The sequence below is a fragment of the Geodermatophilus sp. SYSU D01119 genome, assembly GCF_054049975.1.
The window spans coordinates 1-112,477 of record NZ_JBJGYL010000001.1; the positions used below are offsets into that span (position 1 = coordinate 1).

General features: G+C 75.9%; 118 protein-coding genes (1 of these 118 cut by a window edge). 64 read left to right on the forward strand and 54 right to left on the reverse strand.

The features are described from left to right. Window positions 1–73 precede the first annotated feature (73 nt). From galE to ACI79X_RS00015, 3 genes are all read right to left on the reverse strand, one after another. Window positions 74–1,042 (reverse strand): UDP-glucose 4-epimerase GalE, encoded by a 969-nt coding sequence (gene galE, locus ACI79X_RS00005; protein ID WP_457023360.1) that lies wholly within the window; start codon window positions 1,040–1,042, stop codon window positions 74–76. A gap of 36 nt (window positions 1,043–1,078) precedes the next feature. After that, window positions 1,079–1,357 (reverse strand): DUF1905 domain-containing protein, encoded by a 279-nt coding sequence (locus ACI79X_RS00010; RefSeq protein ID WP_457023361.1) that lies wholly within the window; start codon window positions 1,355–1,357, stop codon window positions 1,079–1,081. A 134-nt stretch (window positions 1,358–1,491) separates the two neighbouring features. Further along, a complete protein-coding gene (locus tag ACI79X_RS00015) occupies window positions 1,492–1,809 on the reverse strand; it encodes a hypothetical protein (RefSeq protein ID WP_457023362.1) in 318 nt (105 codons plus the stop codon). A 323-nt stretch (window positions 1,810–2,132) separates the two neighbouring features. Here ACI79X_RS00015 and ACI79X_RS00020 point away from each other — a divergent pair, with 323 nt between their 5' ends. Genes ACI79X_RS00020 through ACI79X_RS00035 form a run of 4 tightly spaced genes read left to right on the forward strand, consistent with a single transcriptional unit; the run spans window position 2,133 to window position 6,914 of the window. Further along, window positions 2,133–3,485: a reverse transcriptase family protein gene (locus ACI79X_RS00020; protein WP_457023363.1), complete on the forward strand. Its 1,353-nt coding sequence runs from the start codon at window positions 2,133–2,135 to the stop codon at window positions 3,483–3,485. A 38-nt stretch (window positions 3,486–3,523) separates the two neighbouring features. Then, window positions 3,524–4,366, forward strand: coding sequence for an SDR family oxidoreductase (locus ACI79X_RS00025; protein ID WP_457023364.1), 843 nt, complete (start codon window positions 3,524–3,526; stop codon window positions 4,364–4,366). After that, window positions 4,363–6,294 (forward strand): Na+/H+ antiporter NhaA, encoded by a 1,932-nt coding sequence (gene nhaA, locus ACI79X_RS00030; protein WP_457023365.1) that lies wholly within the window; start codon window positions 4,363–4,365, stop codon window positions 6,292–6,294. The genes ACI79X_RS00025 and nhaA overlap by 4 nt, the downstream gene beginning before the upstream one ends. Next, the gene (locus tag ACI79X_RS00035; protein WP_457023366.1) at window positions 6,291–6,914 is read left to right on the forward strand and encodes an SDR family NAD(P)-dependent oxidoreductase; all 624 of its coding nucleotides are present in this window, start codon (window positions 6,291–6,293) and stop codon (window positions 6,912–6,914) included. The genes nhaA and ACI79X_RS00035 overlap by 4 nt, the downstream gene beginning before the upstream one ends. A 121-nt stretch (window positions 6,915–7,035) precedes the next feature. Here the strand turns inward: ACI79X_RS00035 and ACI79X_RS00040 are convergent, their stop codons facing one another. Both ACI79X_RS00040 and ACI79X_RS00045 read right to left on the reverse strand, forming a co-directional pair. Then, window positions 7,036–7,785 carry an AraC-like ligand-binding domain-containing protein gene (locus ACI79X_RS00040; RefSeq protein WP_457023367.1) on the reverse strand — a complete coding sequence of 250 codons (750 nt, stop codon included), beginning with the start codon at window positions 7,783–7,785 and terminating at the stop codon, window positions 7,036–7,038. Continuing rightward, entirely contained in the window at window positions 7,748–8,746 is a 999-nt protein-coding gene (locus ACI79X_RS00045; protein WP_457023368.1) for a helix-turn-helix domain-containing protein, read from the reverse strand. Before ACI79X_RS00045 ends, ACI79X_RS00040 begins: the two co-directional genes overlap by 38 nt. Before the next feature lie 227 nt (window positions 8,747–8,973). Here ACI79X_RS00045 and ACI79X_RS00050 point away from each other — a divergent pair, with 227 nt between their 5' ends. Both ACI79X_RS00050 and ACI79X_RS00055 read left to right on the forward strand, forming a co-directional pair. After that, entirely contained in the window at window positions 8,974–9,804 is an 831-nt protein-coding gene (locus ACI79X_RS00050; protein ID WP_457023369.1) for an alpha/beta hydrolase, read from the forward strand. A gap of 8 nt (window positions 9,805–9,812) precedes the next feature. After that, window positions 9,813–11,090 (forward strand): MFS transporter, encoded by a 1,278-nt coding sequence (locus ACI79X_RS00055; protein ID WP_457023370.1) that lies wholly within the window; start codon window positions 9,813–9,815, stop codon window positions 11,088–11,090. A gap of 22 nt (window positions 11,091–11,112) precedes the next feature. Here the strand turns inward: ACI79X_RS00055 and ACI79X_RS00060 are convergent, their stop codons facing one another. Then, complete coding sequence (locus ACI79X_RS00060; protein WP_457023371.1) at window positions 11,113–11,811, reverse strand: SPFH domain-containing protein; 699 nt, start codon at window positions 11,809–11,811, stop codon at window positions 11,113–11,115. Between the two features lie 372 nt (window positions 11,812–12,183). Here ACI79X_RS00060 and ACI79X_RS00065 point away from each other — a divergent pair, with 372 nt between their 5' ends. Continuing rightward, window positions 12,184–13,524, forward strand: a complete 1,341-nt coding sequence (locus ACI79X_RS00065) for a PRC-barrel domain-containing protein (RefSeq protein WP_457023372.1) — start codon at window positions 12,184–12,186, stop codon at window positions 13,522–13,524. Here the strand turns inward: ACI79X_RS00065 and ACI79X_RS00070 are convergent. Then, the gene (locus tag ACI79X_RS00070; protein ID WP_457023373.1) at window positions 13,508–14,089 is read right to left on the reverse strand and encodes a hypothetical protein; all 582 of its coding nucleotides are present in this window, start codon (window positions 14,087–14,089) and stop codon (window positions 13,508–13,510) included. The two genes, ACI79X_RS00065 and ACI79X_RS00070, sit on opposite strands and share 17 nt — an antisense overlap. Beyond that, entirely contained in the window at window positions 14,086–14,301 is a 216-nt protein-coding gene (locus ACI79X_RS00075) for a hypothetical protein (RefSeq protein ID WP_457023374.1), read from the reverse strand. Before ACI79X_RS00075 ends, ACI79X_RS00070 begins: the two co-directional genes overlap by 4 nt. Before the next feature lie 138 nt (window positions 14,302–14,439). Between ACI79X_RS00075 and ACI79X_RS00080 the strand changes: the two genes are divergently transcribed. Further along, on the forward strand, window positions 14,440–14,769 hold the full coding sequence (locus ACI79X_RS00080) for a hypothetical protein (RefSeq protein WP_457023375.1): 330 nt from the start codon (window positions 14,440–14,442) through the stop codon (window positions 14,767–14,769). A gap of 32 nt (window positions 14,770–14,801) precedes the next feature. Further along, the gene (locus ACI79X_RS00085; protein ID WP_457023376.1) at window positions 14,802–15,908 is read left to right on the forward strand and encodes a winged helix DNA-binding domain-containing protein; all 1,107 of its coding nucleotides are present in this window, start codon (window positions 14,802–14,804) and stop codon (window positions 15,906–15,908) included. Window positions 15,909–16,040: 132 nt separating this feature from the next. Here the strand turns inward: ACI79X_RS00085 and ACI79X_RS00090 are convergent, their stop codons facing one another. The 4 genes from ACI79X_RS00090 to ACI79X_RS00105 all read right to left on the reverse strand — a co-directional run bounded on the left by ACI79X_RS00090 (window position 16,041) and on the right by ACI79X_RS00105 (window position 18,970). Then, complete coding sequence (locus ACI79X_RS00090; protein WP_457023377.1) at window positions 16,041–16,256, reverse strand: hypothetical protein; 216 nt, start codon at window positions 16,254–16,256, stop codon at window positions 16,041–16,043. A gap of 150 nt (window positions 16,257–16,406) precedes the next feature. Continuing rightward, on the reverse strand, window positions 16,407–17,270 hold the full coding sequence (locus ACI79X_RS00095; protein ID WP_457023378.1) for an SRPBCC family protein: 864 nt from the start codon (window positions 17,268–17,270) through the stop codon (window positions 16,407–16,409). Window positions 17,271–17,342: 72 nt separating this feature from the next. Next, window positions 17,343–18,086, reverse strand: a complete 744-nt coding sequence (locus tag ACI79X_RS00100) for a hypothetical protein (RefSeq protein WP_457023379.1) — start codon at window positions 18,084–18,086, stop codon at window positions 17,343–17,345. Then, entirely contained in the window at window positions 18,083–18,970 is an 888-nt protein-coding gene (locus ACI79X_RS00105; RefSeq protein ID WP_457023380.1) for an ATP-binding cassette domain-containing protein, read from the reverse strand. The genes ACI79X_RS00100 and ACI79X_RS00105 overlap by 4 nt, the downstream gene beginning before the upstream one ends. A gap of 106 nt (window positions 18,971–19,076) precedes the next feature. Between ACI79X_RS00105 and ACI79X_RS00110 the strand changes: the two genes are divergently transcribed. Genes ACI79X_RS00110 through ACI79X_RS00120 form a run of 3 tightly spaced genes read left to right on the forward strand, consistent with a single transcriptional unit; the run spans window position 19,077 to window position 21,355 of the window. Beyond that, window positions 19,077–20,219, forward strand: a complete 1,143-nt coding sequence (locus ACI79X_RS00110; protein WP_457023381.1) for a sensor histidine kinase — start codon at window positions 19,077–19,079, stop codon at window positions 20,217–20,219. Continuing rightward, complete coding sequence (locus tag ACI79X_RS00115; protein WP_457023382.1) at window positions 20,216–20,860, forward strand: response regulator; 645 nt, start codon at window positions 20,216–20,218, stop codon at window positions 20,858–20,860. The genes ACI79X_RS00110 and ACI79X_RS00115 overlap by 4 nt, the downstream gene beginning before the upstream one ends. Window positions 20,861–20,908: 48 nt before the next feature. After that, the gene (locus ACI79X_RS00120; RefSeq protein WP_457023383.1) at window positions 20,909–21,355 is read left to right on the forward strand and encodes a YdeI/OmpD-associated family protein; all 447 of its coding nucleotides are present in this window, start codon (window positions 20,909–20,911) and stop codon (window positions 21,353–21,355) included. Between the two features lie 57 nt (window positions 21,356–21,412). Here ACI79X_RS00120 and ACI79X_RS00125 read toward each other — a convergent pair whose 3' ends face one another. After that, the gene (locus tag ACI79X_RS00125; protein ID WP_457023384.1) at window positions 21,413–22,249 is read right to left on the reverse strand and encodes a class I SAM-dependent methyltransferase; all 837 of its coding nucleotides are present in this window, start codon (window positions 22,247–22,249) and stop codon (window positions 21,413–21,415) included. 93 nt (window positions 22,250–22,342) lie between these two features. Then, a complete protein-coding gene (locus tag ACI79X_RS00130; RefSeq protein ID WP_457023385.1) occupies window positions 22,343–25,207 on the reverse strand; it encodes a BTAD domain-containing putative transcriptional regulator in 2,865 nt (954 codons plus the stop codon). 183 nt (window positions 25,208–25,390) lie between these two features. On the opposite strand from ACI79X_RS00130, the gene ACI79X_RS00135 reads away from it, so the two are divergent. Then, entirely contained in the window at window positions 25,391–25,888 is a 498-nt protein-coding gene (locus ACI79X_RS00135; protein WP_457023386.1) for a hypothetical protein, read from the forward strand. Window positions 25,889–25,892: 4 nt separating this feature from the next. On the opposite strand, the gene ACI79X_RS00140 is transcribed toward ACI79X_RS00135, so the two are convergent. Continuing rightward, the gene (locus tag ACI79X_RS00140) at window positions 25,893–26,837 is read right to left on the reverse strand and encodes a hypothetical protein (RefSeq protein WP_457023387.1); all 945 of its coding nucleotides are present in this window, start codon (window positions 26,835–26,837) and stop codon (window positions 25,893–25,895) included. Window positions 26,838–26,967: 130 nt separating this feature from the next. On the opposite strand from ACI79X_RS00140, the gene ACI79X_RS00145 reads away from it, so the two are divergent. From ACI79X_RS00145 to ACI79X_RS00155, 3 genes are all read left to right on the forward strand, one after another. Beyond that, a complete protein-coding gene (locus tag ACI79X_RS00145; RefSeq protein WP_457023388.1) occupies window positions 26,968–27,561 on the forward strand; it encodes a carboxymuconolactone decarboxylase family protein in 594 nt (197 codons plus the stop codon). Next, window positions 27,558–28,427 (forward strand): RNA polymerase sigma-70 factor, encoded by an 870-nt coding sequence (locus tag ACI79X_RS00150; protein WP_457023389.1) that lies wholly within the window; start codon window positions 27,558–27,560, stop codon window positions 28,425–28,427. The genes ACI79X_RS00145 and ACI79X_RS00150 overlap by 4 nt, the downstream gene beginning before the upstream one ends. A gap of 99 nt (window positions 28,428–28,526) precedes the next feature. Beyond that, complete coding sequence (locus tag ACI79X_RS00155; protein ID WP_457023390.1) at window positions 28,527–28,694, forward strand: hypothetical protein; 168 nt, start codon at window positions 28,527–28,529, stop codon at window positions 28,692–28,694. 258 nt (window positions 28,695–28,952) lie between these two features. Here the strand turns inward: ACI79X_RS00155 and ACI79X_RS00160 are convergent, their stop codons facing one another. From ACI79X_RS00160 to ACI79X_RS00200, 9 genes are all read right to left on the reverse strand, one after another. Then, window positions 28,953–30,053: an FAD-dependent oxidoreductase gene (locus tag ACI79X_RS00160; protein ID WP_457023391.1), complete on the reverse strand. Its 1,101-nt coding sequence runs from the start codon at window positions 30,051–30,053 to the stop codon at window positions 28,953–28,955. Further along, window positions 30,050–31,354, reverse strand: coding sequence for an FMN-binding glutamate synthase family protein (locus ACI79X_RS00165; protein WP_457023392.1), 1,305 nt, complete (start codon window positions 31,352–31,354; stop codon window positions 30,050–30,052). Before ACI79X_RS00165 ends, ACI79X_RS00160 begins: the two co-directional genes overlap by 4 nt. A 10-nt stretch (window positions 31,355–31,364) precedes the next feature. After that, window positions 31,365–32,084: a GltB/FmdC/FwdC-like GXGXG domain-containing protein gene (locus ACI79X_RS00170; RefSeq protein ID WP_457023393.1), complete on the reverse strand. Its 720-nt coding sequence runs from the start codon at window positions 32,082–32,084 to the stop codon at window positions 31,365–31,367. Continuing rightward, window positions 32,072–32,965: a hypothetical protein gene (locus ACI79X_RS00175; RefSeq protein ID WP_457023394.1), complete on the reverse strand. Its 894-nt coding sequence runs from the start codon at window positions 32,963–32,965 to the stop codon at window positions 32,072–32,074. Before ACI79X_RS00175 ends, ACI79X_RS00170 begins: the two co-directional genes overlap by 13 nt. Window positions 32,966–32,997: 32 nt before the next feature. Then, window positions 32,998–34,356 (reverse strand): type III glutamate--ammonia ligase, encoded by a 1,359-nt coding sequence (gene glnT / locus ACI79X_RS00180; protein WP_457023395.1) that lies wholly within the window; start codon window positions 34,354–34,356, stop codon window positions 32,998–33,000. A 198-nt stretch (window positions 34,357–34,554) separates the two neighbouring features. Beyond that, window positions 34,555–35,526, reverse strand: a complete 972-nt coding sequence (locus tag ACI79X_RS00185) for a heme-dependent oxidative N-demethylase family protein (RefSeq protein WP_457023396.1) — start codon at window positions 35,524–35,526, stop codon at window positions 34,555–34,557. Then, window positions 35,523–36,503 (reverse strand): PDR/VanB family oxidoreductase, encoded by a 981-nt coding sequence (locus ACI79X_RS00190; protein WP_457023397.1) that lies wholly within the window; start codon window positions 36,501–36,503, stop codon window positions 35,523–35,525. The genes ACI79X_RS00185 and ACI79X_RS00190 overlap by 4 nt, the downstream gene beginning before the upstream one ends. Further along, on the reverse strand, window positions 36,500–37,012 hold the full coding sequence (locus ACI79X_RS00195; RefSeq protein WP_457023398.1) for a dimethylamine monooxygenase subunit DmmA family protein: 513 nt from the start codon (window positions 37,010–37,012) through the stop codon (window positions 36,500–36,502). Before ACI79X_RS00195 ends, ACI79X_RS00190 begins: the two co-directional genes overlap by 4 nt. Before the next feature lie 6 nt (window positions 37,013–37,018). Then, entirely contained in the window at window positions 37,019–37,375 is a 357-nt protein-coding gene (locus ACI79X_RS00200; RefSeq protein WP_457023399.1) for a cupin domain-containing protein, read from the reverse strand. Between the two features lie 132 nt (window positions 37,376–37,507). On the opposite strand from ACI79X_RS00200, the gene ACI79X_RS00205 reads away from it, so the two are divergent. Then, complete coding sequence (locus tag ACI79X_RS00205) at window positions 37,508–38,122, forward strand: helix-turn-helix domain-containing protein (RefSeq protein WP_457023400.1); 615 nt, start codon at window positions 37,508–37,510, stop codon at window positions 38,120–38,122. Between the two features lie 66 nt (window positions 38,123–38,188). On the opposite strand, the gene ACI79X_RS00210 is transcribed toward ACI79X_RS00205, so the two are convergent. From ACI79X_RS00210 to ACI79X_RS00225, 4 genes are all read right to left on the reverse strand, one after another. Continuing rightward, window positions 38,189–39,550, reverse strand: a complete 1,362-nt coding sequence (locus tag ACI79X_RS00210; protein ID WP_457023401.1) for an ammonium transporter — start codon at window positions 39,548–39,550, stop codon at window positions 38,189–38,191. A gap of 148 nt (window positions 39,551–39,698) precedes the next feature. Next, on the reverse strand, window positions 39,699–40,772 hold the full coding sequence (ychF, locus tag ACI79X_RS00215) for a redox-regulated ATPase YchF (RefSeq protein ID WP_457023402.1): 1,074 nt from the start codon (window positions 40,770–40,772) through the stop codon (window positions 39,699–39,701). Between the two features lie 131 nt (window positions 40,773–40,903). Beyond that, entirely contained in the window at window positions 40,904–42,301 is a 1,398-nt protein-coding gene (locus ACI79X_RS00220; protein ID WP_457023403.1) for a TonB-dependent receptor, read from the reverse strand. A 67-nt stretch (window positions 42,302–42,368) separates the two neighbouring features. Continuing rightward, window positions 42,369–43,553, reverse strand: a complete 1,185-nt coding sequence (locus tag ACI79X_RS00225; RefSeq protein WP_457023404.1) for a hypothetical protein — start codon at window positions 43,551–43,553, stop codon at window positions 42,369–42,371. Window positions 43,554–43,610: 57 nt separating this feature from the next. Between ACI79X_RS00225 and ACI79X_RS00230 the strand changes: the two genes are divergently transcribed. Next, a complete protein-coding gene (locus tag ACI79X_RS00230; RefSeq protein WP_457023405.1) occupies window positions 43,611–44,579 on the forward strand; it encodes a helix-turn-helix domain-containing protein in 969 nt (322 codons plus the stop codon). Here ACI79X_RS00230 and ACI79X_RS00235 read toward each other — a convergent pair. The 8 genes from ACI79X_RS00235 to ACI79X_RS00270 all read right to left on the reverse strand — a co-directional run bounded on the left by ACI79X_RS00235 (window position 44,576) and on the right by ACI79X_RS00270 (window position 51,032). Beyond that, complete coding sequence (locus tag ACI79X_RS00235) at window positions 44,576–45,088, reverse strand: GNAT family N-acetyltransferase (protein WP_457023406.1); 513 nt, start codon at window positions 45,086–45,088, stop codon at window positions 44,576–44,578. The two genes, ACI79X_RS00230 and ACI79X_RS00235, sit on opposite strands and share 4 nt — an antisense overlap. After that, window positions 45,085–45,723, reverse strand: a complete 639-nt coding sequence (locus ACI79X_RS00240) for a response regulator (RefSeq protein ID WP_457023407.1) — start codon at window positions 45,721–45,723, stop codon at window positions 45,085–45,087. The genes ACI79X_RS00235 and ACI79X_RS00240 overlap by 4 nt, the downstream gene beginning before the upstream one ends. Next, window positions 45,720–46,967 carry a sensor histidine kinase gene (locus ACI79X_RS00245; RefSeq protein WP_457023408.1) on the reverse strand — a complete coding sequence of 416 codons (1,248 nt, stop codon included), beginning with the start codon at window positions 46,965–46,967 and terminating at the stop codon, window positions 45,720–45,722. The genes ACI79X_RS00240 and ACI79X_RS00245 overlap by 4 nt, the downstream gene beginning before the upstream one ends. Beyond that, on the reverse strand, window positions 46,964–47,794 hold the full coding sequence (locus tag ACI79X_RS00250; RefSeq protein ID WP_457023409.1) for an ABC transporter permease: 831 nt from the start codon (window positions 47,792–47,794) through the stop codon (window positions 46,964–46,966). Before ACI79X_RS00250 ends, ACI79X_RS00245 begins: the two co-directional genes overlap by 4 nt. Next, window positions 47,791–48,696 (reverse strand): ABC transporter ATP-binding protein, encoded by a 906-nt coding sequence (locus ACI79X_RS00255; RefSeq protein WP_457023410.1) that lies wholly within the window; start codon window positions 48,694–48,696, stop codon window positions 47,791–47,793. The genes ACI79X_RS00250 and ACI79X_RS00255 overlap by 4 nt, the downstream gene beginning before the upstream one ends. Before the next feature lie 114 nt (window positions 48,697–48,810). After that, window positions 48,811–49,410, reverse strand: a complete 600-nt coding sequence (locus ACI79X_RS00260; protein ID WP_457023411.1) for a hypothetical protein — start codon at window positions 49,408–49,410, stop codon at window positions 48,811–48,813. A 42-nt stretch (window positions 49,411–49,452) separates the two neighbouring features. Then, window positions 49,453–49,698: a hypothetical protein gene (locus tag ACI79X_RS00265; RefSeq protein WP_457023412.1), complete on the reverse strand. Its 246-nt coding sequence runs from the start codon at window positions 49,696–49,698 to the stop codon at window positions 49,453–49,455. A 20-nt stretch (window positions 49,699–49,718) separates the two neighbouring features. Continuing rightward, window positions 49,719–51,032, reverse strand: coding sequence for a S8 family serine peptidase (locus ACI79X_RS00270; protein WP_457023413.1), 1,314 nt, complete (start codon window positions 51,030–51,032; stop codon window positions 49,719–49,721). A gap of 149 nt (window positions 51,033–51,181) precedes the next feature. Between ACI79X_RS00270 and ACI79X_RS00275 the strand changes: the two genes are divergently transcribed. The 4 genes from ACI79X_RS00275 (at window position 51,182) to ACI79X_RS00290 (ending at window position 55,449) form a co-directional block, all read left to right on the forward strand. Continuing rightward, a complete protein-coding gene (locus tag ACI79X_RS00275) occupies window positions 51,182–52,678 on the forward strand; it encodes an AlkA N-terminal domain-containing protein (protein WP_457023414.1) in 1,497 nt (498 codons plus the stop codon). Beyond that, complete coding sequence (locus ACI79X_RS00280; RefSeq protein ID WP_457023415.1) at window positions 52,675–53,205, forward strand: methylated-DNA--[protein]-cysteine S-methyltransferase; 531 nt, start codon at window positions 52,675–52,677, stop codon at window positions 53,203–53,205. Before ACI79X_RS00275 ends, ACI79X_RS00280 begins: the two co-directional genes overlap by 4 nt. 67 nt (window positions 53,206–53,272) lie before the next feature. After that, window positions 53,273–54,445, forward strand: a complete 1,173-nt coding sequence (locus ACI79X_RS00285; protein ID WP_457023416.1) for a DNA recombination protein RmuC — start codon at window positions 53,273–53,275, stop codon at window positions 54,443–54,445. 200 nt (window positions 54,446–54,645) lie between these two features. After that, the gene (locus ACI79X_RS00290) at window positions 54,646–55,449 is read left to right on the forward strand and encodes a DUF6542 domain-containing protein (RefSeq protein WP_457023417.1); all 804 of its coding nucleotides are present in this window, start codon (window positions 54,646–54,648) and stop codon (window positions 55,447–55,449) included. 63 nt (window positions 55,450–55,512) lie between these two features. Here ACI79X_RS00290 and ACI79X_RS00295 read toward each other — a convergent pair whose 3' ends face one another. Then, window positions 55,513–56,484: a 4-hydroxy-3-methylbut-2-enyl diphosphate reductase gene (locus tag ACI79X_RS00295; protein ID WP_457023418.1), complete on the reverse strand. Its 972-nt coding sequence runs from the start codon at window positions 56,482–56,484 to the stop codon at window positions 55,513–55,515. 134 nt (window positions 56,485–56,618) lie between these two features. Between ACI79X_RS00295 and ACI79X_RS00300 the strand changes: the two genes are divergently transcribed. From ACI79X_RS00300 to ACI79X_RS00310, 3 genes are all read left to right on the forward strand, one after another. Next, a complete protein-coding gene (locus tag ACI79X_RS00300; protein WP_457023419.1) occupies window positions 56,619–58,211 on the forward strand; it encodes a hypothetical protein in 1,593 nt (530 codons plus the stop codon). An 85-nt stretch (window positions 58,212–58,296) separates the two neighbouring features. Further along, window positions 58,297–59,517, forward strand: coding sequence for an exodeoxyribonuclease VII large subunit (xseA, locus tag ACI79X_RS00305; RefSeq protein ID WP_457023420.1), 1,221 nt, complete (start codon window positions 58,297–58,299; stop codon window positions 59,515–59,517). Then, window positions 59,514–59,729: an exodeoxyribonuclease VII small subunit gene (locus ACI79X_RS00310; RefSeq protein WP_457023421.1), complete on the forward strand. Its 216-nt coding sequence runs from the start codon at window positions 59,514–59,516 to the stop codon at window positions 59,727–59,729. The genes xseA and ACI79X_RS00310 overlap by 4 nt, the downstream gene beginning before the upstream one ends. Before the next feature lie 9 nt (window positions 59,730–59,738). On the opposite strand, the gene ACI79X_RS00315 is transcribed toward ACI79X_RS00310, so the two are convergent. Continuing rightward, a complete protein-coding gene (locus ACI79X_RS00315; RefSeq protein WP_457023422.1) occupies window positions 59,739–60,362 on the reverse strand; it encodes a DUF4245 domain-containing protein in 624 nt (207 codons plus the stop codon). 142 nt (window positions 60,363–60,504) lie between these two features. On the opposite strand from ACI79X_RS00315, the gene glpX reads away from it, so the two are divergent. Continuing rightward, window positions 60,505–61,518 carry a class II fructose-bisphosphatase gene (glpX, locus tag ACI79X_RS00320; protein ID WP_457023423.1) on the forward strand — a complete coding sequence of 338 codons (1,014 nt, stop codon included), beginning with the start codon at window positions 60,505–60,507 and terminating at the stop codon, window positions 61,516–61,518. 69 nt (window positions 61,519–61,587) lie between these two features. Here the strand turns inward: glpX and ACI79X_RS00325 are convergent, their stop codons facing one another. Together ACI79X_RS00325 and ACI79X_RS00330 are read right to left on the reverse strand one after the other, a co-directional pair. Further along, window positions 61,588–62,715 carry a hypothetical protein gene (locus ACI79X_RS00325; protein WP_457023424.1) on the reverse strand — a complete coding sequence of 376 codons (1,128 nt, stop codon included), beginning with the start codon at window positions 62,713–62,715 and terminating at the stop codon, window positions 61,588–61,590. A gap of 267 nt (window positions 62,716–62,982) precedes the next feature. Continuing rightward, window positions 62,983–63,537, reverse strand: coding sequence for a hypothetical protein (locus ACI79X_RS00330; RefSeq protein ID WP_457023425.1), 555 nt, complete (start codon window positions 63,535–63,537; stop codon window positions 62,983–62,985). 155 nt (window positions 63,538–63,692) lie between these two features. Here ACI79X_RS00330 and ACI79X_RS00335 point away from each other — a divergent pair, with 155 nt between their 5' ends. From ACI79X_RS00335 to ACI79X_RS00350, 4 genes are all read left to right on the forward strand, one after another. Further along, on the forward strand, window positions 63,693–65,087 hold the full coding sequence (locus ACI79X_RS00335) for a class II fumarate hydratase (protein ID WP_457023426.1): 1,395 nt from the start codon (window positions 63,693–63,695) through the stop codon (window positions 65,085–65,087). 104 nt (window positions 65,088–65,191) lie between these two features. Then, window positions 65,192–66,493 carry a citrate synthase gene (locus ACI79X_RS00340; protein WP_457023427.1) on the forward strand — a complete coding sequence of 434 codons (1,302 nt, stop codon included), beginning with the start codon at window positions 65,192–65,194 and terminating at the stop codon, window positions 66,491–66,493. After that, on the forward strand, window positions 66,483–66,698 hold the full coding sequence (locus ACI79X_RS00345; protein ID WP_457023428.1) for a hypothetical protein: 216 nt from the start codon (window positions 66,483–66,485) through the stop codon (window positions 66,696–66,698). The genes ACI79X_RS00340 and ACI79X_RS00345 overlap by 11 nt, the downstream gene beginning before the upstream one ends. 159 nt (window positions 66,699–66,857) lie before the next feature. Next, window positions 66,858–68,783: an NlpC/P60 family protein gene (locus tag ACI79X_RS00350; RefSeq protein WP_457023429.1), complete on the forward strand. Its 1,926-nt coding sequence runs from the start codon at window positions 66,858–66,860 to the stop codon at window positions 68,781–68,783. Window positions 68,784–68,795: 12 nt separating this feature from the next. Here the strand turns inward: ACI79X_RS00350 and ACI79X_RS00355 are convergent, their stop codons facing one another. The 9 genes from ACI79X_RS00355 to ACI79X_RS00395 all read right to left on the reverse strand — a co-directional run bounded on the left by ACI79X_RS00355 (window position 68,796) and on the right by ACI79X_RS00395 (window position 75,499). Continuing rightward, entirely contained in the window at window positions 68,796–69,560 is a 765-nt protein-coding gene (locus ACI79X_RS00355; protein WP_457023430.1) for a hypothetical protein, read from the reverse strand. Beyond that, window positions 69,557–69,898 (reverse strand): hypothetical protein, encoded by a 342-nt coding sequence (locus ACI79X_RS00360; RefSeq protein ID WP_457023431.1) that lies wholly within the window; start codon window positions 69,896–69,898, stop codon window positions 69,557–69,559. The genes ACI79X_RS00355 and ACI79X_RS00360 overlap by 4 nt, the downstream gene beginning before the upstream one ends. 143 nt (window positions 69,899–70,041) lie before the next feature. Then, on the reverse strand, window positions 70,042–71,151 hold the full coding sequence (locus ACI79X_RS00365; RefSeq protein WP_457023432.1) for a sigma-70 family RNA polymerase sigma factor: 1,110 nt from the start codon (window positions 71,149–71,151) through the stop codon (window positions 70,042–70,044). 116 nt (window positions 71,152–71,267) lie between these two features. Beyond that, on the reverse strand, window positions 71,268–71,669 hold the full coding sequence (locus ACI79X_RS00370) for a hypothetical protein (RefSeq protein WP_457023433.1): 402 nt from the start codon (window positions 71,667–71,669) through the stop codon (window positions 71,268–71,270). Window positions 71,670–71,884: 215 nt separating this feature from the next. Then, window positions 71,885–72,193, reverse strand: a complete 309-nt coding sequence (gene csrA / locus ACI79X_RS00375) for a carbon storage regulator CsrA (protein WP_457023434.1) — start codon at window positions 72,191–72,193, stop codon at window positions 71,885–71,887. A gap of 84 nt (window positions 72,194–72,277) precedes the next feature. Then, a complete protein-coding gene (fliW, locus tag ACI79X_RS00380; protein ID WP_457023435.1) occupies window positions 72,278–72,682 on the reverse strand; it encodes a flagellar assembly protein FliW in 405 nt (134 codons plus the stop codon). After that, window positions 72,679–73,581, reverse strand: a complete 903-nt coding sequence (gene flgL, locus ACI79X_RS00385; RefSeq protein ID WP_457023436.1) for a flagellar hook-associated protein FlgL — start codon at window positions 73,579–73,581, stop codon at window positions 72,679–72,681. Before flgL ends, fliW begins: the two co-directional genes overlap by 4 nt. Before the next feature lie 5 nt (window positions 73,582–73,586). Then, a complete protein-coding gene (gene flgK, locus ACI79X_RS00390) occupies window positions 73,587–75,005 on the reverse strand; it encodes a flagellar hook-associated protein FlgK (protein ID WP_457023437.1) in 1,419 nt (472 codons plus the stop codon). Beyond that, entirely contained in the window at window positions 75,002–75,499 is a 498-nt protein-coding gene (locus ACI79X_RS00395; RefSeq protein ID WP_336032804.1) for a flagellar protein FlgN, read from the reverse strand. The genes flgK and ACI79X_RS00395 overlap by 4 nt, the downstream gene beginning before the upstream one ends. A gap of 216 nt (window positions 75,500–75,715) precedes the next feature. On the opposite strand from ACI79X_RS00395, the gene ACI79X_RS00400 reads away from it, so the two are divergent. Continuing rightward, a complete protein-coding gene (locus tag ACI79X_RS00400) occupies window positions 75,716–76,579 on the forward strand; it encodes a sigma-70 family RNA polymerase sigma factor (protein WP_457023438.1) in 864 nt (287 codons plus the stop codon). Window positions 76,580–76,607: 28 nt separating this feature from the next. Then, window positions 76,608–77,588 carry a hypothetical protein gene (locus tag ACI79X_RS00405; protein WP_457023439.1) on the forward strand — a complete coding sequence of 327 codons (981 nt, stop codon included), beginning with the start codon at window positions 76,608–76,610 and terminating at the stop codon, window positions 77,586–77,588. Between the two features lie 135 nt (window positions 77,589–77,723). Here ACI79X_RS00405 and ACI79X_RS00410 read toward each other — a convergent pair whose 3' ends face one another. After that, a complete protein-coding gene (locus ACI79X_RS00410) occupies window positions 77,724–78,806 on the reverse strand; it encodes a glycosyltransferase family protein (protein WP_457023440.1) in 1,083 nt (360 codons plus the stop codon). A 395-nt stretch (window positions 78,807–79,201) separates the two neighbouring features. Here ACI79X_RS00410 and ACI79X_RS00415 point away from each other — a divergent pair, with 395 nt between their 5' ends. From ACI79X_RS00415 to ACI79X_RS00565, 31 genes are all read left to right on the forward strand, one after another. Then, entirely contained in the window at window positions 79,202–79,987 is a 786-nt protein-coding gene (locus ACI79X_RS00415) for a flagellin N-terminal helical domain-containing protein (protein WP_457023441.1), read from the forward strand. 102 nt (window positions 79,988–80,089) lie between these two features. Continuing rightward, entirely contained in the window at window positions 80,090–81,418 is a 1,329-nt protein-coding gene (gene fliD / locus ACI79X_RS00420; protein ID WP_457023442.1) for a flagellar filament capping protein FliD, read from the forward strand. 43 nt (window positions 81,419–81,461) lie between these two features. Further along, window positions 81,462–81,845: a flagellar export chaperone FliS gene (gene fliS, locus ACI79X_RS00425; RefSeq protein WP_457023443.1), complete on the forward strand. Its 384-nt coding sequence runs from the start codon at window positions 81,462–81,464 to the stop codon at window positions 81,843–81,845. After that, on the forward strand, window positions 81,842–82,186 hold the full coding sequence (locus ACI79X_RS00430; RefSeq protein WP_457023444.1) for a hypothetical protein: 345 nt from the start codon (window positions 81,842–81,844) through the stop codon (window positions 82,184–82,186). The genes fliS and ACI79X_RS00430 overlap by 4 nt, the downstream gene beginning before the upstream one ends. 360 nt (window positions 82,187–82,546) lie before the next feature. Further along, window positions 82,547–82,894, forward strand: coding sequence for a flagellar basal body rod protein FlgB (gene flgB / locus ACI79X_RS00435; protein ID WP_457023445.1), 348 nt, complete (start codon window positions 82,547–82,549; stop codon window positions 82,892–82,894). 1 nt (window position 82,895) lies between these two features. Beyond that, entirely contained in the window at window positions 82,896–83,294 is a 399-nt protein-coding gene (gene flgC / locus ACI79X_RS00440) for a flagellar basal body rod protein FlgC (RefSeq protein ID WP_457023446.1), read from the forward strand. Window positions 83,295–83,299: 5 nt separating this feature from the next. Further along, window positions 83,300–83,644 carry a flagellar hook-basal body complex protein FliE gene (fliE, locus tag ACI79X_RS00445; RefSeq protein ID WP_457023447.1) on the forward strand — a complete coding sequence of 115 codons (345 nt, stop codon included), beginning with the start codon at window positions 83,300–83,302 and terminating at the stop codon, window positions 83,642–83,644. Beyond that, on the forward strand, window positions 83,644–85,242 hold the full coding sequence (fliF, locus tag ACI79X_RS00450) for a flagellar basal-body MS-ring/collar protein FliF (RefSeq protein ID WP_457023448.1): 1,599 nt from the start codon (window positions 83,644–83,646) through the stop codon (window positions 85,240–85,242). The genes fliE and fliF overlap by 1 nt, the downstream gene beginning before the upstream one ends. Next, window positions 85,239–86,318, forward strand: coding sequence for a flagellar motor switch protein FliG (gene fliG / locus ACI79X_RS00455; RefSeq protein WP_457023449.1), 1,080 nt, complete (start codon window positions 85,239–85,241; stop codon window positions 86,316–86,318). Before fliF ends, fliG begins: the two co-directional genes overlap by 4 nt. After that, on the forward strand, window positions 86,302–87,126 hold the full coding sequence (locus ACI79X_RS00460) for a FliH/SctL family protein (RefSeq protein ID WP_457023450.1): 825 nt from the start codon (window positions 86,302–86,304) through the stop codon (window positions 87,124–87,126). Before fliG ends, ACI79X_RS00460 begins: the two co-directional genes overlap by 17 nt. After that, window positions 87,123–88,433: a FliI/YscN family ATPase gene (locus tag ACI79X_RS00465; RefSeq protein WP_457023451.1), complete on the forward strand. Its 1,311-nt coding sequence runs from the start codon at window positions 87,123–87,125 to the stop codon at window positions 88,431–88,433. Before ACI79X_RS00460 ends, ACI79X_RS00465 begins: the two co-directional genes overlap by 4 nt. A gap of 1 nt (window position 88,434) precedes the next feature. Continuing rightward, window positions 88,435–88,881 (forward strand): flagellar FliJ family protein, encoded by a 447-nt coding sequence (locus ACI79X_RS00470; protein WP_457023452.1) that lies wholly within the window; start codon window positions 88,435–88,437, stop codon window positions 88,879–88,881. Window positions 88,882–88,913: 32 nt separating this feature from the next. Next, entirely contained in the window at window positions 88,914–89,894 is a 981-nt protein-coding gene (locus ACI79X_RS00475) for an NlpC/P60 family protein (RefSeq protein ID WP_457023453.1), read from the forward strand. Further along, window positions 89,891–91,258: a flagellar hook-length control protein FliK gene (locus ACI79X_RS00480; protein ID WP_457023454.1), complete on the forward strand. Its 1,368-nt coding sequence runs from the start codon at window positions 89,891–89,893 to the stop codon at window positions 91,256–91,258. The genes ACI79X_RS00475 and ACI79X_RS00480 overlap by 4 nt, the downstream gene beginning before the upstream one ends. A 12-nt stretch (window positions 91,259–91,270) precedes the next feature. Continuing rightward, a complete protein-coding gene (locus tag ACI79X_RS00485) occupies window positions 91,271–91,690 on the forward strand; it encodes a flagellar hook assembly protein FlgD (RefSeq protein WP_457023455.1) in 420 nt (139 codons plus the stop codon). Window positions 91,691–91,733: 43 nt separating this feature from the next. Continuing rightward, the gene (locus tag ACI79X_RS00490; RefSeq protein ID WP_457023456.1) at window positions 91,734–92,981 is read left to right on the forward strand and encodes a flagellar hook protein FlgE; all 1,248 of its coding nucleotides are present in this window, start codon (window positions 91,734–91,736) and stop codon (window positions 92,979–92,981) included. Window positions 92,982–93,381: 400 nt separating this feature from the next. Next, entirely contained in the window at window positions 93,382–93,693 is a 312-nt protein-coding gene (locus ACI79X_RS00495) for a flagellar FlbD family protein (RefSeq protein WP_457023457.1), read from the forward strand. 3 nt (window positions 93,694–93,696) lie between these two features. Beyond that, a complete protein-coding gene (locus ACI79X_RS00500; RefSeq protein WP_457023458.1) occupies window positions 93,697–94,467 on the forward strand; it encodes a motility protein A in 771 nt (256 codons plus the stop codon). Window positions 94,468–94,486: 19 nt separating this feature from the next. Continuing rightward, entirely contained in the window at window positions 94,487–95,437 is a 951-nt protein-coding gene (locus tag ACI79X_RS00505; RefSeq protein ID WP_457023459.1) for a flagellar motor protein MotB, read from the forward strand. Next, complete coding sequence (locus tag ACI79X_RS00510; protein WP_457023460.1) at window positions 95,434–95,922, forward strand: flagellar basal body-associated FliL family protein; 489 nt, start codon at window positions 95,434–95,436, stop codon at window positions 95,920–95,922. The genes ACI79X_RS00505 and ACI79X_RS00510 overlap by 4 nt, the downstream gene beginning before the upstream one ends. 127 nt (window positions 95,923–96,049) lie before the next feature. Beyond that, window positions 96,050–97,018, forward strand: a complete 969-nt coding sequence (locus ACI79X_RS00515) for a flagellar motor switch protein FliM (protein WP_457023461.1) — start codon at window positions 96,050–96,052, stop codon at window positions 97,016–97,018. Beyond that, window positions 97,015–97,767, forward strand: coding sequence for a flagellar motor switch protein FliN (fliN, locus tag ACI79X_RS00520; RefSeq protein ID WP_457023462.1), 753 nt, complete (start codon window positions 97,015–97,017; stop codon window positions 97,765–97,767). The genes ACI79X_RS00515 and fliN overlap by 4 nt, the downstream gene beginning before the upstream one ends. Before the next feature lie 5 nt (window positions 97,768–97,772). Next, window positions 97,773–98,168, forward strand: a complete 396-nt coding sequence (locus tag ACI79X_RS00525; RefSeq protein WP_457023648.1) for a flagellar biosynthetic protein FliO — start codon at window positions 97,773–97,775, stop codon at window positions 98,166–98,168. Then, complete coding sequence (gene fliP / locus ACI79X_RS00530) at window positions 98,168–98,986, forward strand: flagellar type III secretion system pore protein FliP (RefSeq protein ID WP_457023463.1); 819 nt, start codon at window positions 98,168–98,170, stop codon at window positions 98,984–98,986. Before ACI79X_RS00525 ends, fliP begins: the two co-directional genes overlap by 1 nt. A gap of 73 nt (window positions 98,987–99,059) precedes the next feature. Beyond that, entirely contained in the window at window positions 99,060–99,335 is a 276-nt protein-coding gene (fliQ, locus tag ACI79X_RS00535; RefSeq protein WP_073418636.1) for a flagellar biosynthesis protein FliQ, read from the forward strand. Between the two features lie 5 nt (window positions 99,336–99,340). Then, window positions 99,341–100,105, forward strand: coding sequence for a flagellar biosynthetic protein FliR (fliR, locus tag ACI79X_RS00540; protein WP_457023464.1), 765 nt, complete (start codon window positions 99,341–99,343; stop codon window positions 100,103–100,105). Then, the gene (locus ACI79X_RS00545; protein ID WP_457023465.1) at window positions 100,105–101,253 is read left to right on the forward strand and encodes an EscU/YscU/HrcU family type III secretion system export apparatus switch protein; all 1,149 of its coding nucleotides are present in this window, start codon (window positions 100,105–100,107) and stop codon (window positions 101,251–101,253) included. Before fliR ends, ACI79X_RS00545 begins: the two co-directional genes overlap by 1 nt. Before the next feature lie 165 nt (window positions 101,254–101,418). After that, window positions 101,419–103,449, forward strand: a complete 2,031-nt coding sequence (flhA, locus tag ACI79X_RS00550) for a flagellar biosynthesis protein FlhA (protein ID WP_457023466.1) — start codon at window positions 101,419–101,421, stop codon at window positions 103,447–103,449. Further along, window positions 103,430–106,249, forward strand: coding sequence for a hypothetical protein (locus tag ACI79X_RS00555; RefSeq protein WP_457023467.1), 2,820 nt, complete (start codon window positions 103,430–103,432; stop codon window positions 106,247–106,249). The genes flhA and ACI79X_RS00555 overlap by 20 nt, the downstream gene beginning before the upstream one ends. Further along, the gene (locus ACI79X_RS00560; RefSeq protein ID WP_457023468.1) at window positions 106,246–106,485 is read left to right on the forward strand and encodes a hypothetical protein; all 240 of its coding nucleotides are present in this window, start codon (window positions 106,246–106,248) and stop codon (window positions 106,483–106,485) included. Before ACI79X_RS00555 ends, ACI79X_RS00560 begins: the two co-directional genes overlap by 4 nt. Before the next feature lie 166 nt (window positions 106,486–106,651). Continuing rightward, the gene (locus ACI79X_RS00565) at window positions 106,652–107,572 is read left to right on the forward strand and encodes a type IV toxin-antitoxin system AbiEi family antitoxin domain-containing protein (RefSeq protein ID WP_457023469.1); all 921 of its coding nucleotides are present in this window, start codon (window positions 106,652–106,654) and stop codon (window positions 107,570–107,572) included. Between the two features lie 101 nt (window positions 107,573–107,673). Here the strand turns inward: ACI79X_RS00565 and ACI79X_RS00570 are convergent, their stop codons facing one another. The 4 genes from ACI79X_RS00570 to ACI79X_RS00585 all read right to left on the reverse strand — a co-directional run bounded on the left by ACI79X_RS00570 (window position 107,674) and on the right by ACI79X_RS00585 (window position 111,597). Then, window positions 107,674–108,969, reverse strand: a complete 1,296-nt coding sequence (locus ACI79X_RS00570; RefSeq protein WP_457023470.1) for a PhoH family protein — start codon at window positions 108,967–108,969, stop codon at window positions 107,674–107,676. A gap of 290 nt (window positions 108,970–109,259) precedes the next feature. Further along, window positions 109,260–109,583, reverse strand: coding sequence for a hypothetical protein (locus tag ACI79X_RS00575; protein WP_457023471.1), 324 nt, complete (start codon window positions 109,581–109,583; stop codon window positions 109,260–109,262). Between the two features lie 3 nt (window positions 109,584–109,586). After that, window positions 109,587–110,804 carry a DUF885 domain-containing protein gene (locus ACI79X_RS00580; RefSeq protein ID WP_457023472.1) on the reverse strand — a complete coding sequence of 406 codons (1,218 nt, stop codon included), beginning with the start codon at window positions 110,802–110,804 and terminating at the stop codon, window positions 109,587–109,589. A 13-nt stretch (window positions 110,805–110,817) separates the two neighbouring features. Then, window positions 110,818–111,597: an isoprenyl transferase gene (locus ACI79X_RS00585; RefSeq protein ID WP_457023473.1), complete on the reverse strand. Its 780-nt coding sequence runs from the start codon at window positions 111,595–111,597 to the stop codon at window positions 110,818–110,820. A gap of 123 nt (window positions 111,598–111,720) precedes the next feature. Here ACI79X_RS00585 and trhA point away from each other — a divergent pair, with 123 nt between their 5' ends. Next, on the forward strand, window positions 111,721–112,477 hold the 5' portion of the coding sequence (gene trhA / locus ACI79X_RS00590; protein ID WP_457023474.1) for a PAQR family membrane homeostasis protein TrhA. Its footprint extends 56 nt past the window's final position; the window shows 757 of its 813 coding nt (coding positions 1–757); the start codon lies at window positions 111,721–111,723; the stop codon falls past the right edge of the window.

Below are 112,477 nucleotides of genomic sequence, written 5' to 3' on the forward strand. Positions count from 1 at the left end.
TCGTGCTCTGAGTCCGCGGCGGACTCAGAGCACGGCCCGGCCCGGAGGAGCCGTGTCGCTCCGGGAGGCCCGGTCAGAGCGGCTGCAGCGCCCGCCAGGCGGTCCACGCGCTGGTGATCATGTCCCGCAGGTCGCGGGTGGCCCGGAAGCCGAGGTCGCGGGCGATCCGGTCGACGGCGGCGACCACCCGCGCCGGGTCGCCGGGGCGCCGGCCGGTCACCTGCGGCGTCGTGTCCCCGCCGGTCACCTCGGCGACCACCCGCAGCACCTCCAGCACGCTGCTGCCCTCGCCGCGGCCCACGTTGTAGGTGCCCCCGGGCCGCCCGGCGGCCAGGGCGCGGGCGGCGGCCACGTGCGCGTCGGCGACGTCGGAGACGTGCACGAAGTCGCGCACCGGGCTGCCGTCGGTCGTGGGGTGGTCGTCGCCGAACAGCAGCGGCGGCCGGTCGGCGTCGAGCGCCTCGAACACGAGCGGCACGAGGTTGGCCGTCCCCCGGTCGCCGAGTTCCGGCGCCGCCGCTCCCGCCACGTTGAAGTAGCGCAGGCTCGTCGCGGCCAGGCCCCAGGCGGCGCAGTCGCGCAGCAGGTCCTCGCCGGCGAGCTTGGTGCGGCCGTAGGGCGACAGCGGGCAGCAGGCGGTGTCCTCGTCGACCCGGTCGGCGTCGGGCATGCCGTAGACCGAGGCGCTGGAGGAGAAGACGAAACGGGTCACGCCCTTGGCGCGGCAGCCCTCGAGCAGCGCGACCAGGCCCTCGACGTTCTCCGCCCAGTAGAGGAGCGGGTCGGCCACCGACTCGGCCACCTGCTTCTTGCCCGCGAGGTGCACGACGCCGGTGACGCCGTTCTCGCGCAGCACCCGCCGGACCATGCCGCGGTCGCGCACCGAGCCCACCTCGAGCGGCACCTGCGGCAGCGACGCCAGCCGGCCGGCGTCGCCGGTGGACAGGTCGTCGAGGACGACGACGTCCTCCCCCGCCGCCACCATGGCGTGCACGACGTGCGCCCCGACGTACCCGGCACCCCCGGTGACCAGCCAGCTCACCCGGTCAGCCTGCCCCGGCGGGCGCCGGGCCGCGCGTCAGGACAGCCGCTGCCGCAGGTGGACGGCGACCTCCTGGCCGGCGGCGTCCTTGCCGATCGCCACGCAGATCGCCCGGCGCAGCGGCAGCCAGTGCGGCCCGTCGCCCGACGGCATGCACGTGGCGGCGAACGGGTGCCCGTCGACGGTGCCCTCCACCCTCACCGCCCGGCGGGTGCCGAACAGCGCGGCCGAGTCGGGCACGGTGACGAAGGTGGGGAACGCGCCGTCCTTCTCGAGGGGCGCGGTGAACGAGGCGTCGAGCTCCTGGGCTGCCATGCCGCTGTCGACCGCCCCGGCGCCCGGGACTCATCGGCCCCGGGTCGGGCGTCCCCGGGTCAGGCGGCCCCGGGTCGGGCGGCCCCGGGTCAGGCGGCCCCGGGTCAGGCGGCCCCGGGTCAGGCGGCCCCGGGTCAGGCGGCCTCGGCCTCCCCGATCCCCCGGATGACGCCCGCGAGGCCCGGCGTGCCGAGCGGCAGCGCGTCGAGCCACGCGCGCAGGACGGCGAGCCGGCGGGCGTCGGACATGCCTGGCTCGGCGCGGAAGCGGGCGCCGAGCGCGGCCGCGGCGCCGTCCTGCGCGGTGGTCAGCGCGCAGAGGTAGGCGAGCAGGTGGCCGACGAGGTCGCGGGTCTCCGCGGCGTCGAGGGAGTCGACGACCGCCCACACGCCGGGCCCGTCGTCGCGGACCCGCTGCACCCAGGCGAAGACGTCCTCGGGGGTGACGCTCACGTCCCTCTCCTCCCTGCCGGTGGCGCTCCACTGTCGGGGCGCGCCCGCGCGGGCGGGGAGTGCCGTGCCGCCGGCGACACGGTGGCCACCGCACCCGCCCCAGGCGTCCCAGCGGGCGGCGGCCGGACGACGTCGTCCCGCGCCGCTACGGTGCGACGCGTGCGCGGTGGGGCGGGCAGGACGACCGGCAGCGACCGGTCTCCCGGGGGAACCCCGGGGCAGCAGGTCCAGGCCGGCATCGGCACCACCCGCCGGACGGCGCGCTCCGCGCACCTGACGGCGCCTCCCACGGGGAGCGGCTGCCCGCCCCACCGCGCGCACCGGTGACGACGCCGCGCCAGGCCGCCGCCACCGCCTCCGGCACCGCGACCGCGCTGCTCGCCGGCCCGTGGCGGCGGCGCGATGCGGTCCGCCGGGTCGCGGTAGCGCTCGGCTACGCCCGGGCCCCGCGGTGGGTGGGCACGCTGGTCGGCGAGGTCCTCGAGGCCTACCGGGACGCCCCGGCCGACCGGCCGCGCGAGCTGGCCGCCTTCCTGACCTCGACCCGCGGTTGGGCGCAGGGGCAGGCCGCCGACGTCGCCCCGCGGGTGCGGCGCCGCGAGCCGGTGCCCACCCGTGTGGTGCGGCCCCGGCCCGGCCTGACCGAGGTGCCCGACCTCGCCGCGCTGGCCCGCCTGCTCGACGTCGACCAGGGCGAGCTGGCCTGGTTCGCCGACGTCCGCGGGCTGGAGCGCACCGCCCCGGACGAGGCGCTGAGGCACTACCGGTGGCGGGTGGTGGAGCGGCCCGGCGGCGTCCGGCTGCTCGCGGCGCCCAAGCCGCGGCTGCGCGAGGTCCAGCGCCGGCTGCTGCGGCACCTGGTCGCGCCCGTGCCGCCGCACCCGGCCGCGCACGGCTGCGTCCCGGGCCGCTCGGTGCGCACCGCGGCCGCCCCGCACGCCGGCGCCGACACCGTGCTGGCCCTCGATCTCGAGGCGTTCTTCGCCACCGTGACCGCCGGCCGGGTGTGGGGCGTCCTGCAGGGCGTGACCGGGCTGACCGAGCCGGTGGCGCACGCGGTGACCGGCCTGGTGACGACGGTGGTGCCGGCCGCGGTGTGGCGGCGGGTGCCGGTGCCGGCCGACCCCGCCGCCCGCGACCGGCACGCCCGCCTCGGTCGCCGGCTGGCCGTGCCGCACCTGCCGCAGGGCGCGCCCACCTCCCCCGCCCTGGCCAACCTCGTGTGCGCCCGGCTCGACCGGCGGCTGGCCGGCCTCGCTGCGTCGGCCGGCGCGACCTATACCCGCTACGTCGACGACCTGTTCCTCAGCGGCCCGCCCGCGCTCCGCCGGCCGGCGTTCGCCGCCCGGGTCGCCGCCATCGCCGCCGACGAGGGCTTCCGCGTGCACCCCGGGAAGACCCGCAGCGCAGGCCGCGGCCGCCGTCAGACGGTGCTCGGCGCCGTCGTCAACGTCCGGCCCACGCTGCCCCGAACGGAGCGGGACGCGCTGCGGGCGCTGCTGCACAACTGCGCCGTCTCCGGCTGGGCGTCGCAGGTGCGCGACCGCGACCCCGCGACGTTCCGCGAGCACGTCCTCGGGCGCGTGGCCTGGGCCTCCTCGGTGGACCCGGTGCTCGGCGCCCGCCTGCGGGCCCTCGCCGAGCGCATCGACTGGGACGCCCCCGGGACGGCATGATCGTCACGTCCCCCTGCTGTCCTCCGAGAGGGAGACCCGTGCCCCCACCTCCACCTCCGTCCTCCGCGACCGCGCCAGCGGCCGCCGCCACCCGCGGCGGGCTCGACGGCCGGGTCGCCGTCGTCACCGGCGCGAGCAGCGGCATCGGCGCCGCCACCGCGCGGGCCCTGGTCGACGCCGGCTGCCGCGTCGCGCTGCTCGGTCGCCGCGGCGACCGCATGGCCGCCGTCGCCGAGAGCACCTCCGACCCCGACCGCACGCTCGTCGTCGCCACCGACGTCTCCGACGGGCTCGACCTCGCCGACGCCCTCGACGCCCTGCACGACCGGTTCGGCCCGGCCGACCTGGTGGTCGCCGGCGCCGGCGTGCTCACCGGCGCCCCGTTCGAGGACGGCGTGCCGGCCGAGTGGATCGAGATGATCGACGTCAACCTCGGCGGCATCCTGCGCACCGCGCAGACCTTCGCCCGCGACCTGCTCGCCACCGCCGAGGAGGGCCGCGCCGCCGACCTGTTCCTCATCGGCGCGCTCGCCGGGCAGGTGCGCTTCCCCGGCTACGCCGTCTACTCGGCCGTCGAGGCGGCGGTGGCGCAGCTGGCCCGCACGCTGCGCGCCGAGTACGGCCGCCGCGGCGTTCGCGTGCACGTCGTGGCGCCCGGGCTCACCGACACCGACTTCGGCTCCGACATCAGCCACGACGGCACCGCCCGCGGCTGGGCCGAGCACCGTGAGGTGATCGTGCCCATGGACCCCGCCGACGTGGCCGCGACGGTGCTCTTCGGCGCCGGCCTGCCGGCGCAGGTGAACCTCGCCGAGCTGCTGGTGCTGCCCACCCGGCAGGACCAGTTCCTGCCCGGCCGGCGCGCGGAGCGGCTGCGGTGAGGGGGGTCGTTCGGGCCGACGAGGAGCGGCCGTCGCTGCTCGGCCGGGCCATGCGCGTGGCCGACTCCGACGCCGCGGCCGCCGGGGTGCTGCTGCTCGCCACGCTGCTGGCGCTGCTGTGGGCGAACGTGCCGGGCTCCGCGTACGAGGACGTCTGGCACACCCCGTTCGCGATCAGTCTGGGCGACGCGGTGCTGGAGATGGACCTGCGGCACTGGGTCAACGACGCCGCGATGGCGCTGTTCTTCTGCCTGATCAGCCTCGAGGTCAAGCGCGACCTGGTGCTGGGCGAGTTCCGCGACACCCGGCGCATCCGCATCCCGGTCGTCGCCGCGGTCGCCGGGCTCGTGGTGCCCGCGCTGGTGTTCCTCGCCATCGCCGGGCTCACCGACCAGCCCGCCGAGGCGCGCACCGCGTGGGGGGTGGTCATCTCGACCGACACCGCGTTCGTGCTCGGCCTGCTGGCCGTCGTCGGCCGGTCGGTGCCGGTGAACCTGCGCGCGTTCGTGCTGGCGCTGTCGGTGGTCGACGACGTCGGCGCGCTCGCCGTCATCGCGATCGCCTACACCGAGGACCTCACGCTGCTGCCGCTGGCGGTCGCCGTCGTCGGGCTGGTCGCCGTCGTGGGGCTCAGCCGGATGCGGGTGTGGCGCGGCGGGGCCTACCTGCTGCTGGCCGTGCCGGTGTGGCTCGGCGTGCTGGCCTCGGGCGTGCACCCGACGGTGGCCGGCGTGGCCATCGGCCTGCTGCTGCCGATCCACCCGCCGAGCCCCGACGAGGTCGACGCCGCCGAGGCCGCGGCGCGCGACTACGGCCGCACCCCGACCTCCGGGGGCGCCCACCGGGCGGTGCTCAGCCTGACCCGCTCGGTGTCGGTGAACGAGCGCGGGCAGCGGCTGTTCCGGCCGTGGGTGAACCTCGTCGTCGTGCCGGTGTTCGCGCTGGCCAACGCCGGCGTCGTGCTCACCTCCGAGACGCTCGCGGCGGCCGCGACGTCCGGGCTGACGTGGGCGATCGTGGCCGGGCTGGTGCTCGGCAAGGTGCTCGGCGTGGCCAGCGCGTCGATGGCCGCGGTGCGCCTGGGCGTCGGGCGCCTGCCGTCGGGCCTGTTCGCCCGGCACGTGGTGGCCGCGGGCCTGCTCAGCGGCGTCGGGTTCACCATCTCGCTGTTCATCATCGACCTGGCGCTCGAGGACCCGGCGCTGGCGTCGCAGGCGCGCATCGGCGTGCTCGCCGCCTCGGTGACCGCCGCCGTCGTCGCGCTCGGCGTCGTCGCGGTGGTGCGGGCGATCGACCGCACCCGGCTGCCCGGGCGGCAGCGGCTGAGCCGCCCGGTGAGCGCCACCCGCGACCACGTGCGCGGCCGGGTCGGGGCGCCGATGGAGCTCGTCGTCTACGCCTCGTTCGTGTTCACCAACGCCGGGCGGACCGCGGAGGTGGTCGACGAGCTGCGCCGCTCGCTGGGCGACGACCTGGTCTTCGTCTACCGCCACCTGCTCACCGACGACCCGGTGTCGCGGCGCGCCGCGGAGGCCGCGGAGGCCGCCGCCGCACAGTCGCGGTTCTGGCCGATGCACGACGCGCTGGCCGCCCGCGCCGGCCGCCTGGACGACCGCGCCGTGCGGCGCTGCGCCGTCGACGCCGGGCTGAACCTGGCGCGGGTCGACGCGGCGGTGGCCGAGGGCTCTTTCGCCGCGCGGGTGCGGGAGGACGACGAGGAGGGCCGGGCGATGGGCCTGGAGGAGCCGCCGCGGTTCTTCGTCAACGGGCAGCTCTACGACGGCCCGCTCGACGTCGCCCCGATGCGCACCGCGCTGGAGATGACCGCCGGGCGCACCCGCGTCAAGGCGGCGGCACCCGAGCCCGAGGACGAGAACGACCTCGACGACGCGCTGCCGGTGCGCCCGCCGGTCGGGGAGCCGGCGTGAGCGCCCCGGTCTCCGGGCGGCGCGCGGTGGTGATCGGCCTGCCGCTCGTCGCCGACGCCGTGGCCGCCGAGCTGCGCGCGGGCGGCGCGCAGGTGGAGCAGGTCGCCAGCGCCCGGGAGGTGGTGGCCGACGCCGACGGCGTGCGCGAACGGCTGGGCGGCGTCGACCTGGTGGTCGCGGCGCTCGGCGGCATCGGCGGCGGCCCGTTCGGGCTGACGCGGGCCGAGCGCTGGGCGGAGATGGTCGAGCAGGGTGCCGGGGACGCGGTGCTCGCCGCGCGGGCGTTCCTCGACGACCTGCTCACCGCGGCGGCCAACGACCGCCCGGCCGATCTGGTGCTCGTCGGGTCGGCGGCGGCGTCGGAGCTGGTGCCCGCGTTCGCGGTGCACGCCGCCACCGCCGCCGGGGCCGCCCAGCTCGCCCGCACGCTGCGGGTGGAGCTCGGCGGCACGCTGGTGCGGGTGCGGCACGTCGCCGTCGGGTGGGTGGCCACCCAGACCACCGCCGACGGCGCCGCGCTGACCCCGGCCGACGTGGCGCGCACGGTCGTGTTCACCACGACGATGCCGCCGACCACGAACGTTGCCGAGGTCTCGCTGCTGGCCACCCGCTACGGCTGACCCGTCGGCCGGCCCGGTGATGTGCACCTGCGGCGCGTTCCCCCGGCGGAACACGCCGCAGGTGCACATCACCGCGCAGGGAGCACCGGTGGGTCCCGCGGTGGTCGGCCGCGACTGACCGTCAGCGCACGGCACCCGGGCAGCGGCGGACGAGGTAGCGCGGCCCGGTGCCCAGCGCCCGGGCCGCGCGGACTGCGTCGCGGTCGCCGGTGCGCCGCAGGTGCGCGTCGAGGAAGTCGGGCAGGGCGGCGTCGTGGGCGTCCCGGGCGCGGGCGCCGTCGCCGGCCGCGCCGGCCAGCAGCAGCCGCACCAGCCGCAGGGTCGCCGCGGCCACGGCGGGCGCCTGCGGGTCGGCGGTCACCGCCTCGACGCCGGCCGCCAGCCGCTGCAGGTGCACCCGCACGGTCGGGTGGACGGCGCTGCGCTCGAGGGAGGCGCTGCCGCGCTGCACGACGTCGGCGGGCAGCCCCAGCTCGGCCACCGGCACGTCGAGCGCGAGGTTCGCCGCCTCGCCCTCCCACGCGAACGAGTAGGGGGCACGCAGGTCGATGGCGGCGAGGTCGCCGGGACGCAGCAGCCGCCGACGGCCCAGGTGCTCGCTGCGCCCGGCGCCCGCGAGGTGCACGGCCACCGACACGTACGGCTCGTCGTCGTGCGCGGCCGCCGCGGCCGAGCGGGCCATCGCCAGGCCTAGCCCCTCGGCGCGCAGGAACGCCGCCGGGCCGAACGGCCACGCGTCGAGCCGGGCCCGCGGACCGGCCGGCCCCTCCCCCAGCCCGAGCCGGGTGGCCCTGGTGGCGGCGTAGAGGGCCTCGGTCAGCGCGCCCCGCCGCTCACCGCGCGGCAGCAGGTCCGTGTCCACCAGCAGCACCGGTCAGCGCCTCCCCCCGCGCCACGTCGCGCCACTCCCGCGGGCTGAGGCCGTACTCGACGCGGAAGCGGCGGGCGAAGTAGGACGGGTCGGTGAACCCCCAGCGGCGGGCGACGACGGCGATCGAGCGCGTGCCCGGCCCGGCCAGCTCCGCGCGGGCGCCCTCCAGCCGCTGCGAGATCACCTCCTGCTCGAGGCTGAGCCCCGCCGCTGCGCAGGTCCGGTAGAGGTGGCGCACCGAGACCGCGTGCGCGCGGGCGATCCGCTCGGCGTCGAGGTCGGGCTCGGGAAGGTGCTGCCGCACGTAGGCGCGCACCCGGGTCAGCAGCGTCTCGCCCAGCACGTCCTCGGCGCCGCGCGCGCCGTCGACGGCGGAGGCCAGCAGCGCCCGGGTGAGGTCGACCGTCGCCGAGGCCAGCGAGTGCACGAGCGGCTCGGCGGCCAGCTGGGCGACGTCGCGGGTGAGCTGGGTGACGTGCGCCCGCACCAGGTCGTACAGGGGGCTGGTGGCGGCCACCGGCAGCGCCCGCCGGACGGTGTCGATGGGCAGCCCGAGGCGAGCGGCCGGGATGCGCAGCGCCCGGCACACGCCGCGCCCCGACCAGCGGTACTCGTAGGGCGAGGAGACCTCGGTGAACGACAGCTCGCCGCCGGCCACCTCGCGCCGGGCACCGGACTGCTCCTGCCGGGCGGTGCCGGCCTCCTGCACGGCCAGCGAGAGCACGGGCTCGGGGTCGGCGCGGGCGTGCCGGGCGGTGCGCAGCAGGGTCACCTCGCCGGTCAGGTCCAGCCGCAGCACCGAGACGCCGGCCAGGTCCCAGCCGTCGAGCCGCGCGCGGGCGGGCACCGACGGGTCGGGGAAGCGGATGCGCGAGGACATGGTGGCCTCGAGCAGGTCGGCCACCCGGCCGGGACGGCGGTCGGCGGGGTCGAGCCCGTCGGTGTCGACCAGGGTGGCCACGGCGGCTCCGGGAGGCAGGGGGTTGGGGGACGTCGTCGTCGCGCGTCGTCGGTGATCCTGGCCAGGCCCGGCGGGCGGCGGAAGCCGGTCGCGCGCGGCCCGCCGCGGCGGGCACCCAGGGTCCGGTGCCGGTCAGCCTGGGCACAGCACGGCCGGTCCGGCGCCCCTAGCGTCCGCGGCACCCGCGGCCCGACCGGGAGCCGCGACCCCCACCCCGGAGGCCCGCCGTGACCGCTGCCGCGCCCGTTCCCGTCGTCTTCGTGCACGGCCTCTGGCTGCACGCCGGCAGCTGGAGGCCGTGGGGAGAGCTGTTCGCCGCCCGTGGCTACGACCCCGTCGCGCCGGGCTGGCCGGGCGAGCCGCCGACGACGGAGGAGGCGCGGGCGCACCCCGAGGCGGTGGCCGGCGTCGGCATCGAGGACGTGACACGGCACCACGCCGAGGTCATCGCCGGGCTGCCGTCGCCGCCGGTCGTCGTCGGGCACTCGTTCGGCGGGCTGGTGGCGCAGAAGCTGCACGGGATGGGCCTGACCCGGGCGTGCGTGGCGCTCTCGCCGGCGCAGTTCCGCGGCAACCTGGTGCTCCCGCCGGCGCAGCTGCGCACGGCCTGGCCGGTGCTGTCGCGCCCCGGCCTGCGCCGGCGCACCTGGGCGCACACCCCGGACACGTGGGCGCGCGGGTTCGCCAGCGCCGTGCCGCGCGAGGAGGCCGACCGGCTCTGGACCGAATTCGCCATCCCCTCCCCCGCGCGGCCGCTGTTCCAGGCGGGGCTCGCCGCGTTCACCCCGCGCAGCGAGGCCGCGGTCGAGACCCGGCGCGAGCGCGGGCCGGTGCTCGTCATCGGCGCCGGGCGGGACCGCACGGTGCCCGAGGCGGCCTCCCGCGCGGCGTACCGCATCCAGCGGCGGCACGGCACCGGCGTCACCGAGTTCGTGACCTTCCCCGACCGCGGGCACTCCCTCGGCGCGGACTCCGGGTGGGCCGAGGTGGCCGGCACCGTGCTCGACTTCCTGGCCCGCCACGGCGTGGGGGCGCCCGCGCCCGTCGGCCAGGCCTGAGCGGCGCCGTGCACACGGGTCCGACGAATCCCGCCGGGATCCTCGCCCCGCTGCGCGGCGGGCCCTACCGGTGGCTGGCGGCGGTGCTGGCGCTGTCGCTGGTGGGCACCGGCACGTGGACGGTCACCTACGTCTTCCAGCTGGTGGGGACCGGCGGCGACGCCGGCGACGTCTCGGCGGTGGCCACCGCGGCGTCGGTCGGCGTGCTGCTCGCCGTCCTGGTGGGCGGCGCGGTGGCCGACCGGCGCAGCCAGCGGGCGGTGCTCGCCGGGGTGGCGGCCGTCAAGGCGGGCGGGACGGCGCTGCTCGCCGCCCTGTCGTTGTCCGAGGCGCTGACGACGCCGGTGCTCGCCGGGCTGGCGCTGCTGCTGGGCCTGGCCGACGGCTTCTTCTTCCCCGCCTACTCGGCGCTGGTCCCGCGCACCGTGCCGGCCGGTCAGGTGCTCGCCGTCAACGGCCTGGAGGGCGTGCTGCGGCCGGTGGCGATGCTGGTGGCCGGGCCCGCGCTGGCCGGGCTGGTGGTGCGCGAGACGTCGCCGGGCTGGTCGTTCGCCGTCGTCGCGGCCACCCAGGTGGCGGCGGCGCTGGCCGCCGCCCGCCTCCCGCGGCCCGCCCCGGGCCCGGCAGCTCCCGCGCACGGGCAGGGGCACTCCGGCGGGAGCCTGCGCGATGTGCGCGACGGCGTCCGCTACGGCCTGGGCACCCGCTGGATCCGGACGACGCTGCTGCTGGCGAGCGCGATCCTCGTGCTGGTGCAGGGCCCGATCGAGGTGCTGCTGCCGTTCGTGGTCACCGACGCCGGCGGCGGGCCCGGGGCGTTCGCGGCGGTGCTGGCCGCGTTCGGCGCCGGCGGGGTGGTCGGCGCGGTGCTGGTGGCCTCCCGGCCGCTGCCCCGGCGGGACCTGTCGTTCCTCGCGCTGGTGTGGGGCCTGGGCACCGCGCCGATGGCCCTGGTCGGCGTCGTGGACCAGGTCTGGCTGGTGGCGCTGTGCACGGCCGTCGTCGGGGCGACGTACTCGGCCGGCGCGGTCGTCTGGGGGACGCTGCTGCAGGTGCGCGTGGCGCCGGAGTACCTGGGCCGGGTGTCGAGCCTGGACTTCTTCGTGTCACTGGCGTTCCTGCCGGTGTCGATGGCGCTGGCCGCGCCGCTGGGGTCGCTGCTCGGCACCGGGTGGGTGTTCCTGCTCGCCGGCACGGTGCCGCCGCTGCTGGCGCTGGTGGCGGTCACCGCCGGCGGGCTGCGCGCCGACGAGACCGCCGCCCGCCGGGAGCCGGTGGCCGGGTGAGTCCCCGGCCACCGGCCCGCGGTCAGTCCGGCTCGACGACGCCGGGCGCGCCACCGGGCACGCCGCCCGGGGCCGCCGTGCCGGTGGTGAGGACGACGGTCGCCCGGCCGGCCTCGACCGCCTGCAGCGTCCGCAGCGACAGCAGCGCAGGCTGCTCGGCCACCATCCGCGCGGCGTTGGCCATCGCCCGGGTGGCGGCGACCTCGGCCCGCGCCCGCTCCAGCGCCGCCTGGCCCTGCGCCCGCGCGGTCGCGGCCTCCGCGGCGGCGTGCCGCAGCTCCGCCGGGACCATGACGTCGCGCAGCCAGACCCGCTCGAGCACGACGCCGACCGTCTCCGGCGCGGCACCGACGCGCTCGCGGACCTCGTCGGCCAGCGTCGCGCGGGCGGCGAGCAGCTCGTCGAGGGTGCGCCCGGCCACCGCCTCGCGCAGCGCCACCTGGACCGTGGCGTAGACCAGCGCGTCGGCGTCGTCGACGGCCTCGTGCCAGCGCCGCGGGTCCGCCGTCCGGGCGGTGACCGTGAGGCTCACCCGCACCGACAGCCCGTCGGCGGTGAGCACCTCCTGGCCGGGGACGACGAGCAGCCGCGGGCGGACGGCGACCCGCACGAACCGCCGCCTGCGGCGCGGCCTGCGGTGCCGCCCGGCACCCAGCTCCTCGGCGAAGCGGCCGTCCCGGTAGACCAGGACCCGCTCCCACTCCTGCACGACGACCCGCACGTCCCCTGCCTCCTCCCGATCCGTCCGGCCGCGCCGCACGCGACCGCCCGGCGCCCGGCCGGGCCCGCGGCGGGGGGCGCGCGCAGCGCCGCAGACCGCCGGGGGCCGGGATGGCCGGGCGCCGGACGGCGTCGGGAGTCGAACCCGTGCGTCCACAGCGCAGTACCCCTACAGGTGCCCGAGGCCGACGCGCAGGACCTGCGGCGGCGATGCCGCCCGGCTGCTGACCACGGGCCGCAGGAGCGTGCCACGGTCGTCCCCGTCCCGCCGCTGCTTTTCCGGGCCGGTTGGCCCGGGGGTCGCGGGGTAGGGGCCGTCGGATACGCGGTGCGACCGGGCCAGGAGGGCCCGGTCCTCAGGTGGGGAGACGCGATGACACTGCCCGACAGGGACCAGGTCACGGACTGGATCGGCAAGACCGTCGTCGACCGCGACGGCAACGAGATCGGCACGGTGACGGCACTGCTCGCCGACGACGACACCGGCCAGCCCGAGTGGCTGTACGCCGACCACGCGGGGTCGACCGTCGTCGTCCCGCTGGTCGGCGCCACGGGCTCCGGGGAGCACGTGCAGGTGGCCGTGGAGCGCGGCCTGGTCGACGGCGCGCCGCGCTACGGCGAGAGCCGGGAGCTCAGCACCGACCAGGAGGCGGCGCTCTACCGGCACTACGGGATCGAGGCGACGACGTCGGAGTCCGACAGCCTGCTGCCCGCGGAGGGCGCGGAGCCCGAGGCGACGACGACCGTCGGCGGCCCGAACACCGACCCGGTGCCGCTGCCCGATGCGCCGGCCGACGCCGCGCCCGTCGCGGAGGAGCTGCCGGCCCCGCCGCCGGTGGCGCAGCCCGGTGACCGCGACTTCGGCCGCGCCGAGCAGCCGGCCGGCGGCGGCGCGGGCCGGATCGGCGCGGCCGTCGCCGCCGCGCTGGCCGTCGGCGCCGTGGTGTTCACGCTGCTGCGCCGCCGCCAGAAGCCGCCGGCCCGGGCGTCGCGCGGCGCGCGGCGCACGGCGCGGAAGGCGCAGCGCTCGGCGTCGCGCACGGCCTCGCGGGCCGGGCGGAAGGCCGGGCGGAAGGCCGCGAGGGCGCGGCGGTCGGCCGCCTCCGTGCCGGCCACCGGGCGCGCCCGCCTCGAGCAGGTGACGGCCGCCGCCGCGCCCGTGGTGACCGGCGCCGTGCACCAGGTGCGCGAGGCCACCCGCTCCGGCGCGGCCGCCGCCGTCCCCGCCGTGAGCGGCGCCGTGCACCAGGTGCGGGAGACGGCCCGCTCGGGCGCCGCGGCCGCCGGCCCGGCCGTCAGCAACGCGGCCGCCCAGGTCCTCGGGGCCACCCGCTCCGGCGCCGCCGCGGCCGCTCCCCTGCTGGCCACCACCGGGCACGCGCTGCAGACCGGCGCGAACGCCGGCGCCGAGGTGGCCCGGCAGGCGCTCGAGGCGGGTGCCGGGCTGGCCGCCGCGGCGGTGACCAAGGCGGCCGAGGCCGGGGCCGAGCTCGGGCAGAGCGGCCTGCGGGCGGCCATGCGCGCCGAGCGCGCCGTCGGGCAGGTGCCCGAGGAGGTCGCCGAGGCCGGCCACCGGCTGAAGAAGAAGGGCAAGCGCCTCGTGCGGCTGACCGCGCTCGGCGCGGGCCTGGGCACCGGGTACGTCGTGGGCGCCGGCTACGGCGACTACGGGCAGATCCAGCAGCTCGCGGGCAAGGTCACCGGCCGGAGCTGACCACCTCGAGGTCCGGCGGGTGCGCGGCCAGGAACCGCCGCGCCCGCCGGACCTCGAGCGCGACGTAGAGCCCTCCGGTGACGACGAAGGCCCCGGAGAGGGCCATGAGCACGAGCCGCACCGGCGTGGGCGAGGAGAGCGACCCGGGGACCGTGCACAGCAGGCTCCCGGAGAACAGGACCGGGAACGGCCACTGCGCGGCCGTGCGCGTGGCGAGCGACCGGGCCGGCTCGATCCGGTCCGGGACGACCGGACGGCGTCCGCGCACCTGGGCCAGGAGGTCGGCACGCTCCACCCGGTCGAGACCGACGAGCGGGTCCGGGGTGGCGGCCAGGCGGCGCCAGTTCACCGGCGCCGCGACCAGGCCGACGAGCACGACGACACCCCCGAGAGCGACCACGACGAAGCCGGCGACCTGGAACGCGAGGGGCACCTGCGCCGGCTCCTCGTCCCAGCCCGAGTCGCGCAGCAGCAGGGCGAGGACCACGGCCAGCGCCCAGACGAGCAGGACGACGGCGGCCACGACGAGGACCCGCCGCCTCGTCGACCGGACGCCGGTCGTCACCGGACCGCGGTCGGGTGGCGGCGCCGCCGGCGGCCGGCCAGCCGGACGGCGACCAGCGCGCCCAGGCCCCCGGCCACCGCGCCGACGGCCAGGTACACGACGTCCGCGCCGTCGGCCCACACGGCGAGCGCGAGCAGGGCGAGCACGCTGACCGCCCACACCGGCCAGGCCGCGCGGGCCCGGCGGCGGGCACCGCTCGCGTCTACCGTCACGGCTCCGACGGTAAGGCGACCCGGCGCCGGGCAGGCCGCCGAGCAGGCGCGACACACCTGACCGGGTGAGCAGGGACACGAGTGACGGGTGGGACGACCGCGTTCTGCGCGGGAGCGCCGTCCGCCGATGGAACGCACATGCGCGCCAGCCACGTCGCCACCGCCCTCGCCGCCTTCACCGCCGGCCTGACCGCCGCCTCGGCGCTGCACCGCCGGGCCGCCCGCCCGGTCGCCGCGCCGGCCGCCGTCCCCGCCGCACCCGCCGTCGCGGAGCCGCCGGCCGTCGTCGAGCAGGACGCCGTCGTCCTCCCCTTCCCGCGTCCGGCGCTGCCGGCCGAGCAGGTCGTCGAGGCGCCCGCCGCCCCGGCCCGCTGCGGCGACACCGGCGGCGTGACGAAGGCCGGCGCGCCCTGCGCCGCGCGCGCCACCAGCGCCGGCCGCTGCCACCACCACCCGCTGGCCGCCTGACGGCTGTCGGTCCCCCGCGGTAGACAGCGGGGGTGGGCGCGCGCCGGGGAGCCGAGGTGCTCGGCCGGCGTGCGCTCAACCGGGCGACGCTCGCCCGGCAGCTGCTGCTGCGCCGCGACCGGCGCGATGCGTTGGCCGCCGTCGACCACCTGGCCGGCCTGCAGGCCCAGGAGCCGCAGGAGCCGCACGTCGGGCTGTGGTCGCGGTTGGCCGGGTTCCGTCCGGCCGGGCTCGACGGGCTGCTGGAGTCGCGCCGCGTCGTCCGCACGCAGCTGATGCGGCGCACGCTGCACCTGGTCACCGCCGAGGACTGCCTGACCCTGCGGCCGGTGCACCAGCCGATGCTGCTCGCGCGGATGACCGGCACGCTCGGCCGCCGGCTGCCCGGGGTCGACCTCGCCGAGCTCGCGGCTACGGGCGAGCCGCTGTTCGCCGAGCAGCCGCGGCTGCTGCCCGAGGTCGGCCGGCTGCTCGCCGAGCGCTGGCCCGGCGCGGCGGCGCGCGACCTCGGCGACGCGCTGTCGAGCCTCGTGCCGCTGGTGCAGACGACCCCGCGCGGGCTGTGGCGCACGCCGGCACCGGCCCGCAACACCACGGTGCGCGCCTGGCTGGGGCGCGACCTGGCCGGCGGGCCGCACGACGACGTCCTCGAGGCGCTGGTGCTGCGCTACCTGCGCGCGTACGGCCCGGCCGCGAGCGCCGACCTGCGCGCCTGGTGCGGGCTGTCCGGCCTGCCCGCCGTCGTCACCCGGTTGCGGCCGCGGCTGCGGTCGTTCCGCGACGAGCGGGGCCGCGAGCTGCTCGACGTCGAGGACGGCCCGCTGCCCGACCCCGCCGAGCCGGCCCCGGTGCGCTTCCTGCCCGCCTTCGACAACGCCGTCCTCGGCTACGACGACCGGTCACGGGTGATCGCCGACGAGCACCGCGGGCTCAGCGTGGCCGGGGCGCGGTTCGTGCTGGTCGACGGCGCGGTGTCGGCCACCTGGACCAGCGCGGGCCGCGACGACGGCGGCGTCGACGTCACCGTGTCCCCGCTGCGCCCACTGACCGCCGCGGAGCGCGCCGAGCTCGAGGAGGAGGGCACCCGGCTGGCCGCCTTCCTCGGCGACGGCGTCCCTGGCGGGCTCACCGTCGGCTGACCCCCACCCCGGCACGGGACAGGCCGCCGCGCCCTCGGCCGCGTCCTGCTCGGTCAGCCCGACGTGGTTGCCGACGGTGCCCACCGAGCAGCCCGTCAGCCGGGCGGTCCCGGCCTCGCTGTGGTCGGCAATTCAGCGCAGCACGAGCGCGGTGTGCACACGCGGGGACAGCCGCCGCGGGTCGGCGGCCCGGGCCCGGCCCCAGCGCGCGTGGCTCCTGAGCAGCGCCACCTGCACGAGGTCCTCGCCGGGCCCGCGGTCGGCGGTGAGCAGGCAGGCGGTGCGCAGCAGGGCGGCGCGGCGCTCGAGGACGAACTCGGTGGGGCCGTCGTCCCCGGTCCCGCGCACCGGGTGGGACCTCACCACGGCAGCACCCCCGCGGTGGCGAGGGCAGCCCCGAGGCAGGCGGCGGCGCGCAGCACGACGACCGCCCGCTCCCACCGGAGGAGCGAGCGGTCGTCGAGGCCCCGCCGCGGGCCTACTCCGTGCCGGGAGCGGTCAGCGGCTGCCGCCGCCGAGCATCGGGTCGTCGCCGTCCCGGCGCGTGCCGTGCTCGACGCCCTCGGTCGACGGGCCGGCGGTGTAGCCCTCGTCGTCGGACTCCGGCACGAGGACGTCGTCGCGGACGATCGCGTCCGGCGGCGGCTGGTCGACGACGGTGACCTCCTGCGGCTGGACGACGCCCTGCTCCGTGGTCGTCCCGGGCGGAACCGTCTCCGTGGGCGTGGCCGTCTGCGCGGGCGTCGTCGTCTCCTGCTTGCCGGACGTCGCCGCGGCCACCCCGGCCACCGCGGCCCCGGCCACCGCCGCCACCCCCGCCGCGACCGCCGTCGGGGAGACGCCGGCCTTGCCCTTGTCGCCCGCGGAGCCGTAGGCGTCGTTGACGCCGGGGGTGCCGACGTCGATGTGCTCGTTGACCGACCCGCGCCAGGCGCCCGAGGCGTAGCCCTGGCTCTCGACGAGGGACTTGAACCGCTCGAGGTCCGAGCGCACCTGCCGCTCGACGATGCCGAGCTTGTCGCCCACCTGCTCGACCAGGCCCTCGGGCTCGTACTCGAGCTCCAGGTAGACGATGGTCGAGTCGGGCCCGGCGGCCTCGAAGCGGACGGCGCCGGCGTTGGTCGCGCCGCTGGTGGCGGCCCAGGCGACCTTCCGGTCGGGGTCCTGCTCGAGGACGGCGGCCTCCCACTCGCGGCGCACGCCGGCGATCTCGGCCACCCAGTGCAGCCGCTCGTCGGTGAGCTGCCGGACCTCCTTCACCCCGCCCATGAAGTGCGGGAAGTCCTCGAACTGGGTCCACTGGTCGTAGGCCGTGCGCACCGGCACGTCCACCTGGATCGACTTCTCCACCTTGGTGGTCATCGCCATCCCTCCGTCATCGGACATCTCGGGAGGGATGTGACCGGCACCACTCCGGCCGAAACGGCGGGGTCGTCACGCGTCCCGCCGGCGCAGGGACCACCAGGCGGCCGACACCGCCGCGGCCGCCCACAGCCCGAGGACCGCCAGGCCGGTTCCCGGACCGAACACGTCGATCGGCCGGGGGTCCAGCCGGACGGCGACCGCGCCGGCCCGGTCGGGCAGGAAGACCGCGGCGCGCTGGAGCACCGGCACCAGCTCCAGCAGCGGCGAGAGCAGGAAGAAGAACGGCACGAGCAGCCCGAGGGCGGCGGTCTGGTCGCGCACCAGCACGGCCACGCCGAGGCAGAAGACCGCGAGCAGCGTCGGGTAGAGGGCCGCGGCGACCGCCGAGCGCAGCATCCCCGGCGTCGCGAGGGACACGGCGTCGGGACCGAGGAACGCCTGGGTGCTCAGCAGGGTGACCGGGACGGTGACCGAGCAGACGGCGAGCACCAGCACCGCGCAGACGGCGACCTTCGCGCCGAGGAAGACCCCGCGACGGGGCACCGCGACCAACGACGCGTGCACGGTCCGCCGGGCGTACTCGCCGGCACTGAGCAGCACGGCGAGGACGATCACCGCGACGTGGCCGAAGTTCAGGCCGTAGAAGGCGATCGTCCCCGGGTCGTAGTCGGGCGAGGCGACCTCCGCGCCGCCGACCGAGGCGACGACGGCGACGCCGATGCCGGCCACCGCGACGGCGAAGAGTGCCAGGCACAGCCAGGTCGAGCGGACCGTCACCGCCTTGATCCACTCGGCGTGCAGCGCGGCGGTCATGCCGCGCTCCCGTCGGTCAGGGCGAGGAATGCCTCCTCGAGGGACCGGCCGTCGGCCACCAGCTCGAGCAGCGGCACGCCGTGCCGGGCGGCGAGCGAGCCGACGGCGTCCTGGTCGAGCCCGTCCACCCGCAGGGCGTCGCCGTCGATGGCCACCGTTGCTCCCGCCGCCGTGAGCAGCTCCCGCAGGCGGCGGGGCTGCGCCGTCCGGACACGCGACCGGCGGCCGGCGTGCTCGGCCAGGAACGCGGGCAGCGGCGCGTCGGCCAGCATGCGTCCCCGCCCGATGACCAGCAGGTGGTCGGCGGTGCGCTCCACCTCCCCGAGGAGGTGACTGGACAGCAGGACGGTACGGCCCTCCGCCGCCAGGTCCCGGAGGAACGAACGCAGCCAGCGGATGCCGTCGGCGTCCAGGCCGTTGACCGGCTCGTCGAGGAGGAGCACCGCGGGGTCGCCGAGCAGGGCGGCAGCGACCCCGAGCCGCTGCCGCATGCCCAGGGAGAAGGCGCGCACCCGGCGGTCGGCGGCCCCGCGGAGCCCCGTGAGCTCGAGGACCGCGCCCACCCGCTCCCGGGGGATGCGGTTGCTCGCCGCCAGCCAGCGCAGGTGGTCGCGGGCGGTGCGCCCGGGATGGGCGGCACTGCTGTCGAGCAGCGCGCCCACCGTGCGCAGCGGCGCCCGCAGGTCCGCGAACGCCCGGCCGGCGATCCGGGCCGTACCCCCCGACGGCCGGTCGAGCCCCAGCAACATCCGCAGCGTCGTCGACTTGCCCGCCCCGTTGCGGCCGAGGAGCGCCGTCACGCTGCCCTCGGGGACGTCGAAGGTCAGGTCGTCGACGGCGACCACCGACCCGTACCGCTTGCCCAGCCCGCGTACCTCGATCACGGCTCCACCGTGGCCGGATGCCGGCCGGGCGGCGTCCCCCGCGCGGTCCGGACGTCTCCCTCCCCAGCGGGAGGTCCTCCCCCGCCGGACGCGCCATGCTCGGCGGGTGCGCGCGGTGCTGCGGTCGGTGGCCGGCCGGTCGACCTGGACGCGGGCGGTCCACCTCGCCGTCGGCGCCTGGGCCGCGGTGGCCTGCGGCCTCGTCTGGCCGGGCCTCGAGGACATGTCGGCGCCGACGCTGGCAGGGCTGCACCTGGCGCCCGTGCCGCTGCTGGCGGTCCTGGCCTGCGTGCCGGCCGTGCGGCGCAGCGAGGGGCTGCAGGCGCGCGCCCTCCTCGTGCCCGGCCACGACGACGTCACCGTCGAGCCGGCGCGGACGTGGCGCGACCGCGGCCGGTTGCTGCTGTGGCTGGTCGTGCGGGTGCAGCTCGGGCTGCTGGCCGCGGAGTCCGCGGCGGGCGCCGTGGCCGTCGTCGTGGGGGGCGGACGGGCGGCGCTGCCGCTCGGCGTCCTGGCGGCCGGAGTGCTGACGTGTGTGCTCGCCGGACTCGGAGCGCTCGCCGCGCGGGCCGCCCGGCTGCTGCTGTCGCCGTCGCTCACCGAGCGGCTGGCCGCCTCGTCCGCCCGCACCGAGCGCCTGCTGAAGCGGACCCGGCTGGCCGGCGAGCTGCACGACTCGATCGGCCACGCGCTCACGGTCACGCTGCTGCAGGCCGGGGCGGCCCGGGAGGTCGCGGGGTCCGACCCGGCCTTCGTCGCCCGGGCGCTCGGCGCGATCGAGGACAGCGCCCGGCAGGCGGCCACCGACCTCGAGCGGGTGCTGGCGCTGCTCCGGGACGCCCCGCCGCCGCCGGACTCGCCGACGCTCGACGACCTGGACGGACTGGTGCGCTCGGCCGGGGCGGCGGGCGCGCACCTCGACGTGCGGGTCAGTGGGCCGGTGCCGGAGCTGCCGCCCCTGGTCTCGCGGGAGGCCTACCGGATGGCGCAGGAGGGCCTGACCAACGCCCTGCGCCACGCGGGTCCGGGGCCGGTCCGGATGGACGTCGAGGTGGCCGGCGGGGCCCTGCGCCTGACCGTGTCCAACCCCGTGCCGAGATCGGCGGCGGCCGGGCTGCGCACCGGCGCGGGCAGCGGCCTGCGCGGGATGCGGGAGCGCGCTGCCGTGCTCGGCGGTACCGCGGAGGCCGGACCGGCCGGCGACGGCTGGCGCATGGAGGTGCGGCTGCCGGTCGGCGGGGCGACGTGACCATCCGGGTCCTGCTGGTCGACGACGAGGAACTGGTGCGCGGCGGCCTGCGCGCGATCCTCGACGCCCGCGACGACATCGAGGTGGTCGGCGAGGCGGCCGACGGCGCCGTCGTCGTCCCGCTCGTCGCGCGCCTGCGTCCCGACGTGGTGGTCATGGACATCCGCATGCCGCTGGTGGACGGCATCCAGGCGACCCGGGACCTGCGCCGGCGGCTGGCCGATCCCCCGCGCGTGCTGGTGGTGACGACGTTCGGGGAGGACGAGAACGTCCACGCGGCGCTGTCGGCCGGCGCCGACGGCTTCCTGCCCAAGCGGGCGCGGCCGGCCGAGATCGCCGACGCCGTCCGGGTCGTGGCCCGCGGGGAGAGCCTGCTGTTCCCGGCGGCGATCCGCGGGCTGGCCGCCCGGTCGCTGCCCGCCATCCCGCGGCGGGAGGCGCCGGAGCTCACGTCCCGGGAACGGGACGTCCTCGTGCTGATGGCCCGCGGGTTGTCGAACGGCGAGATCGCCGCCGAGCTGTACCTGGGCCTGCAGACGGTGAAGACCCACGTCAGCGCCCTGCTGCGCAAACTGGGCGCCCGCGACCGGACCCAGGCCGTGATCGCGGCCTACGAGTCCGGGCTCGTGCCGCTGACCTGACCCGCGCGGGGGCTACCGCGACGGCCCGGCAGACGTCAGGGTGTCCGGGTGACCTCGGAACTGCGGCTGACGACGACCCTCGAGCGGCGCGGGCCGGCGGCGGCGATCGTGCTCACCGACGAGCAGGCGGCCTCCCTCGGCGGCGGCGCGAAGGCCTTCCCGGTGCGGATCACCATCGGTGCCGCGACCGTCGAGGCGCGGCTCGCGCGGATGGGCGGCGAGAACCTCGTCGGGCTGAGCAAGGAGCGCCGGGCCGCCCTCGGCGTGGACACCGGCGACACCGTCGACGTCGTCCTCGCCCACGACGCCGCCGAGCGGACCGTCGAGGTGCCCGACGACCTGGCCGAGGCGCTCGCGGCGGCCGGCCTGCGCGACGCGTTCGACGCGCTCGCCTACTCGCACCGCAAGGAGCACGCGCGGTCGGTGACCGAGGCCAAGAAGCCCGAGACCCGCGCGCGGCGGGTCTCGGCCGTGGTCGCCGCCCTGTCCTCCTGAGCCCGCGCCCGGCCGCCGGGACAGCGGCCGGGCGACGGGTGCCCGGGCGAGGGCTGCTCAGGCGCGGCGCGCGGTGAGCAGCAGGTACTCCCAGTCGAGGACGACGCCGTCGGTGCCGCGGTCGTAGCGCGCGACCAGCGCGGCCAGGTCGCGGTCGAGGGCCGCCACCCGCTCCGGGTCGTCGGCGATGTTCCGGTAGACGGCGATCGTCGGCCCGTAGACGGTCTTCCACTGGTCGCGCCACGCCTCCGCCGAGGGCCAGCCGCTGACGGTCACGACCTGCCGGCGCGCGACGACGTCGGTGACCCGGTCGCCGAGCAGGTCGCGGACGTGCTGCTCGTCCCCCCACAGCGGCGGGGGCTGCGCGCCGGGCGGGGGCGGCGGCGCGTAGGGCTTCATCGTCGTGAACATCTCGCCGACGAAGCCCTCCGGCGTCCAGCTGACCAGCCCGATCCGCCCGCCGGGGCGGCACACCCGGGCCAGCTCGTCGGCGGCCCGCTGGTGGTGCGGCGCGAACATCACGCCGACGCAGGACAGGACGACGTCGAAGCTCGCGTCCGCGTACGGCAGCGCCTCGGCGTCCCCCTCCTCCCACGTCAGCTCCGCGCCGGCGCGCGCGGCGGTCTCGCGGCCGGCCGCGAACAGCTCGGGCGTCAGGTCGGAGGCCACCACCTCCGCGCCGGTGAGCGCGGCCGGGATCGCGGCGTTGCCGGTGCCGGCCGCCACGTCGAGCACCCGCTCGCCGCTGCGCACCCCGGCGGCGTCGACCAGGACCCGGCCCAGCTCCGGGATGAGGTCGCGCGCCACCGACGGGTAGTCGCCCAGGCCCCACATGGCCCGGTGCCTCGCCTTGAGCGCGCGGTCGGCGGCGGTCGCGTCGAGGGTGTCGGTCATCTGTCGTCTCCTCCGTCGTCTGCCGGGTGGTCCCCGGCACGGGACGACGGTGGCCCCGGTGCGTTGCAGATCGGCTGCACCGGGGATGCACGGTCACGCCCGGCCGGTCGCCGGCTCCCCGGACAGCACCCGGCCGAGCGCGGCGCGGGCGTGGGCGACGGCGGCGGCCTCGGCCGCGCGGGGGTCGGCCGGGCGCCCGTTCCCGGGGGCCGGCGGGCCGAGCGGCGAGGGCTTGCCGGCGGCGACGAGGTGACGGTGCAGCGCGGCGGCGTCCGCGGTCGCCGAGACCCGCTGCAGCAGCCGGGCGACGTAGCGCAGGTTGAGCCACTGCTGGGTGGCGTCCCCCACCCGGTCCCAGTGCGCGAGGACGGCGACCAGCGCCCGCGCGGCCTCCACCGGGTCACCGTGCACGGCCCGGGTGGCGGCGGCCTCCATCATCGCGATGCCCTGCCACCAGAAGTTCCGGACGGCGGCCGCCAGCTCCTCCGCCTCGTCGAACAGCGCCAGCGCGTGCTCGGGGTCGGACTTCTTGAGCACCAGCCCGAGGGCGTAGCGGGCCATCGAGCGCGCCGTCGGGTTCGCCGTGGCCTCCGCGACGTCGAGGCTCTCGCGCGCCGCGGCCAGGCCCTCCTCCGGGTGCCGGCCCACCGCGTGGCAGACCGCGACGTAGTACAGCGTCCAGACCAGCCGGATGCGGTCGCCGTCGCCGCGGGCGCGCTCCGACTCGGCCGTGTAGTGCGCCAGCGCGCGGGCGACGTCACCCTCGTAGAGCGCCACGTCGGCCAGCACGTCGTGGGGGTAGGCGATGCGCGGGGTGCCGGGCGGCGGACGGCGGTCCCCGGCCAGCCGCGCCGTCGCCACGGCGTGCGGGAAGTCGCCGCGGTTCCAGGCGCCGCGGGCCGCGGCGCCGACGGCCGCGGCGAAGCTCGGGTGGCCGGGGTCGACCACCGGCAGCAGCTGCTCGGCCCAGGCGTAGGCCTCGTAGCCGACGCGCAGGTGCACGAGCTCGGGCACGGCCGCGACCAGCCGCACGGCCAGGTCCCACTCGGCGTCGGCGGCCGCCCGGGTGAAGGCCGCCCGCAGGTCGTCGTAGACACCCAGGGCCTCCTCGGCCCACGCCCGCTCGTCCGGGCTCTGCAGCCCCGCGCCGGCCCGCTCGGCGTAGTCGACGTGGTACTCGACGTGCCGCCGGGTGAGCGCGGCGGTCTCCCCCTCGACCTCGGCCCGCGACCGGCCGTAGGCGCGCAGCGTCTCCAGCAGCAGGTAGCGGCTGTGCACGCCGCTGCGGGCCACCACCATCGAGCGGTCCACCAGCCGGGTCAGCCGGTCGAGGACGTCGTCCTCGGCCGCGCCGGGGTCGGCGACGCCGTGCACCGCCCGCAGGTCGGCCCCGCCGGCGAACACCGATATGCCGCGGAACAGCCGCTGCTCGGGCCCGGACAGCAGCCGGTAGGACCACTCGATCGCCGCGGCGAGGCTCTGGTGCCGGGGCACCGCCCCGCGGCCGCCGCCGAGCAGCGGGGCGTCCTCGAGCCGGGCGGCCACCTCCGCCGGGCTCATCACCCGCATCCGGGCCGCGGCCAGCTCGATGCCCAGCGGCAGGCCGTCGAGGCGGGCGCAGATGGCGGCGACGGCGCCCGCGGCGGCGGGGTCGAGCCGGAAGTCCGGCGTCGCCGCGCGGGCACGCTGCACGAACAGCGCGGTCGCGTCGGCGAGCGGCAGCGGCGGCACCGGCCACACCTGCTCGCCGTCGACACCGAGCGGCTCCCGGCTGGTCGCGAGGACCACGACGCCGGGGCACCGCTGCACGATCTCCCCGACCAGGGCGGCCGCGTGCGGCAGCACGTGCTCGCAGTTGTCGACGACGAGCAGCAGCGACCGCGGGCGCAGGTACTCCAGCACCGTCTGCTCCACCGACAGGCCCGACCGCTGGCGGATGCCCAGCGCCGCCGACACCGCGTCGCCCACCGGGCTGCCCTCCGGGAGGGCGGCGAGCTCGCACAGCCACGCGCCGTCGTCGAAGCGGGCCCGGTCGCGGGCGGCGACCTCCACCGCGAGCCGCGACTTCCCCGCTCCCCCGACGCCGGTCAGCGTGACCAGCGGGCCCTCGCGCAGCGCGGCCAGCACGCCCGCCGACTCGCGGTCCCGGCCGACGAAGCCGCTCGCCCGCCGCGGCAGGTTGCCCGGTCGCGGCGTCGCGGTCAGCGCGGGGTCGTGGACGAGGATCCGCCGGTAGAGGTCCTGCGCCGCCGCGGCCGGCTCGACGCCGAGCTCGTCGTCGAGGCGGGCCCGCAGCTCGTGGAAGGCGGCGAGCGCGTCGGCCTGGTGCCCGGTCGCGTAGCGGGCCCGCATGAGCGTCACGGCCGGCCGCTCCCAGGACGGGTGCGCGCGCACCAGCGCCTCCAGCTCGGGCACGGCCTCCGCGGACCGGCCCAGCGCCACCAGCGCGTCCGCACGGTCGGCCGTGGCGCCGGTGCGCAGCTCGGTGAGCCGGGCGGCCTCGGCGGCGGCGAACTCCTCGTCGGCGAACTCGGCGAGCGCGTCGCCGCGCCACAGCGCCAGGGCGGTGTCGAGGTCGGTCAGCGCCCGCGCGTGGTCACCGGTCGCGGTCGCGGCCCGGGCGCTGCGGACCCGCTGCTCGAACTCGGCGGCGTCCAGCGTGGCCGTGTGCAGGGACAGGCAGTAGCCGGGCGGGCGGTGCCGCAGCGGGGCGGCGTCCCCGAGGACCCCACGCAGGCGCGAGACGTAGGCCCGCAGGGCGGTCAGGGCGCCGTCGGGCGGGCCGTCCCCCCACAGGGCGGCGACCAGCCGGTCGGCCGGCACCACCTCGCCGCGGGCGACGAGGAGTACGGCGAGCAGGGTGCGCGGCTTGTGCCCGCCGACGGCGAGCGCCCCTCCCGGGCCCTCGACCGAGAGCGGCCCGAGGACCCGGAAGTGCACGTGTGCCGCGCTCGTCATCGCCGCCTCGTCCCGCACGCGGACCGCTCCCGGCGCGGCCGACCCTAGCGACGGCACGGGGCGGTGCACAGGGTCCGCGGGGCGCCCGGCACCGACGCGGGGGTGGGCGCGGCGCGGGCTGGGTAGCGGCGTCCGGGACGGAGCCCGGCGGACCGCGCCGGGCCGGCGGAGACAGGAGGAGCCATGGGCAAGCTGACGCTGGGGATCGGGCTGGGCATCGGGTACGTGCTGGGGGCGCGGGCCGGCCGGGAGAGTTACGAGCGGATCGTCCAGTCGGCGCAGGGTCTCCTGGGCCGACCGGAGGTGCAGCAGACGCTGGACCGGGCGCGCGAGGCGGCGCCCGCCCCGCTGCAGGGGAGCATCGACAAGCTGGCGAGCTCGGCCTCGGGCGGCGGCACGTCGTCGTCCGGCACGTCGTCGTCCGGCACGTCGTCCGGCACGTCGTCGTCCGGCACGTCGTCGTCCGGCACGTCGTCCTCCGGCTCGGGCGGCGGTACCTCGTCGTCGGCCGGGACGTCGTCGGCCGGGACGGGCTCCTCCGGCGGCGGGACCGCCGCCCTCGGGACGCCCGACGTCGAGACGATCGCGGAGGCCGCCTCCGGCCAGGCCGCGGCCGGAGGCGGCGCCGTGCCGGACCCGCTGGTGCCGCCGTCGAAGTCCACCGGCGGCACCACCCGCTGAGCGGTCACCGCGGCTCCCGCTCGCCGGCCGGGGACGACGTCCCCGGCCGGCGGGCGAGCCACCAGCCGTACCCGCCGGTTGCGACGACGACGGTGAGCACCGCCGCGTAGGCCCCCGTGGTGGGGCCGGCGTCCAGCACGTCGCGGAACCGGAGCAGGACCGCCCACTGGAAGACCCCGAACGCGGTGTAGGTGACCGCCGGGACGTACAGCCGGCCGACGTCGGTCTCCCGGATGACCAGGGCGGCGCCGGCGCCCAGGGCCACCAGCCACGCCCCCACCACCTGGGCGCTGAACGGGGTCAGGGCCCAGGGCCAGGCGTGCCCCGTCACGTGGGTGCCGTGGTGGGCGCCCAGCCCGCTCGCGAACAGGACGGCGCCGACGGTCCCGAGCACCACGCCCTGCGCGGCGAGCACCCGCTGCACCCACCCGGGCAGGACGCGGTGGGCTCCGTCCCGGTGGGCCGGCTGCCGCAAGAGCACGACCAGGCCGGCCACCGGGACGGCGAGGTAGACCGCCGTCCACACCCAGGCCGCTGCGCGCGCCAGCGGGTCCGCGGCGGTGAGGTGCAGCTTGTGCGCGTGCCAGTACGTCGCGGCCAGGGTGAGGACCGTGAACACGGTGACCGTCGCCACCGCCACCCGCACGTGCGCCCAGGAGCGCTGCCGCAGCGCGACGACCGAGAGGACGAACCCGGCGGCGTACGCGGCGCCGAGGAAGGCGACGGTCGGCCGGGCCTGGATCGTCCACGCCCAGGAGTGCTCGGTGTGCCCGCCGAGCCGCAGCAGCTGGTGCGCGGCCAGGGCGGTGAACAGCGCGAAGGCCGCCAGCAGGCGCCGGGGACCGGGACCGAGTCCCGCCTCGCCGGCGTCCTCGGCCGGCTGCGCGCGGACGTCCTCGGGCTCCTCCAGGGTGTCGGTGGTGTCGGCCTCGTACAGGTGTCCTGCCATGCGGCGACGGTGGACCCCGCGCGTTGCAGGCCGTCTGCAACGCGGATGGGGCCGCGTGCAACCGCGCCTGTCACACCCGGGGCCGCGGCGGTGTCTCCATGACGACAGCGCCGCATCCCGAGGAGGAGACATGGCGAGCACCACCCGCGTCCCGGCGACCCGGATCACCGGCCTGTACGGGGCCCTGCTGAAGGCGGTCAGCCGCCGGGTGTTCGGCCAGGTGCCCGAGGGCGCCGCGGTCATGTGGCACCACCCCGCGGTGCTGAAGGACTCCATGTCCTTCGGCCGCAAGGTCGACGGGTGGAACCGGCTCGACCCCGCCCTGGCGACCTACGCGGCGATGGCGTCCGCCGCGACCATCGGCTGCGGCTTCTGCCTGGACCTGCACCACTTCCTCAGCCGCGGCCGCGGGCTCGACGAGGCCACAGTGCGCGAGGTGCCGCGCTGGCGGGAGTCCGACGTCTTCACGCCGCTGGAGCGGCGGGTCATGGAGTACGCCGAGGCGATGAGCGCCACGCCGCCGGCGGTGACCGACGAGCTGTCGGCCGCGCTGTTCGACGAGCTGGGTCCGGCCGCGCTGGTGGAGCTGACCGCCAGGATCGGCTTCATGAACTCCAGCGCCCGGGGCAACGTGGCACTCGGCATCCGCTCGCAGGAGTTCGCGGCGTCGTGCGGCCTGGCGCCGCTGGCGGCGCGGTCGGCGGACGGCGTCGTCCCCGCATGACCGAGGACCCCTTCCCCGCCCACCGCAGCCTGCTGTTCACCGTCGCCTACGAGATGCTCGGCTCCGCGGCCGACGCCGACGACGTGGTGCAGGAGACCTGGCTGCGGTGGGCGGAGGTGGACCGGGCGGCGGTGCGCGACCCGCGGGCCTACCTGGTGCGGATCGTCACCCGCCAGGCGCTCAACCGGCTGCGCACCGTGGCCCGCCGGCGCGAGGAGTACGTCGGCGAGTGGCTGCCCGAGCCCCTGCTGACCAGCCCCGACGTGGCCGACGACGTCGAGCTGGCGGAGAGCGTGTCGATCGCGATGCTCACCGTGCTGGAGACGCTGTCGCCGACCGAGCGGGCGGTCCTCGTGCTGCACGAGGTGTTCGACGTGCCCTACGACGAGATCGGCGAGGCGGTCGGGAAGTCGGCCGCCGCGGTGCGGCAGGTGGCGCACCGGGCACGCGAGCACGTGGCCGCGCGCCGTCCCCGGACGACGGTCAGCCGGGCCGAGCAGCAGCGGGTGGTGGACCGCTTCCTGGCCGCGGTGACCTCCGGCGACCTCGACGGGCTGCTCGACGTGCTGGCGCCCGACGTCGTCGTGGTGGCCGACAGCGGCGGGCTGGCCCCCGCGGCGCTGCGCCCGGTGACCGGCCGGCTGCGGGTCGCCCGGGCGCTGGCGCGGTTCGCCGAGCTCGCCCCCGGCGTGGCGATCACGACCCCGCTGGTGAACGGCTCGGTGGCGGCACGGATCGACGGCGGTGGCCCGTTCGACACGGCGATCACCTTCGTCGTCGAGGACGGCCGGATCTCGCGCATGTACGCGACGCGCAACCCGCACAAGCTGAGCCGCCTCGACGAGCCCGTCGCCCTGCGCCGGTGACCGCTGACGGGGTCCGCGCGGACCTCGAGCGGCGGACACGCGTGGCTGATCTATCGATTGTCGATGAATAATGGGCGTTGGTCGATGTACCGTCGGCACATGAGAGCAGCCGTCGTCGTCGTCGCCGTCCTCCTCGCCGTGGCCGTCGGGATCGCCGGCGTGGTGCTCGGGGAGGCGGACGACTCCCCCGGACTGCAGGGCCTGGGCGTCCTGCTGGTCCTGGGGGCGGTCGTCCTCGGCGTGCGGTCGATCCGCCGGGCGAGGTGACCGCCGGCACCGCCTCGTCCCGCGGTCGGTGCGGGACGACCTGGCGGCGACGCGCGTCGTCGGACGGTGGAGCGGAACGCGCCCAGCACGGTCGGCACCGGCTCCCTGCGGTGGGAACCCGCGACTGAGCTGGCTCCTCCCTGTCGGTGGTCCACGGCAGAGGACCGGACCGATCGGGAGTCCCGCGGACCAGGTGTCGTCCGACGTCGACGCGCTCGCGCGTGTCCAGACGTCCTCCGGGTCGACGGGAGCGCCACGTCAGACCAGCGAGCCCACCCGGCTCAGCGCGAACCTCGGCTCCGCTCGCGCCCGCCCGAGGGCGAGGTCGGCGGCCATCCCGCCGATCAGGGCGGCGAACTTGGCGCCGTGCCCGGAGCACGGGGAGGCGACCACGACGGGGCCGACCCGGTCGAGCACGAAGTCCTCGTCCGGGGTCACGGTGTAGAGGCAGCTGCCCTGGGCGACCGGTTCGGGGTCCAGGCCGGGCAGCCACTCCCGCACGAAGGCGCTCACCCGCTCGCGCGACGCCGGGTCGACGACGCCGTCGCGGGTGGACGCCGTCGTCGGCCGGCCGCCGTCGTGCTGCGCGACCTTCATCGCCGGACGCGGCCCTCCGTCGGCACCGGAGGGCAGGCCGAACAGCTGCAGGTCGCCCTTGTGCACGAAGGTCGGCCAGACGGCGGCGGCATCGCGCTGCCGGAAGTGGAAGACCTGCTGCTGCGTCACGGTGAGCGGCGGGAGCGGGAGGCCGAGCGGCAGCTCGGGCAGCCAGGGACCGGCCGCGACGACGACGCTGCCCGCGCTCAGGTGCACGCCGTCGGTGACCAGCCGCGCGCCGTCCCCGTCGGCCTCGACGGCGAGCACCCGGGTCCGCTCGAGCACGGTGCCGCCGAGCTCGCGGACGCGGCGCACCCAGGCCGAGACCGCGGCGTCGGCGTCGAGCACCGCGCCCTCGGGGTGGAAGAGCACGGGACCGTCGAACCGCATCCCCGGCCAGCGGGCCTCCGCCTCCCCCGCCGTCAGCAGCTCGTGCGGCACGCCCTCGGCGGCCATCAACCGGGCCAGCCCCACGGGGTCGCGGCGGGCGCCGGTGTCGAGGCCGCCGGTGGTGCGCAGCAGCGCCGCCCCGGTGTCGTCCTCGGCCTCGGCCCAGGCGTCGTACGCGCGGCCGGTCAGCCGCACCCAGAACGGGTCGGCGTAGGCCCGGCGCACGATGCGGGAGGTGCCGTGCGAGCTGCCGTGGACGTGCCCGGCGTCGAACGCCTCGACCAGCGCCACGGACACTCCGCGCCGGGCCAGCTGCCACGCCGTCGCGGAACCCGTGAGCCCCGCGCCGACGACGGCGACGTCGACCCTCACAGCCCGCTCTGCCCGGGGATCCACGACGTGCCGGCCAGCGGCACGCGGGCCATCGCGGCGGCCTCGATGGTGAGCGCCACCAGGTCCTCGGGCTCCAGCGAGTGCAGGTGGGCCTTGCCGCAGGCGCGGGCGATGACCTGGGCCTCCATCGTCATCACGCGGATCAGGTTGGCCACCCGCCGGCCACCGGCGACCGGGTCGAGGCGCGCGGCGAGCTCGTCGTCCTGGGTGGTGATCCCCGCCGGGTCCCGGCCGGCCTGCCAGTCGTCGTAGAAGCCGGCCGCCGAGCCCAGCGCCCGGTACTCCTCGTCGAGGTGCGGGGCGTTGTCGCCCAGGGCGACCAGCGCCGCGGTCCCGATCGCGACGGCGTCGGCACCGAGCGCCATGCACTTGGCGAGGTCGGCGCCGTTGCGGATCCCGCCCGACACGACCAGCTGCACCTGCCGGTGCAGCCCTTCCTCCTGCAGCGCCTGGACCGCCTGCGGGAGGGCGGCCAGCGTCGGGATGCCGACGTGCTCGATGAACACGTCCTGCGTCGCGGCGGTGCCGCCCTGCATGCCGTCGAGCACGATGACGTCGGCGCCGGCCTTGGCTGCGAGCTTCACGTCGTAGTAGGTCCGGCTGGCGCCGATCTTGACGTAGATCGGCTTCTCCCAGTCGGTGATCTCCCGGAGCTCGCCGATCTTGATCTCCAGGTCGTCGGGGCCGGTCCAGTCCGGATGACGGCAGGCGCTGCGCTGGTCGACGCCCATCGGCAGGGTGCGCATGCCGGCCACGCGCTCGGTGATCTTCTGGCCGAGCAGCATCCCGCCGCCGCCGGGCTTGGCGCCCTGGCCGAGGACGACCTCGATGGCGTCGGCGGCCCGCAGGTGGTCGGGGTTCATGCCGTAGCGGGAGGGGAGGTACTGGTACACGAGGTGCTTGGACTGGCCGCGCTCCTCCGGCGTCATGCCGCCGTCGCCGGTGGTCGTGGAGGTGCCCACCTCGCTGGCGCCGCGCCCCAGCGCCTCCTTCGCCCGTCCGGACAGCGCGCCGAAGCTCATGCCGGCGATGGTCACGGGGGTGGACAGGTGCAGCGGGTACGTGGCGTGGCGGTCGCCGAGGACGACGTCGGTGTCGCAGCGCTCCCGGTACCCCTCCAGCGGGTAGCGGGACATGCTCGCGCCGAGGAAGAGCAGGTCGTCGAAGTGCGGCACGCGGCGCTTGGCGCCGCCGCCGCGGATGTCGTAGATGCCGGTCTCGGCCGCACGCTGGATCTCGGCGATGGTGGCGCGGTCGAAGGTCGCGGACTCGCGGAGCATGACGGTCTCCTCAGTACGCCGAGGCGTTGTCGACGTGGAAGTTGTAGAGACGGCGGGCCGAGCCGTAGCGCCGGAAGTCCCGGGGGTCGGCGTCGATGCCGGCGGCGTACAGCAGGCCGGTGAGCTCGGCCAGGTGCTCGGGCCGCACCTCCTTCTCCACGCAGTCCGCGCCGAGGCTCTTCACCGATCCGGCGACGTAGATCCGTGCCTCGTAGAGCGAGTCGCCGAGCGCGTCGCCGGCGTCGCCGCACACGACCAGCCGGCCGGCCTGTCCCATGAAGGCGCTCATGTGCCCGACGTCGCCGCCGACGACGATGTCCACGCCCTTCATCGAGATCCCGCAGCGGGCCGACGCCGAGCCCTCGACGACCAGCAGCCCGCCGTGCGCGGTCGCCCCGGCCGACTGGGAGGCGTTGCCGCGGACCCGCACGGTGCCGCTCATCATGTTCTCGGCGACCCCGACCCCGGCGTTGCCCTCGACGGTCACCGTCGCGAGCTGGTTCATCCCGGCGCAGTAGTAGCCGACGTGGCCCTCGATGCGGACGTCGACCGCCGCGTCCAGCCCGACCGCGATGTTGTGCCGGCCGGCGGGTGAGGTGACCCGCCACGCGGACGCCTTGTCCAGGACGTCCGGGGCGTGCAGGGCCGCGTTGAGCTCGCGCACGCCGGTCAGGGACAGGTCGACGACGGCCGGCTCCACCGTGACGTCGGTCGTGCTCAGCGCTGCCATGCGTAGACCTCCTCCGGCTCGGGCTCGAAGATGCGGGCGGCCTCGACGCCGGGCAGGCCGGCCAGGGCGCGGTACTCCGACGCCATGGCGACCCACTGCGGGGTCTCGGCGACGACGGCGGGCTTGCAGGCGATGGCGTCGCGGACCACGGCGAAGCTGTCGCGGGTGCTGACGAGCAGCGTGTAGAAGCCGTCGAAGCGCTCGCACAGCAGCCTGAGCGACTTCTCCAGGTCGTAGCCGGCGGCCAGCTGGGCCGCGACGAAGCGGGCGCCGACCTCGGAGTCGTTGTCGCTGTCGAAGACCGCACCCGCGGCCCGCAGCTCGCGGCGGACGGTGGCGTGGTTGGCGAAGGAGCCGTTGTGCACCAGGCACTGGTCGGTCCCGACGGAGAAGGGGTGGCAGTGCGCGGGGGTCACCGCGGACTCCGTGGCCATCCGGGTGTGGGCCACGCCCTGCCAGCCCTGGGCGGCCGCCAGGCCGAACTCGGCGGCCAGGGACTGCGGGTGGCCCACGCCCTTGAGGACGGCGACCTCCTCGCCGGCCCCGATGACCACGGCGCCCGGCACGGTCTCGCGGACGGCGGCGGTGAGGGCGTCGGGGCCGGTGGCCGCGTGGACGACCAGGGTCTGGCCGGCGTCGACGACCCCCGCCTCCGGCAGCAGGGTGCGGACGGCGGTGGCGACGTCGCCGGCGGTCCGGTCACCGGTGAGCAGCGAGACCGACGCCTCGCCGGGCGGGGACCAGCGCGGGTCGCCGTAGACGGCGACGCCGGCGGAGTCCGGGCCGCGCTCGGTGACCTGGCAGAGCATGCCGGTCAGCAGCTCGCCGAGCCGGGGGTACAGGGAGGGCTCCCGCAGGTGGAGCCCGGCGATCCCGCACATCGCAGGACGGTTCCTCTCGTCGGTCGGTCGGGTCAGAACGCGGTCACGTAGCGGTCGACCTCCCAGGGGGTCACCTGCCCGTGCCACTCGAAGAACTCCTCGCGCTTGAGGCCGGCGAAGTACTCGCAGACCCCGGGCCCGGCCGCGTCGAGGGCCGCGGCGACCACCGGGTCGGCCTGCAGCGCCTCGACCGCGTGGAGCAGCGTCGGCGGCAGCTGGCTGCTGGTGGTGGCACCGGGGTCGCCGGGGTCCAGGCCGCGCCGCACCCCGTCGAGACCGGCGGCCAGCGCGGCCGCCGCGGCCAGGTAGGGGTTGGCCGAGCCGTCGCCGCCGCGCAGCTCCACACGGTTGCCGTCGGGGACGCGGAGCAGGTGGGTGCGGTCGTTGCCGCCGTAGGACGCCGTGCGCGGGGACCAGGTCGCACCGGACCGGGTGGAGCTCGCGCCGGTGCGCTTGTAGGCGTTGACCGTCGGGGCGAGCACCGCCTGCAGGCCGCAGGCGTGCTCGATGAGGCCGGCCACGAAGGAGTAGGCCAGCGGGGAGAGGCCGAGGCCGCGGGGGTCGGCGGGGTCCGGGAACGCCGGCTCGCCGTCCCGCCACAGCGACAGGTGCATGTGCAGCCCGCTGCCGGTCCGGTCGGTGAAGGGCTTGCCCATGAAGGTGGCGGTCATGCCGCGCTGCTCGGCGAGGACCGAGAGCAGGTAGCGCAGGGTGACCACCCGGTCGGCGGTGGTGAGCGCGTCGGCGTAGGCGAAGTTCTGCTCGAACTGGCCGTTGCCGTCCTCGTGGTCGTTGGCGTAGTTGCCCCAGCCCAGCGAGTTGATCGCCTTGGACACCTCGGTGAGGTGGTCGTACATGCGGGTCAGCCCGCGGGCGTCGTAGCAGGGCCGCGCGGCGGTGTCCTTCGGGTCGGCCGGCCGCAGCGCGCCGTCCGGGCCGCGCTCGACGAGGAAGTACTCGACCTCGGCGCCGACCTTGAGCTCCAGGCCGAGCTCCGCCGCGCGGGCCAGCTGGGCCTTGAGGACCACCCGGGGCGCGTAGGGCCAGGGCCGGCCCTCGACGTGCGGGTCGCAGTGCACGATCGCCAGGCCCGGCCGGATGAAGGGCACCGGCATGTAGGACGACGGGTCGGGGACGGCCATGAGGTCGGGGTCCCTCGGCTCCTGCCCCATCGCGCCCACCGCGTAGCCGGCGAAGCCCACACCCTCGGTCTCGAGCTCCTCCACCGCCTCGACCGGGACCAGCTTCGCGCAGGGCTTGCCGGTCAGGTCGACGAACAGCGCCATGACGAACTCGATCCCGTCGGCACGGGCGCGGCGGGCCAGCTCCCCTCCGGAGGGCAGCTCGACGGGCGCCGGCGGGGCCTCGGGGCGAGTGACGGTGAGCGACACGGGTCCTCCCGGTGATGCGAGCTGTCCACTGCTGTGAACCTCTGTCGCCTCGCAGTGAACAGGTCGCGTGTTTCCTCGACGTGACCGTCCGGGGAGATCCCTGTTTCCCCACCCGTGCCGGAGTCAGCGCCGGTGCCGACCGCGCGACGGCCCGCCGTCCCCAGGAGGACGACGGGCCGCCGGGTGCGCCGGTGCCGGTCAGCCGGCGGCCAGCCAGGCGGCCGCCGCGTGCCGGTAGCGCTCGATGCCCTTGTAGGCGGCCATGTCGTCGGGCAGCTCGGCGAGCACGGCGGCCGTCCTCCGCCGCCACCCGGGGACCTCCGCGAGCTCGCGGAGGGACAGCAGGTGGGTGCGGATGAGGAAGCAGACGGCGTTCGAGACACCCAGCCGCAGCAGGTGCTGCACCTCCACCCGGAGGTGCAGCCGGTCGGGCAGCGCGGGGTCGTCGACCACGAGCCGCCGGTCCCGGCCCCACTCCGGATAGGTCTCCGTGGAGGTGTCCAGCCGCCGGTCCACGGTCATCGTCCAGTTGGTCCGGCGGTAGGCGTCGCCCGGCTGCAGGCGCATGAGGAACTGCTCGGCCCGGGCGACCACGCCGGTCTCGTGGACCCGGGGCACCGGCCCGTGGACCTCCAGGAAGCGCATGCCGACGTCGAAGCCCAGGGACCAGTCGGCGGCGAAGGTGACCAGCCCGGCGTCGGCCCACAGCGAGCCCTCGCGCTGGTCGAGCAGGACGACGTCCTCCTGGACCTGGCTGCCGAGGAAGGCCAGCGGGCCGCCGAGCAGGGAGTCGTCGTCGCCGAACACGAAGGACGTCGACGTCCCGAGCAGGTCGTTGCGCCAGTGCCACCGGTCGCCGCGCCGGTGCAGCGCCATGACGTCGGGACGGGTGGCGGCGAGCTCCGGGAGCAGCGTGCCCAGCGCGTCCCACGCGGCGACCCGCATGTGCGGCAACTGCGCACACCGGGAGGGATCGGCGGCCAGCACGTCCCGGCGGACGGCGAGCTCGAGCGCGTAGTCGTCGTCGACGTCGATCACGTGCTCGCCCCAGGTGCCCGCGGCGGTTCCCACGGGACGGCGGGCCGGCTCGACGTTGGTCGCGTACCGGTAGGCGTCGGCCGGGAAGGGGAACGGGAAGCGGGACACCCGCGGCGGCAGCGTCGTGGTCACAGGTCCAGCTCCAGGTCGTCGTCGAGGCTGCGCGAGACGCAGCACATGACCGCGTCGCCGGCGGCACGCTCGGCCCCCGACAGGTACAGGTCGCGGTGCAGCGGCCGGCCGGACGCGACCGGGACACGACACTCGCCGCACACGCCCTGGCGGCACATGCTGGGGACGGCGACGCCGGCACCCTCCAGTGCCGCGAGCAGGCTGGTGCCCGCGGGCACCGGCACCCGGAGGCCGGACCGGGTCAGGCGTGCGGTGAACGGCTCCCCCGGGTCGAGGTCGGCGGCGCTGAACCGCTCGGCGTGCACCCGGTCGGACGGCCATCCCAGCTCCTCGGCGGTCCGCTCGACGAACCCGATGAGCGGCGCCGGTCCGCACACGTAGACGTGCGTGCCGATCGGCCGGTCGGCGAGCACCCCCGCGAGGGCGTCGAGCATCCCCGGCGTGGACTCGTGCACGGTGAGGCGCTCTCCGCACAGGGCCGCCAGCTCCTCGCGGTGGGCGCCCGCCCCGGGCCGGTGGCCGTAGACCAGCTCGAAGGAGCGTCCCCAACGGACCGCGGCCCGGGCATGGGACAGCATCGGGGTGATCCCGATGCCCCCGGCGACGAGGACGTGGTGCCGCGCGGTGGCGACCGGGGCGAAGGCACTGCGCGGGCGGGAGACGGCCACCCGGTCGCCGACGGCGAGACCGTGCACGAAGGCGGAGCCACCCCGGCCCTCGGGGCACAGCAGCACCGAGATCCGGTACTCCTCACCCGGCAGCCCGTCCCCGGTGAGCGAGTAGGCGTTGCGCCGCTCCCCGCAGCTGAGCACCACGTGGCTGCCGGGCGCGTACCCGGGCAGCGGATCACCGTCCGGGTGCCGCAGGACGAGCGTCCGGATGCCGGGTGCGGCGTCGGCGACCGCGACGACCTCGAGCTGCGGCGGCGCGACCTCCCCCGGTGCCGCCGTCGCCGGCGCGGTCAGGAGGGCGGTCACGCGACCTCCTCCGCGTCGGCCATGAAGCCCAGGTAGGCGCCGGTGCGCCGGGAGACGTGCGCGTGGACGTGCAGCCGGCGGGCGCAGCCCCGGCAGGGGACCTCGGCACCGACCGGGACCTCCGCCTCGGTCGTGACGTGACAGTGCGGGCAGGCGACCCGCCTGCGGTCCGCGCCGGTCACCGCCGTCCGGAGCTCGGCGTCGAGGAGACCGAGGCCGGTGGCCACGGCCCGGGCGGCGAGGACGTCGACCTCGGGTCCGGCGAGCATGAGGCGCCAGCCGACCCGGGCGCCGCGCACCTGCTCGGCGAGCGCCGCCAGCGTGACGTCGTCGGCCCGCTCGGCGACGTGGCTCCAGACGAGCCGCCCGTGCGGCATGGCGGCGACCCAGTCCTCGGCGATCGACCCTCCGCGGTCCCCGAAGCCCAGCACGGAGACGGTCCGGCCGGCGGGGTCGACCCGGGGCACGCTCGCCGGCCAGCGCGGGACGCTCGTGTGTTCGGCTCCCACGGCCGGTCAGGGGGCGGAGGAACGGTGGCCGGTGTAGAAGCCCAGCCCGCGGTCCGGCGTCTCGAAGCGGATCCGCGAGCCGGCGGGGAAGAACAGGACGTCCTTCGGCCGCGCGACGACCTGCTGACCGGAGTCGAGGTCGGTGAGGTGGAACTCGCCCTCGACGACGACCTTCATCTCGTCGTAGGTGTACTCGTAGTCCAGCGGCGCGCCGGCGAACAACTCGAAGAAGCCGCTGCAGATCGCCGCTCCGCCGGGATTCGCGAAGACGTCGCCGATGGAGGCGCGGACCCCCTCGACCTCCATGCTGGGCAACCCGAGCGAGCCCCCGGTGACGTGGCCGATGGTGCCGGTGACGGGCATGGGTCCTCCTGGAGAGTCGTCCACTGGTGTGAAACGGAGGCTACGAGCGGTGGACCCTCCTTCGGGTTACCCGTCCGTTACGTTCTGGTCGCCAGGCGGTTGGGCGGAGCGCACGCGGCCTAGGCTCGCCGGGTGGAGGTCTCCCCGGGTCCCGGCGCGCAGGACGACGCGCCGAGCGGTCATCTCGAGGACGTCATCGCGCTGCGCGTGCGGGAGTTCCGGCTGGCGCAGGGCATCTCGCTGGCCGAGCTGGCCCGGTTGACCGGCATGAGCAAGGCCATGCTGTCCAAGATCGAGAACGCGCAGACCTCGTGCAGCCTGTCCAGTCTCGCCCGTCTCGCCGAGGCGCTCGCCGTGCCGGTCACCGCGCTGTTCCGGGGCATCGACGCCGAGCGGGAGGCCGTCTTCACCCCCGCCGGGCACGGATCGCAGATCGTCCGCCGCGGCAGCAACGTCGGTCACCTGTACCAGCTGCTGGGTTCGCTGCGGGGCGAGCACAAGCGACTGGAACCGCTCCTGGTCACCCTCACCGAGGCCAGCGAGGTGTTCCCCCTGTTCCAGCACCCGGGGACGGAGTTCCTGCACATGCTGGAGGGGGTCCTGGTCTACGGGCACGGCGAGGCGCGGTACGAGATGCGCCCCGGTGACTCCCTCGTCTTCGACGGCGAGGGGCCGCACGGCCCGGTCGAGCTCGTCGAGCTGCCGGTCCGCTTCCTCAGCGTCACCGCCTACGGCCACCTGGCCTGACCCCGCCCGGACGCAGTGGAGGCCGGCCCCGCGAGTGCGGGACCGGCCTCCGTCGTCCTGGGGCGGTCAGCCCGGCGTGCCGCTGCCGGCGTGCGGGGCCGGCGCGGAGCCCGCGACCAGCCGCTCGGCCGAGGCGATGACCGCCTCGGGCGTCGGGCCGCTGCCCGGGGAGTGCACCGAGCCCTCGAGGTCGTAGGCAGCCTCGGCGTGCTCGGTGAGGTCCAGCCCGGTGAGCTCGCCCTCCTTCGAGGCCCGCAGACCGACCGTGTACTTCACGGCCAGGGCGATCAGCAGGCTGACCACGAAGGAGTAGGCGACGACCGCCACGACCGCGACGGCCTGCGTGCCGAGGAGCCCGGGACCGCCGCCGTAGAACAGACCGGCCTGACCGCTGGGCGCCCCGGCCGAGCCGAACAGGCCGACCAGCAGGGTGCCGACGACGCCGCCGACGAGGTGGACGCCGACCACGTCCAGGGCGTCGTCGTAGCCGAAGCGGTACTTCAGCGAGATGGCCAGCGGGCAGATCGCACCGGCGATGGCCCCGACGGCCAGGGCGCCGAGCGGCGTGACGGCGCCGCAGGCCGGGGTGATGGCCACCAGCCCGGCGATGGCGCCGGACATGCCACCGAGCGTCGTGGCGTGGCCGTCCCGCAGCCGCTCCACCAGGAGCCAGGCGAGGATCGCCGCGCAGGTGGCGTTGAACGTCGTCAGCATGACGACCGAGGCGCTGTTGCCGGCGGCGAGGGCCGATCCGCCGTTGAAGCCGAACCACCCGAACCACAGGATCCCGGCGCCGAGGGCGACGAAGGGCAGGTTGTTCGGGCGGGCCTGCCGGGGCCAGCCGGTGCGCTTGCCGACCACGAGCACCAGGGCGAGGGCGGCCACGCCCGCGTTGATGTGGACGGCCGTACCGCCGGCGAAGTCCACGGCGCCGAGCGTGTTGGCGATCCAGCCGCCCTGGACGCTGCCGTCGGCGGAGTCGAAGGCGAACACCCAGTGCGCGACGGGGAAGTAGACCAGTGCCGCCCAGAGCCCGGTGAACAGCAGCCACGGGCCGAACCGGACGCGGTCGGACACCGCGCCGGCGATCAGCGCGGTCGTGATCACGGCGAACAGCGCCTGGAACACGGCGACCAGGGCCGGCGGCAGGGCGGCCGCCTCGTCTCCGGCCACGAGGTCACCGAGGCCGAGGTACTCGGTGACGTTCCCCAGCAGGCCCAGGCTCCCGTAGCTGTTCCCGAAGACCGCGGAGAAGCCGAAGAGGGTCCACAGGACGCCGACGACGGCGACGGCTCCGAACACCATCATGATCATGTTCAGGACCGAGCGGGACCCGACCATGCCGCCGTAGAAGAGCGCGAGCCCCGGGACCATGAGGGCGACCGCCATGGTGGCCGCGAGGATGAATGCAGTGCTGCCGACGTCCACGGCACACCTTTCGTCTACTGACAGTGGTCACTGTTCGGCAGCAGTAGACGGTCCGAGTGTTGCCCCCGCGCTCTCCGCAGGTGACTTCCGTGTGACATGCCCGGTCGCCGCGAGCGCTCCGGCGGCGACCGGGTGTGGACGTGGCCGCTCAGACGTTGAAGCGGAACTCCACGACGTCGCCGTCGGCCATGACGTAGTCCTTGCCCTCGATGCGCACCCAGCCGCGGGAGCGGGCCTCCGTCATGGAGCCCGCCTCCATGAGCTGGTCGTAGGAGACGACCTCGGCCTTGATGAAGCCGCGCTGGAAGTCGGTGTGGATGACGCCGGCGGCCTGGGGCGCGGTCGCGCCCACCGGGATGGTCCAGGCACGCGCCTCCTTCGGGCCCGCCGTCAGGTAGGTCTGCAGGCCCAGCGTGCGGAAGCCGACCTTGGCCAGCTGGTCGAGGCCCGGCTCGCTCTGCCCGATCGACTCCAGCAGCTCCGCGGCCTCCTCGGCCGGCAGCTCGGCGAGCTCCGACTCGGTCTTCGCGTCGAGCAGGATCGCCTCGGCCGGCGCCACCAGCTCCCGCAGCTCCGCGATCAGCGACTCGTTGGCCAGCTCGTCGGCGTCGACGTTGAAGACGTAGAGGAACGGCTTGGTCGTGAGCAGCGTCAGCTCGCGCAGCGGCGCGGGGTCCACCCCGGCGGCGAACAGCGTCTGGCCGGTGTTCAGCACCTCGACGGCGGCCTGCGCGGCCGACAGCAGCGCGGCGCGCTCCTTGTCCTTCCGCGACTCCTTCTCCAGGCGCGGGATCGCCTTCTCCAGGGTCTGCAGGTCGGCCAGGACGAGCTCGGTGTTGATCGTCTCGATGTCGTCCGACGGCGACACCTTGCCCTCGACGTGCACGACGTCGGGGTCGGTGAAGACGCGGATGACCTGGCAGATCGCGTCGCTCTCGCGGATGTTGGCGAGGAACTTGTTGCCCAGCCCCTGGCCCTCGCTGGCGCCGCGGACGATGCCGGCGATGTCGACGAACGACACGGTCGCGGGCACCACCTTCTGCGAGCTGAACAGCTCGGCCAGCCTGCCCAGCCGCTCGTCGGGCACGCCGACGACGCCCACGTTCGGCTCGATCGTGGCGAAGGGGTAGTTGGCCGCCAAGACGTCGTTCTTGGTCAGCGCGTTGAACAGCGTCGACTTGCCGACGTTGGGCAGCCCGACGATCCCGATGGTGAGACTCACGCGTACTTCCTCGCTTCGCTCGTCGTCCGCGTTCGTCGGACTGCTGTGCTCGTGCCCGAGCTCGCCAGCTCGCTCGGGAGGATCCAGCCTACGGGGCGGGGTCGCCGGAGGTGCCCGGGCCGCCAGGTGCCTCAGCGCGAGCGGTCGTGGCCGAAGAAGCCCCGCTTCTTGATCAGCGCGGCCACCTCGGCCGGCACCATCTTCTCCCAGCCGGTGTCCTCGGTCGGGATCCGCCGGAGCACGTCCCGGCTGAGGATCGGCAGGTGGTCCGGCTCGTGGTCGAGGCCGACGAAGCTGCCGCGCTGGTTGAGGTAGTCGAACAGCGGGCGCAGCTGCGGGGCGACCTCGACGGTGTCCACCGTGACCACCCGGCCCTCCTGCAGCATCGGGTAGACGTAGAGCCTCAGGTCGTTCTTCAGCAACCGACCGAAGCTCTTGAGGATCCCGCCGGGTAGCGCGGCGTGGGACTCCTCGTCGAACAGGTCGACGAGGCTCGGGACGCCCATGACCATCCCGATGCGGCCGTCGGTGCGCCAGGCCAGGTACGCGGCCAGCCGGTGGTAGGCGACGTAGTCGGAGATGAGCACCGTCAGCCCGCACGCGGCGAGCAGGTCGGCGCGGGCGAGGAAGTCCCGCCGGTCGACGACGTCCCCGCCGGCCCGCAGGTTGGCCATCGTCAGTTCGCCGAGCAGCAGGATCTCCCGGCCGGCGACGGCGGGGTCGGCCTCGAACCGCGCGCGGGCGGCCTCCAGCATGGCGATGTTGACCACCGTGGGCGGCCGGAAGCTGCCGCGCTCGACCAGGATCGCCTTCTTGCGCAGCACCTCGCTGGGCTGCAGGACGTGCCGGTCGGGGCCGAACATCGCCGCGCCGGAGAGCCCCAGCTGGACCAGCTTGAGGGCCATGACCCGGTTGTCGACGGCGCGGAACTCGATGCCCGACAGCTCGATGAGGTCGACCTCGATGCGGCCGGTGGTCAGCCGGTCGAGCAGGCTCTCCACCAGCGTCTCGGGCTGGTGGTGCTGGAAGAACGCCGCGTGCAGCAGGTTGACGCCGACGACGCCGAGGGCCTCCTGCTGCAGCGCGGCCTCGTCGTCGAGCATCCGCACGTGCAGCACCACCTGGCTGGGCTCGTCACGGGGGTGCGACTGGAACTTCACGCCCATCCACCCGTGGCACTCGTTGCCGCCGCGGTAGCTGCGGGCCACGACCGTGTCGGCGAAGGCGAAGAACGACGTGTCGTCCCCGCGCTGGTCACCGAGCCGGTCGACGTTGAGCTGGAACTCGTGGTCGAGCATCGCCTGCAGGCGGCCCTTGGACACGTAGCGGTCGCTCTTGCCGTAGACGGCGTCGCTCACCGACATGTCGTAGGCCGACATCGTCTTCGCGACGGTGCCCGCCGCCCCACCGGCCCGGAAGAACCAGCGGGCGACCTCCTGGCCCGCGCCGATCTCCGCGATGGTCCCGTACCAGCGCGGGTCCAGGTTGACCTGCAACGCCTTCTGCAGGGTGTCGACGCCGGCGTCCATGGGGATCCCCTCGCGGTGCGGCCCGGGTGCAGCGCGAGCGTAGCCAGACCCGGAGCCCGCCACCCGGTCACGCGGGCACGGCCGTGGCGGCGCGCGCGGCCCGGCGCAGCCCCGGCACGAGCGCCAGCGACACCACGACGGACGCCGCCGCCAGCCCGGCCATGACCGCGCCAGGGGTGGACAGGTCGGCGAGCGCACCGGCGAACGCGGCGAACACGCCCTGGCCGGTCATCCGCAGCGCCGACTCCACCCCGAGCACCTGCCCGCGCAACTGCCCGGGCGTGAGCGCCACCAGCCACTCCTGCTGCGCCAGCCCGGCCGCGTAGCCCACCGTCGCCACGCCCACGAGCACGGCGGCCAGGGGGATCCCCGGCCCGGACGCGAAGGCGAGGAACGGCGCGGCGAGCAGCAACCGCAGCGCGGTGTTGCTGCGCCGCCGGGCGTCGGGCGTGAGGAAGCGCCCCACCACCAGGTCGCCGGCCATCATCCCGGCGGCACCTGCCACCAGCAGCCAGCCGGCCCGTTCCCCCGCGTACGGCACGAACAGCGCCTCGCAGCCGACCACCAGCCCGTTCGGCACGCACAGCGCCACCAGCAGCGTGCGGGTGTCGCGGTGCGCCAGCAGCAGCCGGTTGCCGCGCACGGTCTCCGCGAGCCCCGCCCGCCCGGACCGCCGCGGTGCCCGCTCGGCCAGCCCGAACCGCAGCACCGGCAGGGCGGCCGCCGACACGAGCGCGGCCAGCACGAGAACCTGCGCCGTCGTCAGCGCGGTGAGCAGCAGCCCGCCGACGGCGAAGCCGACCACCTGGAACGCCCCGACGGCGACGTTCATCGTCGAGCGCGCCAGCGGGTAGGCCGCGGCCGGCACGACGTCGGCGAGCAGGCCCCACCGCGCGCCCGACCCGACCGACGTCACGTAGGCGACGCCGACGACGAGCAGCAGCCGCGCCGGCGTCGGCAGGCCGGGGAGTGCCTGGAGGGCCAGCGCCGCCGTGGACGCCGCCGCAACCAGCAGGAGCGTGCGCCGCGGCGGGCTCGCGTCGGCCGCGGACATGAGCGTCGTCGCGCCGAGCGCCTGCGCCGCCGACGGGCCGAACATCGCCACCGCGGTGAGCAGCGCCGAGCCGGTGGTCCGGTGCACGAGCGTGGCCAGGGCCAGCGACGACGTCGTCGAGGCGGCCGTCGTCAGCGCGCCCGCGGTCCACAGCGCGCGGAACTCCGGGGACGCGAACAGCGACCGGTAGGTGAGCACGTGCCGACCGTCCGGCAGGGGGCGCCGGGGACCCACCGTTTCGCCTACGGTCGAAAGGTGGGTGAGTTCATCGTCGACGCCGACGTCATGGCGCGCGCCCGCTTCGGCACCAGCCAGCTCACCGAGACCCTCGCCGCGCTGACGATGCTCCGCTCCCCCGCGGTCCCGCCGTGGCACCGGCCGTGGGCCGACACCCACGCGGCCGCGTTCCGCGAGCGGCTCGCCGCCGACCCGGTGGGCGCCGCCCTGCTGGCCGCCGCCTTCGGCGCCACCTGGACCGCCGACTTCCTCACCGTGCCGCCCTCGGCCCCCGACCTCACGATCGACGAGGAGCTCGGCTTCCTCGAGTCCCTGGACGACGCCGCCGTGCGCGCCGACCTCGAGGTGGCCACCGGCCCGCTGCCGCCCGAGCTCACCGCGACCGGGCTCGCCGCCACGGCCGCCGCGCTGCTGCGCTGGACGTGGGAGCACACCGTGCGCGACGAGTGGCCGCGGCGGCTGCGGGTGCTGCGCGCCGACGTCGTCTCCCGCACCGCCCGGCTGAGCAGCGGCGGCTGGTCGGCCGCGCTCGACGGCATCTCCCCCGGCGTCCGCTGGCTGGCCAACGGTCGGCTGCAGGTCAACGCGCACCCGTACCCGCCGCGTGACGTCCGCGGCCGCGACCTGCTGTTCATCGCCGCCACCGGCCCGGGCGGCTGGGTGAGCTGGCGGCTGCCCGACACCTACGCCGTCGTCTACCCCGTCACCGGCGTCCTCGCCGGCGGGCCCGCGCCGCTGCCGGACGCGCTGGTCCGGCTGCTGGGCCGCACCCGCGCCCGGCTGCTCGCCGCGCTCGACGCCCCGCAGAGCACCACCGCGCTCACCGCCCGGACCGGGCTGCCGCTGGGCAGCGTCGGCGGGCACCTGCGGGTGCTGCTCGACGCCGGGCTGCTCGAGCGGCGCCGGTCGGGTCGGGAGGTCCTCTACTGGCGCAGCGACGCCGGCCGGACACTCCTGGCCGCCGCCGAGGACGGCCATCAGCGCTAGCGAGGCCGCCCGGACCCGCCGCCGTCGAGCTCCTTGACCATCCGGGCCCGCGTCAGCTCCTCCCCGTCCACGGTCACCGACTCGACCGCCACCTGCCGGAACCCCACCCGCTCGAACACCGGGGCCGCCCGCCAGGACGCGTGCGTCCGCAGCGCCGCCAGCCCGGCTCCCCGGGCCCGCGCCTCGACGGCGCCGAGCAGCGCCCGGGCCACCCCACGGCCGCCGGCGGAGGGATCCACGAACAGCTGGTCCACCTCGCCGGGCACCAGCCCGTCCACGGCGGTCAGAGCCACCGACGCGAAGCCGGCCACCTCGCCGCCGGCCTCGGCCACCACGACGGCGGTCACCTCGACGTACCGGCGGTGCGCGGCGACCGTGCGCCGGGCCGCCCAGGCGGCGAGCTGGGCGGCCGTGTAGTGACCGGCCGCCGACTCCTCGATCGCCGCGCGGCTCACCTCGGCCAGCCGCGGCGCGTCGTCGGCGGTGGCCGGACGGACGACGACGCTCACCGCGCCCCCGGACCGGGGAGGAGGCCGCGCTCGACGGCGACCATCACCGCGCGGGTGCGGTCGTCGACGCCGAGCTTGGCGAACACCCGCAGCAGGTGCGTCTTCACCGTGGCCTCGCCGATGAACAGCTCGCGGCCGATCTCGGCGTTGGTGAGCCCGCGCGCCACCCCGGCCAGCACCTCGAGCTCCCGGGCGGTCGGCGCCTCGACGGCCGGCGCCCGCATCCGCGACACCAGCCGCGCCGCCACCGGCGGCGCCAGCACGGTCTCCCCGCGTGCGGCCGCGCGGACGGCGTCGGCCAGCTGCGGCAGCGGCGCGTCCTTGAGCAGGTAGCCGGTGGCCCCGGCGGCGACCGCGCGCACGATGTCGGCGTCGGTGTCGTAGGTGGTGAGCACCAGCACGCGCACGCCGGGGTGCGTGGCGGCCAGCCGCTCGATCGCGGTCACGCCGTCCATCCGCGGCATCCGCAGGTCCATGAGCACGACGTCGGGCGACAGCGCCGCCACCTGCGCCAGCGCCTCCAGCCCGTCGGCGGCCTCGCCGACGACGTCGAGGTCTGGCTGCGCGGCCAGCCAGCCGACCAGGCCGCCGCGCACCACCGGGTGGTCGTCGGCCACCAGCACCCGGATGCTCACGCGCCCGGCACCCGCACCGTCACGCGGGTGCCCGAGCCCGGCGCCGAGGCGACGTCGACCTCGCCCCCGACCTGCGCCACCCGCCCGCGCAGGCCCTCGAGGCCCGACACGCTCACCGCCGCCGGGTCGAAGCCCACGCCGTCGTCCTCCACGTGCACCGACACCTGCCCGCCCACCCGCGCCAGCCGCAGCACCACCGCCGAGGCCCCCGCGTGCCGGCGCACGTTGGTCAGCGCCTCCTGGGCTCCGCGCAGCAGGACCACCTCCTCGTCGGTGCGCAGCCCCGCCCCGCCGTCGGTAGCCGCGCTCTCGAGCGCCGCGGTGTCCACCCGCACCTCCAGCCCGGTCTCGCGGGCGAACCGCCCGGCCAGCCGGCGCAGCGCCTCCACCAGCGTCGAGCCGTCGAGGGCCACCGGCCGGAACGCGGCCACCACCGCGCGCGCCTCGGCCAGGTTGTCCCGCGCGACCTCCTCGATCACCGCCAGCTTCTCCCGGGCGGCGTCGGGGTCGGCGGGCACCAGCGCCGCCGCGGTCTGCGAGAGCACGACGATCGACGTGTAGCCCTGCGCGAGCGTGTCGTGCACCTCCTGCGCCAGCCGCTCCCGCTCGGCCAGCACCCCCCGCTCGCGCTCGGCCGCGGCCAGCTCCGAGCGGGTGGCCTCCAGCTGGGCGATGAGCGAGGCCCGCTCGGCGCTCTCGTGCAGCACCCGGCTGATCCACACGCCCAGCGCCAGGCTGAACCCGATGCCGATCCCGGTCTCGAGCAGCACGTCGGCGGGGTCGCGGCCGGCCGAGTCGAACACCGGGCCGGCGGCGCTGGCCAGCCCGAGCAGCAGCGTCCAGGTGACCCCGGTGAGCGTGCCCTGGACGGCGAACCACACCTGCGGGTAAGCGAGGAAGAGCAGGAACAGCAGGCCCGGCGCGAGCCAGCCGAGCAGCCCCAGGGCCAGGACCAGCACGAGCAGGTAGGCCACCGCCCGGCGGCGGGCGCCGCCGCTGATCGCCGGCACGCCGAGCAGGACGTAGGCGACGGCCAGCCCGCCGAGCACGGCGAGGGCCGCCGCGCGCCGGTCGTCGTCGACGGCGTCCCCGGCGGCCGCGCTGACCACCGCCAGCCCCCAGACGACGGCGGAGATGAGGTGCACGCCGGTGACCGTGGCCCGCCACCCGCGCTCGGGCAGCGGCTCGCCGCCGTCGTCCTCCGGGGGGACGACGGCGGCGGCCAGGCGGCGGGGCAGGCTCACGCCGACCGGCGCCAGCGGAAGGTCCGGGCGCACACCACGGTGCCGATGATCACCCATGCGGCCAGCACCAGGGCAGTCCTCCCGTGCTCCCAGCTGCCGGCCTGCTCGGCGACGGCGGCCGAGTCGGGCAGGAACACCGACCGCATGCCCTGCACCAGCCACTTGAGCGGGAAGGCCGCCGCGACGCGGTCCATCCAGTCCGGCAGGTCCGAGCCGATGAAGAAGACGCCCGAGATGAACTGCAGGACGACGGCGAAGGCGGGGATGCCGGTCCCGGCCGAGCGGGCGCTGCCGATGTACGTCGCCACCGCGAGGCCCAGGACGGTGCCGGCGAGGATGCCGAGCACGACCACCCAGGCGAAGGTGACCCAGCGCCCGGGGTCGGTGGGCAGGGAGACGTCGAAGGCGGTCGCGGCCACGGTGAGCAGCAGGGCCAGCTGGACGGCGGTGGTGACGACGACCTGCCCGGCCTTGCCGATCGCGTAGGACAGCGCGGGGGTGCCCAGGGTCTGCAGCCGCGCGAGGTCGCCGCGCTCGCGCTCCTCGGCGACGGCGGTGCCGACCGCCTGGAAGCTCGTGAGCATCACGCCGGTGGCGGCGATGCCGGCGAGGAAGTACTCGCGGAACCCGACGCCGGGCAGCACCACCTCGTCGCCGAAGACCGACCCGAAGATCGCCAGCATGATCACCGGGTAGGCGAAGGAGAACACCACCTGGCCGGGGTCGCGGGCGAACAGCCGCAGCTCCAGGCCGATGCGGGCCAGCCCGATGGCGGTGGCGGACGGCGGGGCGGGACGGGTGGCGGGGACGGTTCGGGTGGCGCTCATCGGGTCTCCCCCTCGGCGGCGGCGACGAGCTGGAGGTAGACGTCCTCCAGGTCGGGACGGGTGACGGTCAGGCCGGGCACGTCGCCGGTCGGCGAGGCCGCGACCAGGTCGCGCAGGACGGCGGCCGGCTCGGGTGTGGTGACCTCGCGGTACTCGCCGTGCTCCAGCCAGCGGACGGTGGCGACCCGGCGCAGCTCGGCGCCGAGGTCGGCCGGGGCGGCGACGTCGACCAGCCGGCCGGCGCTGATCACGCCGACCCGGTCGGCCAGGTGCGCGGCCTCGTCGAGGTAGTGGGTGGTGAGCAGGACGGTGGTGCCGCGGGCGCGCAGGCCCTCGACCAGCGTCCAGAACTGGCGGCGGGCGACCGGGTCCATGCCGGTGGTCGGCTCGTCGAGGAACAGCAGCTCCGGCCGGCCCTGCACGCCGAGCGCGACCTCCAGCCGCCGCCGCTGCCCGCCGGAGAGCTTGTCCACCCGGGTGCGGGCGGCGTCGGTCAGGCCGACGTCGGCCAGCAGCTCGCGGGTCGGCACGGGTGCCGCGTGGTAGCGGGCGAAGTGGTCGAGGGTCTCCCGCACGGTGAGCGCGTTGCCGCTGCCGGTGGTCTGGCCGACGACGCCCAGGCGCCCCCGCCAGGCCCGCCCGCCGCGGGCCGGGTCCTCGCCGAGCACGGTGACGTCGCCGCCGTCGCGCCGGCGCACGCCCTCCAGGACCTCGACGGTGGTCGTCTTGCCGGCGCCGTTGGGCCCGAGCAGGGCGAACACCTCGCCGCGCCGGACGTCGAGGTCGACGCCGTCGACCACCGTCCGGTCGCCGTACCGCTTGACCAGCCCGCGCACGCGGACCGCCGCTTCGTCGTCGAACGCCGCGGCCGCGGGGGCCGGGGCGGGGCTCGTGGCTGTCATGGCACGAGCCTGTCGCCGCGCGCCGCCCCCGGGGACGCCCGCGCGGTGGGTCCTGCGTCCACCGTCCGGTGGACGGCCCGGGTCCGCCGGACGGGGACCGGGGCCCGGACGGGACTAGGGCCCGAGGACGGGCCGGCCGGCGAGCGCGGAGACCACCTCGACGGCGTCGTCCCACCAGCGCGCGTAGTGGTACGGGTCGGCGTTGCGCTGGGTGCGGTGCGCGGCGATCGTCGGCTCCAGCGACCGCCAGCCGGGCACCTCCTGCAGCGCGCGGAAGAAGTTGGTGGCGCTGGTGGTGGGGTCCATCCGGTCGGCGTAGCTGCCCCAGGCGCCGTTGTCCCGCTGCTGGAACAGCCCGCGCGAGTCCGGCCCGGCGGCGTCCCCCCGGTCGAGCAGCCGCAGCGACGACTCCCCCATCGCCGTCATGACGCCGATCACCTGGGCGCACGTGTCCAGCCCCAGGTCGGCGCCCGCGTTGACGATCGCCGCGGCGTTGGCCAGCTGCTCCGGCTCCCAGCCGGCCACCGGCCCGTCCGGCAGCGCGGCCGGGTCCACCCGCACCGCCGGCCCCGCCGACGCGCACTCGGCCGACGGCGGGCCCTCGCCCCGCTCCTGCCGGGTCACCAGCAGCGTCCCGAGCAGCACGAGGACGGCCAGCGCCACCGCGGCGACGGCGACCAGGCGGCCGCGGTCGGGCGCGGGGGTCGGCTGCACACCCCGGTCAACGGACGACGGCGCGCCGTCGTCCCCGCGGGCTCACTGGACCGGCGCGTCCGGCGGCGGCAGCGAGTACCGCAGCTGCTCGTCGACGGAGGTGACCCCCTCGACGGCGAGCAGGCCGGGCCGCGCGTCCGGGGGCGCGGAGCCGGTGATCAGGCCGAGCGAGCCGAGCACCCGCTCCACCTGCATCCCGCTGTCGCGCAGCGCCGAGGCGACGGCGTCCAGGTCGGCGAGGTGGCCGTCGTCGACGGTCACGCTGTACCGCGCCAGCGGGGAGCCCACGCCGCGGAGGGTAGTCCTCCTCAGGCCGAGCCGGCCCCCTCCTGGGGCGCGAGCACCAGCCCGCTGCCGACGTCGACCGACGGCTCCTCCAGCCGGCTCGCCGCCTGCGTCAGCGTGGCCCACAGCTCGTAGCCGCGCCGGCCGGTGGCCTCGGCCCACAGCGCCGCCAGCCCCGCCACGTGCGGCGTGGCCATGCTCGTGCCGCTGATCGTGTTGTAGCGCTGCGGCATCGGCCAGGCCGAGTAGACGTCCACCCCCGGTCCGGCGACGTCGACCTCGCCGCCGGGCGCGGGCAGGCTGCGCGCGGAGAACCAGGCGGTGCGCAGCGCGGCGTCCACGGCACCGACGGCCAGCACCTCCACGCTGTTGGCCGGCGCCCCGACGAAGCCGTACTCGCCGTTCCCCCGGTCGGCGTTGTTGCCGGCCGCGGCGACGATCAGCGAGCCCTGCTGCAGCGCCCGCCGGCCGGCGGCCGAGTAGGGCGGATGTGCCTCGGCGACGTCGGCGCCCAGCGACATCGAGATCACCGCGCAGCCGTTGGCCACCGCCCAGTCGATGCCGGCCAGGATGCCGCCGTCGTCGCCGCTGCCCTCGTCGCCGAGCACCTTGCCGACGTAGATCTCCGCGCCCGAGGCGACGCCGTAGCGCGGCCCCTGCGGCGGGGACTGCGGCCCACAGGCCGTGCCCACGCAGTGCGTGCCGTGACCGTGGCCGTCCTGCGCGCTGCCGACCCCGGTCACGAAGGACTCCGCCGTGACGCTGCGGCCCGTGAAGTCGGGGTGGGCGAGGTCGAGCCCGGTGTCGAGCACGGCCACCCGCACCCCCGCCCCCGTGTACGGCGACGTCGTCGCGTGGACCGCCTGCACGCCCCACGTGGCGGCCTCGGTGTCGGCGAACGCCGGCGGCGCGGGCACCTCCTCGCCGCCCGCGCCGGCGAGCCGGCCGGCCAGGTCGGTGACGCCGTCGCGGTAGCCGCGCACGTACTCCTCGCCGGGCAGCACGTGGTGCACCAGCTCCGGCGACACCGACAGCACCGGCGGCCCGGCCGCCCGCAGCGCGCCCACCTGGTCGGGCGGGGCGGCGACGACGGCGATGCCCAGCCGCGCGAACACCGTGGCCCCGGCCTCGCGCAGCGCCTGCGCGGGCACCCGGCCGGAGGTGAAGTCGCGGGAGTCGGCGACGTCGGTGATCCCGGCCGCCGACCAGTCGACGCGCGGGTCGCCGGGATCGGCGAAGACCACGACCTGCCGGCCGGTGGTGGGCGCGCCGAGGCGCCTCGCCGGACGGTCCGGCGGGCGGTTCGGCGGACGGATGCCCGGGCGCGGTCCGATCACGGTTCCCCCTGTCGACGCGGGGCCGGCACGCCGCCGTCCCCCGGAGCCGCAGTCTGGCGGGCGGCACCGACAGCCGCCCGGCGGCGGCGCCCGGCGGTGCCGTCCGAAAGCCGCCAGTCAGGGGCTCCCGCCGGTGCCATGCTCGACGCGTGCCCACCTCCCTCGACGCCGAGCGCTGCTACCGCGCGGTCGCCAGCCGGGACGCCCGCTTCGACGGCTGGTTCTTCACCGCCGTGCGCACCACCGGCATCTACTGCCGGCCCTCCTGCCCGGCCCGCACGCCCGCCGCGGGCAACGTCTCCTTCTTCGGCACCGCCGCCGGCGCCCAGGCCGCCGGGTTCCGCGCCTGCCGCCGCTGCCGCCCCGACGCCGTCCCCGGCTCACCGGAGTGGGACGTGCGCGCCGACGTCGTCGCCCGCGCCATGCGGCTGATCGCCGACGGCGAGGTCGAGCGGGCCGGCGTCCCCGGGCTCGCGGCGCGGCTGGGCTACTCCGAGCGCCAGGTGCACCGGCTGCTGGTCGGCGAGCTCGGCGTCGGCCCGCTCGCCGTCGCCCGGGCCCAGCGCGCGCAGACCGCCCGCGTGCTCATCGAGACCACCGACCTGCCGATGGCCGACGTCGCGTTCGCCGCCGGGTTCGCCAGCGTGCGCCAGTTCAACGACACCGTCCGCGAGGTGTTCGCCTGCACGCCCAGCGAGCTGCGCCGCCGCCGGTCGGGCGGCGAGGGCGGCACCCCGGGCTGGCTGACGCTGCGGCTGGCCGCCCGGGCGCCGTTCGACGCCGCCGAGGTGCTGCTCTTCCTCGGCCTGCACGCCGTCCCCGGGCTCGAGGAGTGGGACGGCACGACGTTCTCCCGCGTCCTTGACCTGCCCGGCGGGCCCGGCGTCGTCCGGCTGTCCCCCGCGCCCGACGGCGGGGCCGCGGTGACCGCCCGGCTGCTGCTCACCGACCTGCGTGACCTGCGTGCCGCCGTCCCCCGCTGCCGGAGACTGCTCGACCTCGACGCCGACCCGGCCGCCGTCGACGACGTCCTCGGCGCCGACCCCGCGCTCGCCCCGCTGGTCGCCGGCGCGCCCGGCCGCCGGGTGCCCGCCTCCCCCGACGCCCCCGAGACGGCGGTCCGGGCGGTGCTCGGCCAGCAGGTCTCGGTGGCCGGCGCCCGCACGCTCACCGCCCGGGTCGTCGCCCTGGCCGGCACGCCGCTCGCGGAGCCGGTCGGCACGCTCGCGCACGCCTTCCCGCGGCCGGAGGCGCTGGCCGCGGCGGACCTGTCCACGGTCGGGCTGACCGGCGCGCGCAGCCGCACGCTCACCGGCCTGGCCGGCGCGCTCGCCGAGGGGCGCGTGACCCTCGACCCCGGCTGCGACCGCGAGGCCGCTGTCCGCGACCTGCTGGCGCTGCCCGGCATCGGCCCCTGGACCGCCGCGCTCGTGGCGATGCGCGGCCTCGGCGACCCCGACGTCTGGCTGCCCGGCGACCTCGCGCTGCGCCGGTCGCTGGCCGCCCTCGGCAGCTCCGACGCCGACGCCGCGCGCCGCTGGCGGCCCTGGCGCTCCTACGCCGTCCTGCACCTCTGGGCGCTCGCCGCGCCGCACCTGTTCACCCGCCACCCGGCTCCCGCCCCCGCCGATCGGAGTGCGTCATGACCCCGTCCGCCCGCTTCGCCACCGTCGCGACCCCGCCGGGCCCGTTCACCGTCGTCGTCACCCCGGGCCCCGACGGCGGTGACGTCGTCCTGGCCGCCGGGTGGACCGACGACGTCAGCGACCTGCTGCCCGTCGTGCACCGCGCGCTGCGGCCCACCTGGGTCGAGCGGGTGGAGCACCTGCCCGTCCTCGACGTCGTGGAGGCGCACGCCGCCGGCGACGTCGGCGCGATCGACACCGTGCCCGTGCGGCAGCGGTCCGGGCCGTTCCTCGAGGACGCGTGGGAGGTGCTGCGCACGGTGCCCGCCGGGCAGCCCGACACCTACGCCGAGTTCGCCGCCCGCTGCGGCCGGCCCGCGGCGATCCGGGCGGCGGCCAACGCCTGCGCCCGCAACGCCGCCGCCCTGTTCGTCCCCTGCCACCGGGTGCTGGGCTCCGACGGCGGCCTCGGCGGCTTCCGCTGGGGGACGCCGGTCAAGCGCTGGCTGCTCGACCACGAGGCGGAGCACGCCCCCGTCCCCGCCTGAGGAGCCTGTGTAGCGCCATTGGCCGCACCTCCCCGGGGTTGTCGGTGGCGTCCTGCACCCTGCTGGGGTGGACGCCGCCTCGCTCCTGCTCGGCCTGCTCCTCGGCGTGCTGCTCGGGGCGGCCGTCGCCCTCGGCGTCGTGGCGGTGCTCTCCCGCCGCCGGCCGGCCGACGACGCGCTCGAGCCGGTGCACGAGTCGCTGGACCACCTGCACCGGCTGCTCGCCGGCATCGAGCGCGACCGCGCCACCGCGCACGGCGAGCTGCGCGAGCAGATGGGCACCGTCGGGCAGACCAGCGCGCTGCTGCGCCAGGAGACGGCGGCGCTGGTCACCGCGCTGCGCACCCCGCACGTGCGCGGCCGCTGGGGCGAGGTGCAGCTGCGCCGGGTGGTCGAGGTGGCGGGCCTGCTCGAGCACTGCGACTTCGTCGAGCAGCCGTCCTCCACCAACGACGAGGGCGCCGGCGTCCGCCCCGACCTCGTGGTCACCCTCGCCGACGGCCGGCAGGTCGTCGTCGACGCGAAGGTGCCCTTCACCGGCTACATCGAGGCGGTGCAGGCCACCGACCAGGCCGTCCGCGACCAGCGGGTGGCCGCGCACGCCCGGCAGCTGCGCACCCACGTCGACCAGCTGGCCGCCCGCCGATACCCCACCGCCTTCCGCCCGGCGGCGCCGTTCACCGTGCTGTTCGTCCCCTCCGACGGCTTCCTCACCACCGCGCTGGAGGCCGAGCCCGCGCTGCTCGAGCACGGCTTCGCCCGCGACGTCGTCATCGCCACCCCGAGCACGCTGCTGGCGCTGCTGCGCACCGTCGCGCACTCCTGGCGGCAGGAGCGCCTCGCCCGCGACGCCGACCAGGTCATCGAGGTCGGCCGCCGGCTGCACGCCCGGCTCACCACGCTCTCGGGCCACCTGACCCGGCTCGGCTCGGCGCTGGGTACCGCCCTCACCCGCTACAACGAGACCGTCGGCTCCTACGAGCGCTCCGTGCTCGCCGCCGCCCGCCGCTTCGACGACCTCGGTGTCGGCGAGAGCGCGGTGCCGACCCCGCCGGAGGTGGAGGCCGTGGTCCGGCAGCTGCGCCCGGCCCCCGACGACGAGCTGCCGGTCGACGACGAGCCGGTCGCCGACGCCGTGCCGATCACCGACGCCGTGCCGATCACCGACGCGCTCCCCCGCCCCGATGAGGTGCCGCTGCGCCGGCTGCCCGGGATCGGCCGCCCGTCCGGCGCCGGATGACGCCCCCGGGTCGCCCGGCCACGCCGGTCGCGCTGGACCCCTCCGTCACATCCACCCCGCGCCTCACCGAGAGTTGCCAAATCGATCCGGCGACGTGTCGCGCGTCGACGACGCGATCTGCCCCGGCGAGCGGCCTCCCGTCGCTACGGTGAGCACCGACATCGGCCCACCCGGGGCCGGTCCGGACGGGGAGGTACGCCATGGCCTCGGCGAGTGCAGCCGACACCTGGCGGGACAGCGGGAGCCGCGGGGAGCGTCCCTCCGCCGGCCCGCAGGCCGCGCGCCCGGACCCGTCGCGGCACGACGCGACGCCCGCCCGCGCCTCGCGGATGTCGCTGCCGCCGGTGCCGCCGCCCCCGCCGCGCCGCTCCGGCGGCCCGGCTCCCGACCGGCGCTCCGCGGGCCCGGCCCCCGACCGCCGCGCGGGCACGCCCGGTCCCGCCGCGGGCCCGGCCCCCGGCTGGGGCTCCGGCCGCCCGGTGGCCGACTCGCGCCCGCCCGCGGCCCGTCCGCAGCAGCGCACCCCCTACCCCGGCGTGCACCCGCTGGCCGACCGGGACACCCCGGAGCCGCCGCGCCGCGGCCGCGCCGCCGAGCGCCCGCAGCAGCGCGAGACCCCGCGCGGCTCCTCGCGGACCGCGCCGGCGCCCGCTCCCGGCCTGCGCGGCAGCCTCGCCGTCCTCGGGATCTTCGTCATCACCCTCGCCGGCGGCGCCGTCGACTCGTTCCTCGACGTCGGCCTCGGCACGCTCACGCTGATCACCCTGGTCGCGGCGTCCGCCGTCGCCACGCTGCTGGTCCGCAAGCGCGACCTGCTCACCGTCGTCGTCGCCCCGCCGCTGGTCTTCGTCGCGGTGGCCGCGGTCAACGTCGGCCTCGCGCCGTCGGCCGACTTCACCGTGCCCACCATCGCCACGGTCCTCATCCGCGGCTTCCCCACGATGGCCGTCGCCACCGGCGTCGCGGTCGTGCTCGGCATCATCCGCTGGGCCGCCCGCCGCTGACGGACCCGGAACGCGCAGAAGGGCCCCTCCCGGTCGGGAGGGGCCCTTCTGCGTTCGCGGAGGTCAGCGGGCGGGGCGGGCGGACTCGCCGCGCTCGGGCCGCAGCTCGCGGGGCAGGGCGAACACCAGCCGCTCCTCGGCGGCCTTGACCGACGACACGTCGGGGTAGCCGCGCTCGGCGAGCCAGTCGAGGACCTCGCTGACGAGCACCTCGGGCACCGAGGCGCCGCTGGTCACGCCGACGGTGGAGACGCCCTCGAGCCAGGCGGGGTCGATCTCGGAGGCGTAGTCGACCAGGTGCGCCGCGCGGGCGCCGGCCTCCAGCGCCACCTCCACCAGCCGCACCGAGTTCGACGAGTTCGTGGAGCCGACGACGACCACCAGGTCGCAGTCGGGCGCCATCTGCTTGACCGCCTGCTGCCGGTTCTGCGTGGCGTAGCAGATGTCGTCGCTGGGCGGGGACTGCAGCCCGGGGAACCGGGTCCTCAGCTGGTCGACCGTCGCCAGGGTCTCGTCCACCGAGAGCGTCGTCTGCGACAGCCACACCACCCGCTCGGGGTCGCGGACCTGGACGTTCGCGACGTCCTCGGGCCCGTCGACGAGCTGGATGTGCGACGGCGCCTCACCGGAGGTGCCCTCGACCTCCTCGTGCCCGCGGTGGCCGATCAGCAGGATGTCGTAGTCGTCGCGGGCGAACCGCTTGGCCTCCTGGTGCACCTTCGTCACCAGCGGGCAGGTCGCGTCGATCGTGCGCAGCTGCCGGGCCGCGGCCTCCTCGTGCACCGCCGGCGAGACGCCGTGGGCGCTGAACACGACGACCGAGCCCTCGGGCACCTCGTCGGTCTCGTCGACGAAGACCGCGCCGCGCCGCTCGAGGGTGGCCACCACGTGCTTGTTGTGGACGATCTGCTTGCGCACGTACACGGGCGCGCCGTGCAGCTCCAGCGCCCGCTCGACGGCCACCACCGCCCGGTCGACGCCGGCGCAGTAGCCCCGGGGATCGGCCAGCAGGACCCGTCCGCGCTGATCAGCCATGTCCCCACTGTAGGTCGCGCGCGACCCCCGGCCCGGTCGCCGAGGGGAGTCGTGACACGACGCACCCCGCCCGACCGGGTGGCCGCGGTCCGGGCCGTGCTGCCGACCCCGACGGGCTACGGCAGGCTGGGCGCATGTCCCGTGAGATCCCCGAGCCGGTCCGCGCCGCCGCCGGACTGGCCGCCACCGTCCTCGACGAGGCCCGCCGCCTCCCCGAGACGCTGCCCGGTCTGCCCGTGCGCCTGGTCGGCCTCGCACTGCAGACGGCGATGAAGCTGCAGCAGCAGTGGTCGGGGCTGGTGGCCCGCGGCGACGAGCTGCTCACCGGGCTGCGCGGTGACCGCGAGCCGGGCATGGCCACCTTCGACGAGGACGAGGAGCAGCCCGGCGAGGCCCTGGTCGCCCAGCCGATCGACGTCCTGCGCACCTCCGCCTTCGACCGCGCGCCCGACGTCGACACCACGGGCATCTCCGACGCCGAGGTCGCCGAGCTCCCCGAGGACCCGGCCGCCGACGCGGTCGTGGCCGCCGTCGAGGACACCGCCGCGGTGCTCGACGAGGGCGAGGCGCTGACCGAGGTCGACGTCATGGAGATCGACGTCGACACCGACGCGGCCGGCCTGGTCGACGACGAGGTCGCGGGCCTCCCCCAGGACCCGTCGCCGGCCGCCGTCGTGGCCGCCGTCGAGGACGTCACCGACCAGGTGCTGGGCACCGAGGAGGCCGGGGCCGCGCTCGACGCCGCCGACACGGCGCTCACCGCCGAGGACGCGCTGGAGAGCGCGCTGCTCGAGGCCGAGGGCAGCGACGCCCCCGCGGCGCCGGCCGTCGCCGACGACGCGCCCGCGGCCAGCGACCCCGGCGGCTCCCCCGTCGGTGAGCTCGCCGGCGCGCCCGACGTGGGCAGCGACGACGCCGCCACCCCGGACGCCGCCGACTCCGGCACGCCCGACACCGGGATCGGGACCGCCGACGACGCCGCCGGCACGGCCGCCTCCCCCGACGCCGGCGTGCTCGGCGAGGACGCGGAGGCCGACGCCGCCGCGACCGAGGACGCCGCGACCGAGGTCGACGTCATCACCCCCGACGGCCAGGTGACCACCGTCGAGGGCACCGTCACCGACGAGGGCGTCGTCGCCCCCGAGGACGGCGGGCAGCAGGCCGCCGACGACCAGGGCACCGCGACCGGGGGCTCGAGCGACGTCGTCACGGACGAGCACGTCCGGGTCGACGAGGAGATGGGCACCGAGACGGGCCCCGGCGAGGACTCCGGCGCCGCCACCGACACCGTCGAGCCCGAGCCGGTGACCGACACGGCGACCGACACGGCGACCGACGAGGGCGGCACCCCCGTGGCCGCCGCGACCGGCGTGCGCACCGACGTCGGCGAGGCCGACACCGCCGAGGAGGACGCCGCGATCGCCGAGGGCGCCGCCGTCGACGCCGTCGGCGGGCAGTCCGACGCCCCCACCGACGACCCGGAGGGCGGCAGCGAGCTGTCGGGCTCCCAGGCCGCCGGGGCCGCGCCGGTCGACGGCTACGACTCCTTCACCGTCGCCCAGCTGCGCGGCCGGCTGCGCGGCTACCAGCTGGCCACGGTCGGCGACCTGCTCGCCTACGAGGAGGCCACCCGCAACCGGGCGCCGTTCGTCACCATGCTGCGCAACCGGCTGGAGAAGCTCGAGCAGCAGGCCGCCGACGCGAGCCCGCTGCAGCCCCGCGGCTAGCGCCGACCGATCCCCTCCCGGCGGCCCGGGACCCCTCGAGGGTCCCGGGCCGCCGTGTCGGTGGGGCCTGGCAGGCTCGACCCCCGTGACCGCTCCGTCGACCCCCGAGGCCCCGTGGCCCGTCCGCACGGTGGCCCGCAAGGTCGCCGAGTGGATCGGCCGGCTCGGCGAGGTGTGGGTCGAGGGGCAGGTCGCCCAGCTCTCCCGCCGCGGCGCGGCCACCGTCTTCCTCACCCTGCGCGACCCGGCGGCCGACCTCTCGGTCCCGGTCACCTGCGCCCGCGACGTCGCCGACCGGCCGGGCCTCGAGCTCACCGAGGGCGCGCGCGTGGTCGTGCGCGCCCGGCCGGACTACTACATCGCCCGCGGCTCCTTCTCCCTGCGCGCCACCGAGATCCGCGCCGTCGGCCTCGGCGAGCTGCTCGCCCGGATCGAGCGGATCCGCCGGCTGCTGGCCGCCGAGGGCCTCTTCGACGCCGCCCGCAAGCGCCCGCTGCCGTTCGCGCCGGCCGTCGTCGGCCTGGTCACCGGCAAGGACTCCGCCGCCGAGCGGGACGTGCTCGTCACCGCGCGACGCCGCTGGCCGGCCGTGCGGTTCGCCGTCCACCACAGCCTGGTGCAGGGCGTGAACGCCGCCGGCTCGGTGATCGAGGGCCTGCAGCGCCTCGACCGCGACCCGGAGGTCGAGGTCATCGTCGTCGCCCGCGGCGGCGGCTCGGTGGAGGACCTGCTGCCGTTCTCCGACGAGGGGCTGGTGCGCGCCATCGCCGCCTGCCGCACCCCGGTGGTCACCGCCGTCGGGCACGAGACCGACACCACGCTGGTCGACCACGTCGCCGACGTCCGCGCCGCCACCCCCACCGACGCCGCGCACCGCGTCGTGCCCGAGATCGGCGAGCAGCGGCGGCTGGTCGACGGGCTGCGCGCCCGCGCCCGGCACCTCGTGTCGGTGCGCATCGAGCAGCAGGAGCGGTGGCTGGAGAACGTCCGCAGCCGGCCGGTGCTCGCCGACCCGCAGCGGCTGCTGCACGGCCGGGCCGACGACGTCGCCGCGCTGCGCGACCGCGCCCGGCGCACGCTCACCCACCGCGTCGAGACCGCCGAGCGCGACCTCGAGCACGCCCGGGCGCGGGTCGCCGCCCTCTCGCCGCAGGCCACGCTGCAGCGCGGCTACGCGCTGGTGCAGCGCGGCGACGGGGCGCTGGTCCGCGACCCCGGCGAGGTGACCGACGGCGAGGCCCTGTCGGTGCGGGTCGCGGGCGGCCGGCTGCCCGTGCGGGTCGACAGGGAGGATGGGCAGCCGTGAGCGCACCCGAGCAGCCGACCCAGAGCTACGAGCAGGCCCGCGAGGAGCTGGCCGACGTGGTGCGCCGGCTGGAGGCCGGCGGCCTCACGCTCGAGGAGTCCCTGGCGCTGTGGGAGCGCGGCGAGCAGCTGGCCGAGATGTGCCGGCACTGGCTCGACCGCGCCCGCGAGCGGCTGGCCGCGGCGACCCCGGGCGAGCAGCAGGAGGGCTGAGCGGGCGGCTCAGCGCACCGCCACGGGGGCGATCGAGCCGGCCACGGTCTCGAGCTCGTCGTCGCCGGCCGAGCCGGTGACCATCGTGGTCACCTCGCCCTCCTCGAGGGTGAGCACCGTCTCGCCGCGCCCGCTGGTCAGCCGCGTCCAGGTGCGCCCGCCGACGTCGACGGTGCCGTCCTCGGTGGCGTCGTCGAGGACGGCGGTCAGCTCCTCGGCGCGAGGGTCGTCGGTGGTGACGAAGCCGGCGTACTCGTCCGACGGCGTCAGGTAGCCGATCTCCAGGGTCACCGGTGCGCCCTCGGCGGCCTCGCCGGCGTCGGTGCGGGCGCTGGTGGGCCGGTAGCCGTCGGGCAGTCCCGTGGGCGCCGCCAGCTCGTAGCCCGCCCGGGACGCCGCGAACTGCACGGAGCTGGCCGGGTCGACCGTCCGCACCGGGTCGGTGCCGCTCTGCCGGAAGGCGATCCAGCCCACGACCAGCAGGCAGATGAGCACCAGCGGGGCCAGCGACCGGATCATGTTGGCCGCGCTCATCCGGTTGGCCCGCTCGACCGCGGTCGGCGCGGGGGGCGGCTGCTCCTCGACGGGCTGCTCCTCGGGGGCCTGCTGGCCCGACGGGCCGGAACTGGTCATGCCCCTAGGATCGCAGCACCGATCCAGAACCCCGCCGCCCCGCATCGGGCGGCGCCTCGCGCCCGACCGGCAACGGTGCCGGTCGTTGGAGGTCCCCGTGACACTGCCCGTACCCGACGGCCCCGTGCCCCAGACCCCGCGCGTGAGCACCTTCCGCACCGACCGCCCGGCCCCCGACCGCAACCTGGCCCTCGAGCTGGTGCGCGTCACCGAGGCCGCCGCCATGGCCGCCGGCCGCTGGGTGGGCCGCGGCGACAAGAACGGCGGCGACGGGGCCGCGGTCGACGCCATGCGGGCGCTGATCGGCACGGTGAGCATGCGCGGCGTGGTCGTCATCGGCGAGGGCGAGAAGGACGAGGCGCCCATGCTCTACAACGGCGAGCAGGTGGGCGACGGCTACGGCCCCGAGTGCGACGTCGCCGTCGACCCGATCGACGGCACCACCCTGATGGCCAAGGGCATGCCCAACGCCATCGCCGTCATGGCCGTCGCCGACCGCGGCGCCATGTACGACCCCTCGGCCGTCTTCTACATGGAGAAGATCGCCGTCGGCCCGGCCGCGGCCGACGCCGTCGACATCACCGCGCCGGTCGCGGAGAACATCCGCCGGGTCGCGAAGGCCAAGCACAGCTCGGTCGCCGACGTCACCGTCTGCATCCTCGACCGGCCGCGGCACGAGCAGCTCGTGCACGAGGTCCGCGAGGCCGGCGCCCGCATCAAGTTCATCTCCGACGGCGACGTCGCCGGCGCGATCGCCGCCGCCCGCGAGGGCACCGGCGTCGACATCCTCATGGGCATCGGCGGCACGCCGGAGGGCATCATCGCCGCCTGCGCGCTCAAGTGCATGGGCGGTGCGCTGCAGGGCCGGCTGTGGCCCAAGGACGACGAGGAGCGGCAGAAGGCGATCGACGCCGGCCACGACCTCGACCGGGTGCTGCAGATCGACGACCTCGTGCGCGGCGACGTCTTCTTCGTGGCCACCGGGATCACCGACGGCGAGCTGCTGCGCGGCGTGCAGTACCGGGCCGGCGGCTGCACCACCCAGTCGCTGGTGATGCGTTCGCGCTCGGGCACGATCCGCTCGATCGACAGCCTGCACTCGCTGGAGAAGCTGCGGGCCTACTCGGCCGTCGCCTTCGACCCGCACCACGACTGACCCGGACGCACCGCACACGAGGACGGCCCCGGGGCGATCGCCCCGGGGCCGTCCTCGTGTGCGTGGACCTCAGTCGAGCCGCAGCTCGCAGGTGCCCGCCTGGTACTCGACCCGGCCGGCGCAGGTGCCGCCGTACTGCTCCCAGTCCGAGCCGACCGGGGTGTCGAGCCACAGGTCGTCGCAGGCGGCGAGGTCACCGGCGAAGCAGGCGTCGGCCTGCTGCTGCCAGTCGCCCTCCTCGTCGACACCCAGGCCGGTGGGCGGCACCGGGGCCGCCGTGGCGCCGCCGCTGCCCGCGCCGAAGCGGTCCTCGCAGGTGCCGCCGCCCTCGTAGGCGTCGCGGCCGCCGCAGGTGCCGCCGTACTGCTCCCACTGCGAGCCGACGGGGGTGTCCAGCCACAGGTCGTCGCAGACGGCCAGGTCACCGGCGAAGCAGGCGTCGGCCTGCTGCTGGAAGTCGCCCTCGGTGTCCTCGCCGAGGCCCACCGGCGGCTGCCCCGCCGGGAGGCCACCGCCACCGCCACCGCCGGGGGTGGTCGGGGAGCTGGAGGACGAGGACGAGGAGGACGACGACGAGCTCGAGGAGGAGCTGGAGCTCGACGAGGACGTCGTCGTCGAGGCGCTGGTGGTGGTCGTCGGGTCGGCGACCGTGGAGCCCTCGTCGTCGCGCAGCAGGAAGAACAGCAGCACACCGAGGCCCGCGATGAGCACCACGCCGACGACGGTCAGGATGACGGCGAGGTTCTTCTTCGGCTGCTGCGGCGGCTGGCCGTAGGCGCCCTGCTGCCCGTACTGCTGGCCGTACTGGGCGTTCGGGTCGTACCCCTGCTGCCCGTACTGCCCGTACTGGGCGTTGGGGTCGTAGCCCTGCTGCCCGTACTGCCCGTACTGGGCGTTGGGGTCGTACCCCTGCTGCCCGTACTGCCCGTACTGGGCGTTCGGGTCGTAGCCCTGCTGCCCGTACTGCTGGCCGTACTGCTGCTGCCCGTAGGCGTTCGGGTCGGGCTGGCCGAAGGGCGTCGTCCGCTCGCGCGGGTCACCCGGCTGGCCGTACTGGCCGGCCTGGAACTGGGAGGTCGGCGGGGCCGGCTGACCGAACTGCGCGGTCGGGTCGTCGGACTGCCCCCAGCCCTGCTGCCCGGGCTGCTGGCCCGAGGGGTCGTTGCCGCCCTGCGGCGGCGTCGGCGGCTGGGACATCTGCGGACTCCTCGGTTCTGGTCGCTGGCGGGGCCAGGCTAGGTCGGCCGATCGGGACGACCAAGCACCGTCCGGTCACGGGACGGCGGCGTCGGACGTCACCCGCCCCACGGCTCCCGTCCGCCGCGGGGCCCCCTCCGGGAGCGTCCCGCCCGCACCCCCACGATGCCCCGACGTGCTGGAACGGACTGGTGCGCGACTTGCACGGCGCCCCGAGCCGGCCCCCTCCGGGACACCGCCCGAGCGGTGATGGGGCGGGGTCCTGCCTCAGTCCAGCTCGGTGCAGAACGGCACGGTCCAGGCCTTCACCCGGCCGCCGCAGGTGCTGCCGTACTCCTCGTAGTCCGACAGCGGCGCCGACTCCATGTAGAGGTCGTCGCAGGACTGCAGGTCGCCGTCGAAGCACTCCTGCGCGTAGGCGTCGAGCACCGGGTCGGGGCCGAGCTCGCCGGGCGGCACCGGCTCCGACTGCTCGACCGGCCCGAGGCCGCCCGCGGCGTAGGGGTCGGCGTACCAGCCGGCGTCCTCGGTGGTGCTGCCTCCGAACATCGCCTCGCCGATCGCCTCGCCGGCGGCGGTGCCGGCGTCGTCGGCAGCCCCGCGCAGCAGCAGCGCGCCGACGACGGCGGCCAGCACCATGCCGATGACCAGTCCCGCCACGACGACGGCGATGCCGCCGGGCCCCAGCGGGCGGCCGGCCGGCACGGCCGGGGCCGCGGGCGCGGCCGGGGCGGGCCGGCCGGCGCCCGGCTCCCAGGTGCCCCACGGCGTCCAGCCGCCCGTGGGAGCGGTGCCGTACGCGGGGTCGTGCGGAGGTGTCACGGGAGCTCCTCGGGCGGGGTGGTCCGGCGGACGCTAGCCACCGCGGGGGCCGCCGTCCCGCATCCCGACCGGAGCCTCCCCACATGGAGCGGGACCGGGCCTCTCTAGGGTCACGCCTGCAGCACCGAACCCACCGACACCACACGGGAGCCAGCGTGGCCACCGAGCAGGAATTCCGCGTCGAGCACGACTCCATGGGGGAGGTCCGCGTCCCCGCCTGGGCCAAGTGGCGGGCCCAGACCCAGCGCGCCGTCGAGAACTTCCCGATCTCCGGCACCCCCATCGAGCGCGAGCTCATCGCCGCCCTGGCCGCCATCAAGGGCGCCGCGGCGCGCGTGAACGCCGACCTCGGCGTGCTCGACCGCGGCGTCGCGGACGCCATCGCCGCCGCGGCCGCCGAGGTCGCCTCCGGCACGTGGGACGAGCACTTCCCCATCGACGTCTTCCAGACCGGCTCGGGGACGTCGAGCAACATGAACACCAACGAGGTCCTGGCCACCCTGGCCACCGAGGCCTCGGGCACGCCGGTGCACCCGAACGACCACGTCAACGCCTCGCAGTCGTCCAACGACGTCTTCCCCTCGGCCATCCACGTGGCGGCCACGCGCGCGATCGTGCGCGACCTGGTGCCGGCGCTGCAGCACCTGGAGGCCTCGCTGTCGCGCAAGGCCGAGGAGTTCCGCGAGGTCGTCAAGAGCGGCCGCACCCACCTCATGGACGCCACCCCGGTCACCCTCGGCCAGGAGTTCGGCGGGTACGCCGCGGCGATCCGCTACGGCGTCGAGCGGCTGCACGCCTCACTCCCCCGCATCGGTGAGCTGCCGCTGGGCGGCACCGCCGTCGGCACCGGCATCAACACCCCGCCCGGCTTCGCCGCCGCCATCATCGAGCGGCTCGCCGGCGAGCTCGACCTGCCGCTCAGCGAGGCCCGCGACCACTTCGAGGCGCAGAGCTCCCGCGACGGCCTGGTGGAGGCCTCCGGCCAGCTCAAGACGATCGCCGTCGGCCTGGTGAAGATCGCCAACGACCTGCGGTGGATGGGCTCGGGCCCGCGCACCGGCCTCGGCGAGATCCAGCTCCCCGACCTGCAGCCGGGCAGCTCGATCATGCCGGGCAAGGTGAACCCGGTGATCCCCGAGGCGGTCATCCAGGTGGCCGCCCAGGTCATCGGCAACGACGCCGCCGTCACCTACGCCGGCACCACCGGCGTCTTCGAGCTCAACGTGACCCTGCCGCTCATGGCGCGCAACGTGCTCGAGTCGATCCGGCTGCTGGCCAACGTCAGCCGGATCCTGGCCGACCGCTGCGTCGACGGCATCGTCGCCAACGTCGAGCAGTGCCGCACCTACGCGGAGTCCTCGCCGTCGATCGTCACGCCGCTGAACAAGTACATCGGCTACGAGGAGGCCGCGAAGGTCGCCAAGCAGTCGCTGGCCGAGCAGAAGACGATCCGCCAGGTGGTGCTCGAGCGCGGCTACGTGGAGCAGGGCAAGCTCACCGAGGCCCAGCTCGACGAGGCCCTCGACGTCCTCTCGATGACCCACCCGTGACCCGTCCCTGACCGCCCCGGCGGGGTGGGCGGGAGCCCGCTCCACCCCGCCGGGGGACGGTCGCTGTCGTCGGAGCGGCCGGACGGCGATAGCGTCGGGCCACCATGACCGAGACAGCCAGCACCCCCGAGGTATCCCTCCGGCACCCGGGGGGTGAGCTCCCGCTGCGCACGGTCCCGGCCACGGAGGGCGCCTCCGGGCTCGACGTCTCCAAGCTGATGGCGACGACCGGACAGGTCGCGCTCGACGTCGGCTTCGTGAACACCGCCTCGTGCACGTCGGCGATCACCTACATCGACGGCGACGCGGGCATCCTGCGCTACCGGGGCTACCCGATCGACCAGCTCGCCGGGAAGGCCAGCTTCCTCGAGGTCACCTACCTGCTGATCCACGGCGAGCTGCCCACCGCCGACCAGCTGGCGGCCTTCGACGAGAACCTGCGCCGGCACACCCTCCTGCACGAGGACCTCAAGCAGTTCTTCCGCGGCTTCCCGCGCGACGCGCACCCGATGCCGGTGCTGTCCTCGGCGGTCAGCGCCCTGTCGACCTTCTACCAGGACTCGCTGGACCCCTTCGACCCGCGGCACGTGGAGATCTCCACCGTCCGGCTGCTGGCCAAGCTGCCCACCATCGCGGCCTACGCGTACAAGAAGTCGGTCGGGCAGCCGTTCCTCTACCCCGACAACTCCCTCGGCCTGGTCGAGAACTTCCTGCGGATGACCTTCGGCTTCCCCGCCGAGCCCTACGAGGTCGACCCCGATCTGGCCGCCGCCCTCGACATGCTGTTCGTGCTGCACGCCGACCACGAGCAGAACTGCTCGACGTCGACCGTGCGCCTGGTCGGCTCCTCGCACGCCAACCTGTTCGCCTCGGTCTCGGCCGGCATCAACGCGCTGTTCGGCCCGCTGCACGGCGGGGCCAACCAGTCGGTGCTGGAGATGCTGGAGGCCATCCAGCGCGACGGCGGCGACATCGGCCGGTTCGTGGCGCGGGTGAAGGACAAGGAGCCCGGCGTCAAGCTCATGGGCTTCGGCCACCGGGTCTACAAGAACTACGACCCGCGCGCGGCGATCGTGAAGCAGACCGCCGACACCGTCCTGGACAAGCTGGGCGGCGACAACCAGCTGCTGGACCTGGCGCGCCAGCTCGAGGAGATCGCGCTGTCCGACGACTACTTCGTGCAGCGCAAGCTCTACCCGAACGTCGACTTCTACACCGGCCTGATCTACCGGGCGATGGGCTTCCCGACGCGGATGTTCACCGTGCTGTTCGCCCTCGGCCGGCTGCCCGGCTGGATCGCCCAGTGGCGGGAGATGATCGAGGACCCGACGACGAAGATCGGCCGGCCGCGCCAGGTGTACACCGGCGAGACCGAGCGCGCCTTCGTCCCGATCGGTGAGCGCTGACGGGGCGGGCGCCATGGGCAGCGATCCGGCCGAGGACGTCCTGGTCCTGCCACCCATCCCCCTGGCCACCGGCCGGGTGCTGCGCGAGGACGACCGGACGCTGGAGGTGACCGCCGTCGAGGTGGTCGTCTCCACCGCCGACGGCGCCGAGCACCGCATCGCGCTGGTCCCCCGGCACGGCGCCTGGTGGGCCCCCGACCGCTGACCCAACCGGCCGGTCCCCCGACCGGGCGGAACCCCTCCCCCCATGGGGTGAGACCCGCTCCCCCGTCCCTCCTCCGGGTCCCCCGGACGGTCGATCTGACGGCGAGCGCTCCGATCCGGAGCGCGGCCAGCCAGCCGAGACCGCCCGGGGGACCAGACCGTGCCCGCTCCACGCACGACCGCCTCCCCGCGCACCTCCGCTCCCCGCCGCGAGCTCACCCCCCGCGAGGCCGAGGCGCTGCGCGCCCTGCTCGCCGCCCGCGCCGCCGGCACCCCGGGCACGGCCGGAACCGCCCGCCCCGCGACCGCCCGGCCCGCGACGGCCCGGCCCGCCGCGAGGAAGAAGGCGTCCGCGGAGAAGCGGGGCCGGCGCACCCCCGCCCGCCGTCCCGCGTCCGCTCCCCGCGAGCGGGGTCCGTGGCGCACCCGGCTGCTCGTCGTCGGCCTGGCCACGCTGCTCGTGCCCGCCGTCAGCGTGCTGCTCGCCCCCGCCACCTCCGCGCCCGGCTCGGCCACCGTCGCCACCGACCCCGCGGGCCTGGCCCTGGCCGCCCGCAGCACCCTGCTGCAGGACGCCGACGCCTACCGCCGGCTGCAGGCCGAGATCGACGGCCGCCGCGCCGAGCTGGCCACCGCCGTCGCCGCCGAGGAGGCCGCCCGCGCCGCCGTCGCCGCCGAGCAGGCGACCGTCGGCGACGTCGCGGCCGACCTGTACCGCGCGAGCGCCACCGGCCGGATGCCGGTGCTCGGCCTCGAGGCCACCACCCCCGGCACGACGTCGGGCGTGCTGCAGCTGCAGGCGCTGGCCGACCGGGCCGCCGTCGAGCGCGAGGCCGTCGTCGTCCGGGCGCAGCGCGCCGAGGCGGCCGCGGAGGCCGCGGCCGGCCGGGTCGCCGAGGCGCGCGCCGCCGTCGACGCCGCCACCGCGCAGGCCCGCACGCTGCTGGCCGGTGTCCGGGAGACCGCCGACGACCTCGGCCTCGACGTCGCCGCGCAGCTCGCGGCGCTGGACACCGTGCCCTCGGCCGGCGCGCAGCAGGAGCGCAACACCGCCGCGCTGCAGCGCTGGCAGGGCTCCCTCGCCGAGCTGGCATCGGCCGGGATCGAGCCGCCGTCGGCCGCCGAGCTCGCCGACCCGGCGACGCTGCCCGCCGGCTTCTCCCCCGCCCTCGACGCGGCCGGCCAGGCCGTGCCGGGCGTGGCCTGGGCCGTGGTGGGCAACCGCCCGGTGACCGTGCTCCCCGCCGAGACCGTGGCCGCCGTCAGCAGCGCGCTGGCGCAGGCCGGCCGGCCCTACGCCGCCGGTGCCGCCGGCCCGGACGCCTTCGACTGCGGCGGGCTCACCGCGGCGTCGTGGCTGCTGGCCGGGTACGACCTGCCGGCCACCGCCGCCGGGCAGTGGGCCGCCGCGACCGTGGTCCCCGCCTCGCAGATGCAGGTCGGCGACCTGGTGGTCTCCGACGGCGGTCAGGACGTCGCCCTCTACCTCGGTGCCGGCGAGGTGCTGGGCGCCTCGGCCGCCACCTACCGGGTGGGCGTCCGCCCGCTGCCCGAGGACGCCCGCGCCGTGCGGGTCACCCTGCCCGCCCCGGACCGGCCGAACGCGCCGCTGCCGGCGACGGCGTCGGGCCGCGGCGCCTGCGGTGCTCCGCCGGCGCCGGCCGGGCCGGTCAGCCCCGCGTGGGGCGGCTGGACCAACGGCCGGATCCCCGCCGAGGCGCTGTGCTCGATCGCCCGGGGCCACGCGCTGCGCTGCGACGCGGCGGCCGGGTACGCCGTGCTGGCGTCGGCCTTCGAGGCGGAGTTCGGCACCCCGCTGTGCATCACCGACTCCTACCGGTCGATGGCCGCCCAGCAGGACGCGTTCCGCCGCAAGCCGGCCCTGGCCGCGGTGCCGGGCACGTCGAACCACGGCTGGGCGCTGGCGGTGGACCTGTGCGGCGGCGTGAACGTCGCGGGCACCGCGCAGTGGACCTGGATGACGCAGAACGCGGGGCGGTTCGGCTTCGTCAACCCCGACTGGGCCCGGCCCGGCGGCGAGAAGCCCGAGCCGTGGCACTGGGAGTTCGGCGACCTGCTCGACTGACGGGATCAGGCATCAGAGCCAGCGGAGGGCGGCGAGGCCCGACCAGGGCAGGCGCACGCAGGCCTCCCCGGTGAGCCCGGCGAGCCGGTCGGCCACGCCCTCGGCGGCGCAGGCCACCGGCCGCATCGGCGTCACGACCACCTGGGGCTCGCGCAGCCGCAGCCCCGCGTCGGCGATCCGGCCGAGCAGCCGCTCGGGGGCGGCCAGCGCGGCGGTGGCCAGCATCGGCGCCCCGGGGTGCGACCACAGCGCCACCGGGCCCTCCACGCGCAGCACTCCCCCGGCGTCGGCCGCGCGGGCCGTCGCGTCGGTGCGGGTGCGGGTGACGACGGCGGCGTCGGCGCGGTCCGACGGCGTCCAGGTCACGGTGCGCTCGCCGCGGCGGACGACGACCCGCCAACCCACGGCCGAGTGTCCGTCGTCGGTCCAGTCCAGGACGGCGACGCCGGCGCGCGCGGCGGACGCATCGGTCACCGGGCGTCCGGCGACCACGCCGGTCAGCGCCTCCGCCACGCCGTCGGGGGTCGGGGCGACGCCGGCGTCGGTCATGTCCTCGGCGAGGTCGCGCAGCGACAGCCGGGTGCGGCGCTCGTCCTCGGCGAGGACCAGCACCGGGCCGCGCGCCGGGTCGGTCAGCACGGCGGCGCGCAGGCCGCCGGTGGCGAGGCCGGGCAGCACCGCGGCCGCGGCGGCCCGGACGTCGTCGACGGCGACCGGGCCCGGCCGCAGCCGGGCGAGCAGCCCGGCGGAGACGCGCGCGGGGCGCTCCGGCCTCACGCGCGGCGCCCGGCGAGGGCGGTGCGCAGCGGCGCGGGCAGCGTCCCGAGGGCCAGCACGCTGTCGAGCTCGGCGGCCGACAGCCGCACGGGAAGGACGTCGTCGGCCCAGCCGGTCACCCGGCGGACGCGGGCGGCGGGCGCGGGCCAGACGGCGTCGCGCGCGGCGGCCACGTGCAGCTCGGTGAGCACGTCGGCGAGGTGCACCGCGGCGACCGGGTGCAGGACGCCGGCGCCCAGCTCGGCGCGGACGACGTCGGCCAGCTCCTCGCGGTCGGCGGCCGACAGCCAGTGCGGGAGCAGCACGACGGCCGGGTCGCCCGCAGGCAGCACGCTCACCGCACACCCCTCCCCGTCGGTGTCCGCGGGTCCGCCCGGCCGGCTCGTGCGGCGCGTCGGCGGGGCCCCGTGGTCTTGCGTCTCCTACATCGGCAGGCCGGCGCCCGGATGGACCGGACTCCTCGGTGCCGTTTACCCGTGCGTCACTCGGAGAGCTCGGTGAGCCGGTCCTTGAGGGCGCGCTCGACGCGGTCGGCGTGCACGTTCATGTTGCGGACCGAGGTGCCGAGGTCGGCCGAGACCTGGGTCTTGGTCTGCCCACCCCAGGTCGTGAGGTACCAGGTGGCCCAGCCGAGCACGTTCGGCTGCGCGGCGCGCTGGCCGCGGGCGGCGGTCGGGTCAGGGGCGCAGGCGGCGGTCAGCGCGTGCGAGAGCAGCGTCTGCTCGGCCTCGTCCATGATCTGGTCGGGCGCCTCGTCGCTGTCGGGCACCAGCACCTCGGTGGCGCCGTCGGGGCCGCCGTCGAGCGACTGCAGGTTGCGCAGGCCGTTGAGGGTGGCGACGGTCTGCGAGTTGCGGCGCAGCGTCGCGACGCTCTGCCCCATGTACTGGGCGAGCTCGCGCTCGCTGGGCCGGCGCTGGTGCTCGGCCTGGAAGGCGGCGAGCGCCTTCTGCTGCCGGTTCTCGGTGTCGGCGGCGGTGCGGCCGTGGGCGCTGCGGCCGAGGTCGTGCACCCACTTGGACAGCTGGGTGGCGAGGAAGGCCCCGAACGGGACGCCCTTGGTCTCGTCGTACTGGCCGACGGCCTTGAGGACCCACTCGGCGACCTGCTGGTAGAGGTCGTCGGGGTCGGGGACGTGCATGCGCAGGGTGCTGGCGTTGCGCTGCAGCCGCTTGAGGCTCAGCGGCTGGTAGTGCCGGCACAGGTCCTCGAGGAAGGCGGGCGGCAGGTCGCGGGGCGCGCGGCGGCGGACGCCCGCCTCCGCGCGCAGGCCCACGGTGGTCACGTCGCGGCCGGCGCACCAGGCGCGGATCCAGTCGGCGAGCACCTGGCCCTGCCCGCAGGGGCCGTCGACCCGGTAGAGGCCCTCACCCTCGTCGTGGCTGACCGTGACGCCGTCGGGCAGGTCGGCGCGGAACTCCGCGAGCGGGAGGTCGCGGTCCACGCGGAAGTGCACCCGGTCGCGGGCGGTGATCGGGACGGCCGCGAAGCCCTCGGCCTCGGGGACGCCGCCGAAGACGAGCGGCCCGCGGGCGGGGGCGTCGTCGGCCGGCTGGTCGGCGGTGCTGGGGACGGTCGCGAGGGTGCTCACCGGGAACTCCAAGTCGATCGCGGGGAAGGCGTCGGCGATGGCGAGGTGCTGGAACGGCCCTCCTGCAGGAGCCCGCCCCGAGCGGAGCGAGGGGTGGGGGGCAGGAGGGCCCTTCGTCAGGCGGGGACGCGCTCGGCGGCCGCCGGCAGGACCGGGGCGAGGCCGGGGTCGCCGGCGCGCAGCAGCGCCTCGGCCGCGGCGCGCTCGGCGGGCGCGGGCTCGGCGGCGTAGACCGGCATGTGGTCGTAGAGGACCGTGAAGACGTCGCTGACGAAGGCGTAGGCCGCCTGCGCCTGCGGGGAGAAGCGCGCGATCGCCTCGCGCGGGCCCAGCTCGACGCCGACGGTCACGCGGACGACGCGCTCGTCCTTCGCCAGGCCGGTGATCGCGAACGGGACGGCCGGGTGTGCGGCGGCCAGGGCCGACAGCTCGGCCAGGCAGCGCCGGGTGGACCCGCGCCGCGGCCGCAGCTGGACGTGGACCACCACGGTCTCGTCGGCCTGCTGGGTCTCTGCCATCACGCTCTGCTGCATCTCCATCGCCCCCTGTGTCGTGCTCGGGGGCAACTCTGTCGCATGAGCGGACGGTGACGGGCACACAACTCGCCGTGTGCTGCGCAATGTGCGGGGCGACCTTCGTCAGGTTCTGCCCTCGCGGACGGGGAGGACGGTCCGGCGGGACCGCGCACCGGCGAGAGTTGCCGAGACGCGGACCCGCCGTCCGTGCGAGTCGTTCAGCGCCCGCGCGCCTCCGGCGGGGCGGTGCGCGCGGCCGGGTCCTCGGGGGCGCCGGCGGCGGCGCCCGAGGCGGCTCCGGGGGTCGGCGCGAAGGCGGCGAGCGCGCCCAGCGTGTCGGCGGTGACCTGCGCGGCGAGCAGGTTGGCCTCGGCGATCTGCCGGTAGACCTCCTCGCGGTGGATGGTCACCTCGCGCGGGGCCTTGAAGCCGAGGCGGACGGTGCCGCCCCGGACCTCGACGACGTGGACCTCGATGTCGTCGCCGATGCGGATCGTCTCGCCGACGCTGCGGGTGAGAGTGAGCACGGGTACCCCTCCATGGGTGTGTGTTGGCCTCCGTGGCGTACCCGCCGGGGGCGGGTGTCGGAACGGCGGTGCCGCTCCCTCTTCCTATCGGCGCAGGGGACGCCGGATCGGATGACGGCTGTCGGGCAGCAGCACCTGCGTGGCCCGCCAGTTCGCCGGGTTGAGCACGACCGGCGCGCGGAGGTTCGCCGTCGCGTGCGCCACGCCCTCCGCCGGGACGGTCACCAGCGCCAGCAGCGTGGCGTCGGCGGCGTCGTCGAGGTCGAGGTCGGCGAGCACCTGCCGGGGCAGGGCGGGTGCGTAGTCCGGGAAGTACCGGGCCGGGGGGATGGCCAGGAACCGCGGACCGTCGGCGTCCATCGACTGCAGCCAGAACAGCAGGCCGTCCCCGTCGGCCGTGACGAGCACGTAGTCACGGAAGTCGGGGAAGCCGGGCAGGGGGGCCACCATGCCCAGCAGCGGCAGGGTGACGACCGGGGCGAGCGTCATGCGAGGAAGTCCACGAGCGTCGGCTGGATGATCTTCGCCGTCGCCGACAGCGCCGCCTGGTAGCCGGTCTGGACCATGTTGAGCTCCATGATCGTCTTCGGCAGGTCGATGTCCTCGACGCCGGCGAGCTGGCCCTTGAGCTGCAGCTGGCGGTCGGTGTTGACCTGGGCGGCGGTCTCGATCCGGGTGGCGCGGGCGCCGACGCCGGAGATCGCGTTGAGCAGGCGGTCCATCGCGCCGTCGAGCGAGGCGATGTGCCCCGGGACGGCGCCGGTGTTCCCCTCCACGTCGTCGGCGATCGCGGCGACCAGGGCGAAGAGGTCGCCGCCGGCCGGGTCGCCGAAGGCCTCCGGCCCCGTGACGTCGACGCGCACCTCCTCGTTCGCGGAGATGCGGCGCATCTGCGGCACCACCGGGACGGCGGCCGTGCCGCCGACGCCGGCGTAGCTGCCGTCGGCGTTGTAGGCCAGGGCGCCGGTGGTGACGCCGCCGAAGACCGGCTGGCCGTCGATCGTCGTGTTGGCGACCCCGATGAGGCTCTCGCGGATCGAGCGCATCTCGGTGGCGATCGCCGTGCGGCTGCTCTCGCTCATGGCGCCGTCGTTGGCGGCGCGCAGGGTGAGCGTCTGCACCCGGCGGACCTGCTCGATGACGGTGCTCAGCGCGGAGTCGGTGGTCTCCAGCCGGCCCTGCGCGTCGGAGACGTTGCGCGCGTACTGGACGGTCGCGGCCTGGTCCTGCCGGATCTGCATCGCCCGGTTGACGCCGGTCGGCGAGTCCGACGGCTTGCTGACGAGCTTGCCGGAGGTGAGCTGCTGGTTGAGCCGGCCGACCTCGGCGAGGTTGCGGTTGAGGCCCTGGAGCGCCGTCTGGGCGACGGCGCGCTGCGTGATGCGCACTCAGGTCACCGCCCCACGAGACCGGTGCGGTTGATGAGCGTGTCCAGCGCCTGGTCGATGGCGCTCACCATGCGCGCCGCGGCGCTGTAGGCGTGCTGGAACGAGAGCATGTTGGTCATCTCCTCGTCGAGGTTGACCCCCGACACCGACTCGCGGGCGGCGTCGACCTGGGCCGACACCACCTGCTGGACCTCCAGGTCACGGGTGGCCACCGAGGACTGCACCCCGAGGGCGACCACCAGCTCGCGGTAGCCGGCGTCGAGGCCGTCCGTCTTCAGGCTCAGCTTGAACATCGCGTCGGCGTTCCTGCCGTCGGCGGCGACGGCGCCGCCGACGGTGGCCGGGTCGGTGCCCGAGGCGGCGAACCGCGTGGGGTCGGTCAGCCGCAGCGTCAGGTTCGCGGCGGTGACGGCGGTGCCGCCCGCGCCGTCGTCGAACAGCACGCCGCCGGGCGCGCCGGTGCTGTCGAACCCGGCCGCGTGCGCGGTGTTGAAGGTCGAGGCCAGCGACCGGGCGAACTCGTCGATCCGGCCGCGGTACGCGGGGATCGTGGAGGTGAGCGCGGTGAGCTGGCCGGCCGCCGTGCCGCCGGGGCGCAGCGTCGTGCCGCCCGGGGCGGTCTCCAGCCGCGGCGCGTCGGTCCCGACGCCGTCGGGGCCGGTCGACCCGGCCAGCCGGACGGCGATCGCCTCGCCGCCGGCGACCAGCGCGGTGCCGCCGACGGTCACGTCGACGACGCCGTCGGCCCGCGGGACGGCGACCGCGCCGACGGCCTCGGACAGCTTGACGACCAGCGCGTCGCGGCGGTCGGCGAGCTCGTTGGTCGGCAGCCCGGACAGGGTGGCCTGCCGGATCGCGACGTTGAGCTCGGCGATCGAGGCGGCCGAGGTGTTGACCTCGGTGACCAGCGCGGAGACACCGTCGCGGGTCTGGTCCCACTGCTGGTCGAGCGAGGCGCGGGTGGTGCGCACGCCGTCGGCGAGCGTGTCGAGGCGCTCGAGCACCTGGCTGCGCGAGGCGAGGGTGGTGGGCCGGGTGGACAGCTCCGACAGGCTCGACCAGACGTCGGCGAGCATGCTCTGGATGCCGCTGTCGCCGGGCTCGCGGAAGGCGTCCTCGACCCCGGACAGCGCGGCGCTCTCGGCGGCCAGCTGGGCGGTCTTGGACGTCTCCAGGTGGCCGCGGGCCTCCAGCAGCGCGTCGCGGACACGGCGCACCTGCTCGGAGTCCACGCCGCCGTCGACGGCGGTGCTCACCGAGTGCACCGCGGGGACGGCGGTGCCGCCCCGGGCCGACTGCTCGACGCGCTGGCGGGAGTAGCCGGCGGTGTTGACGTTGGCGATGTTCTGACCGGTGACGTCGAGGCCGCGCTGCGCGGCCCACAGCGCCGTCGACGCGGTGTTGAGGCCAGAGAAGGTGCTCACAGTGCTCCGTCCAGGGTGACCGCGCGGGTGGCCCCGTGCTCCGAGCGCCCGGTGGCGCCGTAGGTGCCGGCGGAGGGCTGCTGGCGCACCGACAGCAGCGCGTCGCCGATCGCGGACAGGCCGCCCTCGATCAGCTCGCGGTTGGCGTCGGAGAGGCTGCGCAGGTCGGTGACGAGGACCAGCAGGGCCTCGTGGTGCTTGGCCAGCAGGTCGTTCCACGGCGCCGGGGCGGCGTCGGCGAGCTGGCGCAGCGACGGGTTGACCCCGGTGCCCAGCCGCACGGCCAGCGCCTCGGTGGCGGCGGCCCGCTCGACCTCGAGGGTGCGCAGCTGGTCGAGCACGACCTCGATCTCGTGGGCGATGCGCGCCAGCCAGCGCGTCTTGCCCGACAGGATCAGGTACTGCTTCTCCTCCGCCTTGAACAGCAGCAGGTCGAGCAGCTCCTGCTCGCGCCACAGCAGCGTCGACAGGTGCTGGAAGTCCACGTCCGCCACCGCCTTCCCTCGTGTCCCGGCGGGGGTCCCCGCCGTCCGCGCTCTCGCGGTCAGACCGTCGGCAGCGGGCGACAGCCCCTCAAGCCGAGTTCCCAGGATTGGCAGGAGTTGTGCGTCCTCAGCAGGGCGGTCCCTGCCGAGAGAGGGACCGTGCCAGCTGCCCGCTCCCCGTTGCCCCCCGCCGCCGTGCGGCCCGAGGGCGTGCGCCCCGAGTCCGTGCGACCGGAGTCCGAGGTCGAGGCGATCGTCACCGAGCACCTGCCGCTGTGCTCCTTCGCGGTCAACGCGGTGGCCTCCCGCATCTCCCTGCCCGGCCACGTCAGCCGGGAGGACCTCCTCTCCTGCGCCAAGGTGGCGCTGGTGGAGGTGGCCCGCCGGTTCGACCCGTCGGCCGGCGCCACCTTCGCCACCTACGCGCTGCCCCGGCTGCAGGGCGCCGTCCTCGACGAGCTGCGCTCGGGCGACTGGGCCAGCCGCTCGGTGCGGGCCGCGGCCCGCCGCAGCGACGCCGCCGCCGACGCGCTGACCATCCGGCTGGGCCGCCCGCCCACGCGCGAGGAGCTCGCCGAGAGCCTGGGCGTGCGGCGCGAGGACCTCGAGGCGCTGCAGGTCGACGTGCACCGCGCCGTCATGGTCAGCATCGACGCCGAGACCGGCAGCGAGGGCGGCACGCTCGACCTGCCCGACCCGGGCGAGTCCCCCGAGCGCGCGGTGCTGCGCGGCGAGCGCGCCCGCTACCTGCAGGACGCCATCCGGGCCCTCCCCGACCGTCTCGACGAGGTCGTCGAGCGGAACTTCTTCGGCGGGGAGTCGCTCACCGACATCGCCGCCGACCTCGGCGTCACCCTCTCCCGCGTCTCGCAGATGCGCGCCCGCGCGCTGACCCTGCTGCACGCGGCGATGAGCGAGGTGTGGGAGGGCCGCGCCGTGCCCGCCGACGGCGGCGTGCGCGCCCGCAACCAGCAGCGCCTCTACGTCGACCGGGTGGCCGGCCGCGCCCCGGCCGAGCGCACCGCCCCGCCCATCCCCCGCCCCCGCGCGGGCTGGCAGGCGGCCTACGGCGCGGCCCGCCCCGCCTGAGCCGCACCGCTCCCCCGAGAGGACCCCCATGAGCCTGCGCTCGATCAAGCGCGTGTCCTTCTTCTGCCCCACGGAGCCCACCGGCGGGCCCGAGGCGATCCACCAGGCGAGCCAGGCGCTCAACGCGCAGGGCATGCCCAGCGACATCGTCTACGTGGGCAACGACTCCCACCTCGGCATGGAGAACGGGCGGATGACCTACCGCCCGCCGACGGTGAACCCGAGCCTGGAGGCGTTCCGCCGCTACGACCCGGTGGTCAGCCGGGGCGCGGTCATGCGCAAGCAGCACCTGATCGTGCTGCCGGAGGTGCACGCCGGGCACTTCGGCGTCTTCCGCGGCGCCAGCGTGGCGGTGTGGTGGCTGTCGGTCGACAACCTCTTCGTCGTCACCGACGAGTTCACCCGGCGTGCGCTGTTCTCGGCGACGACGGTGCGCCACTGGCACCAGAGCGCCTACGCCCAGGACTTCCTGCAGCGGCAGGGCATCCGCACGAGCACGCCGCTCGCGGACTACACGACGCCGGAGTTCACCGACCACGTGCCCACCGGGCCCAATCCGTCGGCGGTGATCGCCTACAACCCGGTCAAGGGCGCGGACCTGTCGTCGGCGTTCTTCTCCCAGCACCCCGAGCACCGGCCCGCACCGATCCAGGGGATGACGAAGGCGCAGATCGTCGAACTGCTCCGCGGCACCCGTGTCTACGTCGACTTCGGCCACCTGCCCGGCAAGGACCGGCTGCCCCGCGAGGCCGCGGCCAGCGGCGCGGTCGTCTTCGTCCGCCGCAAGGGCGCCGGCGCCTTCGCCGAGGACTTCCCCCTGCCGGACCTGTTCCGCTTCGACGACCGCGACGTCACCTCCGGCGAGCTCGCCCGCCGGGTGGCCGCCGTCCAGGCCGACCCGGCCGCCGCCTGGGCCGCCCAGGCCGACTACCGCCGCGGCGTCCTGGCCGAGCGCGACGACCTCCACGACCAGGTCGCCACCCTGATCGGCCGCCGCCGGGCGGCCTGACCGGCGCACCGCGGCCACGTCCCGGTGTGCCTCCCCCGCGGGAGGCGCACCGGGTCGTCGTCGTCCGGGCCCCGGATGACGACGAGGGGGCGGTCCCCGGTGCGCCGGGGACCGCCCCCTCGGGACGTGCGCTCGTCAGGAGACGGCCAGCACCTGCCGGCCGGCGCGGCTGCGGTGGTCGCGGGCCTGCCGCCACGCCGACGCCCACAGCTCGACGGTGTGGTCGGTGAGGTGGCGCGCCCGCACCGCCTCGCGGTCGCGCTCGGCCACCTCCCGGCGGAAGTCGGCGTCCTCGATGCCCCTGACCAGGTGGTTGGCCCAGTCACGGGGCCGCTTGGCGCGCATGCCGAGGCCCAGGCGCTCGTACTCCGCGCTCGGGGAGCGGACCGCGTACACGCCGCGGGCGGCGTACTCCATGACCTTGAGCCAGCTCTTGCTGGTGTTGAACCGGTCGATGCGCAGCGGGGCCACGCCGATGTCGAAGCGCTCCCCCACCGTGGCCAGGTAGCCGTCGACGTCCTGGACGAACGGGATCGTGTCCGGGTCCTCGGCCAGCCGCAGCAGCCCGCGGGCGTCGGTGGCCTGACCGAACACGGTGAAGCGGCTGCGGCCGGCGGTGCGGTCCAGGGCCTGCTGCAGCCCGGACTCCATCACCTGCAGGTCGTAGGGGTGCGACGCCGTCGACCCGGTCCAGCCGACGGTGAGCACCTCGGGCTCGCGCTCGTAGGCCGGCGGCAGCTGCATGACCCGGGGCGTGATGGCGTTGGGCACGACCATGCCGCGGCCGTGCGGCGCGTACTCCTGCAGCAGGGCCGGGGTGGAGACCGTGACGAAGTCGGCCTCCCGGGCGCACTGCGCCGCGATCTTGTCGACACCGCTGCGCACCAGCGCCGCGTGCCCGCGGTGGCCGAAGGGCACGGCCGAGAGCAGGTCGTCCATCTCCACGACGACGGCCACGCCCCGGGACTGCAGCATCCGCAGGCACTCGAGCATCGCCGTCGTCTTGGGCAGCTGGAGGACGACGACGTCGGCGTCGCGGGCGTCCACGTCCCCGACGGACAGCGTGGCGGAGCCGGGCCGCTGCACCATCGTGGTGGTCAGGCCGCGGACCACCTCGGTCTCCAGGCCGAGGCCGGCCTCGGCGACCGCCCGGGCCGGCTCGCTGATGCGGTAGTACAGCGAGCCCCGGAACAGGGTGTGGCTGAGCAGGATCTTCATGACGCGGACGTCCTCACTGCGCCGGGCGGTCCCCGGGACGCGGTCGCACCGCCGGCCGGGAGCGGAGCGCTCGCCGGCTGCGGACGGGGAGGGTCGGGGCGCGCCGGGAGGCCGGCCGTCGCCCGCTGTGCCGGCCACGATCGCACCGGCCGGCGCCCCGCCCCGTCCCCCGCCCGCGGACACGCCGTCGCCCGCTGCGGCGCGTCCTCCCGGCCCCCAGACGCCCCGGCCGCACCACCCGTCCCGTCCACGCGCCGACCCGCCGGGGGGAGTCCGGCGGAAAAACCGGCGGATTCGGGTCAAGCCGGGCCGCTCCCCCGCCGACAACCCCTGTGCAACACCCGCCAGCACGGATGCCAGCGGGTCCAGGAAGACCCCGTCCAAGGAGGATCACCATGGGTCTCAGCGTCAACAACAACATCGCCGCCTTCAACGCGTACCGGAACCTCTCGGTCACCGACACGCAGATGGGCAAGTCCCTCGAGAAGCTCTCCTCGGGCTACCGGATCAACCGCGCCGCCGACGACGCGGCCGGCCTGGCCATCTCCGAGGGCCTGCGCTCGCAGATCGGTGGCCTCAAGGTCGCCGTCCGCAACGCGCAGGACGGCATCTCGGTCGTGCAGACGGCGGAAGGTGCCCTCACCGAGGTCACCTCGATGCTCCAGCGCATGAACGACCTGTCGGTGCAGTACGCCAACGGCACCCAGAACGACGACTCGAAGGCCGCCATCACGGCCGAGTTCGACGCGCTGAAGGAGGAGATCGGCCGGATCCAGGACAACACCAAGTTCAACGGTGTCGCCCTGTTCGGTGGCGCCTCCGGTGCCTCCTTCCAGGTCGGCTACGCCAGCACCGACACCATCTCGGTGGACCTGTCCGCCAGCACCGACGTCAGCAGCCTGCAGGCGAGCGGCGGCAGCGACGCGGTCCAGGCGATCATCACGGACGTCTCCGAGGACCGTGCCGCGCTGGGTGCTCTGCAGAACCGGTTCGAGCACACCATCAACAACCTGAACGTCACCGTCGAGAACCTGACCGCTGCTGAGTCGCGCATCCGCGACACGGACATGGCCCAGGAGATGACCAACTTCTCCCGGACCCAGATCCTCACGCAGGCCGGGACCGCGATGCTGGCCCAGGCGAACCAGGCGTCGCAGGGCATCCTGCAGCTGCTGCGCTGATCCATCCGCACCACCAGCTCCACCCGGTGAGGGGGGTGGCCTCGGGCCACCCCCCTCACCGGCACATCCAGCCCTGACCCCACCCGTCCCGGAGGCACCGTCTTGGTCAGCGTCACCACCGGTCTGGTCTCCGGCCTGGACACCGGCAGCCTCATCGACTCGCTCATCGCGGTCGACGCGAACTCCCAGACGCTGCTCAAGAAGAAGCTCACCGCGGCCCAGGACGACGCCAAGGCCTACCGCGCCGTCAACACGAAGTTCGACGCGCTGCGCACCGCCGCCGAGGCGCTCGGGAAGGCCACCACCTGGGGCGCGGCCACCGCGACCAGCAGCTCGACCTCCGTCGTCGCCACCGCCTCCGCCGGCGCGTCGGCCGGCAGCACCACCTTCACCGTCGACCGGCTCGCCGCCCGCCACTCCGTGGCCACCACCGGCGCCTGGGACTCGACGAACGACCTCACGCTCACCATCGGGGACGCCGACGGCGACACCGCGGCCGTCGCGGTGACCGTCCCGGCCGGCACGACGCTCGCCGACGCCGTGAAGAAGATCAACGCCACCGCGGGCACGGGCGTGACCGCGAGCATCGTCAACAGCGAGGCCGGACAGCGCCTCCAGCTGACCGCCACCGCCTCCGGCCAGGACGGCCGGTTCACCGTCTCCGGCCTCGCCACCGGTGTCGTCAACGAGGGCGCCGACGCGAAGGTCACCATCGGCGGCACCGGCAGCCTCGACTTCTCGGCGACGTCGGCCACCAACACCTTCACCGACCTGGTGCCGGGCGTGACGCTCACCGTCAGCAAGGTCTCGACGGACGCCGTCACCGTCGACGTGGCCAGCGACCCGAAGGCCGTCTCGGCCGCGGTGCAGAAGCTGGTCACCGCCGCGAACGACGTGCTGAACAGCATCAAGAGCAGCACGAGCACGGCCACCGGCAGCACCGCCGTCCTCAAGGGCGACAGCACCCTGCGGGGCCTGGCCACCAAGGTCCTCGAGTCCGTCGGCCGGGCGATCGGGGCCGGTACCTCCGCCTCCGAGGTCGGCATCGAGCTCGACCGCTACGGCAACCTGACCTTCGACTCGACGCAGTTCGAGAAGGCCCTCGCCGCCGACCCCGCGCGCGCCCAGGCGATCGCCCACGGCAGCGGCACCGGCACGACCGCCGTCCCGGGCGTCGCCCAGCGGCTGCTCGCCGTCGTCAAGGAGGCCGGCGACAGCGTCAAGGGCTCCCTCGTCCTGAAGGCCAAGAGCAGCGACGACGCGGCCGCCGACCTGCAGGACCGCATCGAGGCGTGGGATCTCCGCCTCGAGTTGCGCCGCACCGCGCTCACCAAGCAGTTCACCGCCATGGAGACGGCGCTGAGCTCGCTGCAGAACCAGGCCTCCTGGTTGGCCTCGCAGCTCAAGAGCCTGCCCAGCTCGTCCTCCTGACCCTCCCCCGCAACCACCCCGACTCCCGGAACCAGGAGACGCCATGAGTGCCGCCGCCCTGCGCGCCCGCTACGTGGGTGACTCGGTCACCACCGCCTCCCCGCAGCAGCTGCTCGTCATGCTCTACGACCGGCTCGCGCTGGACCTCGAGCGGGCCTCCCAGGCCCTCGCCGCCGGCGACCGGCACGCTGCCGGCGAGCAGCTCCGGCACGCCCAGGACATCGTCTTCGAGCTGCGCAGCAGCCTCAAGGTCGAGGCCTGGGAGGGCGGCCCGCGCCTGGCCTCCCTCTACGCCTGGCTGATCACCGAGCTGACCACGGCCAACGTCAAGGGCGACCGCAACCGCGTCGAGTCCTGCCGCAAGGTCGTCGAGCCGCTGCGCGACGCCTGGCGGCAGGCCGCCGCGAGCCTGGCGGGCACCGCATGACCGCCGCGCGCTCCTCGGACGAGGACCGGCGCGCCGAGTGGGCGCAGGTCCTCGAGGAGATGGAGGGCGAGGTCCTCGACGCCGAGCGCTCCATCCGCGGTAACCGCGCCGAGGAGATCGCCGCGTGGGGCCGGCGCATGGAGGACTGGACGCCGCCCTCGATGCTCGGCCCGCTGCCCCTCGACCTCCGCGAGCGCGCGGCCCGGCTGCTGCAGCACCAGCTCGCCGTCGCCGAGGAACTCGTCGAGCGGATCACCCAGTCCCAGCGCCAGCGCGACGTCGCCGCCCGGATGGCCTACCGGCCCCGCCCGGTGGCCGCGTTCGTCGACCGGGCCCTCTGAGCGCCGGTCCCCGCACCGGCCGCACCCCACAGCACCCGACACGGCCGGGTCCGCCTCACGGCGGGCCCGGCCGTCGTCGTCCCCGGGCCAGGAGTCGCCTTCCGCGCGCGGACGGCGACCCGGGAGGCGGCGCCGCCCTCGTCCTGCTCGTCCGGCCCGTCCGCTCCCCGCGTCACACCCGTCACCCGCGCCACGCACGGTGGTCAAGGTGTCACGGTCCGCTGCCGATGACGCCCCTGCACGGACAGCACTGCTCTCGCCACGGATCGGCGGCCCCGCCCTCGCGCACGCGCGCGGGCTCCCCCGACGTACCCGGAGGCACCTCGTGTCCTGCCGCCCTGCCCGCCGGCGGTCCGCCCGATGATCAGCGACGTCACCATGACCACGCTGCACGCGGCGCTGACCGGCCTGGCGCAGCGCCAGCGCGTGACCGCGGACAACATCGCGAACGTCCAGACGCCCGGCTTCCTCGCCGGCCGCACGGACTTCGAGTCCTCGCTGCGCACCGAGCTGCGCCAGGGGAGGACGCCGACCGTCTCCGGCGGCTCCATCGCCCGCTCGCTCGAGCCCACCCGCGAGGACGGCAACAACGTGAACCTCGACAGCGAGACCGTCATCGCCACCGAGACCGGCCTGCGCTACCAGTTCGCGCTGACCGCCCTCGAGGGCAAGTACAACGGCCTGCGCACGGCCCTCCGGACGGCCTGACGTGTTCGACGGCCTCGACATCTCCGGGTCCGGACTGTCGGTCCACCGCCGCTGGCTGGACGCCGTCTCGGACAACATCGCGAACATCAACACGGTCAGCTCGACCGACGGCGAGGCCTTCCGCGAGCGCATGGTCGTCGCCCAGGCCGTCGACTACGGCTCCGGCGAGGGCGGCGTGCGCGTCGCCCGCGCCGAGTTCGGCGACGCCGAGGGCCGGCTCGTGTACGAGCCCGACCACCCGCTGGCCGACGACGAGGGCTACGTCCGCTACCCGGACATCGACCTCGGCGACCAGATGACCCAGATGATCATGGCCCAGCGCGGCTACCAGGCGAACCTCGCGGCCCTGGAGCGGGCGACCAACGCCTACCAGGCCGCGCTCCAGCTCGGGAAGGGCTGACCCGCATGACCTCCCCCATCGGCGGCGTCTCGCTGCCCACGTTCCCCGCCTTCGGCGCCCTCTCCGGCGTCGAGGCCGCCCAGGCCTCGCAGGCGGCGCAGGCCCCGCAGGCTGCGACCCAGGCCTCGGCCGACGGCTTCGCCGCGGCCCTCACCGGCGCGCTCGACGAGCTCGGGAGCCTGCAGTCGAACAAGGACGCCCTCGCCGTGCAGGCCGCCACCGGCGACCTGCGCGACGTGCACGACTACATGATCGCCGCCCAGGAGGCCTCCGTGGCCACCGAGATGGTCGTGACGATCAAGAACAAGGCCGTTGAGGCCTTCACCGAGATCATGAGGATGCCGGTCTGATGCCTGCCGCACTGGCGGGGCCGCTGGCGAAGGTGCGCAGCACCCTCGCCACGATCAGCCTGGGCCAGAAGGTCGTCATCGGCCTGCTGGTCGCCGGGCTGGCGCTCGGCGGCTTCTTCTTCTACCGCTGGATCACGACGCCGACCATGGCGCCGCTGTTCTCCAACCTGGCCTCGACCGACGCCTCGGCGATCGTCGACGAGCTCAACGCCGCCGGCGTCGCCTACGAGCTCGCCGACGGCGGCGGGACGATCATGGTCGCCAACGACCAGGTCTACGACCTGCGCCTGCGGATGAGCGGCCAGGGCCTGCCCGCCGGCTCGGACACCGGCTACGCGCTGCTCGACGAGCAGGGCATCACCACCAGCGAGTTCCAGCAGCAGGTGCAGTACCAGCGCGCCATCGAGGGCGAGCTGGCCAACACCCTCGAGGCGCTCGACGGCGTGCAGACCGCGGTCGTGCACGTCGCGCTGCCCGAGGACGAGGTGTTCGCCTCCGACGAGGGCGAGCCGACCGCCTCGGTGCTGCTGGACCTCAAGCCAGGCACCGACCTCTCGGGCGAGCAGATCCAGTCGATCACCAACCTGGTCTCCTCCAGCATCGAGGGCATGGCCCCCGAGCAGGTCACCGTCAGCGACTCGACGGGCAACCTGCTCTCGGCCGCCGGCCAGGGCGTCACCGCCGCCTCCGGCGACGCGCGCTCCCAGATGGAGACCGACTACGAGACCCGGCTGGCCGCCAACGCCCAGTCGATCCTCGACACCGTCCTCGGCCGCGGCAACGCCCGCGTCTCCGTGCGCGCCGACCTGGACATGTCGCAGCGCGACAGCACCGCGACCAGCTACCAGTACACCGAGGGCACGCCGCCGATCAGCGAGCAGACCTCCACCGAGCAGTACACCGGCGACGGCACCGCGGTCGGCGGCGTCCTGGGCCCGGAGAACACCGCCGACGCCGCGAACGGCACCGGCGGCGGCAACTCCACCTACTCGACCGAGAGCACCACGGCCAACAACGCCGTCGGCCAGACCGTCGAGAACACCGTGACCGCGCCCGGCGAGGTCAACCGGCTCACCGTCGCCGTCGTCCTGAACGACACGGTGGCCGGCGGCCTCAACACCGCGCAGATCCAGAACCTCGTCGGCAACGCCGTCGGCCTCGACCAGGCCCGCGGTGACGCGATCAGCGTCGCCTCGCTGCAGTTCGACACCAGCGCCGCCGACGCCGCGGCCGCCGAGATGACGGCGGCCCGCGAGGCCGAGCAGCAGGCGCAGATGTGGTCGCTCATCAAGACCGGCGGCATCGCGCTCGGCATCGCCCTCCTCGTGCTCGTCGTCTGGCTGCGCTCGCGCCGCGGCCGCGACGACGAGGAGGACGAGGACGACGAGCCGCTCGAGCTCGACGACGGCCTGATGGCCGAGCTGGAGCGCCTGCGCGTCGCCAGCTCCCGCGACGACACCGCCGTCCTGGACAACCGGGCCCTGGAGCTGGAGGCCGCCGAGCGCCAGCGCGTACGAGGGGAGATCTCGACCATGGTCAGCGAACGACCCGACGAGGTGGCGCAGATGCTGCGCGGTTGGCTGAGTGACGTGAAGTGACGCTGGCCAGTGTCGAGCCGCTGGTGGGCGCGGGCGGGACCAACCTGCCCGCCCTGCCGGCCAAGCCCTCCCGCCCGGAGCTGCCGGGCCTGCGCAAAGCCGCGGTCTTCCTCGCCCAGATGAGCAAGGACGAGGCCGGCCTGCTGCTGTCGAAGCTGCGCCCCCGCGAGGTCGAGGCGCTCACCCGCGAGATCATGAAGCTCGGGTCGGTGGAGCCCGAGGACGTCGACGGCGTCCTCACCGAGTTCCACCAGCTGATGAACGCCCAGCGCTTCGTCGGCCGCGGCGGCGTCGACTTCGCCCGCGAGATCCTCGCGGCGGGCCTCGGCGAGGACAAGGCCGAGGGCATCCTCGCCCGGCTCAACGTCGTCTACACCGAGGTCCCGTTCGCCTCGCTGCGCAACGCCGACGTCCGCCAGCTGGTCACCTTCCTCAAGGACGAGCACCCGCAGGTCATCGCGCTGGTGCTCGCCCACCTGTCGGCCGCGCAGTCGGCCGAGGTGCTGTCGGGTTTCTCCCCCGAGCAGCAGGCCGAGGTGGCCCACCGCATCGCCACGATGGACCGCACCTCCCCGGAGATGGTGCGCCTGGTCGAGGAGGAGCTGGGCCGGCGCATGGGCTCGCTGCTCGCCCACCAGGACATGTCCACCGTCGGCGGCGTCGAGACCCTCGTCGAGATCATCAACCGCTCGCCGCGGCCCACCGAGCGCTCGATCCTCGAGTGGCTCGACAGCTCCGACCCCGAGCTGGCCGAGCAGGTGCGCGCGCAGATGTTCGTCTTCGAGGACATCACCACCATCGACGACCGCTCGATGCAGCTGGTGCTGCGCGAGGTCGAGGCCAACGACCTGGCCACCGCGCTCAAGGGCGTGCGCCCCGACGTGCGGGACAAGGTCGTGCGGAACCTCTCCGAGCGCGCCGCCGAGAACCTCGCCGAGGAGATCGAGCTGCTCGGCCCGGTCCGCGCCCGCACGGTCGAGGAGGCCCAGGGCAAGATCGTCGCGGTCATCCGCACGCTCGAGGAGCAGGGCGTGCTGACCATCTCGCGTGGCGGGGACGATGAGTTCGTCGCCTGAGCGACGCGAGTCGGTGCTGCTGCGCGGGGCCTCGGCCAGCGCGGCGGCCCCGTACCGCTCGGTCGCGGGGACCACGGTCCCGCCGCGTCCCCGGTCGGCCCCCCCGCAACCGGCCGGCCCCTCCCCCGTCGTCGCCACCGCCCCCGAGGTCGTGGTCGAGCGGCGGCAGGCGCCCCGGCGCGCCGCCGACGTGCCGGTGCCCAACGGCCGCGGCGTGCTGCGGCTCGGCGACGTCTACGCCGAGGAGCTCGCCCGGCTGCGCGCGTTCGCGCACGACGAGGGCTACGGGGCCGGACACGCCGCCGGCGTCGCCGCGGCCGCCGACGTCGTCGCGCAGGCCGAGGCCGAGGCCGCCGCGCGGCTGGCCGACGTCCAGGCCCGGTGGGAGCGCCGGATGGCCTCGGCGACGGCGGCGCTCGGTGCCGCCGTCGCCGCCCTCGACGCCGCCGCGGTGCCCACCGCCGACGACGTCCGCGACACCCTGGTCGACGGCGTGCTGACCCTGGTCGAGGAGCTGCTCGGCCGCGAGCTGTCGGCCACCACCACCGCCGGCGTCGACGCCATGCGCCGCGCGCTCACCCTCCTGCCCGCCGACGCCCCCGCGGTGGTCCGGCTGCACCCCGACGACCTCGCCGAGGTCCCGCCGCACGCGCTCGCCGCCCTCCCGCCGTCGGTCACGGTCGTCGGCGACGACGCCGTCGAGCGCGCCGGTGCCGTCGCCGAGTGCGGGCCGCGCCGCGTGGACGCGCAGCTGTCGACGGCACTGGCCCGGGTGCGGGCGGTCCTCTCCGGCGGCGGTCCCGCGTGAGCGTCGCCGCGCTGGTCGAGCGGGCGCGGCTGGCCGCCCGCCCCCAGCTCACCGGCTCCGTCGTCGGCGCCATGGGGCTCACGCTCACCGTCGAGGGCGTCGTCGGGGCCGTCGGCGACCTGGTCGAGGTCGGCTCCGGCCTGCTCGCCGAGGTCGTCGCCGTCTCCCGCGACCGGCTGACCTGCATGCCGCTGGGCGAGATCTCCGGCGTGCACGCCGGCGCGCCGGTGCGCACCACCGGCATGCCGCTGCAGGTGCCCGTCGGCGAGGCGCTGCTCGGCCGGGTGCTCGACGGCCTGGGCCGCCCGGTCGACGGGCACGGCCCGCTCGGCGCCGGCAGGTCCGGCGACCTGGACTGGGTCGACCTCGCCAGCGAGACCCCGCACGCGCTCTCGCGCCGCCGGGTCGAGGAGCCGCTGCCGGTCGGCGTCCGCGCGCTGGACACCCTCGTGCCGGTCGGCAAGGGCCAGCGACTGGGCATCTTCGCCGGCTCCGGCGTCGGGAAGTCGACCCTGCTCGCGCAGATCACCCGCGGCACCGAGGCCGACGTCCGGGTCATCGGGCTGATCGGCGAGCGCGGCCGCGAGGTCAAGGAGTTCCTCGAGGAGAACCTCGGGCCCGAGGGCATGGCGCGCACCGTCGTCGTCGTGGCCACCTCCGACGAGCCGCCGCTGGTGCGCCTCAAGGCCGCGTTCGTGGCCACGCGCATCGCCGAGGGCTTCCGCGACCAGGGCCGCGACGTCCTGCTGCTCATGGACTCGATCACCCGCACGGCGATGGCCCAGCGCGAGGTCGGCCTGTCCGCGGGCGAGCCCCCCGCCACGCGCGGCTACCCGCCGAGCGTGTTCGCGATGATGCCGCGGCTGCTGGAGAAGGCCGGCCCCGGCGCGACCGGGTCGATCACCGGCCTCTACACCGTGCTCGTCGAGGGCGACGACCACAACGAGCCCATCGCCGACACCGCCCGCTCGATCCTCGACGGGCACGTCGTGCTCACCCGCAGGCTCGCCACCGCCGGCCACTTCCCCGCGATCGACGTGCTCGAGTCGATCTCCCGCGTGGCCGGGGCGGTCACCGCGCCGGCCCGGATGACCGACGCCCGGGAGATGCGCCGCCTCATGGGCGCGCTGCGCGACGTCAAGGAGCTCGTGGAGATCGGCGCCTACCAGGCCGGCAGCGACCCGCTGGTCGACCGCGCCCGGCTGCTCTCCCCCGCGATCGACGCCTTCCTGCGCCAGGCGCTGGAGGACAGCACCTCCCCCGACGACGCCTGGGCGATGCTGCACCGGCTCGTGACCGCGGCCTGACGTGGGCAAGCGCGCGGCCTTCCGCCTCGAGCCGGTCCTGCGGATGCGCGCCGCTGCCGAGGAGGCGGCCTCCCGCGCGGCTGCCGAGGCCGGCGCCGCCGCCCGCGAGGCCGCCCGCCGCGCCGAGGAGCAGGCGGCGGCCCTGGCCGGCCGGGTGCCGCCCGCCTCGGCGCCCGCACCGGTCTTCCTCGCCGCGATGGTCGCATCGGCCGCCGCGGCTGCCGATGTAGCTGCTGCACGGTCGACGGCGCAGGCCTCGGCCGAGCAGGCGGAGCTGCTCCGGCAGCGCTGGACCGCCGCCGCCCAGGAGACCCGGGCGCTGGAGAAGCTGCGCGAGCGGCACCTCCTGGCGCTGCGGGCCGCCGAGGCCGCCGCCGAGGAGCGCGCGGTCGACGACCTGGTGACGCGCCGGCACTCGGTGCGCACCACGACCGGGCACGACGACTGACGACCGGGCACGACGAGCAGGGAGGAGGGACCGTGGACGGTCTGACCGCGGTGCACAGCCGCATCGCCGAGATCCAGAACCGGATCCTCACCCTCGCCTCGGCGTCCCCGACCTCGACGTCGGCCGCCCTGTCCTCCCAGTGGGCCTCCGCCGCCTCCGCCGCAGGCCTCACCGGCACCTCCGCCGCCGCCACCACCGGGACGACGGCGACCGCCGGCAGCGGCCTGGAGTCACAGGTGGTCGCCGCCGCCCAGCGCTACCTCGGCGTCCCCTACGCGTGGGGCGGCACCGACCCGTCGGTGGGCCTGGACTGCTCGGGCCTCGTGCAGCGGGTGTACGCCGACCTCGGCATCGACCTGCCGCGCACCAGCTCCCAGCAGGCGACCGCCGGCACCGCCGTCGCCGGCCTCGCCGAGGCGCGGCCCGGCGACCTCGTCTTCTTCGACCACTCGTCGTCGCGGCCGGGCATCGACCACGTCGGCATCTACATCGGCAACGGGAAGATGATCGCCGCGCCGCAGGCCGGCCAGGCCGTGCAGGTGCAGGACGTCGGCTCGCCGTCGGTCATCCGCCGCGTGCTGCCCGCGCCCGCCGCCGCGGCCCCCGCGGGTGCGGTGTCCGGCGCCGGTCTCGCCGGCGTCCCGTACGCCGACCTGTTCACCGCCGCCGGCGCCCGCCACGGCGTCGACCCGGCGCTGCTCGCCGGGGTGGCCGAGGTGGAGTCCGGCTTCGACTCCTCCGCGGTCTCCTCCGCCGGCGCCACCGGCCTCATGCAGTTCATGCCGGCGACCGCCGCCGGCCTCGGCGTCAACGCGTCGGACCCGGCGTCGTCCATCGACGGCGCGGCCCGCTACCTGCGCCAGCTCACCGACCGCTTCGGCTCCACCGACCTCGCGCTGGCCGCCTACAACGCCGGGCCCGGGACGGTGAGCCGGTACGGCGGCATCCCGCCGTACGCGGAGACCCAGTCCTACGTCCGCAAGGTCACCAGCGCCGCGGAGGCCTACTCATGACCGCTCCTGCCCTGACCGCCGCCCTGCCCGCGGCGGCGCGCCAGCCCTCCGCCGCCCCGGCCGGCCCGTCGTCGGGCGCGGACTTCGCCTCCGCGCTCGACAGCGCGGTCGGCGGCCGCGGCCCCGTGGCCCGCGGCCCGGTCGACCGGGGCCCCGTCGATCGGGGTGAGGACCGCGGCCCGGTCCGCCGCGGTCCCGTCGACCGCGGCCGGCCCGACCGCGAGCCCGCCGACGGCACCCCCGCCGAGGAGGGGACCGACGACGCCGCCGCGGACGCGGCCGCCGCCGACCCGGCGCCCGGCGTCCCGGTGGCCGGCCTCCCCGCCGGCTGGGCGCTCGCGCTGGCGCTGGGCGTGCCGGCGACCGCTCCCGGCCACGTCACGGCCGCCGCCCCGGACGCCGCCCTGCCCGGCGCACTCCCCGGTGGCGTCGTCCCCGGTGCAGTCCTCCCCGGCGCACTCCCCGGTGCCGTCGCGCCCGGCGCCGTGCCGGCCGAGGTCCCCGCCCTCCCGGCCGCGCCGTCCGCCGCGACACCGGCCGCCCCCGCCGTCCCGTCCCCCGGGGCGGCCGGCCCGGCCGCCCCGGCCGCTGCCGCCGTCCCGGCCGCTCTCGCCGCCGTGCTGCCCGCGGGCCTCGTCGTCGTCACCGCCGATGCCGCCGCTGCCGACGACGCCGCACCGGCCACCGCCCTGCCCGCCGCCGCCGCCGGCCCGGCCGTCCCCGCCCTCCCGGTCGCCCCGGGAGGCGGGGACGCGGGCACCGGCCCCGGCGGCGGCGACCCGCACGCCCGCCCGGGCGAGACCACGTCGGCCGCGCCGGCCGCCCCGAGCGCCGCACCGGCGCCCGCACCGGCCGTCGTCGCGCCGGTCGCGGCGGCCCGCGCCGAGGCCCCCGCCCCGCCGGTCGCCGCCCAGCTCGCCCCCACCGTCGCCACGCTGGCCGCCCGGCCGGACGGCGCGCACACGATGACGCTGGTGCTCACGCCCGAGACGCTCGGTCCGGTCGAGGTCCGGGTGACGGTGCACAACGGCACCGTCGACCTCAGCCTGCGCGGCGCCTCCGACGCGGGCCGCGCCGCGCTGCTCGACGCCCTGCCCGACCTGCGCCGCGACCTCGAGGCCTCCGGGCTCACCTGCTCGAAGGTGCAGGTCGACCGCGAGCAGGCCGGCTCGGGCCAGTCCCAGGCGCAGGCCGGCTGGCAGCAGGCCCAGCAGCAGGCCCAGGAGCGCGGCGAGCGGCAAGGCCGCGGGCAGGGCCCCGGCGAGGACGCCGGCCGCCCCTGGCTGCGCACCGACCCCGACGGGAGCCGACCGGCTGCCGCCACCGACTCCCCCACGTCGAGCTCCCTCGACGTCCGGGCCTGAGAGGAGCCGACGATGACCGATCCCGTGGGCGGCGTGGGCTCGAGCCCCGCCACGTACGGTGCGTCGACGTCCGTGGACCGCAAGGACCAGATGGGCAAGGACACGTTCCTGCAGCTGCTGGTCGCCCAGATGCGCTACCAGGACCCCAGCAACCCCACGAGCACGACCGAGTTCATGTCGCAGACGGCGACGTTCACGCAGGTCGAGAAGCTCTCGGAGATCGCGAGCCAGAACGCCTCGCTGCTGTCCCTGCAGCGCTCGCTGTCGGCCGGCGCGCTCGTCGGGCACGCGGTCAGCTGGACCGCCGAGGACGGCACCACGCAGACCGGGACGGTCTCCTCGGTCCGCTTCGGCGACGACGAGCCGACCGCCGTCGTCGGGGGCCAGGAGGTCCCCTTCGGCCGCCTCACCGAGATCTCCGTGCCGGCCTGACCGGCCCATCCCCCGCTCTCCCCCCTCCCGAGAGGACCTCCCCGTGCTTCGCTCGATGTTCTCGGCCATCTCCGGCCTCCGCGCCCACCAGACCAAGCTCGACGTGACCGGCAACAACATCGCCAACGTCAACACGGTCGGCTTCAAGAGCTCCCAGACCGTCTTCGAGGACACCCTGTCCCAGGTCATCCGCAACGGCTCGGCCCCCGTCACCGGTGAGACCGGCGGCACCAACCCGGCGCAGGTCGGCCTCGGCGTCAAGGTCGCCGGCATCACCACCAACTTCGGCCAGGGCTCGACCCAGAACACCGGCCGCTCGACCGACTTCATGATCAGCGGCGACGGCTTCTTCGTCACCCAGGCCGGCAACGAGACGCTGTTCACCCGCGCCGGGTCCTTCGACTACGACGGCGCCGGCAACCTCGTCACACCCGACGGCGCGCTGCTGCAGGGCTGGATGGCGCAGAACGGCACGGTCAACGCCAACGGCGCGATCGGCCCGCTGACCATCCCGTTCGGCCAGGTCATGAACCCCGAGCCGACGTCCACCGGCAAGATCGGCGGCAACCTGTCGACGTCGTCGGTGCCCTACTCGGCCGGCCCGCCGGTCGTCGAGGCGACGCAGGTGCAGAGCCAGATCACCGCCTACGACTCGCTGGGCACCGCGCACCCGATCGCGCTGGTGTTCACCAAGCTCAACGACACCGACTGGTCGGTGCAGGCCAGCGAGAACGGGACGAACATCGGCGCGGCCCAGACGCTGTCGTTCAGCCCGGCGACCGGCCTGCCCACCAGCGGCACGACGCTGCAGCTCACCTTCCCGGCCACCGACCTGAACTGGCCCGCGGCCGGCATCCGCGTGGACCTCGGCGGGATGACCCAGTTCGGCGGCAAGACGGCGCTGACCCCCAGCGGCGTCGACGGCAACGCCATGGGCACGCTGCAGTCGATCTCCCTCAGCGGCGACGGCACGATCATGGGCGTCTACTCCAACAGCCTGCGCGAGCCGATCGGCAAGCTCGCCATGGCCACCTTCGCCAACCCCAGCGGCCTGTCGAAGGCCGGCAACACGAGCTACCGGGTGGGCGACAACTCCGGCCAGGCCGTCATCGGCGAGGCCGGCACCGGCGGCCGCGGCTCGCTGACCGCCGGCGCGCTGGAGATGTCGAACGTGGACCTCGCCGAGGAGTTCACCGGCCTGATCGTCGCCCAGCGCGGCTTCCAGGCGAACAGCCGCGTCATCACCAGCTCCGACGAGATCCTCCAGGACCTGGTCAACCTCAAGCGCTGATGAAGGACCTCTCCGCCCCCACGCCTCGGGACCTCGGCGCGGGGCCCTGCGGAGAGGCCGTTCCAGCACGTCGCGGCGGCCCGGCACCCGTTCCCCGGGGTGCCGGGCCGCTCCCGTCGTGCCCCGTCCCGCCTCCCGCCCGCGGACGGCGGTCCTCGTCGCCTTCGTAGCGCCATCGGCTCCTTCGGTCGCCTCCCGCGCAGAAGGCTTCCCTCCTCCGCCGGACGGCGGCGGGACGCCTGTGACGTGCGGGGACGCGGTGCCGGGTCACCCTCCGGGGTGATGCGGCGGGCCGGGTTCGGCTCAAGCAGTCCCCGCGCAGGGCCGATGGTCCCTGCAGCCGGCAGTCCGCACCGCCGCGGCTGCTCTCCCCTCCCCGAACGAGCAGAAGGACCCACCCGTGATCCGTGTGACGCGCCTGAACGGGGAGCACTTCGCGCTCAACCCCGACCTCATCGAGCGGGTCGAGGGTCACCCCGACACCGTCGTGTTCCTCGTCGACGGCACCAAGTACATCGTCCGCGAGGGCGTCGACGAGGTGCTCGACGAGATCCGCGAGTACCGGGCCAGCATCCTCGCCACCGCCTACGCGATGGACCGCGGCACCTACCGCACCACCTCGACCGGGCCCTCCCCCGTCTCCCCCGCGCACCCGGCCGACGACGCCCCGCGTGCCTCCGTCGTCCCCTTCCCGGCCCGCGAGGAGCGCTGACCCATGGACCCGTCCACCCTCATCGGCTTCGTCATCTCGCTGGTCGCGCTGCTGGCCTTCATGGTCATGGAGGGCGCCGACCCGACCTCCCTGATCTTCCTGCCCGCGATCATCCTGGTCATCGTCGCCACCTTCGGCGCGGCCATGTCCGGCCAGACGATGGCCGACCTCGGCAAGATGGGCGGCTGGTTCAAGCTCGCCCTCATGCCGGCCAAGGTGCCGCCGGCCGCCGAGCAGATCCAGACCCTGGTCAGCCTCGCCGAGAAGGCCCGCAAGGAGGGCCTGCTCGCGCTGGAGGCCCAGGTCAAGGCCATCGAGGACCCGTTCCTCAAGCGCGGCCTCCAGATGGGCATCGACGGCACCGACCCCGAGGAGCTGCGCGCCGTCCTCGAGAGCGAGATCGCCGCCAAGAAGGCGGAGGACAAGGTCGCCGCCAAGTTCATGAACACCATGGGCGGCTACGCCCCGACCATCGGCATCGTCGGCTGCATCGTCGGCCTGATGAACGTCATGGGGAACCTGAGCAACCCCGAGGCCCTCGGCCCGATGATCGCCGCAGCGTTCGTCGCGACCCTGTGGGGCGTCATGGCCGCCAACTTCTGGTTCCTGCCGATGGGCGCGAAGATCCTGCGCGTCAGCGAGCTGCAGGCCGCCCAGATGGAGCTGCTCGTCGAGGGCATCTCCGAGATCCAGGCCGGCACCAGCCCGCGCGCCGTCCGGCTCAAGCTCAGCGCGCTCATCCCGCCGAGCGAGGCCGCCAAGGAGGCGGCGTGACCTCCCCCGGGGCGTCGGCATGAGCGCCGGCGGCCACGGCCACGGCGGCAAGCGCCGCAAGAAGCACGCCGACCACGAGGAGCACGAGAACCACGAGCGGTGGCTCGTGTCCTACGCGGACATGATGACCCTGCTCCTGGTCCTCTTCGTCGTCCTCTTCGCGATGAGCCAGGTGGACAAGGAGAAGTTCGCCGCGCTGGCCAGCGGCCTGTCGGAGGCGTTCGGTGCCCCGGTCACCGCGCTGAGCAGCGCCGGCACCAACTCCGACGCACAGGTCCTCGACGCCCTCGACGCCGCCGTCGACGTGCAGATCCCGCCGGCCCCGGCCGCGGAGTCCGACGTCGACACCGCCGCCGCGGAGGCCGCCGCGCAGGAGGCCGCCCGCGTCGCCGCGGAGGCCCGGGCCGAGTACGACGAGCTGGCCGCCGCCCGCGATGCCATCGACGCGGCGCTGGCCGCCGCCGGGCGGGCCGGCACCGCGCAGTACGAGATCGACGAGCGCGGCCTGGTCGTGCACATCGTGTCCGACCCGGTCCTGTTCGGCCCCGAGGAGGCGACGCTGCAGCCCGCCGGCCGCGAGATCCTCGACGCCATCGCGCCGACGCTGGCCGCACTGCCCAACTCCCTCACCGTCGAGGGCCACGCCAACTCGCTGCCGGTGACCCCGGGCGGGCCGTGGCCGTCGAACTGGGAGCTGTCGGCCTACCGCGCCACGACCGTCGTCCGGTACCTGGCCGCCGAGGGCGTGCCGCAGGGCCGGCTGTCGGGCACCGGCTACTCCGACACCCGGCCGATGGTCCCGGCGTCGGACCCGAACGCCCTGTCCCTCAACCGCCGCGTCGACATCGTCGTGCTGTCCGACGCCTCCGCCGAGGCCGCAGAGCTCCTCCCCGGCCTCGACGACGCCCCGACCGCCCCCGTCCCGAACGCCCCGGCCGCCCCGGCCGCACAGGAAGGCACGCACGAGTGAGCACCAAGACCAAGGACAAGGCCGCCAAGGACAAGGCCGCCGAGGACGGCGAGGAGGCGAAGGGCGGCGGCAAGAAGAAGCTGCTCGTCATCGTCGCCGTCCTGCTGGTCGGCCTCGGCGCCGCCGCCTACTTCTTCCTCTTCGCCGGCAGCGGCGAGGCCGAGGCGGCCGAGCCCGTGCACGGCGGCTACACCGCGCTGGAGCCGATCGCGGTCAACCTGGCCGGCGGCGGCTACCTCAAGATCGGCATCACGCTGGAGTACACCGCGGACGCCGCCGCCGGCGGCCACGGCAGCGGCGGCGTCGACGGCTCCAAGGCCCTCGACCTCATCATCTCCACCTACTCGCAGGCCCAGCCGGCCGACGTCGTGGGCGCCCGCGAGGCGCTCAAGGAGTCGCTGGAGCACCAGATCATCGAGGCCTACACCGAGGACGGCGTCCCGATGGTCATGCACGTCTACCTGACCGAGTACGTCACCCAGTGACGCGCTGACCCCACCCGTCCCGTCCCAGCGATCCCCCGGCGCACCACGCGCCACATCCTCCCCGGCTGACCGGCGGCGCCCCGCGCCGCCGGTCAGTTCGCGTTCCGGGCCCGCCGATGAGGGACCCGTGACCCGCCCCGAGAACGCGACCGTGCCCGCCGGGCACGGGCCGCAGTCGCCGGCCGTGGGCGGCCGCAGCCGGCGCGGTGCTCCCCGCACCTACGACTTCCGCCGCCCGACCAAGCTGTCCCGCGAGCACGTGCGCGTGCTGCAGATCGCGCAGGAGGCCTTCGCCCGCCAGGCGACGACGGTCCTGACCACGATGCTGCGCACCGGCGCGCGGATGGAGCTCGTCGGCATCGAGCAGCACTCCTACGACGACTACGTCGCCACGCTGCCCGACCCGTCGTTCCTGACGACGTTCACCCTCGAGCCGCTCGCCGGCAAGGGCCTGCTGGCCTACCCGCTCGACGTCGCGATGGCCACCGTCGACCACATGCTCGGCGGCTCGGGCGCCGCCCACCAGCCGGAGCGGCCGATGACGGCGATGGAGACGACGATCATCCACTCGCTGCTCGACCGGCTGCTGCAGGAGCTCGCCGCCTCCTTCACCAACGTCACCCCGCTGCAGCCGGTCGTCGACGGCATCGAGTACAACCCCGCCCTGGCCCAGGCCGCCGCCGGCTCGGACACCGTGATGGTGGCCCGCTACACCCTGTCGATCGGCGCCCGCGACGGCGCCGCCTCGCTGGTGCTGCCGTTCAGCTCCTTCCACCAGGTCCTCGACGACGCGGCCTCCCCGCAGCTGTCGGAGTCCGCGCAGCGCACCCGCCAGCGCGCCGCCGAGCTGCTCGCCGCCCGCATCGAGCTGGTCCCGGTCGACGTCAGCGTCCGGTTCTCCCCGCTCGAGGTGTCCTCGGAGGACCTGCTCTCCCTCGCCGTCGGCGACGTCCTGCTGCTGCGCCACCCGCGCGACGCGCCGCTCGAGGTCACCACCAACGACGCCGTCTTCGCCCACGCCATCGCCAGCAACCACCGCCGCCGGCTGGCCGCCGCCATCGTGCCCGCCCCCGCCGGAGGGAAGGACCCCGCATGACCGCCACGCTCGACTCCCAGGCCCAGCAGGCGTCGGAGACCATCACCGCCGTCGTCGTCGCGGCCGCCACCGCCGCGGCCGCCCTCGTCCCGGCCGGCACCGAGCTGGTGCCCGCCCCGGCGGTCACCGACCCCGACGCCGTCCCGGTCCCCCCGGCCGCCACCGCGGCCGTCAGCGCCCGGCTGTCCGGCGAGATCACCGGCGACGTCGTCCTGGTGCTCTCCGCCGAGGTGGTCGAGGCGCTGGACAACTCCCCCGTCGGCCCGATGGACGTCGCCACCGCGCTGCGCCCGGCGCTCGAGGCGGCCGCGGCCACCCTCGGCCGGGTGCGCGTGGACTCCGAGCGCACCGAGGACCCGGTGACCGCCCTCGACGGCCTGCGCGACAAGGGCATGTTCGTGGCGGTCCCGCTGGTCGCCGGCACCGAGCACGTCGCGACGCTGGCCCTGCAGGTCACGCTCCCGACCGCCCCCCGCCCGCGCCGCAACAGCCTCGATCTGCTCCGCCACGTGGCCATGGAGGTCACGGTGGAGATCGGCCGCACCCGGATGACCGTCGGGGAGCTGCTCTCGCTGCACCCCGGCGAGGTGATCGAGCTCGACCGCGCGGCCAGCGCCCCGGCCGACCTGCTGGTCAACGGCACCCTCATCGCCCGCGGCGAGGTCGTCGTCGTCGACGAGGACTTCGGCCTGCGGATCAGCGAGATCGTCACCGACGCCGCCGCGGAGCTCGGGCAGGCCCACCCGTGACGTGGATGGTCATCCGGCTGCTGCTGTCGCTGGCGTTCGTCGGCGGCGTGCTGTGGTTCGCCGCGCGCCTGGCCAAGAAGCGCGGTCTGGGCTCCTCGGGCGGCCTCGTGGAGGTCGTCGCCCACCAGCGGATGGGCCGCGCCAGCACGGTGAACGTGCTGCGCATCGGCGACCGCGTGCTCGTGGTCGGCGCGACCGAGCAGCAGGTGACGCTGCTGGCCGAGCTCGACGGCGAGGCCGTCGAGGCGACGCTGGCCGAGCGGGCCGCGGCGAGCCCCGCAGAGGGCCGGCCGGCGGTCGCGCTCCCGGCCGCGGGCGGGACGCTGTCGGGCTCGGTGCTCGACCGCGGCGCCTGGTCGGGCCTGGTCTCGCAGCTGCGCGAGCGGACGGTCCGCCGCTGATGGACCGCACCGCACCCGTGCGGGGCCCGGCACGCCGGGCCGCCGTCGTGCTGGCCGCCCTGTTCGGCTGCGCCGTCGCCGGCGTGCTGCTGGCCGGTCCCGCCGCCGCGGCGCCGACCGCGCCCACGGCCCCCACCGCCCCCGTGGTCCCCGCCGTCGACGGCGGCGTGGACATCTCCGTCGGCAACGGCAGCCCCAGCACCTCGATCACGCTGATCCTGGCGATCACCGTGCTGTCGGTGGCGCCGTCGGCGCTGCTGCTGTGCACCTCGTTCACCAAGATCGCGATCGTCCTGTCGCTGACCCGCAACGCGCTGGGCCTGCAGCAGTCGCCGCCGAACTCGGTGCTCACCGGCATCGCGCTGTTCCTCACGCTGTTCGTGATGGGCCCGGTGCTCTCCGACGTCAACGAGGTCGCCGTCCAGCCCTACATGGACGGCACGATGACCGTCTCGCAGGCCTACGACGCCGGCGTGGTCCCGCTGCGGGAGTTCCTGCTCGCCAACACCCGCGACGACGAGCTCGAGCTCATGGTCGGCCTGTCCGGCGAGGAGCAGCCGGAGGACGCCGCGTCGGTCAGCATGACCACGCTCGTGCCGGCGTTCGTCCTCTCCGAGCTCAAGAGCGCCTTCATCATCGGGATCGTCGTCTTCATCCCGTTCCTCGTGCTCGACATGCTGGTCAGCGCCTCGCTGATGGCGATGGGCATGATGATGGTGCCGCCGTCGATCGTGTCGCTGCCGTTCAAGCTGCTGCTGTTCGTCGTCGTCGACGGGTGGGCGCTGATCACCACGGCGCTGGTCGGGAGCTATTCGTGAGCGAGCTCGCGAGCTCACGCGTGAGCACGGCACCGCCGGTCACGACCGCGACGAGCGCCGGCGAGGAGTCGTCGTGACCGACGCCGACGTCACCGAGATCGCGGTGCAGACGATGACCGTGGGCGCCAAGGTCGCCGCGCCGGTCCTGCTCACCGCGCTGCTGGTCGGGTTCCTCATCTCGCTGTTCCAGGCCGCGACCCAGATCCAGGAACCGACCCTGTCGTTCGTGCCGAAGATGATCGCGGTCTCGATCGCGCTGCTGGTCACCGGCAACTGGGTGCTCGCCGAGATGGTGAGCTTCACCGAGCACCTCTTCGACTCGCTGCCCCACCTCCTCGGCAGGACCTGAGCGCCATGGACCTCGAGGTCCCGGCGGTCACCCTGGCGGCCCTGCTGCTGGCCGTCGCCCGGGCGGCCGGGTTCGTCCTGGTGGCCCCGCCGTTCAACACCCGCGCCGTCCCGGGCCCGGTGAAGGGGGCGCTGGCCCTCGCGCTGTCGGTGGCGCTGCTCGACCGCGTCGCGCCCGGGCTGCCCGAGCCGACCACGGGCTTCCTCGTCGTCACCGCCGTCAGCGAGGTCGCCATCGGCGCGGCGCTCGGGTTCGTCGTCCAGCTGTTCTTCACGGCCGTGCAGTTCGCCGGTGAGCTGCTCGACGTCACCGGCGGTTTCTCGCTCCAGCCGGCCTACGACCCGCTGGCCATGACGATGAACTCCACCCTCGGCCGGCTGCACTACCTGCTCGCGACGACGCTGCTGTTCACCAGCGGCGGCCACCTCATGCTGGTCCGCGGGTTCGCCACCTCCTACGAGGGGCTCCCGGTGACCGGCGGCTTCCCGGCCGACTCGATCGGCGAGGTCGTGCTGACGGCGTTCTCCGCGATGTTCCTGGCCGCGCTGCAGATCGCCGGGCCGATGGTCGCGGTGCTGCTGCTGGCCGACGTCGCGCTCGCCCTGCTGTCCCGGGCGGCGCCGGCGCTCAACATCTTCGCCTTCGGCTTCCCGGTGAAGATCCTGCTGACCCTGTCGCTGCTCGGTCTCACCTTCCCGCTGCTCCCGCCGGCGCTCGACGCGTTGATCGAGCAGGCCACCCGCGCCATCGTCGGTCTCCGGAGCGGCTGATGGCCAAGGACGGCCCGGGTGGTGAGAAGACAGAGAAGCCGACTCCCAAGAAGCTCCGGGAGGCCCGCAAGGAAGGGCAGATCCCCCGGACCCAGGAACTGGGCACCTGGGCGGGGGTGGCGGTGGCCAGCGGGCTGCTGCCGATGCTCGTGGGCAACGCGTTCGACGCCGTCGGCCGGCTGTTCGTGCAGATCGACGTCGTCGTCGACGAGCCCGACGCCGCGAAGGTGTCCCCGCTGCTCGGCCAGGCACTGTCGGCCTTCCTGACGACGGTGCTGCCGGTCGCGCTCGCGCTGATGCTGGTCGGCGTGCTCTCCTCGGCGGCGCAGGGCGGGGTGACGCTGTCGGCCAAGGGCATGAAGCCGACGCTCAAGAAGCTCAACCCCTTCCCGGGGATGAAGCGCATGTTCGGCACCCACGGTCTGTGGGAGGCGGCGAAGGCGGTCATCAAGACCGCGGCGCTGGCGACCGTCGTGGTCGTCACCAGCGACCGGGCGCAGGCGCTGGTGTCGGCGTCGGGCGCGCTGCCGCTGTCCGCGATCACCGCCACCGTGGCCGACTGCGCCGTGCTGATGTTCCGCGTCGTCGCCGTCACCGGCTTCGTCATCGCCGTGGCCGACTACGTCGTCGTCCGGGTGCAGACCATGAACAAGCTCAAGATGAGCAAGTACGAGATCCAGCAGGAGCACAAGAACTCCGAGGGCGACCCGCACGTCAAGGCGCAGCGGAAGTCGGTGGCCCTGTCCATGTCGCGCAACCGCATGATGGCCGAGGTCGCCGAGGCCGACGTCCTGCTCGTCAACCCCACGCACGTCGCGGTGGCGCTGAAGTACGACCCGACGAAGGGCGCCCCGCGGGTGGTGGCCAAGGGCGCCGACGAGATCGCCGCCACGCTGCGCGAGCGGGCCGCCGAGGCGCGGGTGCCGATGGTGCAGGACATCCCGCTGGCCCGGGCGCTGCACGCCTCCTGCGACCTCGGCCAGGAGGTGCCGCCCCAGCTGTTCACCGCCGTCGCGCGGGTGCTGGCGTTCGTCATGCAGCTGGGCTCGCGCGGCGTGCGCGGCGGGTTCCACCGGCCCGGGTTCCAGGCGCCCGACGTCACCGACCTGCCCCGCGCCGGCCGCCGGAGGGCCCCGATCGCGAGCTGACCTGCCGTCTCCCAGGCATTGGATCCTCTCCCCACGTGCTGCGACGCGGGACGTGCGGCGAGGATCCGATGCCCCGCCGTGCCCGCGGATGGGACGGCTGTGACAGGTGCGACGTCCGCGGTCGGCCGGGCACCCCCGGCTGCCGATGGGGAGTCCGTGCGAGGGATGACCAAGGCCGCGGTGCCCGTCGGCGTCGTGGCGATCGTCCTCATGCTGGTCGTGCCGCTGCCCGCGGCGCTGCTCGACCTGCTCCTGGGCTTCAACATCACCGCGGCGCTGCTGATCCTGCTCGTCTCGATGCAGATCAAGCGCCCGCTCGACTTCGCCGTCTTCCCGTCGCTGATCCTCATCGCGACGCTGTTCCGGCTGGCGCTCAACGTCTCCTCGACGCGGCTGGTGCTCACCGACGGCTACGCCGGCAAGGTCATCGAGGCCTTCGGGCACTTCGTGATCGGCGGCTCGCTCGTCGTCGGCCTGGTGATCTTCGTGATCCTCACGATCATCCAGTTCGTCGTCATCACCAACGGTGCCGGCCGCGTCGCCGAGGTCGGCGCGCGGTTCACCCTCGACGCGATGCCCGGCAAGCAGATGGCCATCGACGCCGACCTCAACGCCGGGCTCATCAACGAGGCGCAGGCCCGCAAGCGGCGCACCGAGGTGACCAGCGAGGCCGACTTCTACGGCTCGATGGACGGTGCCTCGAAGTTCGTCAAGGGCGACGCGATCGCGGGCATCATCGTCACGCTGATCAACCTGATCGGCGGCTTCGCCATCGGGATCATGCAGCGCGGCATGGCCCCGGGCGAAGCGGTCAGCACCTACTCGCTGCTGACCGTCGGCGACGGCCTGGTCTCGCAGATCCCCGCCCTGCTGCTGTCCACCGCGACCGGCATCATCGTCACCCGCTCGGCCTCCGACGGGGACATGGGCAGCGACCTGATCGGCCAGCTGGGCCGGTTCAAGCAGCCGGTGCGCATCGCCGGCGCCGCGGCCATCGCGCTCTGCCTCATCCCGGGCCTGCCGAAGCTGCCGTTCCTGCTCATCGGCGGCACCTTCCTGATCATGGCCGCCCGCATGCGGGAGGCCCCCGTCGAGGACGAGCTCGCCACGGTCACCCCGGCCGACGACGAGCCCAGGCCCGACTCCCCCGAGGCGATCGCCGAGCGGATGCGGGTCGACCCGCTCGAGCTCGAGGTGGCCTTCGACCTCGTCGACCTGGTCGACACCGCCCGCGGCGGCGACCTGCTCGACCGCGTCAAGGCGCTGCGCCGGAAGGTCGCGATGGAGACCGGGCTGGTCATCCCGCTCGTGCGCACCCGCGACAACCTCGACCTGCCGGCGTCGCAGTACGTCATCTGGCTCAACGGCGTCCCCGCGGCCAAGGGCACCTCGCCCGCCGGCACGGTGCTGGCGATCGGCGACGCGCTCGACGGCCTGCCCGGCCGCCCCACCCGCGAGCCGGTGTTCGGCCTGCCCGCCAAGTGGGTGCCCGCCGAGCTGCAGCGGCAGGCCGAGATGGCCGGCGCGACCGTCGTCGACCGCTCCTCGGTCATCACCACCCACCTGGCCGAGGTGGTCCGCCAGCACTCCGCCGACCTGCTCGGCCGCGAGGACGTCCGGCTGCTGGTGGAGATGGTCCGCCGCACCCACCCGGTCGTCGTCGAGGAGCTCACCCCGACTCTGCTCACCCTCGGCGAGATCCAGCGGGTGCTGCACGCGCTGCTCACCGAGAACGTGTCCATCCGCGACCTGGTGCGCATCTTCGAGGCGCTGTCGCTGCGGGCGAAGACGTCGACCGACCTCGACGGCCTCGTCGAGGCGGTGCGCTCCTCGCTCGGCGCCGCGATCAGCCACCCCTACGTCACCCCCGACGAGCGGCTGCACGTGCTCACCCTCGAGCCCGCGTTCGAGCAGCGGCTGCTCGAGGCGGTCCGGCACAGCGACGGCGGCCAGGTGCTGGCCCTCGACGCCGGCTCCGTCGACGCGCTGGTCACCGGGTGCACCGGGCTGCTGGAGGACGCCGAGAGCCACGGCCTCGCGCCGGTCCTCGTGTGCTCGCCGCAGGTCCGCGCCGCCCTGTCCCGCCTGGTCCGCCAGGTCCTGCCCCGGCTGCCGGTGATCTCCTACACGGAGGTCTCCCGGACGGCCCAGATCGAGTCCCTGGGAGTGGTGAGCGGTGCCGTTGCCATCCGTTGAGGCGGCGACCCCCGAGGCCGCGGTCGCCGCGGCGCGCGAGCGCTACGGCAACGCCGTCCGGATCGTCGGCGTCCGCCGCATCCGGTCGGGCGGGGTCCTGGGCTTCTTCGCCACGGAGCGCTTCGTGGCCGAGGTGGAGGACGTCGAGCCGCCGCGCCGCACCCCGGCGTCGAAGTCGGAGTCGGCCCGCCGGATCGAGGCCGCGCTGAGCCGCGACCCCGGCCCGCTCGCCGACACCGGCGCCTTCCTGCGCGCCACCGAGATGCACCGGTCCCGCCCCGCGGCGGCCCGGCCCACCTCGCGGCCGGCGGTCCTGCCCGACCCCGTCGACGAGGTCGCCGGCCTGCTCGGCGCGGGCACCGGCGGTCCCGACGTCGACCTGTACTCCCGGTCCTCGGTCGGCGCCGCCCGGCGGCCCGCCGCGCGCCCGGCCGCGGCCCGTCCCGCGGCCCCTGCTCCTGCCGCGACCGCTGCGGCCGCCACCGCTGCCCGGCCTGCCTCGGGTGCCGCCGGCTTCCGGCCGGCCTCCGCCGCCGCTCCGGCCGCCGCGCGCCGCTCGACCCGCACCGCGGTGCGCCCGCCGGCGACGCCGGCCGGGCCCGCCGGCCCGTCGCTGTTCACCGCCGCGCTCGCCCAGGTGGTCGCCGGTGACCGCGAGGTGCGCGAGGCCGTCGACGACGCGGTGGCCGCCACCGCTGCAGCGTCCGCCGCCGAGGCGCTGCGCGCGCTGCACGCGACGGCCGCCGCGCTCGCCGCCGAGCCCGATCCGGTGATCGAGCCGGAGCCGGCGCCCGCCCCGGCGTCGGTGCTGCGCACGCCTGCCTCGACGCCCGCGCCCTCTGCGCCGGCGATGCCCCTGGCCGCCGCGCTCGCCGCCGCGATGGCCGCCCCGCGTGCCGCCGCTCCAGCTCCTGCCCCCGCGCCGGCCGTCGCCGCGCCCGCCCCTGCTGCGGCCGCCCCGGTCCCGGTTGCTCCGGTCGTCCAGGAGCCGGCTCCGGTCGCCGTCGAGGAACCCGTGGCCGAGGAGCCTGCCGTCGAGGTGCCCGTCCCGGCCGTCGCCGAGGAGCTCGAGGTCCCGGCGATCGAGGTCCCGGCGATGGAGGTCCCGGTCGAGGACGAGCCGGCCGTCGAGGACCCTCCGGCCGAGCGGTCCGTCGACATGGACATGTGGGCCGACCCGGTGCCCGCCGGTCCGGCTCCCGCCCCGGTCGCCGTCGCCCCGGCCGTCATGGAGGAGCCCGCCGCCGAGGAGCCCGCCGTCGAGGACGAGTCCGACGACGAGTCCCTGGTCGCCGAGCTGCTCGGCGACCGGCCGGCCGCGGAGGCCGCCCTCGAGGTCGAGCCCGCCGCGGAGCCCGTCGTCGCGGAGCCCGTCATCGAGGAGGAGCCCGTCGTCGGGCAGGCCGCCCTCGAGGTCGCCCCGGCCGACGACTACGCCACCGACGTCCTCCCCGCCGTCGTCGCCCTCCCCATCGAGGTGCCGGCGCCGCAGCCGGTGGCCACGTGGTCCGACGCGGACCTGACCGGCCCGGTCACCGGCCGCGAGGAGGCCATCGCCGAGGTGCTGCGCGCCGCGCTGGCCCACGACACCCCCGACGACGCGCTCACCGACATCCTGCGCGGCGTGCTCGCCAGCGCCTCCACCCAGGGCGGCGTGCACCGCGGCCGCCCGCCGGTGCCGGCCACCGCCCAGCGGATGGACCGCGAGCCGGCGTGGGTCGAGGCCTCGGCCGAGAGCGACGAGTGGGAGGTCGAGGCGGTCGAGCAGCCCGCTATCGAGGCCGCCACCGAGGTGCTCGCGCTGGCCGCGACCGCCAGCGACCCGGCTCCTCTGCCGCTGGACTCCACCGCCGTCCTGCCCCCGCTGTCGCTGCTGCCGCCGCCCACCCCGGGCGCGGAGCTCGCCGTGCCGCGCCTGCTCGGCCGGCCGCCGGTCCCGCCGGCGCGCCGCGGCCTCCCGCCGGTGCCCGGCCAGGCGGTCGCCCGCGTCGCGGCCCCGGCCCGGCCCTCCGGCCTGGCCACCGTCACGCGGCTGCCCGTCGACACGCGCGCCGGCCGGGTGCTCGTCTCGTCGGTGCGCGAGCGCGGCACGTCCGGCCGCGAGCTGGTCGACCCGCGGATGGTCGAGGCGGCCGGGATCGTCGCCCGGCTGCGCGGCCTCGGCGTCCCCGAGGACCTGCTCGGGGGCACCTTCGCCGCGGACGTCGCCGCGAGCGGCACCTACGCGGCGCTCACCCGGGCGCTGCGGGGCCTGCCGGCCGCGCCGTCGGCCCCGGTGGGCGCCGGCGAGGTGCTGCTGGTCGTCGGCCCCGGTGTGGAGACGCTGGCCGCGGCCCGCTCGCTGTCGGTCTCGATGCGCCTGGACCCCGAGCGCCTGCAGTGGGCCACCCGCGGGGACCTCGCCGCGCTGGCGCCCGAGGGCAGCCGGATCACCTCGGTCGACACCGCGCTCGAGCGCAAGCAGGACGCCGCCCGGGCCGGGACGCCGACCGTCGTCGCGGTGGACGCCCCGATGCGGGCCGCCGGGCGCACCTGGCTCGAGCAGGTCATGGCGATCTTCTCGCCGGCCGCCGTCTGGGCCGTCGTCGACGCGACCCGCAAGCCGGAGGACGTCGGCCCGTGGCTCGGCGGCCTGCCCCGCGTCGACGCGCTGGTCGTCCAGGACACCGACCTGACCGCCGACCCGGCCGCCGTGCTGGGCCGCACCACCGTGCCGGTGGCGCTGCTCGACGGCGTCCGCGCCACGCCGCACCGCTGGGCGTCGCTCCTGTGCGAGCGGCTGGAGAGCGCTGAGGCATGAGCCCGCTGCGCTGGGACGTGCTCGCGGTGGGGCTCGTGCTGGCCCTGCCGGTGCTCGCCATGGGGGTGCGCGGCGACTTCTCGGCCGACGAGGTCGCCGTCCGGCTGCCCTGGTGCCTGCTCGCCGGGTGGGGTGCGGTGGCGCTGCTGCGCTGGGCGGCGACGCCGCCGCGGCCGGAGCCCGCCCGGCGCCGCGCGGGCGTCCCGGCCTCTCCCGAGGACGCCCCCACCCCCTGACCACCGCCGGCTCCCCGTGAATGCCGGTGTTCCTCGCGCGTTGCCGGTCCTGCAGCACCGGCGACGCACGAGGAACGCCGGCGATGCTGCGTCCACAGCACATCGCCACGTCCACCGTCGTCGGGCGGACCACGTTGCGAGGACGATCCGGCGGGACGGTCGGGACATGACGCCCGACCACCCTCCGCCACCGGTCCTGCGCCGCAGCCTCGTCGCCCACGGGTGGAGCGACGACGAGCTCGCGCGGGCCCGTCGGTCCGGCACGCTGTCCCGCGTCCGCCGAGGCGCCTACGTCGACGGCCCGGTTCCGCCCGACGCCGTCGTCCGCCACCGCCAGCTGGTCCAGGCCACCGTCGCGGGGCTGCGGCGTGCAGCCGTCGTCAGCCACGAGTCCGCCGCCGTCCTGCACGGGATGACCACCTGGGGCCTCCGGCTCGGGCGGGTGCACGTGACCCGCCGCCCACCCGCCTCGAGCGACGCCAGCCGCACGCTCCGCTGCCACGTCGCCTCGTTGTCCGACGACGAGACGGTCCTCGTGGACGGCCTCGCGGTCACCGACGTCACCCGGACGGCGCTGGATCTCGCCCGATCCGTACCGCTGGAGGTCGCGGTGGTGGTCCTCGACACGGCGCTGGCTCAGCAACTCGTGCAGCGCGAGGACCTCGACGCCGGCCTGGCCCGGCTGGCCGGCACCCGCGGGAGCAGGCGGGCGGCGCGCGCGGTGGCCCTGGCCGACGGACGGAGCGAGAGCGTCGGCGAGAGCCGGAGCCGGGTGGTGCTGCACCGGCTGGGCCTCGCGCCCAGCGGCCTGCAGCACCCCGTGCACACCGCCGACGGCGTCCTGGCCGGCCGGGCCGACTTCGTGTGGGAGACCGAGAAGCTGCTCGGGGAGTTCGACGGGCGGGTGAAGTACGGCCGGCTGCTGCGCCCCGGGCAGGACCCTGGCGACGCCGTCTTCGAGGAGAAGCGGCGCGAGGACTCCATGCGCGCGGAGGGCTGGGGCATGGTCCGCTGGACCTGGGACGAGATCGACGGCGCGATGGCCACCCGGGTCGGCCGGGCGCTGCGCCTGCGCCGGGGCGCCTGACCGCATTGCCGGGGTTCCTCGTGCACTGCCGGTCCTGCAGCACCGGCAGTGCACGAGGAACGCCCGCGATGCGGCGCCGAGCGGGGCCCGGAGGCCCGGCGTCAGAGCGGGAGGTCCTCCAGCATCTCGGTGACCAGGGCGGCGATCGCCGAGCGCTCCGAGCGGGTCAGCGTCACGTGCGCGAACAGCGGGTGGCCCTTGAGCTGCTCGACCACCGCGGCGATGCCGTCGTGCCGGCCGACCCGCAGGTTGTCCCGCTGCGCCACGTCGTGGGTGAGCACCACCCGCGAGCCCGAGCCCAGCCGCGACAGCACGGTCAACAGCACGCCGCGCTCCAGCGACTGCGCCTCGTCGACGATCACGAACGAGTCGTGCAGCGACCGGCCGCGGATGTGCGTCAGCGGCAGCACCTCGATGAGGTCGCGGGCGGCAATCTCCTCGAGGACCTCCTTGGACACCAGCGCGCCGAGCGTGTCGTACACGGCCTGCGCCCAGGGCGACATCTTCTCGCCCTCGCTGCCCGGCAGGTACCCGAGCTCCTGCCCGCCGACGGCGTAGAGCGGCCGGAAGATCACGACCTTCTTGTGCGCCCGCCGCTCCATCACCGACTCCAGGCCCGCGCACAGCGCCAGCGCCGACTTGCCGGTGCCCGCGCGACCGCCGAGCGAGACGATCCCGACGTCGGGGTCGAGCAGCAGGTCCAGCGCCACCCGCTGCTCCGCCGAGCGCCCGTGCAGGCCGAACGCCTCGCGGTCGCCGCGCACCAGCCGCACCTGCTTGTCCGGCGTCACCCGGCCCAGCGCCGACCCGCGCGAGCTCAGCAGCACCAGCCCGGTGTGCGCCGGCAGGTCCGCCGCCGCGGGCACGAACGCCTCGCCGGTGTCGTAGAGCGCGCTCAGCTCGGCGTCGTCCAGCGACAGCTCGGCCATCCCGGTCCAGCCGGCGTCGACGGCGTCCAGCGCGCGGTACTCGTCGGTCTCCAGGCCGACGGCGGCCGCCTTGACCCGCAGCGGCACGTCCTTGGTGATCAAGCAGACGTCGCGGCCCTCGGCGCGCAGGTTGAGCGCCACCACCATGATCCGGCTGTCATTGCTGTCGTTGCGGAAGCCCGCCGGGAGCACCGAGGCGTCGCTGTGGTTGAGCTCCACGTGCAGCGTGCCGCCGGCCTCGCCCACCGGCACCGGCGCGTCGAGCCGGCCGTGGGTGACCCGCAGGTCGTCGAGCATCCGCAGCGCCTGCCGGGCGAACCAGCCCAGCTCGGGGTGGTGCCGCTTGTCCTCGAGCTCCCCGATGACGACCAGCGGCAGCACCACGTCGGCGTCGCCGAAGCGCAGCAGCGCGCGCGGGTCGGACAGCAGGACCGAGGTGTCGAGGACGTACGTGCGGCGCAGAGTCACGAGTCGTCTCCCCTGGGGCGCACGGCGCGCCCCGGCTCCGAGGTGGCCGGGACCCGGCACAGGGGCCGGGTCGCGGCCCCCCTGGTCGACGAGTTCGTCAGCACCAACCGGGCCTCCCGCGGACGGCGGGACGGGCCCGTCGTCCACTGCGGACGCTAGAGCCACTCACCGACAGGAGCGCGGTGTCCCACCCTCCGGAAACGCACTGTTCACCCGGAGGGGTACCTCCCGTCCCAGCCGTCCCAGGGGCGACGGCGGCGGGGACGGCGGCGGGGACGGCGGACGGCGGGTCACCAGGAGCCGCGGTCCCGGGCGTCCGGCGGGCGGGGCAGCGGCCGCGACGCCGGCAGCTCCCAGGTCGGTGGCGGGCCGCCCTCGTACGGCACGTCCCAGCGGTGCTCGTCCGGCTGCCCGGCCGGGCGACGACCGGAGCCGGGGACGGGACGACGGCGGGGCCGCAGCGCCACCAGTGCCCAGAGCACCGGCACGAGCAGCACCGGCCACTGCACCGAGAGGTCGCCGATCCACAGCAGTCCGGCGAGCAGCAGCGCGAACAACCAGCCGGCCGTCCACAGCCCCAGCGCGCGGGCCTCCCGGGGATCGCGGCGTGGCACGGCTCAGGCGGCCGACAGCTCGTCGGCGACGACGGCGGGGGTCAGCGGCTCGTCGAGCAGGCGCACGAAGCGGTCGGCGACGTCCTGGCCCTCCGGCCGGGCGGCCAGCCAGCGGTGCAGCAGGTCGTAGCCCTCGACGTAGGTGGTGATGTACGCCCGCCACAGCGGGTGGGTGAGGAAGCGCAGCTGCTGGCGGGCCCGGTCGGGGCTGACCAGCGACCAGCGCTGGATGTAGGCGGCGACCTCGTCGGCGTCGGCGCCGCGGTCGTGCAGCAGGACGGCGGCGTCCTGGCGCACCCGGTTCAGCGGCGCGCTCGCGGCGGCGATCCGCTCGGCGAGACCGCCGTCGAAACGCAGCCCGAGGTCACCGAGCACCTCGGACGACCAGGTCCCCCACCCGTCCCCCACGGCGGCGTCGACGCCGAGGTCGGCGAGCCCCTCGGCCATCAGGCACTCGGGGGTGTTGACGAGGAACACCGTGTGCTCGAGGTGTCCGGCGCGCTCGACCAGCCCGCGCTCCTTGCGACAGTGCTCGGTGTGGTGGCCGGGGTAGGACTCGTGCGCGACCAGGTGCACGAGCTGGCTGAGCCGGTGCGGCAGGTCGGCGTTGATCGCCACACGGGACCGGTAGTCGCCCTCGTAGTAGTTGAAGCCCGACCACGGCTTGTCGGTGACCACCTCGTAGCGCACCGTCTCGGCCTCGGGCAGCCCGTACCGGCCGCGGACCCGGTCGCGCAGCGCGCTCGACAGCGCGTGCACCGCGGCCTCGAGCCGCTGCGGCGGGCACTCCTCGCGACGGCGGTGCGCGGCGTACCGCTCGGCCAGCGTGCCGTCGCCGGGCAGCAGGGTCTCGAGCTCGGCGTGCGCCGCGGCGTAGGCGGCCGGGTCGCCCATGGTGAGGTCGACCTGGAAGTAGCTGCGCACCTCGTCGAGGAAGCCGACCGGCTCGCCGCTCATCTTCCGGGCGCTGCACTCCAGCCCGGTCAGCTGGCCGCGCAGGAACGCGGCGCGGTCCTCGGGCAGCCCGGCGGCGTCGAGCTCGCGCAGCAGACCGCGGGCCTGGTCGCGCAGCCCCTGCGGCGTGGGCGCCGGCTCGCTCTCCACCTCGGCGCGGATCCGCTTCTCGCCGGTGTAGGCGTCGACGAAGCCGGACTCCAGCCGGTCGAACCGCAGTCCCAGGCGCACGTACTCGAGGGGGACGTCGACCGTGCCGGGTGCCATGGGCCCGAGTCTGTCACCCACCGAAGCGGCGGTGCCGCGCCGCGTAGGCCCGCAGCGCGCGCAGGAAGTCGACCCGGCGGAAGTCGGGCCAGTAGACGTCGGTGAAGTAGAACTCCGAGTGCGCCGTCTGCCAGAGCAGGAACCCCGACAGGCGCTGCTCGCCGCTGGTGCGGATGACCAGGTCCGGGTCGGGCTGCCCCCGGGTGTAGAGGTGCTCGGCGATGTGCTCGACGTCGAGCACCTCCACCAGCTCGTCCAGCGACGTCCCCCGGCTCGCGTGCTCGGCCAGCAGCGAGCGGACGGCGTCGGCGATCTCCCGCCGCCCGCCGTACCCGACGGCGAGGTTCACGTGCGCGCCCGGGCGGCCGCGCGTCGTCTCCTCGGCCTCCTTGAGGACGGCGACGGTCTCGGCCGGCAGCAGCCCCAGCGCGCCGACCGGGCGCAGCTGCCAGCGGCGGTCGGGCGCGGACAGGTCCTGGGCGACGCCCTCGATGATCCGCAGCAGCGGCGTCAGCTCCGGCTCCGGACGCGACAGGTTGTCGGTGGAGAGCAGGAAGAGCGTGACCACCTCGACGCCCGCCTCGTCGCACCAGCCGAGGAAGGAGGCGATCCGGTCGGCGCCGCGGCGGTGCCCGGCGTTCGGGTCGAGGAGGCCCGTGGCCTTCGCCCAGCGGCGGTTGCCGTCGATGATCGCGCCCACGTGACGAGGGACGTCGGCACCCACCAACTGCCGGGCCAGGCGACGCTCGTACATCTGCGTCAGGACGTCGCGGACCCACTGACGCGCCCCCACGGCGCACACAGTAGGCCCCCGGGACGCTGCCGTTCCGCAGGCCCGTCCGGCCTGCGGGGTTGCCGGGGACGTCACAGCCGCGTCCCCGTGCGGCCGGACCTACGCCTCCGTAACCTCGGAGGCGTGACCGCCCCCGAGGACCGTCAGCCAGTCCGGGTGCGGGCCGACGACGGAGCCGAGCTCGAGGCACCGCGCGGCCCGGCCGTCGCCGCCGTCCTCGAGGAGGGGCAGCGGGTCGAGGAGACCTGGACCGCCGCCGACTTCGCCGACGACGACTGGGACCACCCCGACACCCGGCCGCGGATGCGCGGCTGGCTGCACCTGTTCGCCTTCTTCGGCGCGATCGTGGCGGGCGCGGTGGTCATCCCGCTGGCGTCCGTGCTCGGCGCCCGCTCGGGGTTCTCCGTCGCCGTCTACTGCCTGACGATCTGCGGGCTGTTCGGCATCAGCGCGCTGTACCACCGGCGGCGCTGGTCACCGCGCGGCTGGAAGATCATGAAACGGCTCGACCACTCGATGATCTTCCTGTTCATCGCGGGCACGTACACGCCGTTCGCCCTGCTCGCCGTCGACCAGCCGCTGGGTTGGTGGGTGCTGGGCGGCGTCTGGGCCGGCGCGCTGGCCGGCGTCTGCCTCAAGCTCACCTGGCCGACGGCGCCGCGCTGGGTCGGCGTGCCGCTCTACATCGGCCTGGGCTGGGTCGCCGTCTTCATCCTCACCGACATCCTGCACATCGCCGGGGTGACGTCGCTGGTGCTGCTGGCGGTCGGCGGCGTGCTCTACACCGTCGGCGGCATCGCCTACGCGATCAAGAAGCCGAACCCCTGGCCGGGCACCTTCGGCTACCACGAGGTCTTCCACGCGATGACCATCGTCGCCG

Coding starts and splice junctions, on each gene's coding strand:
- ACI79X_RS00140 (WP_457023387.1), bottom strand. CDS start 26,837: ATGGCAGGACACCTGTACGAGGCCGACACCACCGACACCCTGGAGGAG.
- ACI79X_RS00295 (WP_457023418.1), bottom strand. CDS start 56,484: ATGGCTGATCAGCGCGGACGGGTCCTGCTGGCCGATCCCCGGGGCTAC.
- ACI79X_RS00405 (WP_457023439.1), top strand. CDS start 76,608: ATGAGCCTGCGCTCGATCAAGCGCGTGTCCTTCTTCTGCCCCACGGAG.
- ACI79X_RS00300 (WP_457023419.1), top strand. CDS start 56,619: ATGTCCCGTGAGATCCCCGAGCCGGTCCGCGCCGCCGCCGGACTGGCC.
- ACI79X_RS00545 (WP_457023465.1), top strand. CDS start 100,105: ATGGCCAAGGACGGCCCGGGTGGTGAGAAGACAGAGAAGCCGACTCCC.
- ACI79X_RS00415 (WP_457023441.1), top strand. CDS start 79,202: ATGGGTCTCAGCGTCAACAACAACATCGCCGCCTTCAACGCGTACCGG.
- ACI79X_RS00165 (WP_457023392.1), bottom strand. CDS start 31,354: ATGCTCCGCGAGTCCGCGACCTTCGACCGCGCCACCATCGCCGAGATC.
- ACI79X_RS00485 (WP_457023455.1), top strand. CDS start 91,271: ATGACCGATCCCGTGGGCGGCGTGGGCTCGAGCCCCGCCACGTACGGT.
- ACI79X_RS00255 (WP_457023410.1), bottom strand. CDS start 48,696: ATGACAGCCACGAGCCCCGCCCCGGCCCCCGCGGCCGCGGCGTTCGAC.
- flhA (WP_457023466.1), top strand. CDS start 101,419: ATGACCAAGGCCGCGGTGCCCGTCGGCGTCGTGGCGATCGTCCTCATG.
- ACI79X_RS00580 (WP_457023472.1), bottom strand. CDS start 110,804: ATGGCACCCGGCACGGTCGACGTCCCCCTCGAGTACGTGCGCCTGGGA.
- fliF (WP_457023448.1), top strand. CDS start 83,644: ATGCCTGCCGCACTGGCGGGGCCGCTGGCGAAGGTGCGCAGCACCCTC.
- ACI79X_RS00565 (WP_457023469.1), top strand. CDS start 106,652: ATGACGCCCGACCACCCTCCGCCACCGGTCCTGCGCCGCAGCCTCGTC.
- ACI79X_RS00095 (WP_457023378.1), bottom strand. CDS start 17,270: ATGACCACCAAGGTGGAGAAGTCGATCCAGGTGGACGTGCCGGTGCGC.
- ACI79X_RS00170 (WP_457023393.1), bottom strand. CDS start 32,084: ATGGCAGCGCTGAGCACGACCGACGTCACGGTGGAGCCGGCCGTCGTC.
- ACI79X_RS00065 (WP_457023372.1), top strand. CDS start 12,184: ATGACACTGCCCGACAGGGACCAGGTCACGGACTGGATCGGCAAGACC.
- ACI79X_RS00150 (WP_457023389.1), top strand. CDS start 27,558: ATGACCGAGGACCCCTTCCCCGCCCACCGCAGCCTGCTGTTCACCGTC.
- ACI79X_RS00460 (WP_457023450.1), top strand. CDS start 86,302: ATGAGTTCGTCGCCTGAGCGACGCGAGTCGGTGCTGCTGCGCGGGGCC.
- ACI79X_RS00155 (WP_457023390.1), top strand. CDS start 28,527: ATGAGAGCAGCCGTCGTCGTCGTCGCCGTCCTCCTCGCCGTGGCCGTC.
- ACI79X_RS00135 (WP_457023386.1), top strand. CDS start 25,391: ATGGGCAAGCTGACGCTGGGGATCGGGCTGGGCATCGGGTACGTGCTG.
- ACI79X_RS00280 (WP_457023415.1), top strand. CDS start 52,675: ATGACCCCGTCCGCCCGCTTCGCCACCGTCGCGACCCCGCCGGGCCCG.
- ACI79X_RS00500 (WP_457023458.1), top strand. CDS start 93,697: ATGGACCCGTCCACCCTCATCGGCTTCGTCATCTCGCTGGTCGCGCTG.
- ACI79X_RS00145 (WP_457023388.1), top strand. CDS start 26,968: ATGGCGAGCACCACCCGCGTCCCGGCGACCCGGATCACCGGCCTGTAC.
- ACI79X_RS00080 (WP_457023375.1), top strand. CDS start 14,440: ATGCGCGCCAGCCACGTCGCCACCGCCCTCGCCGCCTTCACCGCCGGC.
- ACI79X_RS00370 (WP_457023433.1), bottom strand. CDS start 71,669: ATGGCAGAGACCCAGCAGGCCGACGAGACCGTGGTGGTCCACGTCCAG.
- ACI79X_RS00315 (WP_457023422.1), bottom strand. CDS start 60,362: ATGACCAGTTCCGGCCCGTCGGGCCAGCAGGCCCCCGAGGAGCAGCCC.
- fliR (WP_457023464.1), top strand. CDS start 99,341: ATGGACCTCGAGGTCCCGGCGGTCACCCTGGCGGCCCTGCTGCTGGCC.
- fliS (WP_457023443.1), top strand. CDS start 81,462: ATGAGTGCCGCCGCCCTGCGCGCCCGCTACGTGGGTGACTCGGTCACC.
- flgB (WP_457023445.1), top strand. CDS start 82,547: ATGATCAGCGACGTCACCATGACCACGCTGCACGCGGCGCTGACCGGC.
- ACI79X_RS00340 (WP_457023427.1), top strand. CDS start 65,192: ATGACCGAGACAGCCAGCACCCCCGAGGTATCCCTCCGGCACCCGGGG.
- fliW (WP_457023435.1), bottom strand. CDS start 72,682: ATGACGCTCGCCCCGGTCGTCACCCTGCCGCTGCTGGGCATGGTGGCC.
- ACI79X_RS00250 (WP_457023409.1), bottom strand. CDS start 47,794: ATGAGCGCCACCCGAACCGTCCCCGCCACCCGTCCCGCCCCGCCGTCC.
- ACI79X_RS00560 (WP_457023468.1), top strand. CDS start 106,246: ATGAGCCCGCTGCGCTGGGACGTGCTCGCGGTGGGGCTCGTGCTGGCC.
- fliP (WP_457023463.1), top strand. CDS start 98,168: ATGGACCGCACCGCACCCGTGCGGGGCCCGGCACGCCGGGCCGCCGTC.
- ACI79X_RS00010 (WP_457023361.1), bottom strand. CDS start 1,357: ATGGCAGCCCAGGAGCTCGACGCCTCGTTCACCGCGCCCCTCGAGAAG.
- ACI79X_RS00175 (WP_457023394.1), bottom strand. CDS start 32,965: ATGTGCGGGATCGCCGGGCTCCACCTGCGGGAGCCCTCCCTGTACCCC.
- ACI79X_RS00505 (WP_457023459.1), top strand. CDS start 94,487: ATGAGCGCCGGCGGCCACGGCCACGGCGGCAAGCGCCGCAAGAAGCAC.
- ACI79X_RS00100 (WP_457023379.1), bottom strand. CDS start 18,086: ATGACCGCCGCGCTGCACGCCGAGTGGATCAAGGCGGTGACGGTCCGC.
- fliE (WP_457023447.1), top strand. CDS start 83,300: ATGACCTCCCCCATCGGCGGCGTCTCGCTGCCCACGTTCCCCGCCTTC.
- ACI79X_RS00525 (WP_457023648.1), top strand. CDS start 97,773: ATGGTCATCCGGCTGCTGCTGTCGCTGGCGTTCGTCGGCGGCGTGCTG.
- ACI79X_RS00130 (WP_457023385.1), bottom strand. CDS start 25,207: ATGACGAGCGCGGCACACGTGCACTTCCGGGTCCTCGGGCCGCTCTCG.
- fliN (WP_457023462.1), top strand. CDS start 97,015: ATGACCGCCACGCTCGACTCCCAGGCCCAGCAGGCGTCGGAGACCATC.
- ACI79X_RS00325 (WP_457023424.1), bottom strand. CDS start 62,715: ATGTCCCAGCCGCCGACGCCGCCGCAGGGCGGCAACGACCCCTCGGGC.
- ACI79X_RS00125 (WP_457023384.1), bottom strand. CDS start 22,249: ATGACCGACACCCTCGACGCGACCGCCGCCGACCGCGCGCTCAAGGCG.
- ACI79X_RS00220 (WP_457023403.1), bottom strand. CDS start 42,301: ATGGACGCCGGCGTCGACACCCTGCAGAAGGCGTTGCAGGTCAACCTG.
- ACI79X_RS00290 (WP_457023417.1), top strand. CDS start 54,646: ATGGCCTCGGCGAGTGCAGCCGACACCTGGCGGGACAGCGGGAGCCGC.
- ACI79X_RS00430 (WP_457023444.1), top strand. CDS start 81,842: ATGACCGCCGCGCGCTCCTCGGACGAGGACCGGCGCGCCGAGTGGGCG.
- ACI79X_RS00200 (WP_457023399.1), bottom strand. CDS start 37,375: ATGCCCGTCACCGGCACCATCGGCCACGTCACCGGGGGCTCGCTCGGG.
- ACI79X_RS00410 (WP_457023440.1), bottom strand. CDS start 78,806: ATGAAGATCCTGCTCAGCCACACCCTGTTCCGGGGCTCGCTGTACTAC.
- ACI79X_RS00480 (WP_457023454.1), top strand. CDS start 89,891: ATGACCGCTCCTGCCCTGACCGCCGCCCTGCCCGCGGCGGCGCGCCAG.